The following is a 110,349-nucleotide window of genomic DNA, read 5'->3' on the forward strand; positions in this document are numbered from 1 at the left end:
TACAACAGGAACAGACCCCACTCGTCGCTGGGCAACATCACACCCGGAGAGTTCGCAATGAAGATGGCTATGGAAAAACAGGCCGCATGAGGCCAGATTAAAAACCCAAGACTCTCCCGAAAAATGGAGGGAAGTTGGGTCTCAGGTCATTTCCAACGTTCCGTAGGTAGGCTTCTATGAGGGCGATATCCTCTGGGCCTTCGACAAGAACAATCTTCCCGGCAAAGAACATCTCCGCAATGGATGTTTGAAGAGTTCTATCGATGCCAGATAGAGCGGCATTTGCTCCTATTGGTGCGACACCTTTGCGTTCAGCAACATATGCCCTCTGCTGATCTATGGTCCATGAATTTACACGCGTCGCGTTTTCGCGTTTTCTTAATACGCGAACACTTTCAAAAGTCCTTCCACTGATGAAGTGCGGGCTATGTGTAGTTACTATAACCTGACAACTGTTTGCGGACAAATCGGCCAATGCGCTGGCCAAGAACCGCGATTGTGGTGGATGCTGATAAAGTTCCGGTTCTTCTATTCCAAGAAGAAGCCGAAAATTATCATTTCCGCCCTGCGCTCTCGCTGCCAGAGAAAGTAATGCCATTAAATAGGTGCGCTGCAAGCCATGGCCGAATATTTCTGGCCCTCCGAGAACACGTCCGTCCTTGAATATGGATCGGATAACCGGTTCCCGCACCGCAATTTCATCAAGCTGCCCCCATTCTATCGCAACGTCGATCGGCGTCGCGGTAAGATTTTTAAATTCGCGGTTTATCTCGCCGCCCACCTCCGCTAATACACTCTCTGCTTCACCCAAAGCGCTTCGAAGAGCCTCAGACGCTTCCGTTTTTATACGGGTTATCTGCTCGGAAAAGTCACAGCGATTCCTGACCGCAAAAGAGATGAGTTTCGAAAACGCTGATTCTCTTTGTTCGCTCGCTTCCGTCGAAGCATCCTTAACTGCAGGCACATAGATCCAATCAATAAATTTCTTCAGTTTAGGAATCGGACCGGTAGCGCCGTATGCACTTTCCTCGCTCGGAATCGCTACATGCTCGCTTGGCTTAGATGCTTCAAATGCTCTAATTGCCTCCCCCGCCTGCTGCATATTTCGCCACGTGGGGATTTCATCTGGATACTTTACTTGCAGCGCTTCATAGATGGGACGTTTTTCTCCGGCTGTCGCAGCGGCAAAAAAATTTACTAATTCCAGCAAACCATATCGTATTCCTCGGCACCGTGATGAAATGACACCTTTTTCGTTTCGTGTCGCCAAAATCTCGAAAACAAGGCGCTCGTTTCTAACGTAGTGAGCCATTTCATTGGCTGCTTGGCCAGTCACACCGACAAATTCGAACCGTAGCCGAAGTTCGTCTTCCACCGCAGCGCCAATATAAAAATCTTCCGCCGAGATGTTCGAGGCGCGTGGACTGGCTCCACCAAAAAATAGGTTGAGGGCGCGCAATGCGGTGGACTTCCCGCAATTATTCGGACCCACTAGCGACGTGTAATCCCCGAATTCTATCGCTTCGGATCGGAAACACCGGAAGTTCGTAAACTCAATTTTTGAGAGGCGCATTACTTTGACACGTATTTTTCACGAATGTACGTATTGTAAAAAGTGCCTTTCGAACTCGACGCCAAAAAGGCCGTATAAACCGACTCTGGAACTGCGAAAAACGTGTACGTGCCCCCAGAAGTGAACGTTAAATGCAGTTGCTGAGTAGATGGATCATACTCAGCATTAGTGATTGCCTTTGATTGGATTGGCGGCATTTTGGCTTTCCCCGGTCAGCCCGAGGGTAGAATAACTGATTCGTATTTTAGTTAAAGCCAATGATGCTTGTAGGAACGATCTACTGTCCTATCTGCTCATCCTGCTCGACCGTCAGCGGCTTGATGCCCTCAACGGGCGCGGGCGGAGGTGTGTGCACAACGACTGGAACAGGCGGACGCGGCGCGGGCGAGGCGCAAGCGGCTATGACGAAAGGTAGAGTGCAGAGGATGAAGCGGATGGCCATGGGAATGGAAAGGGCGCCGCAGCGCCCTCAACTATCCCCCATCTTCAGCGCCTGGATGAACGCTTCCTGCGGGATGTCCACCTTGCCGAACTGGCGCATCTTCTTCTTGCCTTCCTTCTGCTTTTCCAGAAGCTTGCGCTTGCGGGTGACGTCGCCGCCGTAGCATTTGGCGGTCACGTCCTTGCGCAGGGCCGAGATGGTCTCGCGGGCGATGATCCGTCCCCCAATCGCCGCCTGGATGGGGATCTTGAACATATGCTGCGGGATCAGTTCCTTCAGCTTCTCGCACAGCACCCGGCCACGCTTTTCCGCCGCCGAGCGGTGGACCAGCATGGAGAGCGCATCGACCGGCTCGTCATTGACGAGGATCGACATTTTCACCAGATCGCCTTCGCGATATTCCGACAGGTTATAGTCGAAAGAGGCATAGCCCTTGGAGATGGATTTCAGCCGGTCGTAGAAATCGAACACCACTTCGTTGAGCGGCAGGTCGTAAGTGACCATGGCGCGCGGGCCGACATAGGAGAGGTCCACCTGAATGCCGCGCCGCTCCTGGCAGAGCTTTAGGATGGAACCGAGGTAGTCGTCGGGCGTCAGGATCGTGGCGCGAATCCATGGCTCCTCGATGGCGGCGATCTTCACCACATCGGGCATGTCGGCGGGGTTGTGCAGTTCCTTCACCGTGCCATCGGTCATCTTCATGCGGTAGACGACCGATGGAGCGGTGGCGATGAGATCGAGATTGAATTCGCGCTCCAGCCGCTCCTGGATGATTTCCAGATGCAGGAGGCCGAGGAAGCCGCAGCGGAAGCCGAAGCCGAGCGCGGCGGAGGTTTCCATCTCGAAGGAGAACGAGGCGTCGTTCAAACGCAGCTTGCCCATGGCGGCGCGCAAATCTTCGAAATCCGCCGCGTCGACCGGGAACAGGCCGCAGAACACCACCGGCTGCGCCGGCTTGAAGCCCGGCAGCATTTCTTCCGCCGGACGGCGGTCTTCGGTGATGGTGTCGCCGACGCGGGTGTCGGCCACTTCCTTGATCGAGGCGGTGATGAAGCCGAGCTCACCGGGGCCGAGTTCGTCCACATTCACCATCTTGGGCGTGAAGACGCCGGTGCGCTCGACAGGATATTTCGCGCCCGTGCCCATCATGCGGATGGTCTGGCCCTTTTTCAGCACGCCGTCGATGATACGCACCAGCACGATGACGCCGAGATAGGCGTCGTACCAGCTGTCGACCAGCATGGCCTTCAAGGGCGCGTTGCGGTCGCCTGCTTTCGGCGGGGGCAGCTTCTCGACAATGGCTTCGAGCACATTCTCGATGCCGAGGCCGGTCTTGGCGGAAATCAGCACCGCATCGGAGGCGTCGATGCCGATGACCTCCTCGATCTGCTGCTGGACGCGCTCGGGCTCGGCGGCGGGCAGGTCCACCTTGTTCAGCACCACGACCAGCTCGTGATTGTTGTCGATGGCCTGATAGACATTGGCGAGCGTTTGCGCTTCGACGCCCTGAGACGCATCGACCACCAGCAGCGAACCTTCGCAGGCGGCGAGCGAGCGCGACACTTCATAGGCGAAGTCGACATGGCCCGGCGTGTCGATCAGGTTCAGCACATAGTCCTCGCCATTCTTCGCCTTGTAGTGAAGGCGGACGGTCTGGGCTTTGATGGTGATGCCGCGCTCGCGCTCGATATCCATCGAGTCGAGCACCTGATCCTTCATCTCGCGCATATCCAGCCCGCCGGTCAGTTGGATCAGCCGGTCGGCAAGGGTGGATTTCCCATGGTCGATATGGGCGACGATGGAGAAATTGCGAATATGGTCCAATGGTGTGCTCATGCGCGCGATTTAGCAGGCGGACCGTGAAACGCAAAGAGGAAACACGTATGGGCACATATGTCCTCTTTCGGCGCGCACAAAAAAACATTACATGAGCCGCAGATAAAAGCCGATGCGCTTCATTGATTGCAGGAGATTGTGCCATGGCCGTCGAGAGAACAGGTCTTCTCAACAAACCGAAACTCGTCACCGTCTTTGGCGGGTCGGGCTTTGTCGGCCGCCATGTGGTGGCGGCGCTCGCCAAGCGCGGATACAGGGTGCGCGTCGCGGTACGCCGCCCGACGCTGGCTCCCTACCTCCAGCCGCTCGGCAATCTGGGCCAGATCCAGACCGTGCAGGCAAATCTGCGCTATCCGCAGTCGATTGAGCTGGCGCTCCGCGGCGCAGATCACGTCATCAACCTTGTCGGCATCCTCTCCGAAAGCGGCGCCCAGCGCTTTAACGCGGTGCAGCTGGACGGCGCGCGGGCGGTGGCGGAAGCCGCGAAGGAAAAGGGCATCCCGCTGACCCATATGTCCGCCATCGGCGCGGACCCGAACTCGGCCTCGGCCTATGCCCGCACCAAGGGCGAGGCGGAAAAGGCGGTGCATGAGGTGCTTCCGCATGCCACCATCATCCGCCCCTCGATCATTTTCGGACCGGAGGACGGCTTCTTCAACAAGTTCGCCAATATGGCGCGCTTCTCGCCCTTCCTGCCGCTGATCGGCGGGGGCAAGACGATGTTCCAGCCGGTCTATGTCGGCGATGTCGCAGAAATGATCGCGCGGACGGTGGACGGCACGGTCGAGCATGGCCGCGTCTACGAGCTTGGCGGGCCGGAGGCGATGAGCTTCCGCCGCTGCATGGAAGAGATGCTCGAGGTCATCAACCGCAAGCGCATCCTGCTGCCGATCCCGTGGTTTGCGGCGCGCATCATCGCCGGGGTGGCGGGCCTGCTGCCGAAGCCGGTCATCACCAACGACCAGGTGACGCAGCTGCAACATGACAATATTGTCTCCGAGGAAGCGAAGCGCGAAGGCCGCACGCTGGAAGGCGCAGGCATCCGCCCGACCGGCACCGATGTGGTGCTTCCGAGCTATCTCTGGCGCTATCGCGAGCAGGGGCAGTTCACCAAAAAGGAACTGCCGCCGAAATGGGCGGATCAGAAATGACGAAGGGGCCGTAAGGCCCCTTTTTGCTGACGCCCGATGTGATTGTTGATTGGCGGCGTAACCGGGCGGAATCAGTTCCAGGACAGTTGATCTTTCGGCAATTTGCCGCTCGGATCGAACACGCTTACCTTGTGGGGGAGATCCGGACTCCATGCCCAAAGCACCAGATTTTTGTCGCCCGTTTCTGCGCCCGGTGCAAAGCTCGGCACAAGGATTCCGGCAATATCCCGCGCCTTGAGCCGGTCATAGACAGACCATGAGGCGGGACGTTCTCCCTCGGCAAGCGCATTCGCCCAGGCGCAAGCCATTTCCTCAAGGAGAACGGAATGAGCCGTCCTTCCTTTCTCGGTGGTCAAATCCGCCACATCGGCACAGTCGACATAGTAGGAGCACAGGACGCAAGGGTCTATGCGATGCGCGAAGCCCTGATTGGCTTCCTTGATCGCCGTCATGATACTGAGGCTGAGATAAAGCGCAGGTACGCCTCGCGGATTGAAACGCGCGCCCCGGATCGCCGCGCCATCGCCTGATATGGGCTTGAACGCCCATCTGGGATCATGCGCGCGGTAGCATGTCCCGATAAATCTCACGCAAACCCGCCGAGCGCCATGTGATCGAGGTAATCCCGCACAGCGGCGGCCTTGCCTTCCTTGACAAGCGCCTCAGCCGTTCGTCCGCCGAATGCCGGCAAAGGCTGGGCGCGGTACCACGCCATGGCCTGCTCTTTGCCGCCAGCCCATTCGACGACACGGCTGATGATCTCCAGCATTTCCCGCAGGCGGCCTTGCGTCTTCGGCGCTTGGCTGCGTTCGGGCCGATAGAGCGTCTCGCGCGCCAGTCCCGCAGTTTCGGCAAGCTGCAGCTTCGACATGCCGAAACCGTCCGCGAGCCGGTCGACGGCGATCCTCCCAGCTTTATCCATATAGGACAGAACCAGGGGTTCGCCTTGGGGCGCTGGCTTCGCGGTTGGGGCAGTTGCAGGCATTTCACCACCTGTTTTGGCATATTTTTCGTACAAAATGTACGCCATCGCAGGATGGTTTACAAGACTCACCCCCAAACCAGCAGCGCCGCCAGGCCGGCCGCGCCGACGATCAGCCGCCACCAAGCGAAAAGCGTGAAGCCGTGGCGGGAGACGTAGTCGAGCAAATGGCGGACGACGAAGACGCCTGAGATGAACGCCATGACGAAGCCGACTAGGATGATCGCGCCGTCGTTCAGGCTCAGGATGTCGCGGTTCTTGTAGAGGTCATAGGCGAAGGCCCCGGCCATGGTGGGCATGGCGAGGAAGAAGGAGAATTCCGCCGCCGAGCGCTTGTCCGTTCCCATCAGGAGCGCGCCGACGATGGTGGAGCCGGAGCGTGAGACGCCGGGAATCATCGCCAGGCACTGGCAAAGGCCGATCTTGAGGCAGAGCGAAAGCGGATAGTCCATGACGTCGTGATAGCGCGGCTTCAGCGGCAGCCGGTCCACGACGAGCAGCACGAAGCCGCCGAGAATCAGCATGATGCAGACGAGCATCGGCGTCTCGAACAGCACGGATTTGATGAAGCCATGCGCGAGAGCGCCGATGACGGCAGCGGGCAGGAAGGCGATGAGGATGCCGAGAACGAAACGCCGGCTGCGCGCATCGCTGGGCAGGCTGACGAGCAGGTGCCAGAGCCTGCCGAAATAGACGCTGAGGATCGCCAGGATCGCGCCCAGCTGGATCAGCACCTCGAAGGTCTTGCCCGTCGAGCGGAAGCCGAGGAAATGGCCGGCCAGGAGCAGGTGACCCGTCGAGGAGACGGGAATGAATTCCGTCAAGCCTTCGAGAAGACCCAGGATCGCGGCATCGAAAAAGGTTTTGATATCCATGCGGGGGAACTTTCGCTGACAAGGGTTGCCGTGAGAGGATGGCAGGGATCGCTTGTTTCCAGCCCTTGTTGCTCCTATAGGTTTCCCCAACAGGGCTGGCCGGGAATCAGACGGCGGAAGAAATACGCCGCCGGCCGATGAAATGCCAGATCACAGCCCATGGAGTCGACCCCGTTTCGTTCAATTCCAGTTTGAAAGACCATCCCAGGCAATAATGCTGACGCTCTTTCACCATCCCATGTCCGCGGGCTCGCGCTATGCGCGGCTGATTCTCAGCGAGTACGGCGTCGAGGCCGAGCTTATCGAGGAAAAGCCATGGACGCGGCGCAAGGAGTTTCTCGCGCTCAACCCGGCGGGAACCCTGCCGGTGCTGCTGGCCGAAAACGACGTGCCGATCGCCGGGGCGACGGTCATCGCCGAATATCTTGACGAGACGCGCGGCGCGTTGAAGCGTAACCGCCGGCTCCTGCCGGAATCCCCAAGCGAGCGGGCGGAAGTGCGCCGGCTGGTGGACTGGTTCCTCACCAAGCTCGACAATGAGGTGACGCGGCATATCGCGCGCGAGCGTGTGCTGAAGCTACAGATGGCGGCCGATGGCGGAGGCAGTTCACCGGACTCCTCCGCCTTGCGCGCGGCGCGCAACAATATCCGCCAGCATATGAAATATGTCGACTGGCTTTCGGCAACGCGCGACTGGCTGGGCGGAGCGCAGCCGAGCTATGCCGATATGGCGGCGGCGGCGGCGCTTTCCATCCTCGATTATCTCGGAGAGATCGAGTGGGCCCATTACCCGGCGGCGCGGGACTGGTACATGCGCGTCAAATCGCGCCCCTCCTTCCGCCCCCTGCTTGCGGACCGGGTGCGCGGGCTTTCTCCTGTCGCGCATTATGGCGATCTGGATTTTTAGGGTGGTTGGGGTTCGGTTGAGGCGCGGTCGCGCCAGCGTTCCTATTTATCAAATATGAACCGCTCCAATAACGAAAAGCTCAAGCGCTTCCTTGCCGAAGAAGCAAGAGCCGCAGGCTTCGATCTCATGGCCGTTACCACGCCCGACGCCATCCCGCAGGCGGGCGCGCGGCTTAGGCAATATCTCGGCCTCGGGCGCCATGGCTCGATGGAGTGGATGGAAGAGACGCTGGAGCGGCGGGCCGATCCGCGTGTGCTGTGGCCTGAGGTGCGCTCCATCATCATGCTGGCGATGAATTACGGGCCGGAGCATGATCCGCGTGCGGTGCTGGGATTGAAGGACCGCGCCGCTATCTCTGTCTATGCGCAGAACCGCGATTATCACGACATCATCAAGGGTAAGCTCAAGCATATCGCCAGCCGTTTCGCCGCGAGGGCGGGGAGCGACGTCAAGGTGTTCGTCGATACCGCCCCTGTCATGGAAAAGCCGCTTGCCGCCGCGGCCGGTCTCGGCTGGCAGGGCAAGCACACCAATCTGGTGAGCCGGGAGCTTGGCTCATGGCTGTTCCTGGGCTCGATCTTCACGACCGCCGAAATCCAGCCGGACGCGCCGGAGCGGGACCATTGCGGCTCGTGCCGGGCTTGCCTCGACATCTGCCCGACCGATGCTTTTCCAGCCCCCTACCAGATCGATGCGCGGCGCTGCATCTCCTATCTTACCATCGAGAACAAAGGGCCGATCCCGCGCGAGTTTCGCAAGGCGATTGGCAATCGCATCTATGGCTGCGACGATTGCCTCGCCGCCTGCCCCTGGAACAAATTCGCACGAGCCGCCAGCGAGATGAAGCTGAAGGCGCGGGAGGATTTGAAGGCGCCGCTTTTATCCGACCTGCTCGCGCTCGACGATCCCGCTTTTCGCGCCCTCTTTTCCGGCTCGCCGGTGAAGCGGATCGGGCGCGACCGGTTCTTGCGCAATGTGCTGATCGCGGCGGGCAATTCGCAGGACCAAGCCCTTATCTCCCAGGTGGAGGGGCTGTTGATTGATGCTTCGCCCTTGGTGCGCGGGGCGGCGGTCTGGGCGCTCGGCCAACTTGCCGCATCGCCAATGTTTCAAAAAGCGCGTGAAAGGCTGGCGGCGTCGGAAATGGATGCTACGGTGCGGGCGGAATGGGAAACGAACTGATGCGTCTATTTTTGTTTGGGGCCGGTTACTCGGCCAAGGCCTTTGCGCGGAAGATGAAAGGCGAGGCCGAGCGCATCGACGGCACGACGCGGCATGAGGAAAATTTCGCCGCGCTGGAGGAAGCGGGCATCGCACCGCTGCTTTTCGGCGGGGAAGCCACCTCCCCCGCCATGCCCGACCGCCTCGTCGGCTCCACCCATGTGGTCATCTCGATCTCGCCCGGAGAAACTGGCGACCCGGCGGTGGCGGCAGTGACGCAAGCGCTTCAGCGTCCCGGCAACAGCATCCGCTGGATCGGCTATCTCTCGACGGTCGGCGTCTATGGTGACCATGGCGGCGAATGGGTGGATGAGACGGCGCCCTGCAAGCCAACCTCCCGCCGCAGCCGCGAGCGGGTGGAGGCGGAACAGGCCTGGACGGATTTATGCCAGCGGCACGGCATTCCGCTGGCCATTCTCCGCCTGTCCGGCATTTACGGCCCGGGCCGCAATGCCTTCGTCAATCTGGAGCGCGGTACGGCGCGGCGCATCGTCAAGCAGGATCAGGTTTTCAACCGCATCCATGTGGAGGATATTGCGGGGGTCTTACGCTTCCTCGCGAGGAGCGATACGGGCGGCGTCTTCAACGTCACCGATAGCGAGCCATCGCCGCCGCAGGATGTCGTCGCCTATGCCGCCGAACTGATGGGCGTGACGCCGCCGCCGGAAGTGCCGTTCGAGACGGCGGAATTGACGGCGATGGCGCGCTCTTTCTATAGCGAGAACAAGCGGGTTTCCAACGCACGCATCCGGGGGCTCGGCTATGAATTCGCCTATCCTGATTACCGCACCGCCTTTTCGGCGATGTGGCGGGACGGCAACTGGCGGGCGGGCTGACCCTACCAGACAAAGGGAATGAAACGGTAGCAGACGCGGCTCATATAGGCATCATAGCCGGGCAATCCCTCCCGCAATGCGTTTTCCTCATGCACGGCGCGCCAGGCGAGGGCGAGGCAAAAGACCACGCCGACGGCAAGCCCGAGCCAGGAGCCCATGGCCAGCGGCGTTCCGAGAAAGAGGCAGAGCGCGCTGGTATACATGGGGTGGCGGACGATCGCATAAGGCCCGGTATCGATGACCTTCTGGTTCTCCTGCAGCTTGACCACGGGCGCGGCGAAAGCGTTCTCGCGGAATGTGGCCCAGGTGCCCAGATAATTTGCGATGATTGCGAGCACGCCGACCACCTGCAGCCAGAGAGGCACGGCGGTAAAACCTGTACGTGCCGCATCCCAGCTCATGAGGGCGAGCCAGCCGCAAAAGAGCACGACGAAGAGCGAGAGCCACACGCGATCCCAGGACGCCTGACCGCGCTGCCACGGAGCGGCCATGCGCTCGCGCAAGAGCGACGGGCTGACCTTTGCCAGCCACCAAATCATGATGAAACCGCCCAGCCCCATGAAAATCATGAAAACCCAGCCGCCGGGATAAGCGAGCGTACCGGCAGGCCAGAAGATCAAAACGGCGATGAAGACCGTCCAGATCAGGAGCCGGATCATATAGGCCGTCATCGGAGTCCCCTCACCAATTGAGCTTTTATAGGTAGTGACAACTTCGCCGTAGAGGCATGGATCCCAGTGACAAGCACTGGGATGACGGATGGGGTTGGCTGTTCCGGGTAATCTCCAACCGTCCCGCCTGCCACAATGGGTGTCCGGTTGGGCGAATACCTGTCCCTCCCGTCATCCCAGTGCTTGTCACTGGGATCCATTCCTCTCCCTATCCATTACCGCAACGGTCGTAATGCTATAGCTGATTTCGTCAAAACACAGTTGCTCCAGGATATACCCTTTATTTACCATACTGCAGGAAACTTCCTGTGGCTCGTGCGTTCGCGCGGAGCTAACGCCGCCCCGCCACACCGCGCCATGATAATGCCATCGATATCGCAGACGGAATCGGGCAAGCCGTTTTCGAAACTGCCACATTTCCACGGGGAAATCGCCGATGCCTGCAAAATTCCTCACCCGCATCGGGCTTGCCGCGGTTCTTTGCGCGGCGACTGCGCTGGAATTGGTACAAGCGACCGACGCATTCGCCGACGAGCCCGCCAAGCAGGCCTTCGGCCATGTGGCGCTTCCGGCGGTGGCGCCGCCGCAGTCGGTCGGCTTCTATTCCAAGGGCTGTCTCGCCGGGGCGCTGGCGATTCCCGTGGACGGACCGACCTGGCAGGTGATGCGGCTGACCCGCAACCGGCGCTGGGGGCATCCCAAGATGATCGCCCTGCTTGAGCGGCTATCGCGCGAGGCGGCGGCGAAGGATGGCTGGCCGGGCCTGCTCGTTGGCGACATCTCGCAGCCGCGCGGCGGCCCGATGCTTTCCGGCCACGCCTCGCATCAGATCGGGCTCGACGCCGACATCTGGCTGACCCCGATGCCGAACCGCCGCCTGACCGGCGAGGAGCGCGAGAAGATCAGCGCCGTCTCGATGCTGAAGCCGGATTCGCTCTATGTCGATCCGAAGAAGTGGACGCCGAGCCGCACCGCGCTTTTGAAACGGGCGGCGGGCTATCCGGAGGTGGAGCGTATCTTCGTCCATCCCGGCATCAAGAAACAGTTGTGCGACACCGTCACCGGCGACCGCCGCTGGCTCGCCAAGATCCGCCCCTATTGGGGCCATTACTATCATTTCCATGTGCGCATATCCTGCCAGCCCGGCTCGCCCGGCTGCAAGCCGCAGGAGCCGATCAACATGAACGACGACGGCTGCGGCAAGCCGCTGGCCTGGTGGTTCACGGACGAGCCATGGAAAAAGCCGGAGAAGCCAGCCAAGCCGACGAAACCGCCAAAGCCGCCAAGGCCGATGATGGTCTCGGACCTGCCGCCCGCCTGTGCGCGCATCCTGACCGAGCCGGGGCCCGCGTCTATCGCGCAGGTGACATTCGGCGGCGCAGCAGCTGCGGGGGTGGATCCGGAAACGCCGCCCACCGCGCCTGCCGCTCCCGCGGCTGCATTCAGCGCGCCGACGCCCCCGGCAGATGTTCCGGTTCCCACCGCGCGGCCGCGGAGTTGAGAAGTGGGTCGTGTCTTAATTGAATCGTGAGGCGCCCCCTATGGCTGCCAGCGGTTCAGTGAGGGGCAAATTGGGGTGCGCCAATCAATCAGCCCTTTTCACCGAAGGCCGCTTTCGCTATAGGCTTCAATCGATTTAGGATAGCCCCGTGACGAAGCCCCTCCGCATAGCGTTGATCGCGCACGACTTGAAAAAGAACGACATGGTCGCCTTTGCCCGCGTCCACGAACTGGTGCTGTCGCGCTGGAGGATCGTGGCGACCGGCACCACCGGCGGCCTGGTGCAGGAAGCCTGTCCGTCCCTGTCGATCGAGCGGGTCAAAAGCGGGCCGATGGGCGGCGACCAGCAGATCGGTGCAATGATCGCGGAGGGCAAGGTGCAGGCGATGATCTTTTTCATCGACCCCTTGTCGCCCATGCCGCATGATGTCGACGTGAAGGCGCTGACGCGGCTGGGCAGCGTCTATGACATACCGATGGCGCTCAACCGCGCCACGGCGGAATTGCTGGTTGAGAAGCTGGCACATCACTAAAGCATGATCCCGAAAAATTGCTGACTTTCGGATAAGGTTGTGCGTGCAAAGATAAGGCAGCACTTTTTTTGGCGGACCGGGTAATGAACATGATCTCCAGCACCGATATTGACTGCACCTTGCGCTTTCCGGTTCTCGTCGGCGACATCGGCGGCACGAATGCGCGGTTCGCCATTCTCGTCGATTCCTACGCGGAGCCGAAGCAGTTCCCCATCCTGCAGACGGCGGATTTTGCGACCATCGACGAGGCGATCCAGACCGCCGTGCTCGACCATACCTCGATCCAGCCGCGCTCTGCGGTCCTTGCCATTGCCGGACCTGTCGATGGCGACGAGGTGGGCCTCACCAATTGCCATTGGGTGCTGAAGCCGAAGCAGATGATGGAGACGCTGGGGCTGGAGGACATCACCATCCTCAACGACTTCGAGGCGCAGGCGCTGGCCGTCACCTCGCTCGAAAGCGAATATCTGGAAAAGATCGGCGGCGGCGAAAGCGAGCCGAATGGCAGCCGCGTCGTGCTTGGACCGGGCACCGGCCTCGGCGTAGCGGGCCTTATCCGCACGCGCCAGACCTGGGTGCCGGTGCCGGGCGAAGGCGGGCATGTGGATTTCGGCCCACGCACGGCGCGCGACCTGCAAATCTTCCCGCATCTGGAGCGCATCGGCGGGCGCATCTCCGCCGAGCAGGTGCTGTGCGGGCGCGGACTGCAGAACATCTACGGGGCCGTCTGCAAGGCGGACGGTGTGCAGCCGGCGCTGACGACGCCTGCAGAAATCACCGGCGCGGCGCTTGACGGTACCTCCCCGCAGGCGGTGGAAACCTTGCAGCTTTTCGTCACCTATCTCGGACGGTGTGCCGGCGACTTTGCCCTTACCTTCATGGCGCATGGCGGCATTTATCTCGCCGGCGGCATCGTGCAGCGAATCCTCCCGGCATTGCGCAATCCTTCGTTCCGCGAGGCTCTCGAGGACAAGGCGCCGCACAATGAGATCATGAAGGCCATGCCGGTCTATGTCATCACCCACCCGCTGGCGGCCTTGAGCGGCCTTTCCGCCTATGCCCGCACCCCATCGCGCTTCGGCGTGCCAACGGAAGGGCGGAGGTGGCGGAAGGGGTAAGCGCTGAGGGCTAAAATCCCGTCAAAGGATAGGCAAATCCGCTCAACAAGGCTATAGGACGCTCAGAATAAGGATTTCCCTCGTGAGCGTAGAAAAGCCCAAGAAGAAAAAGATCGATCCTTCCGAGGCGGCGCGCGTCATCCGGCGCATGATGTCGGAAAATTTGCGCGAATATAAGCGTAATTATATCATCGCGGTTGCAGCATCGCTGGTGGTCGGCGCGTCGAATGGCGTGCTCGCCTATCTGATGAAGCCGATGATCGACAAGATCTTCTACGAGCAGCAACTCAACTGGGTCTGGATCATTTGCGGCTCGATCCTCGGCGTGTTCATCCTGCGCGGGCTTTCGGGCTATGTGCAATCGGTGGAGCTGGCCAAGATCGGCAACAATCTGGTGGCGCGCTACCAGACGCGCATCTTCGACCATCTGATGAAGCTCGGCATCGATTTCTACAACGATACGCGCTCCGGCCACCTCGCCGCGCAGATCAACCAGAACGTCGCTGGCATACGCGACCTTCTGAACATGACGATCACATCCATCGCTCGCGACATGATCTCGCTCGTCGGCCTCATCGGCACGATGTTCTACATGGACCCGGTGCTGTCAGTCATCGTCTTCCTGATCGGGCCGCCGCTCATCCTGGCGGTCGCCTATATTTCCCGCCGCATCCGCTCGGTGACGCGCGAGGTGGTGAACCTCAACTCGCACCTCCTCGGCGCGATGCAGGAATCGGTGCAGGGCATTGCCATCGTCAAGGCCTTCACCATGGAAGACCAGCTGCGCGGCAAGATCGGCAAGCTGATCGGCCAAGCCGAAGGCCGCAGCAACAAGATCGCCAAGGTTTCCGAACGCATCACGCCGATTTCCGAAATCCTCGCCGGCTTCGCGGTGGCAGGCGTGCTCGCCTATGGCGGCTATCGCGCGCTGCTGACGCAGCAGCCGCCCGGCGCGATGTTCTCCTTCATCACGGCGCTGCTGCTTGCCTATGATCCCGCGCGCCGCCTCGCGCGTTTGCAGGTCGGGCTGGAGCGCGCGCTGGTCAATGCGCGCATGATCTATGAAATCCTCGACACGGAGCCGAAACAGGGCGACGCGCCGGGCGCCAAGCCGCTGCATGTGGAGAAGGGCGAGATCCGCTTCGAAGACGTTTCCTTCTCCTATTCGGACATTGCTCCCGTCCTCCATGGCGTCAGCTTCGTCGCCGCGGCGGGCAAAACGACGGCGATCATCGGCGCGTCGGGCGCGGGCAAATCGACGCTCATCGCGCTCACCGAGCGGTTCTACGATCTGGAGCGGGGCCGTATCCTTATCGACGGGCAGGACATTGCCGGGGTGACGAAAGATTCGCTTCGCCATGCCATGGCCTATGTCTCGCAGCAGCCCTATCTCTTCGAAGGCACCATCGCCGACAATATCCGTTATGGGCGTCCCGACGCGACCATGGAAGAGATCGTCGAAGCGGCGAAGCTCGCCCATGCGCATGACTTCATCCTGCAGCAGCCGCAGGGCTATGACACGCCTGTCGGCGAGAATGGCGTGACGCTCTCCGGAGGGCAGCGCCAGCGCGTTTCCATCGCGCGGGCTATCGTGCGGGGCGCGCCGATCCTGCTCTTGGACGAGGCAACCTCGGCGCTCGACAATGAATCGGAAAAGCGTGTGCAGCAGGCGCTCGACGGCGTGATGAAGGGCCGTACCACCATCGTCATCGCCCATCGCCTCTCAACCATCGTCAATGCCGACCATATCGTCGTCATGGAAGCAGGGCGCGTGGTCGAGGAAGGCCGCCACGAGACGCTGATGGCTGATCCGCACAGCATCTATGCCCGCTTCCACAAACTGCAAAGCCGCGACAGCTGGCAGGCGCTGGACGACGGGGCGGAAACAGGCGACAAGGTTGTGGAGCCCAGAAGAGGACTCGAACCTCAACGTGGCGCGGAAACGGGGAGCGAGCCATGAGCGAAACGGAAAATTCCGGCATGAAGCTGGCGGTCGTCGGCGCGGGCGGGCGCATGGGCCAGGCGCTGATCCGCGCGATTGCTGCCATGGATGGCGCGCAGCTTTCAGGCGCGGTGGAACGATCAGGCTCGCCCCTCATCGGCCGGGACGCGGGCGAAGTGGCGGGCGCCGGGCCGCTCGGGGTTACCATCACGGACGATCCCCTGCCCGTCTTCAAGGCTGCAGACGGCGTGCTCGACTTCACCTCCCCTGCCGCGACGGTGGAATTTGCCAAGCTCGCCGCGGAGGCAGGCATCGTCCATGTCATCGGCACCACGGGTTGCTCACCCGCCGATGACGAGCAAATTCGCAAGGCCGCCGCGCGCGCTGTGATCGTCAAATCCGGCAATATGAGCCTTGGCGTCAATCTGCTCTCCGTGCTGGTGGAAAAGGCGGCGAAGGCGCTGGGCCCCGACGATTTCGACATCGAGATTCTCGAAATGCATCACAAGCATAAGGTGGACGCACCGTCCGGCACTGCCCTGCTCCTTGGCGAGGCGGCGGCGAAGGGGCGCGGCATCGACGTCAGGGATAACAGCGTGCGCTCGCGCGACGGGCACACGGGCGCGCGCGAGAACGGCACCATCGGCTTTGCCACCTTACGCGGCGGCTCGGTGGTCGGCGACCATTCGGTCATTCTCGCCGGCACGGGCGAGCGCATCACCCTCTCGCACAATGCCGAGGATCGCACCATCTTCGCACGCGGCGCGGTCAAGGCCGCGCTTTGGGCGCGTAGCGCCAAGCCAGGGCTCTACACAATGCGCGATGTGCTCGGCCTCAATGACTAAATTTTCCTCCCGCAAGCATGGAGCATGACATGTCCCGCACCCTTGTCCTCGTTCGGCACGGCCAGAGCGAATGGAATCTCAAAAACCTCTTCACGGGATGGCGCGATCCGGGCCTGACCGAGAAGGGCGAGAAGGAAGCGAAGGAGGCCGGCAAGCGGCTGAAAGCGGCTGGCCTTCATTTCGATATCGCCTTCACCTCCGACCTTTCGCGTGCGCAGGCGACCTGCCAGCATATTCTCGATGAAGCCGGCCAGCCGGATTTGAAGACAATCCGCAATCAGGCGCTAAACGAGCGCGATTATGGCGAGCTCTCGGGCCTCAACAAGGACGATGCGCGCGTGAAATGGGGCGAAGAGCAGGTCCACATCTGGCGCCGCTCCTATGACGTGCCGCCGCCGGGCGGCGAGAGCCTGCGCGACACCGGCGCGCGCGTCTGGCCCTATTATCTCCACACCATCCAGCCGCATGTGCTGCGCGGCGAGACGGTGCTCGTCGCCGCGCATGGCAATTCGCTGCGCGCGCTGATCATGGCGCTCGAGGGTCTTTCGGGCAAGGAAATCGTCGAACGGGAACTCGGCACCGGCATTCCGATCGTCTACCGGCTCAATGCGGATTCCACCATCGCCTCGAAGGACGTGCTGGAAGGATAAGCTCTTTCGGGAGCCATGTTAAAAAGTCGGATAATTTTATCCGAAACCGATTGACAGAGCGCGGACCGCCCCTTACATCGGTCCGCGTCGCCCAGATGGCGGAATTGGTAGACGCGCAGGTTTCAGGTACCTGTGCCGCGAGGCGTGGAGGTTCGAGTCCTCTTCTGGGCACCATTTCCTTTGATTATCTTTGTCTTTCAATAACTTCCCCCGCGCGGGGCGAAGAGGATGATGCCGGCGGCGATGACCGCGAGAGCGACTCCGGCGAAATCCCATCTATCGGGCTGCTGCCCCTCAACCACCCAGAGCCACAACAGCGACGTCATGATATAGATGCCGCCATAGGCCGCATAAGCACGTCCTGCATTCTCGCTCGGCGCAAGGGTCAGCAGGAAGGCGAAGGCGACCAGCGAGCCTAGTCCCGGCGCGAGCCATAAGACCGACTTCCCCTGTTTCAGCCACGCCCAGAAGGCAAAGCAGCCCGCAATCTCGGCAATGGCTGCGCCGATATAGATCAGGGCCGTGGTGAGATAGATTTGCATCCGGAATTCCTCGACCGCCGTCTCACCATAGCCTTCCGCGCCAAGCGGCACTGGCGGCGAGTTCGTCAAAGACTGGATCGGCAGACACCAGAACCAGGCCTCGTTCAAGGGCGGTTGCCGCCAGGAAGCGATCAAAGGGGTCGCGGTGGGGCCAATCCATTATCGCAGCGCTAAGACAGATTGCCGGCGACAGCTCAGCCACATAGCCGCCCTGCTCCTCTATCAGGCCCGGCAATCGTTTGAGAAAGGGCGCCATTTCCGGCCATTTGCCGAGACGGACTTTCTGTCCGATCTCGAACAGGCTGACGGGACTGATATAGACATTGTCGGCCTCCTCGATTGCGGTGATGGCCTTCGCCGACAGGTGCCCTCCGCCTGCAATCGCCCATGCCCACACATGCGTATCCAGCAGGATCTGGGTCACTCCTTGCCCTCCCAGAGGGCCAGTTCTCCTTCCTCCATCGGTGCGAGAAAATTCGGGACCGTCCCCTCCAGCTCGTCCTTCAATATGCCGATAACGAATCTGGTCTGGGGGATGGCGACAATCTTGGCGACCGGACGTTTCCCCTTGGCGATAACGACCTCCTCGCCCGCGATGGCGGCCTCGATCAACTTCGATAAATTGGTCTTAGCCGCGTGAACCGTAACCTGCATGACCGCATCCTTAGCTAACTTAGTCAATATACTGTATTGCTTTTCGGATTACCAGCGGCCAAGGGAACCTTCACCGAGCCGAAGAGTTCTCCGAAGCCGATTTCACCGGAGGGGGTTCATGCCGTTCGATTTTCTTTCCGCCGATTTTCTCACCTTCGTTCTCATCGGCTTCTGCGCGCAGATCGTTGATGGGGCGCTTGGGATGGCGTTCGGGGTGCTGTCCACGACCAGCCTTCTGGCCATAGGAATGCCTCCGGCGACGGCGAGCGCCATGACGCATGTGGCAGAAGTTTTCACCACCGCCGCTTCGGGCATCTCCCATGCCTATCAGCGCAATGTGAACTGGCATTTCGTCGCGCGGCTGGCCCCGGCGGGCATAGCGGGCGGAGTCATCGGCGCTTATCTGCTGACGCAGATCCACGGCAAGGCGATTGAGCCGTTCGTCTCGGCCTATCTCGTCGCCATCGGAATCTACATCCTCTTCAAGGCGTTCCGGCCGCTTTGGCCGCGCGATGTGCGCGATTGGATCATCCCCTATGTCGGGTTCGGCGGCGGCCTCCTCGATGCGGCGGGCGGGGGCGGCTGGGGCCCGATCGTGACGACCTCGCTCGTCGGCCGCGGGCATGATCCGAAGAAGGTGATCGGCTCCACCAACCTCACCGAATTCCTGGTGACGCTGTCGATCTCCATCATCTTCGTGCTGACGCTCGGCTGGTCGGAATTGAACGCGGCCATCGGCTTGATTGTCGGTGGCGTCATCGCCGCGCCCATCGGCGCCTATGTGGTTAAACGCGTGCCGGTGCGCCCGCTGATGGTGGCGGTGGCGCTGATCATCATCGCAACGTCGGCTATAAGAATATTGTAGAGGTGGCCGGGCAAGGATGGCAAAAACTTGCGCCCCCCCACCCTTAAAGACTATCTTAGCACCATCCCTTTCCCGGCCGGCAGGTCCCGGCGCGCTTACAGGCAAAAAGGCAAGCGTTGGTGCGAAGAAAGCTTCAGGGTAACAGCAGGCTCTCCGCGAACATTCTTACGGCCATTCGCAACAGGCCCGGCCACAGGCCGCCTTCCGCCAACAGGGGCGTGGGGGATACGATCATCGCGTCCTACAATGTGCATAAATGCATCGGCGTGGACAACAAGTTCGATCCCGAGCGCATCCAGCGGGTCATCGCCGAGATCGATGCCGACGTGATCGCCATCCAGGAGGCGGACAAGCGGTTCGGGCAGCGCTCCGGGCTGCTGGACCTCGCCTGGCTGGAGCGGGAGAGCGGGCTTGTCCCAGCGCCGATCAATCCGATGTCGCCCACCGGCCATGGCTGGCACGGCAACCTCATCCTCTTGCGCAAGGGCACGGTGCGGCGCGTGCGCCAGTTGAACCTTCCCGGCGTCGAGCCGCGCGGGGCGCTGGTGGCGGATATTGATTTTTCCATCGGCGAATTGCGCATCATCGCGGCGCATCTGGGCCTGCTGCGGCGCTCGCGCGAGCAGCAGGCGGAGGCGATCCTGGCCGCTTTCGAGGCGGAGGAGGCGCGCCCTACCCTGCTCATCGGCGACCTCAACGAATGGCGCGTGGGCAAGCGCTCCTCGCTCGCCTCGCTGCTGCCCATCTTTGACCCTTCCTCGGGCGCGGTGCCGAGCTTTCCCTCACGCTTCCCGGTGCTGGCGCTCGACCGGGTGCTGGGCCATCCGCACGATCTCGTGACCACGCTGGAAGTCCACAACACGCCGCTTGCGCGCGTCGCCTCGGATCACCTTCCGATCAAGGCGCATATCGATCTTAGGGCCGTATTCGGCGTCAAACAGGCGTCATAGATAGGGCGAGCCGAGCCAGATGATGCGCTCCAGCAGCCGGGCCGGGAACGGGCGGGCGCGCAACTCTTCCAGAAGAACGGGCCTGGCGCCCTTCATCGCGGCGCGAATGCGCGCATCCACCTTCCTGGCGAAGCGCGCGTCGAACACTTCGACATCCACCTCGAAATTGAGCCGCAGCGAGCGCGGGTCGAGATTGGACGAGCCGATATAGGCCCAGGCATCGTCCACCACCATGAGCTTGGAATGGTTGAAATGCCCGGCCGCGCGCCAGATGCGGCAGCCATCCTTCAACAGCTGGTCGAACTGCGCGGTCATGGCGTGGTCAACGAGCTTCAGATTGTTGACGCCAGGCACAAGAATATCCACAGCCACGCCGCGCCTTGCCGCCGTCACCAGCGCGCTGATGAGCTCGCGGTCCGGCAGGAAATAGGGCGACATGATGCGGATATAATCCTTGGCGACCGAAAACGCCCCGATCATCATACGGTGATTGGTCTCGAGGCTCCTATCCGGTCCTGACGGGACCACGCGCGCGAGGATGCCCGATCCCAGCCGGGCCTCGGGCGGAACGATGGCCCAGGCGGGGCCGGTCAAAAGCTCGCCTGTGACGAACAGCCAGTCCTCCAGCGCGGTGTGAAACAAATCGGTGACGATGGGACCGGTGACGCGGAAATGCGTGTCGCCCGCGACGTTTTCGCCCGCTACGGCGGCGGCGAAGCCGGCGCGAATGTTCATGCCGCCGGTGAAGGCGACCGCGCCGTCGACGATGAGGATCTTGCGGTGCGTGCGCAGATTCGCATAGGGCAGCCGGAGGCCGATGATGATGTTGCCGTTGAACACATCGACCGGCACCCCGCCGCGCTTCAAATAGCCGACGATGCTGGGGATCGAATAGCGCACACCGACCGCATCGATGAGCACCCGAACCTCGACGCCGCGCCTGACGGCCCGCACCAGCGCATCGGCGAAGCGGATGCCGATGACATCCCTGTCGAAGATGTAGGTTTCGAGGAGGATGCTGCGCTGCGCCCCGTCAATGGCGGCGAGCATGGCGGCATAGGCCTCGTCGCCATCGGGCAGAACCTCGATGCCGTTGCCCGAAGTGAGGTGATAGCGGCTGACGCGGTCGCCCAGCGTCTTCATGGTCGCCAGCGCATCGCCGAACTGCCGCTCCATCGTCTCGTCCGCCACGTCATATTCGGCGAGATGATATTGCTCAACCTTTGGCATCCCCGCGCGTTGTAGTGTCAGCGTCGAGCGGCGTATGCGGTTGATGCCCGCCACGGCATAGATGAGCGCGCCGACGACCGGCGAGAGAACGATGACGCCGACCCAGCCGATTGCCGCGCGAACGTCCTCCTTCGTCATCGTGGCGTGAATGGCCGCCGCCGCGCCCATGACGAGCGAAACGACGGCGAAGATTTGCGCCCAATAGGTCGAGATGGCTTCAAGCATGAGAAATGGCAGTCCTGATGACGGCCTTTTATCCGCGAAATCAAAGGTTTTGGGAAGAGCAACCGGCAGGGCAAATAATGCAATCACAAGATGGAGAGGAATGATTTCCATCGCCAACAGAAGACACATGTATTTCTCAAAGAATAACCAAGATGAAGGATAAAATTAAATTTAATTTGGCACAGTCGATTTAAGTTCATCCGCGCGATCCTACAGGATCATGCTTCCAGTCTTGTCAGGAGAAGTGAAATGGCTAAGACACCAGGAACTATCATGCCGGCCAATATTCCAAACGCAGCCGACGTTTCGGAGATACTTCGGAGCAAATGGGCATGGTTCGTCGGCATCGGCATATTGCTGCTCCTCCTTGGCGGCATTGCGCTCGGCAATCTCGTGCTCGCGACCGTGGCGTCCGTCCTCTTCATCGGCATGCTGATGCTTTTGGGCGGCATCATCGAGATCGTCCATGCCTTTGGCGTTACGGGGTGGAAGAGCCACCTCTTCTGGGCGCTGAGCGGGCTGCTTTATGCCGCTGCCGGCATCGTCGCCTTCATGAACCCCATCCTCGCTTCCACAGTGCTGACCTTCCTGCTCGCCGCGGCGCTGCTGGCCACCGGCCTCGTGCGCATCTGGAGCGGTTATGAGGCGAGGCACAACACGACGGGCTGGGGCTGGATCGTGGCGACGGGCGTTCTGACGGCGCTGGTGGGCATCGTCATCGCGCTCGGCTGGCCGGTCAACAGCCTGTGGGTGCTCGGCGCCTTCCTGGCAATCGACCTGATCTTCCAGGGCTGGTCGTTCATCGCCTTCGGCCTCGGCCTCAAGGGCTTCGGAAACCCCGCGCCTCTCGCCGCCGCCGTCAGCGCCCCTGCCCCCGCCGTCAGGAAAACCAGCAGGGCAAAACCGGCCGCACGGGCAAAGACGACTACCTCGCGGGCGAGAACAACCGCCTCCAAGGCGAAATAAATCTGCTGACGCTGCGAGCCGCGGCCAGAGCCATTCGCTGGTGGCCGGTCGCGTGCTTCCATCAAAACGGGTCGACGGGCGGCGCTTGGGCTGGTAGAAGCCCGCAGTTCCGATTTTCGAAATGAGCTTGCCCGCATGCCCGCCGCCGATCATCCCGTTTCCAAACGCCGCACTTTCGCGATCATCGCCCACCCGGACGCCGGCAAGACGACGCTGACGGAAAAGCTCTTGCTTTTCGGCGGCGCGATCCAGCTTGCCGGCGAGGTCAAGGCGAAGAAGGACCGAATCCAGACGCGGTCGGACTGGATGAAGATCGAGCGCGAGCGCGGCATCTCGGTCGTTACCTCGGTCATGACCTTCGAATACAAGGATTGCGTCTTCAATCTGCTCGATACGCCGGGCCATGAGGATTTCGCCGACGACACCTACCGCACGCTGACGGCGGTGGACTCCGCTGTCATGGTCATCGACGCGGCCAAGGGCATCGAGCCGCGCACGCTGAAGCTCTTCGAAGTCTGCCGGATGCGCGACATCCCGATCATCACCTTCGTCAACAAGATGGACCGCGAGGCGCGCGACCCGCTGGAAATCCTTGACGAGATCGAGGAGAAGCTGGCGCTCGACACAGCGCCCATCACCTGGCCCATCGGCTCGGGGAAAAGCTTTGCCGGTACCTTCGATCTCCACAACAGCACGCTGCGCCGTCAGGACAATGAGGAGCAGCCGACCAAGGTGCGCGGCCCCGAAGACGCGGCCAAGTTGCTGCCGGAAAATGAACGGCAGGCGTGGATCGACGGGGTGGAACTGGCGCAGGGCGTCTGCCGCCCGTTCAATGTGCAGGCCTTCCGCGAAGGGCACATGACGCCGGTTTATTTCGGCTCGGCGCTCAAGAATTACGGCGTGCGCGACCTGATCGAGGCCTTCTGCGACTATGGCCCCTCCCCGCGCGCGCAGGACGCCGACACGCGCAAGGTGGAGGCGACCGAGGAGCGGATGACCGGCTTCGTCTTCAAGATCCAGGCCAATATGGACCCAAACCACCGCGACCGCATCGCCTTCCTGCGCGTCTGTTCAGGCAAGCTCGCGCGGGGCATGAAGGCGAAGCTGGTGCGTACCGGCAAGCCGATGAGCCTTTCGGCGCCGCAATTCTTCTTCGCCCGCACGCGGCAGATCGCCGACGAAGCGTTCGCAGGCGACGTGGTGGGCATACCGAACCACGGCACGCTGCGCATCGGCGACACGCTGACCGAGGGCGAGGACATTCTCTTCCGCGGCGTCCCCAACTTCGCCCCGGAGATCCTGCGCCGCGTGCGGCTTGACGATGCGATGAAGGCGAAGAAGCTGAAAGAAGCTTTGCAGCAGATGGCGGAGGAAGGCGTGGTGCAGCTTTTCCTGCCCGATGACGGCTCGCCCGCCATTGTCGGCGTCGTCGGCGCACTCCAGATCGACGTGCTGACCGAGCGGCTGAAAGTGGAATATTCGCTTCCGGTCGGTTTCGAAATGTCGCGCTTTTCTGTCTGCCGCTGGATCTCGGCGGACGATCCGGCGGAGCTTTCCCGCTTCATCGCCGCGCACCGCGCCGATATCGCACATGATCTTGACAACGATCCGGTATTTCTCGCCCAGAACGGCTTCTCGCTGAATTATGAGGCGGAGCGCTGGAAGGCGATCCGCTTCGCCACCGTCAAGGATTATCAGGTGCGCGACAGGGCCGCCTGACGAGGGGAAACATGGTCGATTCCGCATTGGCCGCACTCGATCTGCCGCGGGCGTTCGCCAAGCGCCTTGAAGGCTATCGCAGCCGGAAGGACGATCTCGGTTGTTCATCAGCGCATGTGCTCCTGCTGGAGCATGAGGTAAAGCCGGGGCTGGTGCTGAAGATCGAGCCGGCGAGCACGGTGGGCGAACTGCCCGGCGAGGCGGCGCGGCTGGAATGGCTGAGAGCGCAGGGCCTCCCGTGCCCCCAAGTGATCGAGTTCGAGATTCAGCCGGAGCGCAGCCTGCTGCTGATGACGCGGCTTGCCGGAACCGACCTTGCCACATCTATGGGCGGGCTCGCGCCTGATCGCATCGTGCAGTTGCTGGCGGATGCGCTGAAATCCCTGCACGCCATCGACCCCGCCGCCTGCCCCTTCGACCATCGTCTGGACAATCGTATCGAGGATGCCCGCGCCCGCATGGAAGCGGGGGAAGTCGATGAAGAGGATTTTGACGAGGAGCGCGAAGGGCGAACGCCGCAAAGCGTGCTCGAGGAGCTTCTGCGCCTCAGACCTGAGAGCGAGGAACTCATCGTCACCCATGGCGACGCCTGCCTGCCGAACTTCATGGCCGACAATGGCCGCTTCACCGGCTTCATCGATTGTGGGCGATTGGGCGTCGCCGACCGGCACCAGGACTTGGCGCTTGCCACATGGAGTGTGATCCATAATCTCGGGGAGGAGTGGGTGAAGCCGTTTCTCGTCGCTTATGGCGGGCCGGAGGTGGATGAGAAGAAGATTGCCTATTACCGGCTGCTGGACGAGTTTTTTTAGCGCCATTTCAGCTTTTAGCTTGAAACCTTGGCGGGACAGCGCCCCCCTCTGTCCTGCCGGACATCTCCCCCGCTAGGGGGGAGATTACGCCTTCATCCGCGGTGGTATCAATTGTCGACGTTGGAAGGTGAGCGGCGATATCCATATCAGCCAATCTCCCCCCTTGCGGGGGAGATGCCCGGCAGGGCAGAGGGGGGGCGCTGTCCCGCCGACGCTCAATTTCTCAAACGTCCAAATGCCGCAGCTTCTCCGGATTGCGCATCACATAGATTGCCGTGATTTTCCCCTCTGCAATATCCAGCGCCACGGTTTGCGGCAGGCCGTCCTCCTCGAGCGTGACGATGCCGGGCAGGCCGTCGATGCGGTCGAAGCGGTGCGCGGGCGGCATGCGGCCGGAGGGCTTTTCGGAAATGGCGACGAAGAAGCGCACGATCTTTTCGCGCCCGAAAATCGGGTTGAGCGTGGCGATGCGGATGCCGCCGCCATCGGAATACATCACCGCATCTTCCGCCAGCAGCCCTTGCAAGGCGGTCATGTCGCCATTGCGGGACGCCTGGAAGAAGGCTTCCGCGATGCTGCGGCCGCGATCCTCAGGCACAGGATAGCGCGGGCGGCTTTCGCGCACATGATCGCGCGCGCGGCTCGCGAGCTTGCGGCAGGCGGCGGGATCGCGGCCCAGAACGCGCGCCACCTCATCGAAATTCACGTCGAACACGTCATGCAGGAGGAAGGCGGCGCGCTCCAGGGGCGAAAGCCGCTCCAGCGCCATCATCAGCGTGAGCGTGAGGTCGTCTTCCTCATCTTCCACCGGATCGACAACCGGCTCGGGCAGCCAGGTGCCGGGATAGGTCTCGCGCCGCACCCGCGCGGATTTCAGATGATCCAGGCAAAGCCTTGTGACCACACGGGCGAGAAATGCCCTGGCATCACGCACGGAAGCCCGGTCTGCGCCCTGCCAGCGCAGCCAGGCCTCCTGCACGATATCCTCCGCCTCCGCGACCGATCCCAGCATGCGATAGGCGATGCGGATCAATCGCGGGCGCAGGGCCTCGAAAACCGCCCCGGCATCGTCAGGGGCGGTACTTATGGGTTCGTCAGGCTGCGACATGCGCCTTCTTCACCGGATGGATGGAGCGGAAGCCGACCGATATGCGGTTCCAAGCGTTGATGGTGGTGATGGCGAGGGTAAGCTTCACGATTTCCTCGTCACTGAACTGCGCCTTCAGCGCTTCATAGACGTCATCGGGGGCATGCGTCTCAGCCACCAGCGTCAGCGCCTCGGTCCAGGCCAGCGCGGCGCGCTCGCGGTCGGTGTAGAGCGGCGATTCACGCCAGGCGTCCAGCAGGTAAATGCGCTCTTCCGTCTCGCCATGGGCGCGGGCTTCGCCGGTATGCATATGGATGCAATAGGCACAGCCATTGATCTGCGAGGCGCGGATCTTGACGAGGTGGCGGATCGTCTCATCCAGCCCGCTGGCCTTCACCTTCTCTTCGAGGTCGAGCATGGCCTGCATCAGCTGCGGCACGACGTTGTAGTATTTCATTCTCGGTTGCATCGGAATGGCTCCATGTCTTGGGGTTACCGATGTCTAGACGAGACAGGAGGGGGGAATGTGACATGGGCGAAGAAAAAAGGGAGTAGGTGAGTAGGGGAGTAAGTCGGGCACGAAACATACTCCCTTATTCCCTTATTCCCTTCATCGCTTCCGCAATTTTCCCCGCCAGCCGCGCCGCCACATCTTCCTTGCTCATGTCAGGCCATTCCTCGATGCCATCTTGCGAGACGATGCGGACGTGGTTCCGGTCGCCGCCCATGACGCCGTGCGAGACGTCGTTGGCGACGATCCAGTCGGCACCCTTCTTCTCCAGCTTCTTTTGAGCGTTGGCTAGCAGGTCCTGCGTTTCCGCAGCGAAGCCGACGACGAGGCGCGGGCGATTGGCGTGGTGGCCGATAGTGGCGAGGATGTCGGGGTTTTCGACCATGCGCAGCATCGGCGGCTCGGCGCCCGGCTGCTTCTTGATCTTCTGCGACGCTGCGCCCTCTGTGCGCCAGTCGGCGACAGCGGCGACCATGACAGCGGCATCCGCAGGGAGCAGGTTTTCGACCGCCTGCTTCATCTGCCGCGCAGTCTCGACATGGGTGACAGCAACGCCTTGCGGATTCGGGATCGACACGGGGCCGGAGACGAGATGCACATCCGCGCCAAGGCGGGCGAGCGCTGCCGCGATGGCATGGCCTTGCTTGCCCGAGGAGCGGTTGGCGATGTAGCGCACGGGGTCGATCGGCTCCACGGTCGGGCCTGACGTGACGATGATCTTCCTGCCTGACAATGGCAAGTTTGCCGGCTTGAAGAAGGTTTCGACGGCGGCGACGATTTCCAGCGGCTCGGCCATGCGGCCCGTTCCCGCCTCGCCGCCTTCAGCCATCTCGCCCCTGTTGGGTCCAACAAAACGGATGCCGTCGCCCGCCAGCGTGGCGCGGTTGCGGCGTGTGGCGGGATGGTTCCACATCAGCGGGTTCATGGCGGGGGCAATGAGCACCGGCACCGTGGTGGCGAGCAGAACGGCGGAGGCGAGATCGTCCGCAAGGCCATGCGCCATCTTCGCCATCAGGTCGGCGGTGGCGGGGGCGACGACGATCAGATCCGCCTCGCGCGACAGGCGGATATGGCCGACATCCTGCTCGTCCTCGCGCGAGAAAAGGTCGGTGAAGACGTGATCGGCCGAGAGCGTGCCGACCGAGAGCGGCGTGACGAATTCCTGCGCCGCGCGGGTCATGACCGGGCGGACGCTCGCGCCACGCTCGCGCAGGCGGCGGATCAAGTCGAGGGATTTATAGGCGGCGATGCCCCCGCCAATGATGAGCAATATCCTTTTATCCCTCAAGGAAGGGATTATACCCGCCGCTTTTACCTGATGTACGGGGATATCAGGCGCGTCAATATCTCCTAGGATGAGCCGCGCCTCCTCTTCCATGGACCGGCCGTTGCGGGCGGCGCGCAGACGTAGCCGCTCCTTCGCCGCGTCGTCGAGATTACGGATGGTGATACTGGCCATGTGATTGCAACCCTTGCCCAAAACGCAATCATTGCAATCAAATTACGCCCATTTCGCTACGAATGGAAGCGCAAAGCGATTGCAAGCACGGCTAATGCAAGCAGCGCAAAGCCGACACGCCCCCAGCGTGAGCGCCGAGCGGAAGCCCTGCCGATGGCCTCCGCTGTCTCGGGCGCGAGCCGCAGTCCCTCCTCCGCCATATGGTCCAGCTCATAGGTGATCCGCTCGAAGCGCTTGACCATGTCAGGCGTCTGGCGCAGCAGATGGAGAAGCGCGAAGCCGCTTTCGCGCGCGTCCGCCATCATGCCGACCGGGCCGAGACTTTCCCTGATATAATTGCCCACGACGGGCTCCGCGGCCTTCCACATGTTAAAATGCGGGTCGAGCGTGCGGGATACACCTTCCACGACCACCATAGTCTTCTGCAAAAGCAGCAGCTCGGGCCGGGTCTGCATGTCGAAGAGCTCGGTCACCTCGAACAGCAGGGTCAGCAGCTTGGCCATGGAAATGGTCTGCGCCGACTGGCCGTGGATCGGCTCGCCGATGGCGCGGATGGCCTGGGCGAAGCTCGCGGCGTCATGGCGATGCGGCACATAGCCGGCTTCGAAATGCACATCGGCAACGCGGGCATAATCGCGCGTGATGAAGCCGTAGAGGATTTCGGCGAGGAAGCGCCGCTCCTTCTTGCCGAGCCGGCCGGTGATGCCGAAATCGACGGCGACGATGGTGCCCTGGGGATCGACGAAGAGATTGCCCGGATGCATGTCGGCGTGGAAAAAGCCGTCGCGCAGCGTGTGACGCAGGAAGGACTGGATGAGCGTTTCGGCGAGCTTGCGCAGATCGTGCCCTGCGGCGCGCAGGCCCTCGATATCGGACATCTTGACGCCGTCGATCCATTCCAGCGTCAGCACGTCGCGGCCCGTGCGCTCCCAATCTACGGCAGGAACGCGGAAACCCGGATCGTCCTTCACATTCTCGGCGATTTCAGAAAGCGCCGCCGCCTCCAGCCGCAGATCCATCTCGATGCGCGTCGACTGGGCGAGCGTCTGGGTAATCTGGACCGGGCGCAGACGGCGCGTGGCGGGAACATAGCGTTCCTGCATCTGTGCCAGCATGAAGAAGCTTTCGAGGTCGCGGGCGAAGCGCTGACGCACACCGGGGCGGATCACCTTGACCGCCACCTTATGCGGCACGCCATCGCGCATCACCTCCGCCGGATGGACCTGGGCCATGGAAGCCGCTGCGATGGGCTCGCCGAAGCTGACGAAAAGGTCATCGATCGGGCGGCCAAGCGAGCCTTCGATAGCCCTGACCGCAGCGTCGCGCGGGAAATAATCGAGACGGTCCTGCAGCAGTGCCAGATCGAGCGCCACATCCCGCCCGACAATATCGGGCCGTGTCGCCAGAAACTGACCCAGCTTCACATAGGACGGCCCCAGCCGGTTCATCGCGCGGGACATGCGCTCCGATCGGAGCGTGGTGCGGGCACGGCGGCGCGCCAGCAGCCCGGCGACGCGATGGCCAAAGGCGGGCAGCCCGCTCAACCCATCGGCGGGCAGCGCGGTGATGACGCCCTCGCGCGTCATGATCCATCCGGCCTGGAGAAGCCGGAAGGCGGCGGCGAGTCTGCTCATGCGACGATACTCGTGCTCATCAAGTTTAAAGTTTCCAGCCGGAATGTAGCGCGGCGATGCCGCCGGAATAATTGCGCCAGGTCACGCGCTCGAAGCCGGCGGCGCGGATCATGTCGGCGAAATCGGCCTGGCGCGGGAATTTGCGGATGGACTCGACCAGATAGCGGTAGGAATCGGCGTCACCGGCAACGAGGTCACCGATGCGCGGAATGGCATTGAACGACCAGGCGTCGTAAAAGCGGTCGAGCAGCGGCATTTCCACTTCGGAGAACTCGAGGCAGAGGAAGCGCCCGCCCGGCTTCAGCACGCGGTAGGCTTCCGCCAGCGCGCGGTCGATATGCGGCACGTTGCGGATGCCGAAGGCAATGGTGTAGGCGTCGAAGCGATTGCTCTCAAAAGGCAGTTCCTCGGCATTGGCCTCGACGAATTCGATATTGTCGGCAAGGCCTTTCTTCACGGCCCGGTCATGGCCGACGGCAAGCATCGAGCCGTTGATGTCCAGCACCGTGGCGCGGGCTTGGCGATTGGAGGCCTCCAGAATGCGGAAGGCGATGTCGCCGGTGCCGCCCGCGACATCGAGCACCTGCCAACCCTCGCGCTTGGGCGGCGACAGCCAATTGACCATCGCGTCCTTCCAGACGCGGTGCATGCCGGCGGACATCAGATCGTTCATCAGGTCGTAGCGGGAGGCGACGCGGTGGAACACCTCGTTGACCAGCCCCTGCTTCTCCTCCTCCGCGACCTTGCGGAAGCCGAAGGATTGCTCCATGCCGCCGCTCGGGCCGACACGGGCCGCGCTACCATGTTCCTGGCTCATACCATCACCTACCTATCTCGATGACATCGATATAAAGCTTGCATCAGGCGAAACAAGCAGGCACGAGGTGTTTAAAACTAATCTATGCATATGAGACCATCATGAGCGTCACCGTCATCGACCATCCGCTTGTCCAGCACAAGCTCACCATCATGCGCAAAAAGGAAACCTCGACGGCGAGTTTCCGGCGGCTGCTCAAGGAAATCTCGCTGCTGCTGTGCTACGAAGTGACGCGCGATCTGGAACTGACGACGACACGCATCGAAACGCCGCTGACCGAAATGGATGCGCCGACGCTGGAAGGCAAAAAGCTGGTCTTCGCCTCGATCCTGCGCGCGGGCAACGGGTTGCTGGAGGGAATGCTGGATCTGGTGCCTGCCGCGCGGGTCGCCCATATCGGGCTCTACCGCGATCACGATACGCTGCAGCCCATCGAATATTATTTCAAGGCGCCGGAGGATATCGTTAACCGGCTCATCATCGTGGTCGATCCGATGCTCGCCACCGCCAATTCGGCCATCGCGGCCATCGACAAGCTGAAGGAGCGCGGCGCGAGCAATATCCGCTTCCTTTGCCTCCTCGCCGCGCCCGAAGGCATCGAACGCTTCACCAAGGCGCATCCGGACGTCCCCGTCTACACCGCCGCCATCGATAGCCATTTGAACGACAAAGGCTATATCGTGCCGGGTCTGGGCGATGCGGGCGACCGGATGTACGGGACGAAGTGACTTTCTGACCTTTTGCCGCGCTTGGCTTGAAAACAGATGGCACCTAGACTAAGTTTAGTGAACTAAGTCAGGAGTGTGTCATGCGCACCGTCAATATCCATGAAGCCAAGACGCACCTTTCGCGCCTTATCGACAAGGCGGCCAAGGGCGAGCCCTTCGTCATCGCCAAATCCGGCAAGCCGATGGTGAAAGTCGTCGCCATCGATGCTGCAGCCCCTGATGCCAAACGCCGTATCGGATTCCTGGACGGCCAGTTTTCCATTCCAGATGATTTCGACGATATGGGGCGCGAGGAAATAGAAAAATTGTTCGGCGGCGAAGGATGAAGTTCCTGCTGGACACCCATCTCCTGCTTTGGGCGGCGGGCGAGCCTGAAAAGCTGCCGCCAGCAGCTTTCGCCGAAATCGGGAACGCCGATAATGAGCTTCTGTTCAGCGCGGCGAGCCTTTGGGAAATCGCCATCAAGCGCGGCCTTGGCCGGGCGGATTTTACCGTCGATCCCCGCCTGCTGCGCCGTGGCCTCATCGATAATGGCTTTCTCGAACTCCCTATTACGAGCGAGGACGCCGTTGCAGTGGAAGGCTTGCCGTCCATTCACAAGGACCCCTTCGACCGGCTCCTCATCGCTCAATCGATCGTGGAGGGCATCCCGCTCATGACCGTAGACGAAATGGTCGCCCGGTATCCCGCACCCATCCGCCGGGTGTAACTATTTATCCCTTCGGCGTGCTTTGTAAAAACTCGATCAGAATCCGCGAAAGGCGCTCCGTCTGCTCGACCGGGCTGCCATGGCCGCCGGGGATTTCAACGAATTTCGCGCCAAGGCTTTTTGCCAGTGCCCTTCCTTCCGTGGGCAGGGCCAGCACATCTTCCGAGGCGGAAACGACGAGGGAGGGATGGCTCCACGGCTTGTTCCATGGCTGCGCGTCGAACGGCTTCAACGCCGCCAGTTGGCGCGCCTGATCGGCAGCCGACTGCGGCACGGGGTTTTCCTTGAGCAACGTTTTGAAAGCGGCGATGTTTTCCGACTGCGTGAGCCATTCGCTCCCCGCCACCCAAGGCAAGGTGGCATCGACCAGATGATCGAAATCGACACCGGCGTGGCGCAGCGCGAGCAGGCTTTCCAAGGCCATCAGCGCGGCCTGCCGGAACACCGCCGTGGAATTCAGAATGACGCAGCGCCCGCAGACTTCGGGAAATTGCGCCAGCATCGTCTGGGCAATCGCGCCGCCCATGGATTGGCCGATGATCGCCGGACGACCAAGCTTGAGGTGTTTGATGAGCGCCGCCGTATCCTTGGCCATGTCCTTGACGGAGAACGGCTTTCCACCGTCCTTGGTGCGGCCAATGCCCCTGTTGTCGAATGTGACGACCTGAAATTTCCGTGCCAAGGCAGGCACCATCGCATCCCAGAATGTATGATCGCAGGTATATCCGGCGATCAGAACGATGGGATCGCCCTTTCCTTGAACCTCATAATACAGATCAATATTATTGAGTTTCATTATTATCTCCGAATAATACTTCTATATTGATCGTATTATTAGGGGAAATTCTAAAAATTCTATTTTTAACCTGCAATCCGCCGCTTCACCGGACGAGTAGCGCGAGGACGCAGGGGTACGAAACCATAGGCCTCCTGAACGGCGCGGACCGCCACATCGGCGGATAGCTCGTCGCGGGCATGGACCAGCGCCAGCGGATCGCCCGCGTTCATTTCAGCGCCGATGGGTTGAAGAGCGGTGAGACCTACTGCGTGATCGACCGCATCCTCCGGTCTTGTGCGGCCGCCACCAAGCGCGACGACGGCAAGCCCGAGCGCACGGGTCTGCACCGAGCCGACAAAGCCTTTTTGCGGTGACGGGACTTCCCGGATGATCGGGGCAACGGGGAGATAGTGCGCGGCCCGCGAGACGAAATCATTCGGCCCGCCAAGAAGCGCCACCATGCGCCCGAACACCTCCGCCGCCTTGCCGCTCGTAAGGGCCTCGCGCGCTTTCTCCATCGCTTCAAGCGGCGTTGCCGCCAGCCGGGCGGTGACGAGCATTTCGGCGGAGAGCGCCAGCGTCACTTCCAGAAGCCGCGCATCGCGCTTATCTCCGGTGAGAAAATCGACGGCGTTCTTCACCTCCACCGCATTGCCGGCGGCGAGCGCCAGCGGCTGGTCCATATCGGTCAGCAGCGCCGTGGTGGGAAGGCCCGCACCATTGGCGACCGCGACCAGGCTTTCCGCAAGGGCGGTGGCGTTACGGCTTTTCTGCATGAAAGCGCCGTTGCCGGTCTTCACGTCGAGCACCAGGCCTTGCAGCCCGGCGGCGAGCTTCTTCGACAGGATCGAGGCGGTGATGAGCGGGATCGATTCCACCGTCGCCGTCACGTCGCGAATGGCGTAGAAGCGCTTGTCGGCGGGGGCGAGGTCGGCGGTCTGGCCGATAATGGCGCAGCCTGCCTCGCGCACCGTCTTCTCAAACAATGCCTTGTCCGGCTGGCTGATATAGCCCGGGATCGAATCCATCTTGTCGAGCGTGCCGCCGGTGTGGCCGAGGCCGCGTCCGGAAATCATCGGCACATAGGCGCCGCAGGCGGCGACGATGGGGGCGAGCATCAGCGAGACATTATCGCCGACGCCGCCGGTCGAATGCTTGTCAACGACAGGGCCATCGAGCGAGAACCAGTCGAGCACATCGCCGGAATCGCGCATGGCGAGGGTCAGCGCCACCGCCTCGTCACGGCTCATGCCGTTGAAGAAAACCGCCATGGCAAAGGCAGCGATCTGCCCTTCGCTGACAGCGCCGGAGGCGATGCTGCGGGCGAAGAAGGCGATTTCTTCGGGGGGAAGCGTCTTGCCGTCGCGCTTGGCGCGAATGATTTCCTGCGGCAGCATGGGTCAATAGCCCGAGGTCGAGGCGGGGCCGCCGCTGCCGAGCTCGCCGAGCACATCGTCGAGCAGCTTGGATGCGCCGAAACGAAAGGTCTCCGGCTTCACCCAACCGTCGCCCATGATCTCGTCGGCGAAATCGAGATAGAGCGCGGCGTCTTCCAGCGTACGAATACCGCCTGCGGGCTTGACCCCGGCATCACGGCCGGAATCCCTGATCGCCTCCAGCATGATGCGCAGCGCGGTAGGCGTTGCATTCACCTCCGCCTTACCAGTCGAGGTCTTGATGAAATCCGCGCCCTCTTCCAGCGCCACTTCCGACGCGGTCTCGATCAGCGCTTCATCGGCGAGCTTGCCCGTCTCGAGGATGACTTTGAGCTTCACCTTGCGGCCGCAAAGCTTCTTGACCGACCGGATCATCTGCCGGGAGACAGCCGCGCCATTGGCAGCAAAGTCGTGATAGGGCAGAACGAGGTCGATCTCATCCGCGCCGTCATTGACCGCCTGCTCCGTCTCCGCCAGCACCTCGTCGATGTCGGTGCCGCCATGGGGAAAATTGACGACGGTGGCGACCCTGACGCCGGTGCCGTGCAGCAGCGCCTTGCCCGTCTCGACAAAGCGCGGCCAGATGCAGATCGCCGCCGTGGGGCCATGCGGGGTGATCGCCCGGGCGCTCAGCTCCGCCACCGCCTGCGCGGTGGAGTTCTCGTCGAGATCGGTCAGGTCGATCAGGGGCAGGACGCGAAGCGCCAAAGTTCTGCGGTCGGCTGCGTTCATGCTATGTCTCCCACTGGGCATGATACCGAAATTGCTTAGGGTTCGGATAAGATCATGCGGCCAAAAAATGTTCCAGGATCGTTTGCAGGCGCTTGCCCCCGATGGGCGCCATGTCCTTTGTTTCCTGATGCGACAGTTCCGCGCCGGTCATGCCGGCACCGTAATTGGTGATGACCGAGCAGGCGGCGACGCGCAGGCCGAGGAACCGCGCGAGAATCACCTCCGGCACGGTGGACATGCCGACCGCATCCGCGCCCAGCACCCGCGCCATGCGGATCTCAGCGGGCGTCTCGAAGGAGGGCCCGGAGAACCACATATAGACGCCCTTCGAAAGCGCCTCGCCCGCCTTCGCGGCGGCTGTCTCGAGGGCGTGTTTCAGCTCGGTATCATAGGCGGATGTCATGCCGACGAAACGCGCGTCGGACGGCTCGCCGATCAGCGGGTTCATGCCGGAGTAGTTGATGTGATCGTCGATCAGCATGACGCTGCCGGGGGCGAGGTCCTCGCGCACGGAACCGGCGGCATTGGTGAGGATCAGGCTTTCGATGCCGAGGCTTTTCAAGGTCTCCAGCGCAGGGCGCATGATGGCGGCATTGCCATGCTCGTAATAATGGGCGCGACCGGAGAGGATGATGACCGGCCTGCCGGACAACCGTCCCGCCACCAGCTCGCCCGCATGGCCGGAAACACCGCTTGCCGGGAAACCGGGGAGATCAGCATAGGGAATACGCACAGCGTCTTCCACCGCGTCCACCAGAGGACCAAGTCCTGAGCCCAGCACGATGGCGAGCCTTGGCGCGAGTTTCGCTTCTGCAAGCCTCGCGGCGATGCAGCTGGCCGCTTCGTTCATCTGGCTCATCCCCCGATCACATCCGTCTTGAAACCGCGCGGCAGCAAATCCCCCAAGCGTACGGTTTCCACCACGCCGCTGTTATCGCACAGATGCAGCGGCGTGTCCGGCCCGGCGAATTCGGCCAAACGCTGGCGGCAGCCGCCGCAGGGCGAACATTTCTCCAGCTTCTCGGCGACGACGAGGATTTCGGATATCTCGCCGCCCCCTCCCATGACGAAGTGCGAGAGCGCGGTCGTCTCCGCGCACCAGCCTTCCGGGAAGGAAATGACCTCGATATTGCAGCCGGAATAGATACGCCCGTCTTTCGTGCGCAATGCCGCGCCGACAGGAAATTTCGAATAGGGCGCATGGCATTTCTGCATTGCGCTGAAAGCGGCGTCGAATAGATCTGTTGACATAATTACCGTTCCTTGACGTAGGGCACACCACCAGCCCTGGGCGGGATGGCCTTGCCGATGAAGCCTGCCAGCAGCACGACGGTCAGCACATAGGGCAGCGCTTGCATGAACTGCGCGGGGACATGGCCGATGAGCGGCAGCGGGCTGCCCTGCATGCGGATCGCCAGCGCGTCGAGGAAGCCGAAGAGCAGGCAGGCGAACATGGCATTGACCGGCCGCCATTTGGCGAAAATCAACGCGGCGAGCGCGATATAGCCCTTGCCTGCCGTCATGTCCTTGACGAAGCCCGCGCCCTGCGCCTGCGCAAGATAAGAGCCCGCAAGACCGCAGAGGATGCCGCAGCAGATCACCGCGCGATAGCGCAGCCACGGCACTGAGATGCCCGCCGTATCGACCGCCGCCGGGTTCTCGCCCACCGCTCGCAGGCGAAGGCCGAAGCGCGTGCGGTAAAGCACCCACCAGGTGAAGGGCACCATGAGGAAGGCGAGATAGGTCAAAAGCGAATGGCCGGAGAGGAGCTCGGAATAGACATACCCGATAAAAGGCACGTCTTTCAGGGCTTCCGCGCCGGGCAATTGCAGCGCGCCGAAACGCGCCTCGCCCGGCAGCGCAGGCGTGCGCCCGCCCTGCTGGAACCATGCCTGGCCGAGGATGACCGTCGTTCCCGCCGCGATGAAATTGATGGCGACGCCTGAGACGATCTGGTTGCCGCGATGGGTGATCGAGGCGAAGCCATGCACGAGGCCCAGCAGAACCGAGACGAGGACTGCCGCCAGCAATCCGGCATAGGCCGAGCCGGTGATATAGGCGACCGTTCCGGCGGCGAAGGCGCCCGCCAGCATCTTGCCTTCGAGGCCGATGTCGAAAATGCCCGCGCGCTCGGAATAAAGCCCGGCGAGGCAGGCGAAGAGCAGCGGCACCGTCAGGCGGACGGTGGAATCCAGGAGCTGGATGAGCGTGACGTAGGCGTCCATCAGTGGCTCTCCCCGGTGGTGATGGGCGCGGCGCGTAAAGCCGAGCCACCGATGCGTCCGAACAGGCGCTGGATGGCGGGGCGGAACATATGCTCAAGCGCGCCGGCGAAGAGGATCACGAGCCCCTGGATGATGACGATCATGTCGCGCGAGATGTTGGGCATGTCGAAGGCGATTTCCGCGCCGCCCTGATAGAGCATGCCGAACAGGATGGCGGCGAGCACGATGCCGACCGGATGCGACCGGCCCATCAGCGCCACGGCGATGCCGACGAAGCCCGCGCCGGAGACGAAATCGAGCTGCATGCGATGCTGCGCGCCCATGACCGGGTTCAACGCCATCATGCCCGCCAGCGCGCCCGATATCATCATGGTGATGATGATGATCTTCGCCTGGCCGATACCGGCATAATCGGCGGCGCGGGGGCTGAAGCCCATGGTGCGGATTTCATAGCCGAGCTTGGTCCGCCAGATCAGCACCCAGACGAGGAAGGCTGATGCCAGCGCTAGCAGGAAGGACACGTTGAACGGCGCAGAGCGCACCTGCAGGCCAAAGATCTGCAGCAGCCAGCCCAGTTGGGGTAATTGCCCGCCAGGGCCGAAGACGGCGGTTTCGGGCGCCTGGGAAGCCGCCGGTTTCAGCGCGCCGACCAGCAGATAGACCATGAGGCTGGCGGCGATGAAGTTGAACATGATTGTGGTGATGACGATATGCGAGCCGCGCCGCGCCTGCAGCCATGCCGGGATCAGCGCCCAGAGCGCGCCGGCCAGCGCCGCGCCCAGGATGGCGAGCGGAAAAGTCAGCCACCAGGGCAGCATATTGCCGAAGGCGAGGCAGACGAGCGAAACGCCGAGGCCGCCAATATAGGCCTGCCCCTCGCCGCCAATATTGAACAGGCCGCAATGGAAAGCGACCGCGACGCAAAGGCCGGTGAAGATGAAATTGGTCGCGTAATAGAGCGTATAGCCGATGCCCTCGCCCGAGCCGAACGCGCCCTTGACCATGAGCGCCGCCGCCTGCAGGGGGTTCTCCCCGACGAGCAGCACGACCAGCCCGGCGACGAGAAAGGCGACGGTGAGGTTGATGAGCGGAATCAGCCCATAATCCGCCCAGGCGGGAAGTTTTGCGAAAGGTTGGCTCATGGCAACGCCTCGATGATGGCCTGCGCGGTGGAGATGCGGGCATATTCGCCATCCAAGATGGAGAGCGTCAGGGCGTGGACCTCTTCCGCCGTCCATGTCCGCCCGTTACGGTCCTTGCGGTCGATACTTGCCACCGCATCCTCGGCAACGGTGACTTCGAAGCCGAGATTGGCGGCCATGCGCACCGTGGCATCGACGGAGTTTTCCAGCAGCACGCCCGCCACGACCAGGCGGCCGACCTGCAATTCATCGAGCACGTCCATCAGATCCGTGCCGATGAAAGCGTTGTTGGTGCGCTTGTCGACGACCGGCTCGCCCATTCGCGGCGCGACTTCCGCCTTGAATTCATTGCCATCGGTGCCGGGAAGGTAGGGCGACTGCGGATCGGTGGAATCATGGCGGATATGGATCACCGGCAGGCGGCGCTCGCGCCAGGCGGCGAGCAGGCGCGCCATGGCGGCTTCGGCTTCGGGCTGGCCGCGCCGGCCCCATTTGGGATCATCGATCGCCTTCTGCACGTCGATGATGATGAGTGCCTGTGTCTGCGTCATTACTCAGCCGCTTCCTTGTTTTCCACGCCCGCCATCAGCAGGCCGATTTCGCCTTCGCTCGCCTGCCCGTCGCATTCGCCGACGACGCGCCCGGCGAACATCACCAGGATGCGGTCCGAGAGCGAACGGATCTCATCGAGCTCGACGGAAACGAGCAGCACCGCCTTGCCCGCGTCGCGCATCTCGATGATGCGGCGGTGGATGAACTCAATGGCGCCGACATCGACGCCGCGCGTCGGCTGCGCGACGATGAGCACGGATGGATCGCGCTCGATCTCACGCGCCAACACAATCTTCTGCTGATTGCCGCCGGAGAAATTGGCGGTCTTGAGCCGCGTGTCGGCGGGACGGATATCATATTGGCCGATCTTCGCCGCTGCATCCGCGCGGATGGCTTCGATGTTGAGAAACGGCCCTTTCAGATAGCGCGGGTCGTCGTGATAACCGAGAATGGCGTTCTCGCTTTCCTCGAAGGGAAGCACCAGCCCCATATGGTGGCGATCTTCGGGCACATGGGCGAGCCCGCGCCGCCGCAGTTCGGCGGGATTGGCCTTGCCGGTGACATCGACCGGCTGGCCGTCGAGCAGGACCTTGCCTGAAATCGCGCGGCGGATGCCGGCAATCGCCTCGATCAGTTCCGACTGGCCATTGCCCGCGACACCGGCAATGCCGACGATCTCTCCGGCACGCACATTGAAGGAAACATTCTCGACGGCGATGCAATCCCTGTTGTCGCGCACGCTCAGATTCTCGACCGCAAGCTTGACCGCACCGGGCTTTGCCTCCGCCTTGTTGACACGCAGGAGCACGCGTCGCCCGACCATCAGCTCCGCCAGTTCCTCGACGCTCGCCTGCGCCGTCGGCAGCGTGGCGACGATCTCGCCGCGCCGCATGACCGAGACATTGTCCGTGACGGCCTTGATCTCGCGCAGCTTGTGCGTGATGAGGACGATGGTCTTCCCCTGTTCCTTCAACTGCCTGAGAATGCGAAAGAGATGATCCGCCTCGGCAGGCGTGAGCACGCCGGTCGGCTCGTCGAGGATGAGAATATCCGCGCCGCGATAGAGCGCCTTCAGGATTTCCACGCGCTGCTGGAGGCCGAGCGGCAGATCCTCGATCAGCGCGTCGGGGTCAACCTCGAGGCCATATTCCTGCTCCAGCCGCCGCAACTCCGCCCGCACCTTGGCAATACCCTTGGCCAGCAGCGGCGCACCCTCGACGCCGAGCATGACATTTTCCAGCACGGTGAAATTCTCCACCAGCATGAAATGCTGATGCACCATGCCGATGCCCGCCGCGATGGCCGCATTCGGATCGGTGATGGCAACCTTTTTACCATTGACGCGGATCTCGCCACGGTCGGCCTGGTAGAAGCCGTAGAGGATCGACATCAGCGTCGACTTACCCGCGCCATTCTCGCCGATGATGCCGTGAATGGTGCTCCGGTCGATGCGCAGATGAATATCGCGGTTGGCATGAACCAACCCGAAGCGCTTGTCGATGCCGTTGAGTTCGATTGCAGCTTCCGCCATTTCCCCATCCGTGGGTCACATTTAAACAGGGCTGCATCATCCGAGGACACCGCCCATGTCAACATTAAAGACTCCTGAAATCCGCACAAGCGGTGGATTCACAGGCCCGCCTCTGGCAGAGTCGGTTCTTGACCATGCGACAGGAGCGATGATGAACGGATCGGATGCGGAACGCCTGACGGAACTAGAAATCCGCGTGGCCGAACAGGACAAGACCATCGAGGAGCTTTCGAGCGAGATCGCCGAGCAGTGGAAGACCATCGAGGCCATGCGCAAGAAGCTCGACGCGCTGACCGACCGGTTCCTCGTGCTGGAAGAACAGACCGCGCCGGATATTCCGGTGACGAAGCCGCCGCATTGGTGAGGGCAGGCTCTCCCCGTCAATTCATGTGGTAGTAACGTCGCAAAAACAAAACCGCCGGGCTCATCACCCGGCGGTTTCGCGTTCATCGTCCGAGCTGCCCCATCAATACGGGCACTTGTTGTCGGTCATATAATCGTGGACCTTGATCTTTCCGGCGATGATGTCGGCCTTGGCGGCCTCCGCAGCCTGCTTCATTTCCGGGGTGATCAGCTTCTCATTGTCCTTGTCGACCGCGTAGTCGACGCCGTTTTCCTTGAGGCCCAGAACCTGAACGCCGCTGGTGAACTTGTTGTCGGCGACGTCCTTGAAAGCGTTGTAAACGGCGACGTCGACGCGCTTGACCATCGAGGTCAGCACATGGCCGGGATGCAGGCCGTTCTGGTTGGAGTCGACGCCGATGCCGAGCTTGCCCGCATCGGCGACCGCCTGGAGAACGCCGATACCCGTGCCGCCGGCGGCATGGTAGATGACATCCGCGCCCTGGTCCATCTGCGACTTGGCGATCTCGGCGCCCTTGGCCGGATCGTTCCAGGCGGCGGGCGTATCGCCGGTCATGTTCTGGATGACTTTCGCGTCCTTGTTGGTGGCCTTGACACCGCCGACATAACCGCAGGCGAATTTGCGGATCAGCGGCACATCCATCCCGCCGACGAAGCCGACCGTGCCGGTCTTCGACGCCAGGGCGCCGAGGAGGCCGACGAGATAGGAGCCTTCTTCATCCTTGAAGACGACGGAGCGGACATTCGGCTTCTCAACGACGGCGTCGATGATGACGAATTTGGTGTCCGGGAATTCATCCGCCACCTTCTCGATGGCAGCAGTAGCGGAAAAACCGGCAATGACGACAGGTGAGTTTCCATCCTGCGCGAATTTGCGCAGGGCCTGCTCGCGCTGCGCCTCGTTCTGGATTTCGAATTCGCGATAGGCGATGCCCGTGTCGGCCTTGTATTTTTCGGCGCCGAGATAAGCCGCCTCATTGAAGGATTTGTCGAATTTTCCGCCGAGATCATAGATGACAGCCGGCTTTTCATCCGCCGCGAAGGCGCTTGCCGGCAGACCGGCGACGGACAGGACAGTCGCGGCCATCAGGCCCGTGATAAATTGTTTCATTGTCTCAACCCTCTGGATCACTCTTCACACATAACCATTATCTAGCGCGCAGAACCCACCCGCACACTTGGCCTTCTATCTGGCATGGTGTCGCAAAAATTTCACGCGGAATCTCGACGCTGTGGAAAATCCCACAGCGCCCGCCATGCTTTCCGGAAAGCAGTAACTATGCGATGCAGGCGACGCCGGTGCCCTTGAGGCCGCAATAGCCGCCGGGGTTCTTCGCCAGATATTGCTGGTGGTAATCCTCGGCATAGTAGAATTCCGGCGCATCGCGGATTTCCGTGGTGATGGGTCCAAGTCCCTTCGCATCCAGCGCCTTCTGGTAGGCTTCGCGGCTTGCCTCGGCAGCATCGCGGTCGTCAGGCGAGAAGGTGTAGATGGCGGAACGGTAGGTCGTGCCGATGTCGGCGCCCTGACGCATGCCCTGCGTCGGGTCATGCTCTTCCCAGAAAGCCCTAAGGAGATCGGCGAGGCTTATGATGGCGGGGTCGTAAACCACCAGCACCACTTCCGTATGTCCGGTGAGGCCGGTGCAGGTTTCCTCATAGGTGGGGTTGGGCGTGATGCCGCCGGCATAACCCGCGGCCGTGGCATGAACGCCCGACATGCGCCAGAACAGCCGCTCTACGCCCCAGAAGCAGCCCATGCCGAACATGATCTTCTTCATGTTGTCCGGCCACGGCCCCTTGAGCGGACGGCCCGTGATGAAATGGGTGCTCGCAGTGGGAATCGGCTCCGCACGGCCCGGCAGCGCCTCTTCCGGGGCGGGCATCTGCAGCTTCTTCGTCAGTTTTTCCATCAGGGTCATCGGGCTTCTCCAATCAGTCTGCCACCACATAGCCGAACCGGGCTTCGCGGCGGTAGGTCAGTGTATGGAACAACAGCGCCAGCACCGCCAGAATCAGCCAGGCCGGCTGCTGCAGCACCCAGATGAGCGCCGGGTCCCACGCCATGGGGCTTATGTAATGCGTCACCAGCGCTTGTGCATCGGCCAGCGTCTGCGGCGATGCGGCGGACCAGATGTCATGGAGCGGCGTGGCGACCATTTTTCCGGCCCCGACGGAGCGGGCGGCGTCGAGCACGGCGCAGATGACCGCGAGCGCAAGGGATGCAACGGCGAGTACGCGAGACAGGAAACGCAGCATGGATGTGTCACTCTACGAATGTTCCGGAGCCTTCTGAATTTAGAGCGCGGCAAGGCTCAGCGCAATCGGCCAGCGCATGGTTCGGAATTCTTTTCAGATTCACGAAATAGCGGTTGAACCCGGCGGCTTTCTGGCTATAGTGCGCGCCGCACCGGATGGTAGACGCCTAACCAGCGCCACAGAATCCCCGGTGCATTTGTTTACCCGTTTCGCCACCCATTCGGGAGAAAACGGACGAACGGAGAGGTGGCCGAGTGGTTGAAGGCGCACGCCTGGAACGCGTGTATACGGGAAACCGTATCGAGGGTTCGAATCCCTCTCTCTCCGCCATAAGCTTCAATTTCCCTGGTTACGTTCGATCAAACTGCTCTTTTTGTTTTTGGCCCTGTAGCCAAGCCAAGAAATACCATCACTGACCGATTGAGGCGCACCATGTCCTCATCATCCAGCCGTCCGACCAAGCTGCCTATTTTCGCTTTCGGGACAGTCGTAATCTTATCGACCATCAGGCGGGATATTGTACGCAGATTGTTGCGTTCACTCGGCTCGATGGGAAGCCTGAATAAAGGGGCTTCCGTCTCATCCGATGTGAAGGCGCAGATGGTAATGGAGTCCGTCGCGTCGAAACTGTCGTCCTGCACAATTACCACCGGACGAGGCTTGCCCGCATAGTCTTTGCCGCCTGCGACCGTCCAGATCTCGCCGCGCCTCATTCATTGTCCCAATCGGAAATGGCATCGATAAATGCCTGATCCTCATCGGCCTTCGCGCTGGCGGCGACGGCGAGCGATTGACTGTGCGCCTTGGTTTTGAAGGCGGGCGTACGGACGTCCGGCACCCAGATCTGGATCGGACGCAAGCCTTGGGCGCGCAGGCGAGCGCGATGCTCTCCCACCTTCACGCGCGAGGACCGGGACTTGGATGGAGACGGCATGGCTTTTTCCTTCAAGGTTACATGTAACCTATCACAGATATCGGGCGATGCCAACAAATCGTCGATGACGACGATTCGGAAACCCCGCCATCGTGCTGTCATGGGGAACGATAGGCGCGGTACCTGCGTTCCGTCATCGAACCGCTCAACACAGGCGAAATTCATGGCGAGGACAGGCACGATCCGCATCGGCATATCGGGATGGACGTATGCACGCTGGCGCGGGGTGTTCTATCCGGAAGGGCTGCCGCACCGTCGGGAGCTCGCTTACGCCGCGGAGCATTTTCCCTCGATCGAAATCAACGGCACGTTCTATGGGCTGCAGCGGCCTGAAAGCTTCGCGCGCTGGAGCGAGGAAACGCCTGAGGATTTCGTCTTCGCCATCAAGGGCTCGCGTTATATCACCCATCTGCGACGGTTGAAGAATGTTGAGACGCCGCTCGCCAATTTCATGGCCTCGGGCCTGTTGCGTTTGGGCCCGAAGCTCGGGCCGGTCCTCTGGCAGTTTCCGCCGAGTCTGAAATTCGACCCGGAATTGTTCGACGCGTTCCTGACCTTGCTGCCCCGTGACACCGATGCGGCTGCCGAGCTCGCACGACGGCACGATGTGCGGCTCGAAGGGCGCGCGTTTACCCGGAGCCATACAAACCGGCCGCTCCGCCATGCGCTGGAAATTCGCCATGACAGCTTCCGTTCGCCCGAATTCATCGCGCTTCTGCGCCGTCATAAAGTGGGGCTCGTCGTCGCCGATACGGTGGAATGGCCGCTCTTGATGGATCTCACCACCGACTTCGTTTATTGTCGGCTGCATGGCTCGGAGGAACTCTATGTCAGCGGCTATGACGACAAATCGCTCGACCGCTGGGCGGCGCGGATACGCGCCTGGGCGCAGGGGCGCGAGCCTGAGGACGCCGAGCGGGTGACGGCACCAACCAAACCGCTCGGGACGGGGCGCGATGTCTACGTTTATTTCGACAATGACATTAAAGTACGCGCGCCCAGCGACGCGCTGGCGCTGATGGAACGCCTCAGCGTCAAGTGGCAGCAGGCTGCATGATTTAACCCGCTGCAAAAAAGGCGGCCTTGGAAGCCGCCTTTTTTGGTTCAAAGCAAGGGGAGGATTACCGACCCGCCACGATCGAGGCGATGACACCGCTGGCGATGCTGATCAGCAGGTAATCATTGTTTACCCGCACCCACTCATGGCCGCGCGGCGGCTTGCTGAGGCGATAGCGGCCATAGTCGCGCACGACATGGCTGCGGTAGCTGCGCGGCAGCTGCTTGCCCCGCGTCCAACGCTCGCGCCGGTCGTCATGACGGCGCCAGTCGCGACGATCATCATGGCGCTTGTTCCACGATTTCTCGACCCGAGGCGGATGCCCATAGCCCGGCTGACGGTACTGGGCGAATGCCGCCGAGGGAGCGAGAAGCGAAAGCGCGGTGACGGCGATGACAAGATTTTTCATCTTGATTCCTTGTTGGTTGGGCATGTGAAACTCACGCAACCACCATCGTTCCTCACCCGTGAATGGAACATGAATGGCCGGATTAAATCGCGGTAATGTCAGCCTCACGAAAGCGTGAGCTTCACTCCGCCGCCTCGGCAGAAGAGTTAGCCTCGCCGGGCATATAGTTGAGGATCGGTCCCAGCCAGCGCTCGACCTCCTCCACGCTCATGCCTTTGCGGGCGGCATAGTCCTCCACCTGGTCGCGCTCGACTTTGGCGACGCCAAAATAATAGCTTTCGGGGTGGGAGAAATAGAGGCCCGAGACGGATGAGCCGGGCCACATGGAATATCCCTCGGTAAGCTCGACTCCCGCCGCTTTTTCCGCATCGAGCAGGCGGAAGAGCGTCGCCTTCTCGGTATGGTCGGGCTGCGCGGGATAGCCCGGCGCGGGGCGGATGCCCTGGTAACCTTCCGCAATCAGTTCGTCACCCGTCAGGTTTTCATCCGGCGCATAGCCCCAGAATTCTTTGCGCACGCGCTCGTGCATGCGTTCGGCAAAGGCTTCGGCGAAGCGGTCGGCCAGCGCCTTGACGAGGATCGAGGAATAATCGTCATTGGCGCGCTCGAAGCGCTCGGCAATGGCCACTTCCTCGATGCCCGCCGTCACCACGAAGCCGCCGAGATAGTCCGGCTTGCTCCCGAGCGGCGCAACGAAATCAGAGAGCGCGATGTTCGGCTTGTCGCCACGTCGCGAGAGTTGCTGGCGAAGCGTGAAGAAGGTGGCGAGTTCTTTTTCACGGTCCTCGCCGGTGAAAAGCCTGACATCGTCGCCGACGCTGTTGGCCGGCCAGAAGCCGATGACGGCGCGCGGCCGGAACCACTTCTCCTCGATGATCTTCTTCAGCATTGCCTGCGCATCGGCATAAAGCTGGCGCGCGGCTTCGCCCTGTTTTTCGTCTTCGAGAATGGCGGGGAAGCGGCCCTTCAGTTCCCATGTCTGGAAGAAGGGCGTCCAGTCGATATAGCGGGAGAGTTCCTCCAGATCCCAGTCTTCGAATGTGCGGGTGCCGAGGAAGCTTGGTTTGGGTGGTGTATAGACATCCCAGTCGATCAGCAACGCATTGGCGCGGGCGCGGGCGAGCGGCAGGCGCTGCTTCTCCGCCTCGTTGCGGGCATGAGCAGCGGCGACCTTGGCATATTCGGCGCGCACGCCCTCGATATAGGCTTGTCTTCCCTTCGACAGGAGACTTGAGACGACGCCGACGGCGCGGCTCGCATCGACCACATAGACCGCCTGGCCGCGTTCGTAGCGCGGGTGGATTTTCACCGCGGTATGCACCCGGCTGGTGGTGGCGCCGCCGATCAAGAGGGGAATGTCGAAGCCTTCGCGCTCCATCTCGGAGGCGACATGGGCCATCTCGTCGAGCGACGGTGTAATGAGGCCGGAGAGACCGATGATATCGACCTTCTCCGCGCGCGCCGTTTCCAGAATCTTCTGCGCCGGGACCATGACGCCGAGATCGATGATCTCATAATTGTTGCAGGCGAGCACGACGCCGACAATGTTCTTGCCGATATCGTGCACATCGCCCTTGACGGTCGCCATCAGCACCTTGCCGGCGCTCTGGCGCTCGCCGCTGCCGCCATTGAGGCGCTTTTCCTCTTCCATGTAAGGCAAGAGCACCGCCACCGCCTGCTTCATCACGCGGGCGGATTTGACCACCTGCGGTAGGAACATTTTGCCGGAGCCGAAGAGATCGCCCACCACATTCATCCCCGCCATCAAAGGACCTTCGATGACATGCAGCGGCCGCTCGGCGGCAAGCCGTGCCTCCTCGGTATCCGCCTCGATATATTCGGTGATGCCGTTGACGAGCGCATGCTCCAACCGCTTCTCGACCGGCCATTCGCGCCAGGAAAGATCGCGCTCCTTCGCCTCCTTGCCCGCCGCCCCCTTAAAGCGCTCGGCAAGCTCCAGCAGGCGCTCGGTCGCGTCGGGACGGCGGTTGAGCACCACGTCCTCGCAGGCCTCGCGCAATTCCGGCTCGATCGATTCGTAGACCGCCAGCTGACCGGCATTGACGATGCCCATATCCATCCCCGCCTGAATGGCGTGGTAGAGAAACACGGCATGCATCGCCTCGCGCACCGGCTCATTGCCGCGGAAGGAGAAGGAGAGGTTCGACACGCCGCCCGAGACATGGACGTGCGGCAAGGTGCGGATGATTTCCCGCGTGGCTTCGATGAAATCGACGCCGTAATTGTTGTGCTCCTCGATGCCGGTGGCGACGGCAAAGATGTTCGGGTCGAAGATGATATCCTCGGACGGGAAGCCCACCTTTTCCGTCAGCAACTTATAGGCGCGGGTGCAGATTTCCACCTTGCGCGCTTCCGTATCCGCCTGCCCCTGCTCATCGAAGGCCATGATGACGACGGCGGCGCCATAGGCCCGGCAGAGCTTCGCATGATGCAGGAAGGCTTCCTCGCCCTCCTTCATCGAGATGGAATTGACCACCGGCTTGCCCTGTACGCATTTCAGCCCTGCCTCGATCACCTCCCATTTGGAGGAATCGATCATGACGGGCACGCGGGCGATGTCCGGCTCGGCAGCGATGAGATTGAGGAACTCGGTCATCGCCTTTTGCGAATCGATCAGCCCCTCATCCATATTGACGTCGATGATCTGCGCGCCGTTCTCCACCTGGTCGCGGGCGACATCGAGGGCGCTGGCATAATCGCCCGCCGTGATCAGTTTGCGGAACTTCGCCGAACCGGTGACATTGGTACGCTCGCCGACATTGACGAAGGGGATGTCCTTGGTGAGCGTGAAAGGCTCCAGCCCGGAAAGCCGCATCAGAGGCTCGGCTTCCGGAATTTCCCGTGGCCTATGACGGGAGACGGCTTCGGCGATGGCGCGGATATGGTCCGGCGTCGAGCCGCAGCAGCCACCCACGACATTGACCAGCCCCTCGCGGGCGAAGGTCTCGATCTGCGCCGCCATCGCCTCCGGACTTTCGTCATACTGGCCGAATTCATTGGGGAGGCCGGCATTCGGATAAGCACAGACAAAGGTATCGGCGACGCCGGATATCTCCGCCAGATGGGCGCGCATGGCATTGGCCCCCAGCGCGCAATTGAGCCCGATGGTGAAAGGCCGGGCATGGCGCAGCGAATACCAGAAGGCCGTTGGCGTCTGGCCGGAAAGCGTGCGGCCGGAGAGATCGGTGATCGTACCCGAGATCATGACCGGCAGGCGGACGCTCTTTTCAGCAAAGACTTCTTCCGTCGCGAAAACCGCCGCCTTGGCGTTGAGCGTGTCGAAGATCGTCTCGATCAGGATGATATCGGCCCCGCCGTCGATGAGACCTCGGATTTGCTCGGCATAGGCGATCTTGAGGTCATCGAATGTGACGGCGCGATAGCCCGGATTGTTGACATCGGGCGAGATGGAAGCGGTGCGGTTGGTCGGCCCCAGCGCCCCGGCGACGAAGCGGCGGCGTCCATCCGTCTTCTCGGCGCGCAGCGCCGCACGGCGGGCAAGCCGCGCGCCATCCCGGTTCAATTCATAGACCATGGCCTCCATGCCGTAATCGGCCTGCGCGATGGAGGTGGAGGAAAAGGTGTTGGTTTCGATGATATCCGCGCCCGCCATGGCATAGGCGTAATGGATTTCCTCAATCGCCTTGGGTTGGGTGAGCGTTAAAAGATCGTTGTTGCCCTGAAGCTGGCAATCGCAGGCGGCAAAGCGCTCGCCGCGAAAATGCTCCTCGTGGAAGCCTAGCCCCTGGATCTGCGTTCCCATCGCGCCATCGAGGATTAGAATCCGTTCCCGCGCGGCCCTGGTGAGCGCAGCCAGAACCTCGGAACCGTCCCGCCTCGGGGCTTCTGCCCCGAAGAGATCGTCAATGGAACTCATGAAACAAATACCTGCTCTGCCAGCCAAAGGGGATGGGCGAGCAGATTTAATGACATAAAGATATGTTTATGTCAATGAAGTGCACCTTCCAGCGAGGCGACCAGCGTGACGAACATCTCACGCAAGCGAAGCGGGCCGGTCAACGGGCCTTGATAGCGATCAAGCCTGCGGATTTCCTCGGCGGCGGCGGCAGCCATGTCGGCTTCCTTGGGCAACCACAAAAGCCAGGCGATAAAGATTTCCTCAGGCGAGCATTGCGAGGCGGCGCGGCGTCTGGCGATGGTCTCGGCGGCAGGTTCGGCAATCGGCATCAAAATCCCCGGTGATGGTGACGGGGATATTCGAGCGCGCACGAACGGAAACAGGTGGCCTTGCGCCATCCATTGCCAAGCGATGCACCGGGACACCCCGCCCGTTGACCTATTCACGGGATGCTCTCACATCCCTCGCATCGAGGCAGGTCTCCTGGCTCGCGGGTCATTGCGACTGTCGGCCTTCCCGGTCTCAAGACCAGTGGCATTCAATGACAGCAGCTCGCCGCATACAGTTGCGGGGGCAGCGCCGGCCTTGTATTCTTGGGGAATACGCACCGGCTTCCCTCTTAGCCCTCAAGCGGATTTTACCCGACTCAAAGGACCTCGATGATTCATAAGGACCGCCTGATGGTCCCGTGTCAACACGCGGAGGGGTTATAAGACGATTTCTTACATGACATAGGCGGCGATGGAAGCGGCGACGAGCGCGACCGCAGCGGCGATCATCAGGCCGTAGATGCGCGGGCGGTCGAACAGCACCGCGAAAGCCGAGCCCCACGCAACGATGGCTGCGCCCAAGGCGAAGAGGAAGCCGGGCTTGTCCCCAACGGTAATGTTGACCGCCATTAAACCGCCGATGATGAGCGCGCCGAATACAATCAGCAGCCCAGTGGCGTATCTTTCATAATCGTCCATTTGCGTTCCTCGGATGCCCGCATTTGCTTTACGCATAACATTATTACCGCTCACGTCCAACAGCATCAAATGGGGATTTCTGATAGGATCTATCGGATGGAATCGCTGGGACTGACCATTTTCGACACCGCGATCGGCCCTTGCGGCATCGCATGGGGCGAGCGAGGAATCGTCGCGCTGCAACTGCCGGAAGCGAATGCAGCGGCAACGCTGGCACGGCTGCAGAAGCGGCTTCCGGCGGCGCGGGAGAGCGAAGCGCCCGCCTTGGTGCTGGACGTGATCGGCCGCATCAAGGCGCTCCTCGAAGGCGAGAAAGCAGATTTGTCGAACGCGCCGCTCGACATGGAAAACCTGCCGCCGCTGCACCGGCAGGTCTATGAAATCGCGCTGCGCATACTGCCCGGCGAAACCGTGAGCTATGGAGCGATTGCAAGGCAAATCGGCGATATCAGCCTGTCACAGGCGGTGGGGCAGGCGCTCGGCAAGAACCCCTATCCCATCATCGTCCCCTGCCATCGCGTGCTCGGCGCGAATGGCAAGACGGGCGGGTTTTCAGCCAATGGCGGGGTCGAGACGAAACTGCGCATCCTCGCCATTGAGGGCGCGCGGACCAGCAGCGAGCCGGATCTTTTCGGCAATCTGCCGCTGGCGGTGAAGCCCCGGCGCGGGTGATTTACCTTACCTTCGACACCACATCCGCCGAAAAACGCAGCTCGCGCATCGGGCGGACATGTCTGGTGGTTTCGGCGTAGGTGGGGTGAGCCTTATAGGCTGCAAGCGCCGCTTCGTCGGCGAATTCCGCATAGACGACGAGATCGATCTTGTCACAGAGCGGATCGACCTTAGTGTTCTCCAGAACCTCGAACAGATCGGAATGGGGAATCGTCCCCAGCCGCTCCAGCCCGGCGCGGATCTCCTGGATATCCTGCCCTTCCTTGGCGCTGAAAAAAACGATGTGCCGGATCATGACGGAGTTCCTTTCGAGGGGGAGTCGGGAATAGGGGAGATAGGGGAATATGTTTTGGGGAGCAAGCGGCAGCCTCCTCCCCTATTCCTTGTTCCCCTAAGCCGCCTCCCGCCCCTTTTCCGTACCCGGCGCCAGTGTCACTTCGAGGCCGTTCAATTCCGGCGTCATGATAAGCTGGCAGGAAAGACGGGAATTGTCCTCGACATGGAACGTCTGGTCGAGCTGGTCCTGCTCCTCGTCCAGCGGCGCATAGAGCTTGTGCGCCCACGCCTCATCCACATAGACATGGCAGGTGCCGCAGGCGCAAGCGCCGCCGCACTCGGCCTTGATGTCGAGCCCCCAGTCGCGGATGATCTCCATCACGCGGAAGCCTTCGAGCGCCTCCAGCGTGTGGCGCTCGCCGTTCTGGTCGGTGACGTGGATGAGAAGCGTATCGGAACTCACTATGCTGCTTTCAACTTTTTCTGCAGAGAGGTGGACGAGGTCGTGTACTGGAAGACGATCCGCTCGCCGGGCGCGACAATACGCTTTGCCGCCTGCGCCATCAAGGCTGCCTCGTGGAAGCCCGAAAGGATGAGCTTCAGCTTGCCGGGATAGGTGTTGATGTCGCCGATGGCGAAGATGCCTGGCTCTGATGTCTCGAATTTCTCCGTATCGACGGCGATCAGGTTCTGGTCGAGGTTCAGTCCCCAATCGGCTATGGGGCCGAGCTTCATCGTCAGACCGAAGAAGGGCAGCAGCCGGTCGGCCTCCAGCACTTCCCCGCCTTCCGCGCCCTTGATCACCACTTGCGACAACTCGCCATCCGCTCCGTTGAGGCTGGCAAGCTGCCCCATGCGGAACTTCACACGGCCTTCCTTCTCCAGCGCCCACATCTTGTTGACGCTGTCGGGCGCGGCGCGGAATTCGGGGCGGCGGTGGACGAGCGTCACGGACTTCGCCACCGGCTCGAGGTTCAGCGTCCAATCGAGCGCCGAATCGCCGCCGCCGACGATCACCACATCGCGGTCGCGGAAGGCTTCGATCCTGCGCACGGCGTAGAAGACGGATCGGCCCTCATAATGCTCGATGTCGGGCACCGGCGGCCGCTTCGGCTGAAAGGAACCGCCGCCGGCGGCGATGACGACCACTTTGGTGAGGAAGACTTCGCCCGCATCGGTCTCGACGCGGAAGCGGCCATCTTCGAGGCGCGTCAGAGCGGTTACCATGGTGGAGAAATGGAATTGCGGACTGAAAGGCGCGATCTGCTTCAGGAGATTGTCGGTCAGCTGCTGGCCGGTGACCTCCGGGAGGCCGGGAATGTCATAGATCGGCTTTTCCGGATAAAGCTCGGCGCACTGCCCGCCCGGGCGGTCGAGAATGTCGATGACATGAGCACGCAGGTCGAGCAGCCCCAGCTCGAACACCGCAAACAGGCCCACCGGCCCCGCGCCAACGATAACAACATCGGTTTCAATCGTATCGGACATCAATGCTTCCTGTCTGCATAGGTCATAAGAATATTTCTTGAGAGGTTGGCCATTCCATCAAATGGCAGCCCCCTACCCCACCGGCGTCCGCCGCCAGCTATATCCTCCGGTTTTTGCCGAGCCGCGGCCCGGCTGGTAATAGCCCGGCGTGTCGCGCAAATCATGGGCGGCGAGGCGTTTCAGCGCTATCGGGTTCGCCACCTGCAGCGTATCGAAACCGGCGCGGAGCATCAGCACCACTTGGTCGATCAGCACATCGCCCACGGCGCGCAGCTCTCCCTGAAAGCCATGACGTTCCCTCAGGATTTGCGCCTTGGAGTAGGAGCGGCCATCGTTGAAAGCCGGGAATTGCAGCGCGATCAGCGGGATCGTGTCGAGCTTGTGGATAAGCGGATCGATGCTCTCGCCCGGTGCGACCGTCACGCCGATCCGGCGGTTGCTGGTGCGCCTGATATCGTCATCGAGCCCGAGCCACGCGGCCAATGGCAGGATGACGGCGGGGGCATCACCCGCTTCCTCCAGGCTGGCGGCCTCGATATAGGGATCGTCTCGAAAACCGTCACGGGCCCAGAGGCGCTTTTCGGCTGCATCACTCATAAATTCGATTCCGTCAGTGAAATGTTGGTCAACGTATCGGTGAGACCGGTCAAGTGAATGCCGCATTCGGTCTTGTCCGATCCGGCCCAGCGTCCGGCGCGCTGGTCTTCTCCATCAGCGACGGGCCGCGTGCAGGGCATGCAGCCGATGGAGGGGTAGCCCTTTTCCACCAGCGGATGGGCGGGGAGGCCGTGCGCTTCCATATAGGCCTTGATATCCGCCTGTTGCCAGCGAGCGAGCGGATTGATGCGGACGCGCGGGCCCACCGCCTCGAACACGGGCAGGCTGGCGCGCGTCGAGGCTTGAAACTGCTTGCGGCCCGTCATCCATGCCCGCCAGGGCGCGACGGCACGCGCCATTGGCTCCACCTTGCGGATATGGCAGCAGCGGTCCTTGTCGGTCATCGACAGCGCGCCGAACGGGTCTTCCACCTTGAGTGTCTCGGGCAAAGGAAGGATGTCGCGCACATCGGTGAGGCCCAATTCCTCCACCAGACGGCGGCGATGGGCGAGCGTCGCGGGGAAATGCTTGCCTGTGTCGAGGAAGATAACCGGCGTTGTGTGATCGACCTCGGAGATCAGATGCAGGAGCACCGCCGATTCCGCCCCGAAGGAGGAAACCACCGCGATCTCCTCGTTGAACAGGTGATCGACGGCAAGCTCGATAATGAGCCGCGCGTCGAGATTGCCATAACGGGCCTCCAGCGCGCGCGCCTCGTCGGCGGCGGACTCAACGGTGTCAGGCAGCACGGCTGATTTCGCCATAGAGCGCCTCCTTGAACGGTGCCAGCCCTACCCGCCTGTAAGCGGCGAGGAAGGTTTCGTCCTTGCTTTGGCGCAAAGCGAGATAGGTATCGACGATCTTCTCGATGGCATCCACCACCTCTTCCGAGGAGAAGCCGCGCCCGGTGATTTCGCCCACTGTGGTGATCTCGTCCGCCGAGCCGCCGAGCGTGATTTGGTAAAGCTCCTCGCCCTTCTTCTCGACGCCGAGAATGCCGATATGGCCGACATGGTGATGGCCGCAGGCATTGATGCAGCCGGAAATCTTGATCTTCAGATCGCCGATTTCCGCCTGCCGCTCCGCCGCGCCGAAGCGCTCGGAAATGCGCTGCGCCACGGGGATGGAACGGGCATTGGCGAGCGCGCAATAATCGAGGCCGGGGCAAGCGATGATGTCGGTGATGAGCCCGGCATTGGCGGTGGCAAGGCCATCGGTAAGGAGCAGGTCGTAGACCGTGCGAAGATCGGCGAGCGCCACATGCGGCAGCACCAGATTCTGCTCATGGCTGACACGGATTTCGTCCTGACTGAACTGTTCCGCGATGTCCGCGACCAGATCCATCTGCGAGGCGCTGGCATCGCCCGGAATGCCGCCGATGGGTTTCAGCGAGATAGTGACGACACCATAGTCCGGGTGCTTGTGCGGCGTGACGTTTTGATCGACCCAGGCGGCGAAGCCTGCATCAGTCTTCTTGGCTGCGGCGAGCGCGGCCCAGCCTTCCGGGCGCTCGGGCAGCGCGGGCGGGCGGAAATAGGTTTCGATGGCGTCGATATCGGCCTGCGGCAGCTTCAGTTCGCTCTCCTTCAGCGCCTGCCATTCGGCCTCGATCTGGCGGGTCAGCTCCTCCGCGCCTGTCTCGTGGACGAGGATCTTGATGCGCGCCTTGAACTTGTTGTCGCGGCGGCCGTGAAGATTATAAACGCGGACGATGGCCGTGGTGTAGGAAAGCAGGTCCTCGACAGGCAGGAAGTCACGTATCTTCTTCGCCACCATCGGCGTGCGGCCCTGACCGCCGCCGACATAGACGGCGAAGCCCAACTCGCCCAACTCGTTCTTCTTCAAGTGCAGGCCGATGTCGTGAACCTGGATAGCCGCGCGGTCATGCTCGGCACCTGTCACCGCGATCTTGAACTTGCGCGGAAGATAGGAGAATTCTGGATGCAGCGATGACCATTGCCGCAGGATTTCGGCATAGGGGCGCGGATCGGCCACCTCATCCGCAGCGACACCGGCGAAATGATCGGCGGTGACGTTGCGGATGCAATTGCCCGAGGTCTGCATGGCGTGCATCTCGACTTCCGCAAGCTCATCGAGAATTTGCGGGATATCTGCCAGCGCAGGCCAATTGTACTGGATGTTCTGCCGCGTGGTGAAATGGCCGTAGCCGCGGTCATAGGTGCGCGCGATATGGGCGAGCTTGCGCACTTGTCTCGATGACAGCGTACCATAGGGTATGGCGACGCGCAGCATATAGGCATGGAGCTGGAGGTAGACGCCGTTCATCAGACGCAGCGGGCGGAATTGATCCTCGGTCAGCTCGCCCGCGAGGCGGCGTTCCACTTGGTCCTTGAACTGCGCGACACGGGCGGCGACGAAGGCGCGATCGAACTCGTCATAACGATACATGATTTAATTCCCGGAAAGAACGCTTGGGCCGAAATCGACTGTCGGCCCGGAGATGCGGATGCGCTCGCGCAGACGGAGCGGATGGAGCTTGCCGCCGCGATCCTCGACATCGATCAGATTGGCATCGACCACCAGATTGGCGCGGACCGCCGCCTTGCCGGCAGCCTCCAGCGCGGCTTCCGTCTCCGCGTCGCGCGCAATCCATACGCCGTCTATGGTGCCGCGCCATTGCCCGTCGGCGCCGTACCAGACGACTTCGCCGTCGATCAGGCGGTTGGCGGTCAGAACCTTGCTCGTCATACAGTCAATCCTTCGGAGTGAGGCACGTGGATTTCTCTGGCCGCAGCAGATGAAACGGCCGTAAAGGCAAGCGAAATCCCCGGAATGATTTCCGCGCCGATGCCCGCCTCGCGGAGCGTCGCCATCTCCTCGCCCGCGCGACTGGAGAGGAACAGATCGCCGGATTTGAGCCGCGCGACGCGCTTGCCCTCGCTCGCCAATTGCACAAGCAGCGCACCGGCCTCGCGGCTTCGCGCACGGCAACCCTTGCGGCTCCCCACGGCAATGCGCTCGGCATCGCGGCGGCCCATGGCGATGACGCTATCTGGAACGCCGGTATCATGCACGATCACGTCGGCTTCCATCAGCACGCGCTGGGCGCGCAGCGTCAAAAGATCCTCCGCGCCGGGGCCTGCGCCGACGAGCCAGACATAGCCCTGAGGGGTTTCCGCCTCGAGCAGTGACCGCGCTGCAGCGTGGGCGGCGGGCTCATCGCCACGCTCAATGCCGCTCGCCACCGCGCCGGAGAAGAAGGCGCGCCAGAACAGGCGGCGGGCGACGCCCTTGGCGAGCAACTTCTCGACAGCGGGGCGGTAGGACTCGGCGAACCGGGCAAGCGCGCCCAGATGCGGCGACAGGGCGGCGTCGATGCGGGCGCGGATCATCTGGGTCAGCACCGGGCCGGTGCCTTCCGAGCCGATGGCGATGGCGAGCGGGGCGCGGTTGACGATGGCTGGGGTCAGGAAATCGCAAAGCTCGGGCCGGTCAACCACATTGACAGGGATGCACTGGTGGCGCGCCTCGGCGGCGATGGCGGCATCCTGGCCTTCCTCGCCCGTCGCGACGAAGACGAGCTTCGCGCCGGTGAGATGGGTCGGCGCGAAGGCTTCGGCGACGTGCTCAAGCCCATGGTCGGCGATATAGCGCGCAAGGGCGGGCACCGGGTCCGGCGCGACGAGGCGGATCGCGGCGCTGGTCTGCCCCAGGAGCCGCGCCTTGTTGAGCGCCTCCTCCCCATTGCCCACGACGACGACCACTTCGTTCCGGACGCGGAAGAAGGCAGGAAAGACCGACAGGGAGGTAGAAGCAGAGGCCACGGGAAATCCTTTCAGCGCATCCCGGATTATCCGGGATTTGGCTGAAATTTATAAGGAACAGACTTGCGCGCACCTATACGCAATTCGGAGCGTTTTTCCGCAAATCGGCAGGCTCCAAGAATATTCGTCCCTAACGCGGATGGAACCAAATCCCACAATTTGAGTAGGATTTATCAATCAGGACAAGGATTTAACTGGTGGCCATGAACGCCGCAGGCACATGCACAGGCCAGCGCCAGGGCAGAACGGCGACGAGATCGAACCTTAGCGAGAGGTGTGCCCGGTCGGGCTGGCGGGCGAGCCAGAGATCGGCGGCGGCTTCGATGCGGCGCATGGCGGTGTAATTCACTGCCTCCATCGCGGCTTCCAGCGAGGAACGGGCTTTCACCTCGACGATGAGAACGAGATTACCACGCCGCGCAATCAGGTCGATTTCGCCGAGCCGGGTCTTATAGCGGCGCGCGACGATGCGGAAGCCCTTGAGCATCAGCGCCAGCGAGGCGAGCCGTTCCGCCTGATAGCCGCGGAAGAGCGCCTTGCGCTTGCGCTCCAGCACCGTCATCCGCGCTGCTCCTTGAGTTCGATCAGCCGCTGATAGAGTTCGCCCTTGTGGCCGCCGGTCATCCGTGCCGCTTCGCCCGCCGCCTTCGCAGGCGGCATTTCGGCGGCGAGAGACAGGAGCAGCCGGTCGATATCCTCGGCGCTAACAGGGGCTTCCGCCGCTTGCGGAGGGCCGACGAGAAGAACGACCTCGCCGCGCAGACGATCTTCTCCGTCGAATTGCCGGGCGAGCTCCCCGAGCGGCGCGGTCACCACCGTCTCATAGGCCTTGGTGAGTTCGCGGCAGAGCGCGCCAAGGCGGGTCTCGCCAAACACCACCGCCATGTCCGCGAGCGTGGCGGCGGCGCGGTTGGGGGATTCGAAGAAGACGAGCGTCGCGTCGATTCTTTGCAGCGCTTCCAGTTTCGCGCGGCGCTGGCCCTGCTTGACCGGCAGGAAGCCGGCGAAGTGGAAACTGTCGGTCGGCAAGCCAGACGCCATCAGAGCCGCCAGCACGGCGGACGCGCCGGGAATAGGCACGACCCGAATGCCCTCCGCCCTCGCCTCGCCCACCAGCCGAAAGCCGGGATCGGAGACGAGCGGCGTCCCGGCATCCGAGACAAGCGCGACGCTTTTGCCCTCTTTGAGTGCGGCAATGAGTTTAGGCCCCGCTTCGCCAGCGTTATGCTCGTGATAGGCGACGGGGCGCTTGGCTATGCCGAAGCGGTCGAGCAGGACGCGGGTGACGCGCGTGTCCTCGCAGGCGAGAATATCGGCGGAGGCGAGCGTCTCTAAGCCGCGGATGGTCATGTCACCGAGATTACCGATGGGGGTGGCGACGATATAGAGCGCGGGCTCCAGCGGACGGGCGTGGAACTGTGCCTGGCCGATGAGGTAGTCTCGCTGGTGGGTGTCGGGATGGGTCAACAAGAGCACTCCTGTTTGTTTGGAAGCGCTTGCGCAACACCCCCCTCTGCCCTGCTGGGCACCTCCCCCTCAAGGGGGGAGATTGGCTGACACCGCCCTCTGCCCAACCTTTGCAACGCTGGCGATTGGTACCGGATGCCAATGAAGGCGTAATCTCCCCCCTTGAGGGGGAGATGGCCGGCAGGCCAGAGGGGGGTGAGCGACGGTAAATGCATGAGCATCGGTTTCATCTGAAAAGGCGGCTTCAACCCTATCCGGCAAACGGCCCGACGCCAAGCTATCTAAGCCGCCAAATCCGCCACCACCGCGTCGAGCAGCAGCGCGCCCTCCGGTGTGGCGCGGATGCGGGTGCGGGTCATCGGCTCGATCAGGCCTTGGCCGATAAGCCCCTCCAGCCTGCCCTCGTCAATCTCGTGCCCGGTCAGGCGGCGGTAGCGGGTAAGGTCCACACCTTCGGTCAGGCGCAGGCCCATCATCAGGAACTCGTCGCCCTCCTGATCGGGCGTCAGATATTCTTCCTCGACGATGCCATGGCCGTCGCGCTCGGCCTTTTCGGCCCAAGTCTCGGGATGGCGCTCGGTCATGGTGACGGTGCGCACGCCGTTTTCGATGAAGCGGCCATGGGCGCCCGGCCCGATGCCGGCATATTCGCCATAGCGCCAGTAGACCAGATTGTGCCGCGATTCGGCGCCCGGCGCGGCGTGGTTGGATATTTCGTAAGCCGGGAGACCCCGCGCTGCCGTCACCTCCTGCGTTTCGAGATAGAGCGCGGCGGCGTGGTCGCCATCGGGCGTCACCAGCTTGCCCGCCTTCCAGAGATTATAGAAGGGCGTGCCCTCCTCGATGGTGAGCTGATAGAGCGACAGGTGATCCGCCGCGAGTTCGATTGCCCGTTCCAGTTCCGCCCGCCAATCGGCGATGGTCTGGTCGGGGCGGGCATAGATGAGATCGAAGGACAGGCGCGGGAAAATCTCGCGGGCAAGGCCGATAGCCTTCAGCGCTTCCTCCACATTATGCAGCCGTCCGAGCCGCCGCAAATCCTGATCGTTCAGCGCCTGCACGCCCATGGAAACGCGGTTGACGCCCGCCGCGCGATAGCCGCGAAAGCGCTCCGCCTCGACGCTCGACGGGTTGGCCTCAAGGGTGACCTCGACGCCGTCAGCGATGCTCCAGTTTGCTGCGATCTCGTTCAGCAGCCGCTCCACCGTGGCGGGCTCCATCAGGGAGGGCGTGCCGCCGCCCAGAAAGATACTGGTGACAGTGCGCGGGCCTGTTCGCTGCCGTATCGTCCGCATCTCGCGGGCGAAGGCGGCGGCAAAGCGCGGCTGGTCCACCTGATGATGGCGGACATGGCTGTTGAAGTCGCAATAAGGGCATTTGGCCGCGCAGAACGGCCAATGGAGATAGACGCCGAAGCTGTCTTCGCCTCCCGCCATCATTCGATCCCGAGCGCATCGCGCGCGAAGAGACGGAAGGCGCGGGCGCGGTGCGAGAGCGCTTCGGCCATGCCCGGCTTCCAGCCATGTTTCTCCTCGGCGGACATTTCGCCGAAGGTCCGCTCATGGCCGTCGGGGAGGAACATCGGATCATAGCCGAAGCCCTGATCGCCGCGCGGCGGCCAGACGAGCGTGCCTTCCACCTCGCCGCGGTAGAAATCCGTATGGCCGTCCGGCCAGGCGATGCAGATGACCGAGACGAACCGCGCGGTACGCTTGTCCGGCGTCAGCGCGCCCTTCTCGCGCAGCGCATTTTCCACGCTGTGCATGCCATAAACGAAGTCGCGCGTGCCGTCGGGCAGTGCCGCCCAATTGGCGGTGTAGACACCAGGCGCGCCATCGAGCGCATCGACCGCGACGCCTGAATCGTCCGAGAGCGCCGGAAGGCCAGTGGCTTTTGCCGCGGCCAGCGCCTTGATGGCGGCGTTTTCCTCGAAGGTCGTGCCCGTCTCTTCCGGCTCGGGCAGGCCCAGTTCGCTAGCCGATTGCGTCTCGAAGCCGAACGGGCCGATCAGGTCATGGATTTCCTTAAGCTTGCCCTTGTTGTGGGTCGCGACGATCAGCCGCCCTTTTTCCAGTTTTCTCATTTCATATTCCATAGTTCCGGCTCGCCGAATTCGAGCGAATTGCCTGATGGATCGCGGAAATAGAGCGAATGGGCGCCATTCGGCCACTCGACCTCGCTTTCGATTTCCACGCCGCTCGCTTCGAGATGCGCCTTCCATAGGGGGATTTCGGCTCGATCCGCCCGGAAACAGAGATGACCTGCCCCTCTGGTGCCGTGGGTGGGGACAGGCAGCGCCCCCGGTGCGGGAGGCTTGATGGTCTCATCGGCATTGAAGAGCAGCACAACGCCTGCGCCGCAACGGAAAAAGGCGTTGCGATGGTCAGGCTCGCGCACCAGTTCCAGACCCAGCACGTCGCGATAAAAAGCCACGGCGCGCGGCAGATCCGTGACATAGAGCGCGGATTCCAGAACGGCGGCGGGCTGCATTTTCATAGCCTATCCTCCCTGGCGCCTTCAGGCCACCGCCATCTTTTGCAGGGAAACGAGCCGGTTGATGCCCGTGCGCGCCAACTGCATAAGCGCGCCGAACTGCTCCTCCGTGAACGGCTCGCCCTCGGCGGTGCCCTGGATTTCCACGATGCCGCCCTTGCCGGTCATGACGAAGTTGGCGTCGGTCCCGGCGGTCGAATCCTCGGCATAGTCGAGGTCGATAACCGGCTCGCCGTTCGATATGCCGCAGGAGATGGCGGCGACATGATCCTTCAGAACCTTCTCCACCTTCACCATCTGGCGCGTTTCCATCCAGCGCAGGCACTCATAGAGCGCCACCCATCCGCCGGTAATGGCGGCGGTGCGGGTGCCGCCATCGGCCTGGATGACGTCGCAATCGATGGTGATCTGCTGTTCGCCCAGCGCCTGGAGATCGACCACGGCGCGTAAGGAGCGGCCGATCAAGCGCTGGATTTCCAGCGTGCGTCCGCCCTGCTTGCCGGAGGAAGCCTCGCGGCGCATGCGCTCGCCGGTGGAGCGGGGCAGCATGCCATATTCGGCCGTCACCCAGCCCTTGCCGGTATTGCGCATCCAGCCCGGAACCTTCTCCTCAAGGCTCGCCGTGCAGAGCACATGCGTATCGCCGAAACGGACCAGGCAGGACCCTTCGGCATGTTTGGAAACGCCGCGCTCGAAAGAGACGGCGCGCATTTCGTCTGCGGCGCGCTTGGATGGACGCATGGGGACCCTCGATTCATATTGTCTGATTGGGCTTTTAGGCCGCAATGAGGGAAATAGAAAGATACTTAAGGGCAGCGCGCCTTTGACCGCCGTATGGGCGCGCATATATATTTATGTTCAACTCAGCCATTCAGGCCTGATGGAGCCCGTGCAACGGACATGACGAAAGCAGCAGTTCCCGAAACACTTGCGACCCTCGACCAGCGCTCGCGCGATATTTTCCGGCGCATCGTGGAAAGCTATCTGGGCGACGGCGAGCCGGTCGGTTCACGCAATCTCTCCCGTCTTCTGCCGCTGGCGCTGTCGCCGGCGACGATCCGCAATGTGATGAGCGATCTGGAGCAATTAGGCCTCATCTACGCGCCGCATGTCTCGGCGGGGCGCCTGCCGACGCAGTTGGGTTTACGCTTCTTCGTCGATGCGTTTCTCGAGGTGGGGGACCTGCCGCCGGACGAGCGCAAATCGATCGAGACGCAGGTGCGCGCCGCCGGCAGCGGCAACTCAGTGGAAAAAGTGCTGACCGAGGCGAGCCAGATCCTCTCCGGCCTGTCGCGCGGCGCGGGGCTGGTGCTCGCCACCAAAGCGGAAGGCGCGCTCAAGCATATCGAATTCGTGCGGCTGGAGCCGACGCAGGCGCTCGCCGTGCTCGTCACCCAAAGCGGCGACGTGGAAAACCGTATCATCTCGCTGCCCCCGGGCGTGACGGCCTCGCAACTGGCCGAGGCATCCAACTTCCTCAACGCGCATATCCAGGGCCGCACGCTCTCCGAAGCGCGCAGCGAGCTGGCGCGGCTCAAGGAGGAGACGAAGCAGGAGCTCGACACGCTGTCACAGCATCTGGTCGAGCAGGGCCTCGCGATCTGGAGCGGCGGCGGCAATGACCAGCCGACGCGGCTCATCGTACGCGGGCGCGCCAATCTTCTTGAAAACATCCATGCGCAGGAGGATGTCGAGCGGCTGCGGCACCTCTTCGACGATCTTGAAACCAAGGAAGGCATGATCCAGCTCCTCGAACTGGCCGAGGCAGGATCAGGCGTGCGCATCTTCATCGGCTCGGAGAACAAGCTCTTCTCGCTGTCCGGCTCATCGCTCATCGTCGCGCCCTATCGCGACGCGGAGCAGCGGGTGGTGGGCGCTCTCGGCGTCATCGGCCCGACGCGGCTCAACTATGCCCGCATCGTGCCGATGGTGGATTACACGGCGCAGCTCGTTTCGCGGCTGTTGCGCTAGCTCACGAGATGATGCATTTCTTCACAAGCACTTGATTTTCAAAATATGAAGCTCGATATCCGGGCGACGACGATTTTTCAGAACGGAAGAAGAGAATGGCTGAAGAGAAGCATAAGGACGAGGCTGCCGATCTGCATCAGCGCGACATCAACAATCCCCGGGATCGCGATGCGCTGAAGCGCGCGGCCGACGATTTCCTGAAATCCAGGAAGGCCGAGGCGAAAGCCGAAGCGGCGGAGGATGAAGCGGAAGCAGAGGCCGACCCGGTTGCGGAGCTTCAGGCTGAGAACAGCGAATTGAAGGACCAGCTCCTGCGGCTTGCCGCCGACATGGAGAATTTGCGCAAGCGCACCGCCCGCGATGTGCAGGACGCCAGGACTTACGCCGTCACCAATTTCGCGCGCGACATGCTCGCTGTGTCGGACAATCTGGCCCGCGCGCTGGAGGCTATTCCGGCAGAAGCGCTGGAGGCGGGCGATACGGGCCTTAAGGCGCTCGCCGAAGGCGTGGAGATGACGGAACGCGCCATGCTTTCCACGCTGGAGCGCCATGGCGTGAAGAAGATCGAGCCCGAGGGCCAGAAATTCGACCCGCATTTCCACCAGGCGATGTTCGAAATCCCCAATGCCGAGGTGCCGAACAACACGGTGCTGCAGGTGGTACAGGCAGGGTATGTCATCGGCGACCGCGTGCTGCGGCCGGCGCTCGTAGGCGTCTCGCGCGGCGGTCCGAAGCAGGCGGCGACCGAGGCGCCAGCGGAGCCGGGACCGGTCGATCCGCAGGCGGAAAAGGACGCTTAAGGGGCGATACGCGCCCTCCCTCCCCCTTGCGGGGAGGGTTGGCCTGAAGGGCCGGGTGGGGGTGGTGATGTTTACGCCACTCTCTCCAGCAAAAGTGCAAACGTCACCACCCCCATCCGTCTGCTCCGCAGACACCTTCCCCGCCAGGGGGAAGGAGGGCGCCTTACGCAGCCTACCCCTCCACCGTCACTCCCTTTATCAGGCCCCTCTGCTCTGCCACATCTCGCAGGCTCGATTGCGGGCGGGGGCCCATTTGCTGTATAATGATGCCGGCTGCCAGCGAGCCCAGATGGGCGCAATTTTCCAGCGAATAGCCGTTTGTGTAGCCATAAAGAAAACCGGAGGCGTAGAGATCGCCCGCACCGGTGGTATCCACGAGTTCACGCAGTTCAATGGCGGGGACGGCGACGGTTTCATCGCCCGAGACGATGACGGAGCCCTTTTCCGAGCGCGTCACTGCGGCGAGCTTGCAATCCTGACGGATCGCTTCCAGACCCGCCTCGAAGGATGCCGTCTGGTAAAGCGATTTCAGCTCCGCCTCGTTGGCGAAGACGATATCGACCGTGCCGGAGCGCATCAGTTCCAGAAACTCGTCGCGATAGCGGTCGACGCAGAAGGGGTCCGAAAGCGTCATCGCCACTTCGCGCCCATGCTCATGAGCGAGCTTGGCGGACAGCCGGATCGCCTCCTTGGCGCGCGGCGGGTCCCAGAGATAACCCTCGAAATAGGTGACCTTGGCTTCGGCTACCTTGGAGCTTTCGACGTCCTCCGGCCCGAGCTCGACGCAGGCGCCGAGATAGGTGTTCATCGAGCGCTCGCCATCGGCGGTCACGAAAATCATCGACCGGGCGGTGGGAACGCCGTCTTCCAGCGGACGAGTGTCGAACACAACGCCTTGCGCGCGGATGTCATGGGTAAAAATCCGGCCAAGATGATCCGCCGCGACCTTGCCGAAATAGGCGGCGCGTCCGCCGAGGCTGGCGACGCCGGCGGCGGTGTTGCCGGCGCTTCCGCCGGACATTTCCACCGCGGGGCCCATCCGCTCATAGAGCAATTCGGCACGCGGCGCGTCGATGAGGTTCATCGCGCCCTTGATGATGGCGTTCTTCACTAGGAAGGCATCATCGGTGCGCGCGATAATATCGACAATCGCATTGCCGATGCACAGAACATCGAATTTGGACATGGGAATCGAGCGGCCCCTCAGCGTTTGACGATAGCGGCAATCATGCCATGAAGTCCGTGATGTACCGCTTTGCGGCGCCCTTGGCTAGCCTCGAGCCTTTTCCTGGGCCTTCATCCACCCTATGTGTTGAACCGCGCAACCGGCATGATCTTGCCTGGAAGGCTGCGACTTTTCGGATCATGCTCGAGGAAGGGGAACGATATGATTTTCGATGCGGCCAGCGCCGCGGTGCGGCACCTCTTCACACCGCCATTCCGTTCGCTCCTGTGGAAATCGCTGGGAGCGACGCTCATCATCCTCGTGCTGCTGTGGATCGTTCTGCGCCAGCTCTTTGTCCATCTGGCGTGGCCTTATCTCGGCCAGATGCTGCCCGGATTGCCCGAGTGGGCGGGATGGCTCGGAACGGTCGGCGCGATCTTTGCCAGCCTCGGCCTCGCGCTCGGGCTGGCGCTGCTGATCGCGCCCATCACCGCCTTGATCGCCGGTCTGTTCCTCGACGACGCGGCTGAAACCATCGAGCGGACGGATTATCCCGCCGATCCGCCCGGACAGGCGCTGCCCTTGATACAGTCGCTGGTGCTTTCGCTGAAATTTCTCGGCGTCGTCATCGTCGGCAACATTTTCGCTCTGTTCCTGCTGCTGGTGCCGGGCGTCAATCTCATCGCCTTCTTCATCGTCAACGGCTATCTTCTGGGGCGGGAATATTTCGAATTCGCGGCGATGCGGTTCCGCACGCCTGACGAGGCGAAGGCGCTGCGCAGCAAATATTCCGTCACCGTGTTTCTGGCGGGATTGATCATCGCCGCCTTCCTCGCCATCCCCATCGTCAATCTTCTGACGCCGCTCTTCGCCGCCGCGATGATGGTACATCTCTATAAAATGGTTGCCGTGAAGGAGATCGGCGGGCGCGCTTGAATTGTGCCGGCGGGCCTGCTTCTGCTACATGAATGCATATTCTCAACGCATCGGGGGAAACATGCTGACGGACCTGCTGCTTGCTATCCTGCACCATTTGCTGATGTTCATGCTCGCGGCGGCGCTCGTCAGCGAGATCATGCTGATGCGCAGCGGGCTTTCCGGGCGCGACCTCAAGATTCTCGCCCATGTCGACCGCATGTACGGCATGGTGGCCATCGCCATTCTCGCCGTCGGCATCTGCCGCGTGATCTTCGGGCTCAAGGGCTGGGAATATTACGTTGCCAACCATGCGTTCTGGGGCAAGATGATCGCCTTCGCGCTTGTCGGCCTCCTGTCGATCAAGCCGACAATGCGTATCCTGCGGTGGAGCCGCGCAGCCTCCGGCGGGACCTATGTCGTGCCTGACGCTGAACTTGCCGCCGCGCGCCCGTTCCTCAAGGCGCAGATCGTCCTCTTCGCGCTGATACCGATCTTCGCCGCGATCATGGCGCGCTATAGCTAGACCGGCAACGCCGAAGCGTCGTAGAGGCTGGCGAATTCGGCGCTCGGCGGAATCGGCTTGATGATGTCGATGAGCACGCCGTTCGGGTCGGTCGTGATGAAATGACGCTGGCCGAAATCCTCGTCGCGCAGGTCGAGCCGGATCGGAAGGCCGGCCGCTTTCAGCCGTTCATAGACCGCATCCACATCCTCCACCTCGAAATTGAGCAGCAGGCCGGATATTTTGCCGCGGCTCGCGTACGGGATGGTCTCGTGCGCACCGTCGAGAATTGCCAGCGTCACATGCGCGTTTTCCTTCGATTGCAGATGGACATACCAGCCGGCGGAGAAGAGCGGCTCGAAGCCGAAATGCTCGACGTAAAAGGCCGCAGTTCCGGCAACGTCGCCGGTCATGATGACGGGATAATAGCTGGTCGCTTTCATGGCTTTCCCTCCTAGGGCTTCGAGGATACAGTCAGTCTGTATGTTTTTGTAGATACATTCTGAATGTATGTAAAGGGAGGATCAGACAATGCCCCGCAGCAACCGCGAACGCACCGAGGCCACCCGCATAGCGCTTCTGGATGCGGCTAGGACGCTCTTCGTCGAGAAGGGATATGCTGAGACCGCGACGCCCGATATCGTCGCGGCGGCAAAGGTGACGCGAGGGGCGCTCTATCATCATTTCGAGGACAAGCGGGCGCTGTTCGTGGCGGTCATCGAGCGGGAGACTGCCGCCGTCGCTGCAGCTATCGAGGCGCGTTCCGCCGATGCGTCCTCTCCCCGCGCGGCTTTGCTCGATGGCGCATCCGCCTATTTCGACGCCATGGCCGTGCCGGGCAGGACCAGGCTTTTGCTGCGCGAAGCGCTCGCCTTGCTGTCGGACGACCCGGCGGAAGCGAGCCTCAAGACGGGACTCGCGGAACTGCTGGCCGGGTCGAAACTCCTTCCCCTCCTCGACCCGCTGACGACGCTCATCTCCGCCGCCTTCGACCGGGCGGCGCTTGCAATAGAGCATGGCGGTAGCCGCCAGGATTATGAAGCGGCGATTGCGGCTTTGCTCGACGGGCTAGCCGACGACGTTCGGAGGTAATTCCACCAGCGGCGCGGGGATATCGGTGGTTTTCACCGCTGCCTTGCAGAGGTCGGCGATGATGCATTCTTCGCATTCGGGCTTGCGTGCCTTGCATACATAGCGGCCATGCAGGATCAGCCAATGGTGGGCGTGGAGGAAATATTCCTTCGGCACCACCCGCATGAGCTTGTCCTCGACCGCTTCAGGGGTTTTCCCCGGCGCAAGGCCGATGCGGTTGCCGATGCGGAAGATGTGGGTATCGACCGCCATGGCGGGCTGGCCGAAGGCGACGTTGAGGACCACATTGGCGGTCTTGCGCCCGACGCCCGGAAGCTTGACGAGATCGTCGCGATTATCAGGCACCTCGCCGCCATGATCACGAATCAGCGCTTCCGAGAGGGCGACGACATTCTTCGCCTTGTTGCGCCAGAGGCCGATGGTCTTGATATATTCGCCGACCTTCGCCTCGCCGAGCGCCAGCATCTTCTGCGGCGTGTCGGCGATGGCGAAGAGCGGGCGCGTCGCCTTGTTGACGCCCACATCCGTCGCCTGCGCGGAGAGCACCACGGCGACGAGAAGGGTGAAGGGGTTCACATATTCCAGCTCGCCCTTCGGCTCAGGGCGCTGGACTGAAAAGCGGCGGAAAATCTCGTGAATTTCCGCCTTGGTATAGAGCGTTCCCGCCACGCGGGCCGGACGCCTTGCGACGGCCTTTTCCGCCGATTTGATTTTGGTGTTTTCCATGTCCCCTCTATACTCGTCCACCTCCCTGCGCGGCAAGGAAGCAGAGTGAAATGAGCCACCCTGACGGTGCAAGTCCTGATGCGAACGACGCGCCTTTCTTCCGGGCGCTGCTGGTGCCGCACCGCTCGCTTGGGCGCACCGGCTTTCTGGTTCTGATGGCGGTGCTTCTTGCCGGATGGATATTCACCGGCATTCTGTTTCTCTCCATCGGCGCGTGGCCGGTGTTCGGCTTTTTCGGCCTGGACGTGCTGCTCGTCTATCTCGCCTTCCGCTGGAATTATCGGGCGGGGCGGGCGCGGGAGGAGATATCGGTGTCGCGCACTGCGCTCGACATCCGGCAGGTGGCGCCATCGGGGCGAACGCGCGAGCATCGCTTCAACCCGTTCTGGGCGCGCTTCCGCGTCTCGCGGCATGTGGAAATCGGCATCACCGCCATGAATGTCGAAGGCGAAGGGCGGCGGGTCGCGATCGGCTCCTTCCTCAATCCCGATGACCGCGAAAGCTTCGCCACGGCATTTGCGCAGGCGCTCGCGACCGCGAAGGGACGCTGATCTCTGGCCATTTGGCGCCGATAGCCTGTATATGGCTTCCATCATCTCGCAGCAGGAATTTCCATGATCACCGTTATCGGCTCCATCAATCTCGATCTCATCGCCCGGACTGCGCAATTGCCGAAGCCCGGTGAAACGGTGACCGGCTCCGCTTTTCAGACCGCGCCGGGCGGCAAGGGGGCGAATCAAGCGCTGGCTGCCGCAAGGGCGGGCGGGCAGGTGCGCATGATCGGCGCAGTGGGCACTGACGCCTTCGCGTCGGAAGCGCTCGCGCTTCTTGAGGAAGGCGGCGTCGATCTTTCCCGCGTGCGCAAGACCGATGGCGAGACGGGCGTCGCGCTCATCACCGTCGAGGCGTCGGGCGAGAATGTGATCGTCGTGGTGCCGGGCGCGAACGGCACGATCTCGCAAGACGATGTGGATGGCGCGGGCCTTTCCGGCGGGCATTTGCTGCTCCAGCATGAAATCCCGCTGCCTCTCGTCAAGGCTGCGCTGGAAGCGGCACGGGCGAGCGGCACGGTTTCCATCCTCAATACCGCCCCTTGGCAGAACGAAGCGGCTGATTTGCTGCCGCTCGCCGATATCGTGATTGCCAATGAGACGGAATTCGACCTTGCTGCGGATCGGCTGAAGCTCGAGGGTACTGACCGCGAGGCCCGGATGGCGGGTTTCGCGGGCAGGACGGGGCGCACGGTCATCGTGACGCTCGGCGCGGAGGGGCTGCGCGTCGCCACGCCCGACCGGCAATTCGCCGTCCCCGCCTATCCGGTTACGCCGATCGATACGGTGGGGGCGGGCGACACCTTCTGCGGCTATCTTTCCGCCGGACTGGACATGGGTCTGGAACTCGAAGCCGCCTGCTGCCGCGCGGCAATTGCGGCTTCCATTGCATGCCTCAAGCCTGGGGCGCAGCCGGCTATTCCGCTGGCGTGGGAGTTGCCGGGGTAAGCGCCAACCGCTACAACCGCCCAATCCGCTCCGTCAGCAGTGCGAAGAATCCGTCATGGTCCACGTCGCGCATGACGAGCGCGTTGTTGGCACGGCCCGTGACGCCCCACCAATCGACCACCGTCATGCCCAAGGTCAGTTCCGACTGCGTCTCGATTTCGACATTGCAGCTGCGGCCGGAATAGAGCTCCGGTTTCAGGAGATAGGCGATGACGTTGGGGTCGTGCAGCGGACCGCCATCGCTGCCGTACTTCGCCTCGTCGAAGCGCTCGAAGAATTCAAGCAGCGCGACGCAGGCATCGCCCGCGCGGCTGCCCATGGCGCGGAAGCGGTCGATGCGCTTCGCTGTCGTCAACGCCTTGTGGGTGACGTCGAGCGGCATCATGACGATGGGTACGCCGGAGGCGAAGACGACCTTTGCCGCTTCCGGGTCGACATAGATGTTGAATTCGGCGGCGGGGGTGATGTTGCCGCCCTCGAAGAAGCCGCCGCCCATCAGCACGATCTCGCGGATGCGCGGCGCGATTTCGGGCGTGCGGATCAGCGCCTGCGCGATATTGGTGAGCGGGCCGATGGGGCAGAGCGTGACGCTGCCCGGTTCCTCGCTCTGAATTGTCTCGATGAGGAAATCGACGGCGTGCTGCGGCTGAAGGGGCATTTGGGGCTCGGGCAGGTCCGGGCCGTCGAGGCCGGTGCGGCCATGCACATGCTCCGCTGTCACCAGCCGGCGCATCAGCGGCTGCGCGGCGCCTGCATAGACTTTCACGTCCGTCCGGCCCGCCAGTTCGCAGATCTTGCGCGCGTTTTTCTCGGTGAGAGCCAGCGGCACATTGCCCGCCACGACGGTGATGCCGAGGACATCGAGTTCCGGGCTTGCCAGCGCCAGCAGGATCGCCAGCGCGTCGTCCTGGCCGGGGTCGGTGTCGATGATGATCTTGCGCGCCATTTGCGTAACCATTCCTTATCGTAGACGAGGGAAAACGGCCCAGATGGAGAACCCAGCGGGCAGGAATCCGATTCTGCTCTTGAACAGACGGATTTCACGGACCATATCTCAAGGCAAGGAAGAAATGCCGAAACGGGTTCTTCCAAAATTCTCACGCAGGTCCGGACGGAAAAACCCTCACACTTTTCCTGGACTTGCTGGGTAACGGTCGCTTTGACGAGGACTGAACATGACACGCATGACGCCGTTCTCGAGCCCGCTTCTGCTCGGGTTCGACACGATGGAAAAAACCCTGGAGCGAATCGCAAAATCCGGCGACGGATATCCGCCCTACAATATCGAGCGCCTGCGCACCAATTCCGGCCATGAGCGGCTGCGGATCACCCTTGCGGTGGCGGGCTTTTCCGACAGCGATCTGGAAGTCACCACCGAGGACAACCAGCTTGTCATTCGCGGACGGCAGACCGACGAAGAGGAACGCGAATTTCTGCATCGCGGCATCGCGGCGCGCCAATTCCAGCGCGTCTTCGTGCTGGCAGACGGAATGCGGGTAATTTCGGCGCAACTCAAGAACGGATTGCTCTCGATTGATCTCGATCGTCCGGAACCGGAACGCCTCGTCAAGCGTATCGATATCAGCGTGCAGGATTGAGAAGGCTACTCGATCTTAATTTGGCCGCATGGTCCCATCCAAATAGCCTGTGACTTCGGGATCGTGCATCGCTTCAGTCGTATGATCTTATCCAAAAAGTCTGCAACTTTTTGGGATCATGCTCAGCTCTCAAGGCAAGGTCGGCCACGGCTTGTCAGGATGGAGGCTTAAATGACCACTCAAAAGCAAATTTTCACGGAAGCTGAATTCGCACATCTGGGCGCGGGTGAAGTCGCCTATATGCGCAAGATGCGCACCGATGATCTTGCGCGCAGCTTCCCTGCCCTGCCGCCCATGGCTCCGGGGCTGGAACTCTGGGCTCTCTTCGGCGCCGATGGCGCGCCTATCGTTCTTTCCGACGCCCGCGCCAATATTCTGGCCGGCGCGCAGGAGCATGAATTGCGGACGGTGATGCTGCAGTAAAAAGGGAGTAGGGGAGTAAGGGAATAGGGCAGTATGCTGCCTGGTTGCCTTCTCCCCCTCCTTGCCGGAATAAAGGGAGGCAAATTCCCTATTCCCTTACTCCCCTATTCCCTTAAGCAGCATGCGACGTCGGTTGCGTCGTCAGAAAAGCGTAGAGCGCCTGCGCGTCATGGGTGCCGCGCAGCTTCATCACCACATCGGGATCACGCAGCAGACGGGCGATGCGCGACAGCGCCTTCAGGTGATCGGCGCCTGCATTTTCAGGCGCAAGCAGCAGGAAAACGATATCGACGGGCTGATCGTCCAGTGCCTCGAAATCCACGGGATTATCGAGACGGGCGAAGATACCCGTGATGCGCCTGACGCTGGGAAGCTTGCCGTGGGGAATGGCGATGCCGTTGCCCACGCCCGTGGAGCCGAGACGCTCCCGCTGCAGGACGGTATCGAATATCTCACGTTCGGGGAGACCTGTCAGTTCAGCGGCCTTCTCGGCCATGATCTGCAACAATTGTTTTTTGGAGCCCGCTTTCAGCGCCGGCAGAATCGCCGCCGGCTGAATCAGATCGCTAAGATCCATTCTCTCCATTCCTTCTTCTGCGGGGCCTCACGACCCCCGCTCTATATAAGCCTCCGCGTACCCCGAACAATGCGGAAACCCCTCGAGGCCGGCACCGATCAAACAGTGCGCCGCGCCCCACCAATCGCGCCAGAATGGCTCATTCAGGCGCATAACACCGTTCCAAAGTCCGCAACATAACGCCGCTGCCGACTTCGGTTCGGCTCACGCTCAAGAATGGGACATTTTCTGTCCCTTCACCGCCGAAGGATCGATCCAGCCGATGTTTCCATCGGCCCGGCGGTAGACAATATTGACCTGATCATTGCCGGCATTGCGGAACACAAGCACCGGGCTGTCCTTCAAATCGAGCTCAACCACCGCATTGGCGACACTCATGGTGCGCAGGGACACGGAGGTCTCGGCAACGATGGTCGGCGCATAATCCTGCGGGATTTCCACATCGTCATCATCAGGCACGGGCGCCATCACCCGATAGGCGACGTCGTCATGCGCAATATTGCTGTTGGCGACCTGATGCGACTTCAGCCGCCGCTTGTAGCGGCGCAGGCGCGTCTCGATCCGGTCGGCGGCGGCGTCGAAGGCCAGTTGCGGATCCTGCGCCTCGCCAGTGGTCTGCAGCGTCGCACCAGTGTCCAGGTGTAGCAAGCAGTCCGCCGAAAAGCGGGAGCCGGATTTGACCACCGTGACATGACCGGAATAGCCGCCGTCGAAATATTTGCCGACTGCCTCGCCGATCCGCTCCTCGATCCGGATGCGGAACGCATCGCCGATGTCCATATGCTTGCCAGATACGCGCAGACTCATGTGGTTATGCCTCGTTTGCGTTTCACCTCGTGTCACATCTAACCACAAGGCGCGGTGTGAGCAAAGCGATCCGGCACCTTCATGCCCGGATCATGCGATCAACTTTCCCGTTCCGACATTATCCGCATGATCTTCTCCAAAAGCTGCGCTTCCGGCATCATGCATCAAGCCACCACTGCGTGCAATCTTTCCTCACCGCAACCTGCCGAGCGAGGACATGCCGCGTGTCATCACGCGAGCGGGCTTCTATTTGTTGACATTGGGAAAGTCAATTCAAACTTAAGGAAACCTTAACGGCCTCCTTCCCTGGCTGCAGTTGAAAAGTCCATCAACTTTTCGGGACCCTATCCCGCTTACCTGACCGCGGCGAGCGCCTTCTTCTCCCGGCGCCGCTGGATCGATGAGGGAATGCTCATCGCTTCCCGGTATTTGGCGACGGTGCGCCGGGCAATGTTCACACCTTCGCGGTTGAGGATATCGACAATGGCGTCGTCCGACAATATCGAATCGGGGGTCTCCCGCTCTATCAACCGGCGGATCTGATGGCGCACTGCCTCGGACGAGTGCGCGTCGCAGCCCTCCTCCGCCGAAGCGATGGCGGCGGTGAAGAAATAGCGCAATTCGAAAACGCCGCGCGGCGTCAGCATATATTTGTTGGCGGTGACACGGCTCACCGTCGATTCATGCATCTGAATGGCGTCGGCGACCATGCGCAGATTGAGCGGCCTGAGATGCGAAATGCCGTGGGTGAAAAAGCCGTCCTGCCGGCGCACGATCTCGCGGGCCACTTTGAGGATTGTGCGCGCCCGCTGGTCGAGACTGCGCGTCAACCAGTTGGCGGTCTGCAGGCAATCGGCGAGAAAATCCTTGTCCTGCGGCCCGGCGCCGCGCGCCACGACCGTATAATAATCATGGTTGACCAGCACACGCGGCAGGGCGGCGGGGTTGAGCTCGATCTCCCAGCTCCCGTCGGGGGCGGGCAGAACGTGAATGTCGGGCACGATGGCTTCCGCCGCACCTGCCGAAAAGAGAGCGCCCGGCTTGGGGTCGAGCAGACGAATTTCTGCCAGCATGTCGAGAAGGTCCTGCTCATCGACCCCGCAAAGCCTCTTCAAAGACTGGAAATCCCGCTTTGCCAGCAATTCGAGATTGGCGACGAGCGCCTGCATGGCCGGATCGAAGCGGTCCTTTTCCTTGAGCTGGAGTCCCAGGCATTCGGCGAGATCGCGGGCGAATAACCCCGGCGGATCGAAGCCTTGCAGGACGGCGAGGACCCGCTCGACGCGCGGCAGCGCCACCCCGAGGCGCACGGCCACGTCAGCAAGATCGGCGCGCAGATAACCCAGCTCATCGAGATGATCGGCAAGGTCCGAGGCGATAAGCCGCTCAGCGGGATCGCGCAGGGTGAAGAGTATCTGCTCTTCAACATGTTCCCGCAAGGAAAGGCGGCGCGCCGTCACCTGCTCGATATCGAAGCCTTCGCCGGTGGAGGCATAGCCGTATCCGCCGGCGGATTTCCATTGTGAGGCAAGGTCCGGCGCGATTTCGTCATAGCGGCCGGGATCGTCCGGAAAGACATTTTCCATGGAGGCGTCATAGGCCTCGGCGATGACGCCGGCGTCCGGCGCGCCGGTCTCTTCCAGCCAATCGCCCGCTTCGCCAGGCTCCTCGCGCCGGGGTATCTCGGCGTCACCAGCCTCTATGCCCTCCGCCTCGTCAACGCGCTCAAGCAGTGGGTTCTTCTCGATTTCCAGATCGATGAAATGCTCAAGCTCGATATGAGTCATCTGCAGCAGCCGGATGGATTGCATCAGCTGCGGCGTCATGACCAGCGATTGCGATTGGCGCAAATCGAGCTTTGGCGACAGTGCCATGGCGTTTACGTTTTTTCTCCCCCTTGGAACACAGCTCTCCCCGGCGTTACAAAACTGGTACAAACCTTGCTTGTCAATCGCGAATGCATGAAGGCCCGAGGATGCGGCAGCACCCTCGGGCCTTCATTTCGAGAATTTTCGGCGGAAAAGCCGGTTACACGTCCAGATTAGCCACGCTCAGCGCGTTTTCCTGGATGAACTCGCGGCGCGGCTCGACATTGTCGCCCATGAGGCGGCTGAAGAGAGAATCCGCATCGGTCGCATCGGAAACCTTGACCTGCAACAGCGAGCGGGCATGCGGGTCGAGCGTCGTCTCCCACAGTTGCTCGGCGTTCATCTCACCCAGGCCTTTGTAGCGCTGCATGGTAAGGCCCTTGCGGCCCGCGGCAAAGACGGCTTCGAGCAGCGCGAGCGGCCCGGAGACCACATCGCTCCTGTCCTTGCGGCGCAGCGTCGGTGGCGCGGCATAGATTTCGCCCAAACGCGCAGCAAAACGGTCGAGCTGGCGCGCATCGGCGGAACCGAGCAGGGCCATGTCGAGGGTGGTGACGTCCTTGACGCCGCGCAGCATCCGCTCGAAGCGATAGCCTTCCGCCGTGACATGCCCGGTCCAGCCGCGCTCCGTTTCCTCGGCGATGAGGTCGAGACGTTGCGCGATGGTCCGGGCCGCCTGCTCCGCCCGCTCCGGATCGCTCGCCGCCTCCGGATTGAGCGCCCCAGCGATGACCGCCTGCTCCACAACGCTGCGGTTATAGCGCGTGTGCAGGCCATTCAGCAGCTGGCGCACCATCAGCGCGTCATCGATGATCGCCCGCAGATCGGCCCTCGCCCGTACCTCGCCATTGGCGAGCGCCAGCGTGGCCTCTTCCAGCCCGGATTCGATCAGATATTCCTCGAAGGCCTCTTCGTTCTTGATATATTGCGAGGACTTGCCGCGCGTCACCTTATAGAGCGGCGGCTGGGCGATATAGAGATGGCCGCGCTCGATCAGCTCCGGCATCTGCCGGAAGAAGAAGGTGAGCAACAGGGTGCGGATATGCGCGCCGTCCACGTCGGCGTCGGTCATGATGATGATCTTGTGATAGCGCAGCTTGTCCGGATTGAACTCATCCTTGCCGATGGAGGTGCCAAGCGCGGTGATCAGCGTGCCGATCTGGTCCGACGAAAGCATCCGGTCAAAGCGCACCCGCTCGACATTCAATATCTTGCCGCGCAGCGGCAGGATCGCCTGGTTCTGGCGCGAGCGCCCGCCCTTGGCCGAGCCGCCCGCCGAGTCACCCTCGACGATGAAGAGCTCGGACTTGGCCGGGTCGCGCTCCTGGCAGTCGGCAAGCTTGCCGGGCAAAGAGGTCACGCTCAGATTGTTCTTGCGGGTGATGTCGCGGGCCTTGCGCGCGGCCTCACGGGCGGCGGCGGCCTGGATGACCTTTTCCACCACGATCTTGCCCTGGGCCGGATGCTCCTCCAGCCAGATCGACAAGGCCTCGTTGACGCAGCTTTCCACGACGGGACGCACTTCCGAGGAGACAAGCTTGTCCTTGGTCTGCGACGAAAATTTCGGGTCCGGCACCTTCACCGACAGAATGGCAGTCAGCCCCTCGCGGCAATCGTCGCCGATGAGCGAGACTTTTTCCTTCTTGGTGAGGCCCGAGCTTTCCGCATAGCCCGTCACTTGACGGGTCAGCGCGCCGCGGAAGCCGGCGAGGTGCGTGCCGCCATCGCGCTGCGGGATGTTGTTGGTGAAACACAACACCTTCTCGTGGTAGGAATCGTTCCACCACATGGCGACCTCGACGGTCATGCCATCCTTTTCGCTACGGATATAGATCGGGTCACCGATGACTGAATTCTTGCCGGTGTCGACGTGGCGGACGAACTCGGTGAGACCGCCCTCATAAAACAGTTCCTGCTCCTTGATATCCGCATGGCGGCGGTCGGTCAGCTTGATGCGCACGCCGGAATTGAGGAAAGCGAGCTCTCGCAGGCGGCGCTCCAGCGTCTCGTAATCGAACTCGACCATGGTGAAGGTCTCGGTCGAGGGCAGGAAGGTGACTTCCGTTCCCGTCTCATCGCCGGCATCGCCGGTGACGGCGAGCGGCGCGTCCGGCACGCCATGGGTGAAGCTCATCTCATGGAGCTTACCCTTGCGGCGGATCTTGAGCTTGAGCCAGACCGAAAGCGCATTGACCACGGAGACGCCGACGCCGTGCAGGCCGCCCGAGACCTTGTAGGAGTTCTGGTCGAACTTGCCGCCGGCATGGAGCTGCGTCATGATCACTTCGGCCGCCGACACGCCCTCGGAGGGGTGGATGTCGGTAGGAATGCCGCGGCCATTGTCGGTGACGGTGCAGGAGCCGTCGGGATTGAGCGTAACGGTGACAAGCGTGGCGTGACCGGCGAGCGCCTCGTCGATGGCGTTGTCCACCACTTCGTAGACCATGTGGTGCAGGCCGGAACCATCGTCGGTGTCGCCGATATACATGCCGGGGCGCTTGCGCACCGCGTCCAGCCCCTTGAGCACCTTGATGGAATCAGCCCCATATTCGGAGGATGCGCCGGAGTTTGCTTCCGGTGTCGTCTCGGATATTTCGCTCATGGAAAACTTTCGTCTGTCTGCCGAAAAGAACAGCGCGGGAAGCCCCTCGAATCACGCGCTGAGAATGGCTTCAATATAGGCGCTAAAGCCAGTTTTTCCAAATCTTTGCGGCGATTTTGCGGGGAAATCGCCGCTTCCATGGCCGGAGCGCCGTTGCGTCACTATATTGGCTCGAGAGGGCGGCTAAACTCTGGAGTATTTGTTGATGAGCGACATGACGATGGGCGGCGTATGCAGCAAGGCTGACCGGGACCACCCCTTCATTCCGCCCGCGCCGACCCCACGTGAGAAGCCGGTCGGCCGGCTGGAGCTTATCCGCGTCATCTATCGCAACCCGCTCGAACTCTGGGGCAAGCCTTCCTACAATGAGCCATGGGTGGCGGTGGACTGGCTCGGCACCCATACCATCATCGCCAACGATCCCGGGCTGATCCGCCATGTGCTGGTGGATAATGCGAAGAACTACCGCATGGCAGCGGTGCGCCAGCGCATTCTGCGGCCGATCCTGCGCGACGGGCTGTTGACGGCGGAAGGCGAGGTTTGGAAACGCTCGCGCAAGGCGATGGCGCCCGTCTTCACACCGCGCCATATCCATGGCTTCGCCGAGGCAATGCGGGAGCGTTCCGAAGCCTTCGCGGAACGCTATGCGACGCCGGGCCTCGTCACCGACGTCGCCCGCGACATGACGCTTCTCACCTATGACATTCTGGCGGCGACGCTCTTTTCCGGCGAGATTGCGGGCGAGCCCGGCCAATTCGCCAAGGAAATCGACAATCTGTTCGAAACCATGGGCCGTGTCGATCCGCTCGATCTCCTGGGTGCGCCGGCCTGGCTGCCACGCTTCACGCAGTTGCGCGGGCGGCGCTCGCTCGCCTTCTTCCGCAAGATCGTCACCGATACGGTCGCCATGCGCAAAGCACGGATGGCGAAGGGCGAGAACGTGCCAAATGATTTTCTCACCTTGCTTTTAAAGACCGAGGGGCCAGAAGGCCTCTCCCGAGCCGAGATCGAGGACAACATCATCACCTTCATCGGCGCGGGACACGAGACGACAGCCCGTGCGCTGGGCTGGACGCTCTATCTTCTGGCCGAAGCACCGGGCGAGCGCAAAATCGTCGAGGCAGAAATCGATGCGTTTTTTGCAGGTGGCGGCTATGAGCTACCGCCGCAGGACTGGCTGGCGAAGCTGCCCTTCACCCGCGCCGCTTTCGAGGAGGCGATGCGGCTTTATCCGCCCGCCCCTTCCATCAACCGCGAGGCGGTGGAGGATGACCAGTATCGCGACCTGAAAATTCCGAAAGGCTCCACGGTGCTCGCCATGCCATGGACGATCCACCGCCACCGGCTTTACTGGGAGAATCCGGAAGCCTTCATTCCGGCGCGTTTTTACCCTGAAAATCGCGACAAGATCGACCGCTTCCAGTATCTCCCCTTCGGCGCGGGGCCGCGCGTCTGCATCGGTGCAAGCTTCGCCCTGCAGGAGGGCGTCATTGCGCTGGCGGTGCTGTTATCGCGCTACCGCTTCGATACGGTGGGACAGACCAGGCCATGGCCCGTGCAGAAACTGACCACTCAGCCGGAGGGCGGGTTACCGATGAAGGTGACGCCAAGAAGAGAAAAGAAGGCTTGATTTCCTGTGAAATTTATAGATATATATTTTCATAGGAAATGGAGAGATTGCAATGCAAGGATTCTCTGAAACGCAAGCGCCCTTCGAACGGGCACGGCTTGGACCGGGCCTCTCGCCCCGTGCCGCCGTTGTCGCCAAGGCGCTGATCCGCGCTGCCGATTTTCTCGATATCAGCGGCAAGGAACTGGCCGTCATTATCGGGCTCTCCGAAGCTTCGCTTTCCCGGCTGAAACGCGGAACCGATACGCTGCTCACCGGCAAGCCCTATGAACTGGCGCTTCTCTTCGTCCGCCTCTACCGCTCGCTCGATGCGATCATGGGCGGCGATGATGCGGCGGCCAGCGCTTGGCTGCGTGCGGAAAACACGGCGCTTGGCGGCAAGCCGCTGGAACGGATCAAGACCATAGACGGCCTCGCCCATGTCCTCGCCTATCTGGACGCCCGCCGCGCTGCGCTCTGAGGCGCGCCGGCGCGAGGGGGCCTGCTGGCGGCTGGTGGAGGCGCAGCATCGCGTTTCCACGATGAAGCTGGTCGATACGCTGGACGAGCAGGCGCTTCTGGAGGAAGCGCTCGACGCCACCAAGCCGCCCGTGCCACCGGAATGCCGGCAGCTTGACTATCTGCTGGCCACGCCCTTCCGCTATGGCCGTTATCCCGGCGATTCACGGTTTCGCCGTGCCGGCTATTCGCCCGGCGTCTTTTATGCCAGCGAGGCCATGGAAACCGCCGTCGCGGAAACTGCCTTCTACCGGCTTCTGTTTTTTGCCGAGAGCCCGCAAACACCTTGGCCGCGCAATGCGCTGGAATTCACGGCGTTTCAGGTGAAATTCGCAGGTGATGCAGCCATCGATCTGACCGCCGAACCTTTCGTGAAGGATGAGGCGCATTGGACGCACCTCACCGATTATTCCGTCTGCCTCGCGCTGTGCGACGCGGCGCGGGCGGCGGAAATCAGTCTCATCCGCTACCGCTCGGTGCGCGATCCCAAGGGCGGGGCGAACCTCGCCCTCCTTTCCGCCCATGTCTTCGCGAGCCCGCGCCCGACGCGCTTTGCCACATGGCGGATGGTGTTTTCCGATTACGGTGTCAGCGCGCTGTGCGACATGCCGGAATTGCGGCTCAGTTTCCCGAAGGCGCTGTTTGCCGGCGACCCGCGCGTGGCGCAACGCTAAGCCGCCAGCCTCATATCGATATGCGGAATGCCGTCTTCGCTATATTCATCCGAGACAGGCTTGAATCCGAATGAGCCGTAGAATGCCTGGAGATGGCTCTGGGCGCTCAATTCGGTATCGCGGTCTGGGAAGCGACCGCGGCAATAGGCAATCGCCTCGCGCATGATCTTGTCGCCGAGCTTCATACCGCGATGGCTGGGTGCGACGATGACGCGGCCGATCCTTACCGGGCCATCGTCAATAGGGGAGAGAACGCGCAGATATGCGGCGAGCGCGCCGCCATCCAGCACCCGCAGGTGCATCGCATCCAAATCCTTGCCGTCGAGTTCGGGATATGGACATTTCTGCTCGACGACGAAGACATCGACGCGCAATTTCAGCACGGCGTAGAGATCACGTGGAGCAAGCTCACCGAGCCCGCTCCAGACGAATTGCAATTCCCCGCCGCCTATCAATAGACCACCACAGAGCGGATCGACTTGCCCTCATGCATCAGGTCGAAGGCGGTGTTGATTTCGGTGAGCGGCATGGTGTGGGTGATGAGGGCGTCGATATCGATCTTGCCCTCCATATACCAATCGACGATCTTCGGCACATCGGTGCGGCCGCGCGCGCCGCCGAAGGCCGAGCCTTTCCAGACACGGCCGGTGACGAGCTGGAACGGGCGGGTGGAAATCTCTGTGCCCGATGGCGCAACGCCGATGATGATCGACTCACCCCAGCCGCGATGGCAGCATTCCAGCGCCTGGCGCATGGTGTGGACATTGCCGATGCATTCGAAAGAGAAATCCGCCCCGCCGCCGGTCAGATCGACAATCGCCTCGACCACCTTGTCGCGGCCCACTTCGTCCGGATTGACGAAATGGGTCATGCCGAATTTCTTCGCCATTTCCGCCTTGGCCGGGTTGAGATCGACGCCGATGATCTTGTCCGCGCCGACCATGCGCGCGCCTTGAATCACATTCAAACCGATGCCGCCGAGACCGAAGACGACGACATTCGCGCCCGGCCAGACCTTGGCCGTATAGACCACCGCGCCGATGCCAGTGGTGACGCCGCAGCCGATATAGCAGATCTTGTCGAAGGGCGCGTCCTCGCGCACCTTGGCGAGGGCAATCTCCGGCAGGACGGTGAAATTGGAGAAGGTCGAGCAGCCCATATAATGGAATACCTCGCCGCCATCGCAGGAGAAGCGTGTGGTCTTGTCCGGCATCAGGCCCTGCCCTTGCGTGGCGCGAATGGCGGTGCAAAGGTTCGAGCGCTGCGACAGGCAGGTTTTGCACTGCCGGCATTCCGGCGTGTAGAGCGGGATGACATGGTCGCCGACCTTCACCGAGGTGACGCCCGCGCCCACCTCGCGCACAATGCCCGCGCCCTCATGGCCGAGAATCGCCGGGAACTTGCCCTCCGAATCAAGGCCGGAAAGCGTATAGGCATCCGTATGGCAAACGCCGGTCGCCATGATCTCCACCAGCACTTCCCCCGGCTTCGGGCCGCCGATCTCGATGGTCTCGATGGTGAGCGGCTTGTTGGCCTCCCAGGCGACGGCGGCGCGCGATTTCATGGCGTTTCCCTCTTACGGTTGGTTTGACTTTTCAGTCCCGGTTGTGGCTAGGCTCATGCCCAAATGTCAAATTCAAAAGTGATCCCGCTACCGCAATTGCCCGTGACCGAGGTCTTTCCCGCGCTGGACGAGGCTTTGGAAAGCGGTAATGCGGCCGTGCTCGTCGCCCCGCCCGGCGCGGGCAAGACGACGCTGGTGCCCATCCATTTGCTGGAGGCAGACTGGCGCGGCGAGGGGATGATTGTGCTACTTGAGCCGCGCAGGCTTGCCGCCCGTGCCGCCGCGCGCCGCATGGCCGCGCTCTTGGGTGAAGAGCCCGGCGGTACGGTCGGCTACCGGATGCGGCTTGAAAGCAAGATTTCGGCACGGACGAAAATCCTCGTCGTCACCGAAGGTGTGTTCGCGCGGATGATCCTCGATGACCCCGACCTGAAGGGCGTTTCCGCCGTTCTCTTCGATGAGTTCCACGAGCGCAGCCTCGATGCGGATTTCGGCCTTGCGTTGGCGCTCGACGTGAAGGCGGCATTGCGCGACGATCTCAAAATCCTCGTGATGTCGGCGACGCTCGACGGCGCACGCGTGGCGAAGCTTCTCAGCGATGCGCCGGTTATCGAGAGCGAAGGCCGCGCTTACCCGGTCGATATCCGCTACCGTGACCGCAAGCCCGACGAGCGCGTCGAGGACGCGGTGGCGCGGGCGATCCGCGAGGCGCTGGCGGAGGAGAGGGGGAGCATCCTCGCCTTCCTGCCCGGACAGGGGGAAATCGAGCGCACGGCGCGGATGCTGGAAGACCGCTTGCCAGCGAATGTCATCCTTGCGCCGCTCTATGGGGCGATGGAGGGCCGCGAGCAGGACGCAGCAATCAGGCCTGCGCCTGATGGCAAGCGCAAGGTGGTGCTGGCGACTTCGATTGCCGAGACGTCCATCACTATCGATGGCGTGCGCGTGGTCATCGATAGCGGCCTTGCCCGCCTGCCGAAATATGAGCCGGCGACCGGCCTCACCCGGCTGGAGACGGTGCGCGCGTCGCGGGCCGCTGTGGACCAGCGTGCAGGCCGCGCCGGGCGCACCGAACCGGGCATTGCCATCCGGCTCTGGCATTCCGGCCAGACGGCGGCGCTGCCGCCGTTTTCACCGCCAGAAATTCTGGAAGCGGACCTTTCCGGCCTCGTGCTCGATTGTGCTGCATGGGGCGTGACGGACCCGGCGACACTGGCCTTTCTCGACCCGCCGCCGAAACCGGCTTTGGCCGAGGCGAAGGCGCTTTTGCGGCGGCTCGGAGCGCTGGATGAAGCCGGACGGCTCACCGAGGACGGCGAAGCCATGCGCGCGCTGGCACTGCCTGCCCGGCTTGCTCACATGGTGGCGGAAGCGGGCAAGCGAGGCGAAGCGCAAGCCGCAGCCGAGCTCGCCATGCTTTTGACCGAGCGCGGCCTTGGCGGCAATGACACGGACCTCGATACACGTTCCGCACGATTCCGGAATGACCGCTCTGATCGTGCTAGCCGAGCCAAGGGATTGGCGAAGCGCCTCGCGGCTTCCGTGCCGAACAAGGGTGCGCCCGCCGGGTCCAGCATCGGGCGGATGCTGATCGATGCCTATCCGGACCGCATCGCAAAACCGCGCGGTGCAACGGGGCAGTTCCTGCTTGCGAACGGGCGCGGCGGCGAGGTTGATCCGGGCATATCATTAAGCCGTGCGCCGTGGCTGGTGGTGGCGGACATGAGCGGCAAGGCGGGACGCGCACGCATTCTTTCGGCGGCGGAAATCTCCGAAACGGAGATACGTTCCGCTTTGGGCGAGAAGATAGAAAGCGGCAAACAGGTCATCTATGACCCGGAGAAGAATGCGCTGAGGACGCGGGAGGCGGTGCGCATCGGCGCAATTGCGCTCTCCGAAAAGCCGCTCGCCGCGCCATCTGGGGCCGCCGCCGACGAAGGCGTGATCGAAGCGGTGCGAACGCATGGCCTTGGCATCCTGCCATGGAGCAAAGAAGCGGAAGTCTTGCGCCGTCGCCTCGGCTGGCTCCATCGCGGCCTTGGAGAGCCGTGGCCTTCGATGGAGGACGAGCCGCTTCTTGAAAACTTGGAGGATTGGCTGCTGCCCTTCCTAACCGGCGAAGCGCAGCTCGGCCGCATCCCCGGCCACGTGCTCAAAAACGGGCTGATGAGCCTCGTGCCCTTCGACCTGCAACGCAGCGTGGACAAGCTCGCGCCCACCCATTTCGAAGTGCCGACCGGCTCGCATATTCCGATCCGCTACGATGCCGAAGAGCCTGTCATCGCCGTGCGGGTGCAGGAGCTTTTCGGTCTTGGCACTCATCCTTCCATCGCCGACGGCAAGGTGCCGCTGCTGCTGGAATTGCTGTCACCGGCCCACCGCCCCATCCAGATCACCCGCGACCTGCCGGGTTTCTGGAAAGGCTCCTGGGCGGATGTGCGTGCGGATATGCGCGGGCGTTATCCCAAGCATGTCTGGCCGGAAGACCCGGCCAATACGGAAGCGACGCGGCGGGCTAAACCGCGGGGGGAGTAGAATGATGCTGGAGCACTTCATGCTGAAATGGAAATCTTGGCGGGACAGTACCCCCCTCTGTCCTGCCGGACATCTCCCCCGCAAGGGGGGAGATTACGCCTTCATATATGCCCGGCGCCAATCGCAAACGTTGCAGAGTGGAAACGGAGCGTCGTATCAGCCAATCTCCCCCCTTGAGGGGGAGATGTCCGGCAGGACAGAGGGGGGTGCTACAATGGTATTGTCCTCTCCAAGGAGCGCCCAATGACCCCCGACTTCACCAACCGTGCCTCCTATCTCTCGCGCCGGCTCCGGCTGACGACGCTGGTGCGGCTGCGCTGGCTGGCGATTGCCGGGCAGACGGCGGCTATTCTCACCGTGATGCTCTACCTGGAATTCCCCTTCCCGGTCAGCATCTGCCTGGGGCTGATCGCGGCTTCCGCGTGGCTCAATCTGCTTCTCTCTTTTCGCTACCCGGTCAATCACCGGCTTGCGCCGGAAGCGGCGTTTGCCGTGCTTTCCTTCGACCTGCTCCAGCTTGCCGGTCTTCTCTACCTCACCGGCGGGCTGCAGAACCCGTTCGCGGTGCTGCTGATCGTGCCGGTGGTCATCTCGGCAACATCGCTTCCCGCACGCAGCACCATGGTGCTGGGCGCGCTCGTGATCGTCTGCACCACGCTTCTCGCCGTCTATCACCGTCCCCTGCCCTGGTATCCCGGCATCGAGATGACCCTGCCCTACCTGCTCATCGCGGGGGTATGGTGCGCCATCGTCTCGGCGCTGGTGTTCACCGGCGTCTATGCCTACCGCGTGGCGGAGGAAGCACGGCAGCTGGCCGACGCGCTCGCGGCGACGGAACTGGTGCTCCAGCGCGAGCAGCATCTCTCGGCCCTCGACGGGCTTGCCGCCGCCGCCGCGCATGAACTCGGCACGCCGCTGGCGACGATCGCGCTGGTGGTGAAGGAAATGCAGCGCGCGCTTGGGTCCGACGAGCGCATGGCTGACGATCTGGAGCTGCTGCGCTCGCAAACGCAGCGCTGCCGTGAGATCCTGCAACGGTTGACCAGCCTTTCGAGCGAGGGCGAAGAGCATATGTCGCGCCTGCCGCTTTCCTCGCTCATCGAGGAGGTGATCGCGCCGCATCGCAATTTCGGCATCGCCATCGAAGTCAGCAAGACCGGCGGCGAAGGGCCGGAGCCGGTGGCCCGGCGCAATCCCGGTGTCATCTACGGGCTGGGTAATCTCATAGAGAACGCCGTCGATTTTGCCCGCGCCAAGGCAAGCGTCGCCTGGAAATGGACCGACAGCACGGTGGAGATCATCATTCTCGACGACGGCCAGGGCTTTTCACCCGACATTCTCGACCGCATCGGCGAACCCTATATGACGAGCCGCGAGGCCGGCGCCAATGGCGGCGGCGGGCTTGGGCTGGGGCTCTTCATCGCCAAGACGCTGCTGGAGCGCTCCGGTGCAGACATCGCCTTCCGCAATCGCAGCGAGCCCGGTCAGGGCGCCGAGATAAGGGTCGTCTGGCCGCGCGCGGCCCTGGCGGTTTGAATTACGGTTTGTTAGCCGCATTACGCCTTGCCGAATGCCGGGTGCGTCTAATTGTGCTGGCTATTTGACTTTTTGACGCATGGCATCAATAAGGGGAACGCAAGAAAAAACTTCGTTAGGCCACATGATGTTATCCGAAAGTCCGCGATTTTCGGGGATCATGCTGTAGAGGAAATACCCTGATGGAAGATGCAGATCAGGACAACGCCGCCGCCATCGGCAGCGACCCTTCCCTTCTTCTGGTCGATGACGACAAGCCGTTCCTGCAACGCCTCGCACGCGCCATGGAAGCCCGCGGCTTTCAGGTGACGACGGCCGAATCCGTCGAAGAGGGGATCGCGGCGGTCAGGAATTCCGCGCCCGCCTATGCAGTGGTCGACATGCGCCTTGGGGACGGCAATGGGCTCGACATCATCGAGGCAATCCGTGGGCGCAGGGAGGACACCCGCGCCATCGTGCTGACGGGCTATGGCAACATCGCCACCGCCGTCAACGCCGTGAAGCTCGGCGCAATCGACTATCTCTCCAAGCCCGCCGATGCGGACGAAGTGTTCGCGGCGCTCACCCGGCGCTCCGGCGAAAAGGTGCCGCCGCCGGAAAATCCCATGTCCGCCGACCGTGTGCGCTGGGAGCATATCCAGCGCGTTTATGAGATGTGCGACCGAAACGTGTCCGAAACCGCCCGCCGCCTCAACATGCATCGCCGGACGCTGCAGAGGATATTGGCTAAGAGGGCGCCCAGATAGGGCAATATGGGGAGTAAGGGAATAGGTGAGTAGGGAGGATAGAGCCTATTCCGCTATTCCCCTATTCCCTTATTCGCCTACATCCTCCGGCATCACCAGTCCCGCCAGTTCCGCCAACGTCAATCTCGACGCGCCGATGCGCGCGAAACGAAGCGTCATCGCCTTGCGCGTGGCCGCAGCGAGGCGGTGTTCTGGCGCGTCACGCAGGATTTCAGCACCATAGCCGTCTGAGAGGATGAGGCCGCATTCCTCCGGGAAGATGTCGCGCGGCACGCCGGGATGGGTGGCGAGGAACAGCCGGTCGCAATGGAGGCGATAGTCCGGCCATTTGCGGTCCGCCTTCCAGTCCTCGATCGATGATTTGATCTCGACGATCCAGATATCGCCGCTCTTTGTCAGCGCGGCGAGGTCGGCGCGGCGTCCGGAAGCCAGCGGCAGCTCCGGCAGGACCGCCAGCCCCATTTCCAGAAACAGGCGCTGCACGCCGCGCCGCACCAGCATGGCGTTTTCCGACTGGCGTCCGTCTGCGAGCGGATGGGTCTGGTTGAGGGTTACAATCGGCATTGAAAGGCTCTATTGGCAGGCGCAAACGTCGGAAATGTGGCTTTTTCGCGCCACATCGGCATTTTCGGAAACAAGCCACCGTTGAAGAACTCGCATTATGGTTAACCGTCAGTTAAGAAAACGGTCAATAGGGTCGTGTAACTGGTTTGGGTGATTCGTTCGGAACGATATATTTCGTGAGGGAAAATATATGAATATCAAGCAGTTACAAGCAGCTGCCGCAATACTTGTCGCAGCCGCTCTAGCAGGCTGTACGACAGCCGAGGAGCGCAGCCACATTCTTGCCTACTCCTCGGTAACCGATGCAGGTTACACGCTTCCCGCCATACCTTACGGCAAAATTCCGCCCCAATATCAGCGGCAGATCGTTGACTACCAGACTAGGGAAGCGCCCGGGACTGTCATCGTCGATACCGAGAACAAATTCCTCTATTACGTCATGCCCGGCGGCAAGGCGATGCGTTACGGCATCGGTGTCGGGCGCGAAGGTTTCGGATGGTCCGGCACGGCGCGCGTCGCCATGAAGCGCGAATGGCCGACCTGGACGCCGCCCGCCCCGATGATAAAACGCCAGCCGGAATTGGCGGTCTATCGCGGCGGCATGGAGCCGGGGCTCAAGAACCCGCTCGGCGCCCGCGCGCTTTACCTCTACAAGGGCGGCCACGACACCGGCTATCGCCTGCACGGCACACCGGAATGGTGGTCCATCGGCAAGGCCATGTCGTCAGGCTGCATCCGCCTGATGAACCAGGATATCATCGATCTCTATAATCGCGTGGAAGTTGGCGCGAAGGTGATCGTGAAATAAGGGAGTAGGGGAGTAGGGGAGTAGGGGAATATGTGGGAGCCAAACATACTCCCCTATTCCCGTACTCCCTTGAGGTCACACCGACTCGACGTGCTGCACTTCCGGCACGAAATGGCGCAGCAGGTTCTGGATGCCGTGCTTCAGGGTCGCGGTCGAGGAGGGGCAACCGGAGCAGGCGCCCTTCATGTTGAGATAGACCGTGCCGGTGTCCTTCTCGAAGCCGCGGAAGGTGATGTCGCCGCCATCCTGCGCCACGGCGGGGCGGACGCGGGTTTCCAGCAATTCCTTGATCGTATCGACGATCTCGATATCGGCTTCGTCGAAGAATTCGCCGTCGCCATGGTCCGCGGCGGCGCTTTCCTGCACCGCCATGACCGGCGAACCGGCCATGAAATGCTCCATGATCGTGCCGAGAATGGCGGGCTTCAGGTGCTGCCAGTCCGGGCCGTCCTTGGTGATGGTGATGAAATCATAGCCGAAGAAGACGCCCGTCACGCCGGGAATGGCGAAGAGCTTTGCGGCGAGCGGCGAGGTGCTGCCTGCTGCCTCCGCATCGCGGAAATCGGCGGTGCCCTCGGGCATAACCACCTTTCCGGGCAGGAATTTCAAGGTCGCCGGATTGGGCGTGGTCTCGGTCTGGATGAACACTGGCTTTCTCCCGCGGATCGTTCCTGAAACTAGGCTAAAATAAGGCCACGCCTTAAGCCCGGCAATGCTTCGGACAATGAAGTTTGCGTGAGGTATATAGGCGTGTCACGCCACCGCATCAATGTCTTCGTCGGTGAGGTTATGCGGCACCACCGTGACCGGAATGGGGAAAGCCGCGCCGCGCCCGGCGATCGACTGCACCAATGGCCCCGGCCCTTCCGTGCCCGCGCCGGCGGCAAGCACGAGGATGGCGATGTCCTGGTCTTCCTCGATGAGATTGTGGATCTCCTCGGCGGTCTGTCCTTCGCGCAAGACCAGTTCCGGTTCGAGCCCCTGCGCCTCGCGCACCTTGGCGGCGAATTTATTGAGCGCGCCTTGCGCACGCTCCTCCGCTTCGGCGCGCATGATCTCGCCGACGCCCAGGAAATGCTGGAAATCCGCCGAATCGATCACGAACAGGAAGACGAGCGAGCCGCCGGTGTTCTTGGCGCGGCGCGCGGCATAAGCCACCGCGCGCTCGCACTCCGGCGTCTCGTCGATGACGGCAAGAAATTTGCGGCGGTGTCCGGCTTCCCGGCTGAGACGTTTCGAAACCATGGCGTCAATGTGTCATCGCGCGGCGAAACCTGCAAGGAGGAGAATTAATCCTGCAGGAACCCGATAATATCGCGCACGTGGCGCATGGTTTCTTCGGCCAGAACGCTTGCCCGTTCGCCGCCGTCTTTCAACACCTGATCCACATAGGCCTGATCCGCCGAAATGCGGCGCATTTCCTCGGTGATGGGCGACAATTGCGCGACGGCGAGATCGGCGAGCGCGGGCTTGAAGTCGGAGAATTGCCGGCCGCCGAAATCGCGGATCACCGTCTCCTTGTCCGTGCCGGATAGCGCGGCGAAGATGCCGACGAGATTGTCAGCTTCAGGCCGATTCGCGAGGCCTTCCACATCCGATGGCAAGGCTTCCGGGTCGGTTTTCGCCTTACGGATCTTCTTGGAGATCGTGTCGGCGTCGTCGACGAGATTGATCCGCGAAAGGTCGGACGGATCGGATTTCGACATCTTCTTGGTGCCGTCGCGCAGCGACATGATGCGCATGGCTGGACCTGAGATCATCGGCTCCGTCAGCGGGAAGAAGCCGGAAACCTTTTCATCGCCCACCTGCATATCAACGCCGATACCCAGTTCCTTTATGCGGCCGGAATAGTCGTTGTTGAATTTCTGGGCGACGTCGCGGGTCAGTTCCAGATGCTGCTTCTGGTCCTCGCCGACGGGCACATGCGTGGCGCGATAAAGCAGGATATCGGCTGCCATCAGGTTCGGATAGACGAAGAGCCCTGACGAGGCGTTCTCGCGATCCTTGCCGGCCTTGTCCTTGAACTGCGTCATGCGATTGAGCCAGCCGATGCGCGCGATGCAGTTGAACACCCAGGCAAGCTCGGCATGCTGGCGCACGCGGCTCTGGTTGAAGACGATGCTCTTCTTGGGATCGATGCCGGAAGCCAAGAACGCGGCCGTTACCTCACGCGTCGATTGCATCAGATCCACCGGATCGGGATTGACTGTGAGGGCGTGCATGTCGACCACGCAAAAGATGCACTCATGGCTGGCCTGCAAATCAAGCCACCGCTTCATGGCGCCGAGATAATTGCCAAGATGCAGATTTCCCGTCGGCTGGATGCCGGAGAAGACGAGTGGCTTGAACGTGTCCATGGATAGCTTCCCTGAACCTGTGGTGGGGACTGTTGTCGCGGCGTTTTGGCAGAGCGGTGCGCCCTGATCAAGCGGAATTACCGGTCTGTTCCTTCGCCTTGCGCTTCAGGCTTCGCCTGATCATGCCGGCATCTGCGCCGCCAAGGCCGAAGGCGAGGGCGAAATAGACCGCCGCGCCCGCCGCCACGAGCACCGCGAGCGTCGCCGCCCGCACGAGGAACGGAACACCATGGGCGAGCAGATAATCGAACCGCGTGGTGGCGTAATAAAGCCCGACCGCCATGACGGCTGCGGCAAGGACGAGGCGTGGAACGCGGGTGAGCAGCGGAATGTCCCGCCCCCAATGGCCGCGCCAGACCAGCGTTGTGAAGAGCAGGACGGCGTTGACCCATCCGGCGACGATTTCGGCAATCGCAATGCCCCCCGCCGAGTAAAGCGGAAAGAGCGTCAGCGCGAGCGTGACGTTCACGATGACGGATATGCCGGCGAAAATCATCGGCGTGCGCGTGTCCTCGCGGGCGAAGAAGCCGGGGATGAACGCCTTGATCAATACGAAGGCGGGAAGACCGAGCCCGTAGATCGCGAGAATTCCGGCGACGACGTGCGTGGCGTCGGGCGAGAACTCGCCGCGCTCGTAGAGAAGCCGCACGATCGGCTCGGACATGACGAGCAGCGCCGCCGCAGCGGGCAGCGTCAGGAACAGGGTGAACTCGACCGAGCGGTTTTGTAGATTGGCCGCTTCCTTGAGGTTTCCCCCACGCAAAGCGCGCGCGAGTTCGGGTAACAGAACAGTGGCGACCGCAATACCCACCACGCCGAGCGGAAGCTGATAGACGCGGTCGGCGTAGACGAGCGACGAAACCGCCCCGTCCTGTCCCGAGGCGATGTTGGTGTTGATGAGCAGGTTGATCTGGGTGATGCCGCCGGTAATCGCCGCAGGCAGCGCCAGAATGAGCAGGCGCTTGACGTTGGAGGTAAAACGCGGACGACGGAAACCGATCTTTATCCCGGCATTTCTCACCGCGATCCAGACGATGGCGAGTTGTACGAGCCCCGCCGCCATCACGCCCCAGGAAAGGCCATAGCCGACGCTCATCGCGTCATGGCCGCGATACCAAGCCCACCCCAGCACGCCGATCAGGATGATATTGAGAAAAACCGGCGCAATCGCCGCCGCGAAATAGCGGTGCAGCGAATTCAGCATCCCGCTCATCATCGCCGCCAGCGACATGCAGGCGAGATAGGGGAACATGATGGTGGCGAGCCGGACCGTGCCCGCGAATTTCTCGGGATCGTCGATGAAGCCCGGCGCGATCACATAGCGCACCAGCAGCGGCATGGAGAGTTCCATGATGATGGTGAGGACGAGCAGCACCGTGAAGAGGACGCCGAACACTTCCTCGGAAAAGCGCCTTGCACCGTCGAGACCGTTCTTCTCGATCTCCTTGGCAAAGAGCGGCACGAAGGCTGAGTTGAACGCGCCTTCGGCAAAAAGGCGGCGGAAGGTATTGGGAAAGCGGAACGCGGCGTTGAAGGCATCCGCCACCGGCCCGGTCCCCAACGCCGCCGCCATCAGCATTTCGCGCGTGAAGCCGAAGATACGGCTGGCTAACGTGCCGGAAGCGACGGTGGCGAATTTTTTCACGAGGCTCATGGGTGGGAGGCCTTTTTGATCTGCAGTGCCACTCGACCACCCCGCTCTGTGCCTAGCGCTTCCATCGAAACAAAAACCACTTATTCCGCCGCCTGATGCGCGCGGCTTCTTGCATGGGCTTCTTCTTTGCCGAAAAGCGCGAGCAGCTTGCGCCTTATATTGCCCTGCCGCGCCGGGTTGGAAACCTTATGCCCCACCAGATCGGTGACATAGAAGGTGTCGATCACCTTCTCGCCGAAGGTGGTGATATGCGCCGAGGCGATGTCGAGGGAGAGGCCGGAAATCACCCCCGTCAGTTCGGACAGAAGGCCGGGCCGGTCAAGGCCTTCGACTTCAATAACCGTAAACTTGTTCGAGAGCTTGTTGTCGATCTCCACGCGCGGCTCGACGCGAAAGGCTTTGGCGGCGCGCTTCGGCTTCACGCGCTTGGCCAGCATGTCGGGGAGATGAGAGTGGCCCGACAGCACGTCCTCGATCAGCTTGCCGACCCGCACCGCGCGCCGCTTCTCATCGTCGTCAGTCTCGAATTCGCGGTTGATGAGGATGGTGTCGAGCGCGCGCCCGTCGCTGGTGGTGAAGATCTGCGCGTCCACGATATTCGCCCCCGCCGCCGCGCAAGCCCCGGCGATGACAGAGAGAAGGCGCGGATGGTCGGGGGAGAGCACGGTGATCTCCGTCACCGCTTCGAAGGCGCGCGGCTCGACCATGGTCGCAAGCTGCCTGCCCGCCGCATCGGCCTCGCGGATGAAATCGGCATGGCGGAGCTGATCCTCAAGGCTCACCGTCAGGAAATAGTTCTGATAGTGCAGGTTGAGGTAATTCTCACGCTCCTCGTCAGGCCATTGGCTCAGCGCCGCCGCCAGTTCCCCTCGCGTCTGCTCCAGGCGGTTCTTGCGCGAGACTTCGGAGAAGCCGCCGGTGAGGAGAAGCTCGGTTTCATAGAAGAGCGTGCGCAGCAACTGGCCCTTCCAGCCGTTCCAGACGCCGGGACCGACCGCCTTGATATCGCAGACGGTGAGGATCAAGAGGAGCTTCAGCCGTTCGAGCGTCTGCACCGTGGCGGCGAAATCCTCGATCGTCTTGCGGTCGTTCAAGTCCCGCGATTGCGCGACCATGCTCATGGTCAGGTGCTCCTGCACCAGCCATGCCACCGTCTCGGTTTCGGCGGGCGAGAGCCCAAGGCGCGGGCAGAGCCTGCGGGCGATGCGCGCGCCTGCCACGGAATGATCCTCCGGGCGGCCCTTGGCGATATCGTGCAGGAGCAGCGCGATGTAGAGGAGATGGCGGTCCTTCTTCAGCGCCGGCATCAGCGAATTGGAAAGCGGATGCTCCTGCCCCAGCTCGCCATGCTCGATATCCGAGAGGATGGCGATGCAGCGCAGCAAGTGCTCGTCCACCGTATAGTGGTGATACATGTTGAACTGCATCATCGCGACGATCTTGCCGAAGTCCGGAATGAATTTGCCCAGCACGCCGGACTCATTCATGCGCCGCAGAATGAGTTCGGGATTGCGCGGCGAGGTGAGCACTTCCAGAAACAGGCGGTTGGCTTCCGGATTCTCGCGCAAATCCGCATTGATGAGCTTCAGCGAGCGGGTGATCTGCTGCATCGCCTTGGGGTGGAATTCCAGACCGTGTCTATCAGCCAGATGAAACAGCCTGATAATGTTGAGGGGATCGCGCTCGAACACGCCCTCATCAGCGATATTGATGCGGTGATTGTCGGCGATGAAGTCTTTCGTCCCGGCGAGCTTGCGCTTGCGGCGGGAGAAGGTGAGGAAGATGCGGTTGAAGCCGGGGACGTGCTTGGCCTGCTCCTCCTCCAGCGCGGCGCAGATGATGCGCGTCAAATCTCCGACATCCTTGGCGACGAGGAAATAGTGCTTCATGAAGCGTTCGACATCGTGAAGCCCAGGATGCGAGGTATAGCCCAAGCGGCTGGCGATCTCGCGCTGGATGTCGAAGGAGAGCCGCTCCTCCGCCTTGCCGGTCAAAAAATGCATGTGGCAGCGCACCGCCCAGAGAAAGTCCTCCGCCTTCATGAAGAGCTTGTGCTCCTCGCGCGACAGCACCCCCGCCGTCACCAGTTCTTCGCTGGTGCGGACGCGGTAGAAATATTTGGCGATCCAGAACAGCGTGTGCAGGTCGCGCTGTCCGCCCTTGCCTTCCTTGACGTTTGGCTCGACCAGATAGCGCGTCTCGCCGGTCTTGCGGTGGCGGGCGTCGCGCTCGGCAAGCTTGGCCTGGATGAACTGCGGCGCGGTGCCCTTGACCACCTCCTCGCCGAAACGGCGCTCCATCTCGTCGAAAAGCTCTTTACTGCCGCAAAGGCAGCGCGCTTCGAGCACCGCCGTGCGGATGGTCATGTCCTCGCCCGAAAGGCGGATGGTTTCGTCGATATTGCGGGTGGCGTGGCCGACCTTGAGGCCCAGATCCCAGAGCATGTAAAGGACATATTCCACCACCTGCTCGCCCCAGGGCGTCTGCTTATAGGGCAGGAGAAACAGAAGATCGATATCCGATCCCGGCGCCAGCGCGCCGCGCCCGTAGCCGCCGACGGCGGCAATACACATATGCTCGGCCTTGGAGGGATTAGTGACGGGATAGACGTGGGTGACAGCGAAATCGTAGAGCGTCTCGATGATGACATCCATCAGATGGCAAAGCCGGATGGCGCAGCGCCGGCCGCCGCCATCCTTCATCAGCATCGCTTCGGCAGTGGCGCGTCCATCGGCAAGCGCCTCCTTCAGCGTCTGGAGCACCAGCGCGCGTCTTTGCGGGCCACTTTCATATTGCCGGGCGAGACTATCCAGCTGCTCGCGCAGCCTCCTCGCGTTGATGATCTCGACAAGCTTCAGGTCCGATGCACTCATGAAGAGGGTCCGATGGATGGAGGCCTCGTATAGCGCGTTTTCCCTTGGGTTGGTATGGGGAAGTGTGGAGCGCGACGCACCTCCTTCCCCCTTACGGGGAAGGTGCCCGCGTTAGCGGGCGGATGGGGGTGGTGACGTTTGCGCTTGTGCTGACGAACCTAGAGCAAACGTCACCACCCCCACCCGACCCTTCGGGCCACCCTCCCCGCAAGGGGGAGGGAGGGCGTCAGTCTCTCACGTCGTCGCGTTATAAGCCGCAATCGCCGCCATGTTGACGATATCCGAATCCTTTGCCCCCAGCGAGACGATCTGCACCGGCTTGTCGAGGCCGACGAGCAACGGGCCGATGACGGTCGAGCCGCCCAGTTCCTGCAGCATCTTGGTGGAGATGGAGGCGGAGTGGAAGGCTGGCATGACGAGGACGTTTGCCGGGCCGGAGAGGCGAATGAAAGGATATTGCTCCATCAGCGCCGGGTTCAGGGCCACATCCGCGCTCATCTCGCCGTCATATTCGAAATCGACGCGGCGCTTGTCTAGGATCTTGATCGCCTCCTGGATGCGGACCGAGCGTTCTCCGCCCATATGGCCGAAGGTGGAATAGGCAAGCAGCGCCACGCGCGGCACATAGCCCATGCGCCGCGCCATGCCTGCCGCCTCCTCGGCGATGTCGGCTAGCTCCTCCGCGTCGGGCATTTCGTGGACCGCCGTGTCGGCGACGAAGACCGTGCGGCCACGGCAAAGCGCGATGGAGACGCCGATGACCTTGTGCCCCGGCTTGGCGTCGATAACGCGGCGGACATCCTCGAGGCCGGTGGCGTAGTTGCGGGTGACGCCTGTCACCATGCCGTCGGCATCGCCCAGCGCGACCATGCAGGCAGCGAAATGGTTGCGGTCATTGTTGATGATGCGGTGGCAATCGCGGAAGAGATAGCCCTTCCGCTGCAGCCGTTCATAGAGATAATCGGCATAGACCGTGTTGCGGCTGGAAAGCCGCGCATTGATGATCTCAATGCCCGCCTTGGCCAGATCGACGCCGGCGGCTTCCGCCGTTGCACGAATACGGTCCTCGCGGCCCAAGAGGATCGCAGTGCCAAGACGCTGGTTGGCATAGGAGACGGCGGCGCGCATGACCTGCTCTTCCTCGCCCTCGGCAAAGACGATGCGCTTCGGCTGGCGGCGCACGCGGTCGTAAATGCCCTGCAAGGTGGAAGCGATGGGGTCGCGGCGGGCGGAAAGTTCGCGCGCATAGGCTTCCAGATTGGCGATGGGCTTGCCGGCGACGCCCGTTTCCATCGCCGCCTTTGCGACCGCCACCGGAATGGCCGTGATGAGGCGCGGATCGAACGGCACGGGGATGATATAGTTCGGACCGAAGCGCGGGCGGTTGCCTTGATAGGCGGCGGCGACATCGTCGGGCACGTCCTCACGCGCCAATTCGGCCAGTGCATTGGCGGCGGCGACTTTCATCTCCTCGTTGATGGTGGTGGCGCGCACATCGAGCGCGCCGCGGAAGATATAGGGGAAGCCCAGCACATTGTTGACCTGGTTCGGATAGTCCGACCGGCCCGTCGCCATGATCGCGTCGGAGCGGATGCGCGCTACCTCTTCCGGCGTGATTTCGGGATCGGGATTGGCCATGGCGAAAATGATCGGGTTCGGTGCCATGGAGCGCACCATGTCCTCGGTCAGCGCGCCCTTGGCGGAGACACCGAAGAAGACATCCGCACCGTCCATGGCCTCGGCAAGCGTGCGCTTCGAGGTTTCCACCGCATGGGCGGATTTCCACTGGTTCATGCCCTCCTCGCGGCCCTTGTAGACCACACCCTTGGTGTCGCAGAGGATGACATTCTCGGGCGCAAAGCCCATCGCCTTGACGAGCTCGATGCAGGCGATACCCGCCGCACCCGCGCCGTTGCAGACGAGCTTGGTCGTCTTCATGTCGCGGCCAGTCAGGTGCAGCGCGTTGATGAGCCCTGCCGCCGCGATGATCGCCGTGCCATGCTGGTCGTCATGGAACACCGGAATGTCCATAAGCTCGCGCAGGCGGCTTTCGATGATGAAGCAGTCGGGGGCCTTGATATCCTCCAGATTGATGCCGCCGAAGGAGGGGCCGAGATAGCGCACGGCATTGACGAAGGCGTCGATATCGGTGGTGTCGACTTCCAGATCGATGGAGTCCACATCGGCGAAGCGCTTGAACAGCACCGCCTTGCCTTCCATCACAGGCTTCGACGCCAACGCGCCGAGATTGCCGAGGCCGAGGATCGCGGTGCCGTTGGAAATCACCGCGACGAGATTGCCCTTGGCGGTGTAATCATAGGCGCGGGTGGCATCTTCCGCGATCGCCTTCACGGGAACCGCTACACCGGGCGAATAGGCGAGCGACAGATCGCGCTGCGTCGCCATGGGCTTGGTCGGGTTGATTTCCAGCTTGCCAGGACGGCCCTGGCGGTGGAAATCGAGCGCTTCCTGCTCGGTAACGGAGGGGGCGGTGCGGCTCCCAGCATTGGACGTATCGACGGGCATGTTCCCTCCGGCTAATGTTGTTCTGTGGAGAAAAGTTCGATACCGCTAGGCAGACGGTGTGTAAACAGCGCAACAAGGATTCAGGTGAGGGCGGGCTGCAAATGGCGTCTTTCTGCGCTTCCGGTGCTCATGTACTAAAGTACACTCCGCTCCGGTTCTCGAAAGCCACCATTTTCGCCTCGCCCTGACCTGAATCTTCACCCCAGTCGACCGGGAATGAACTTTGAACGACCTGCCGCAATTCACCGATGGCGCCGAGACCGGCGCGGATAGTTACGACGCGGGCGTGCGCCTGACGCCGATGATGGAGCAATATATCGAGATCAAGGCGGCGAACGAGGATTCGCTGCTGTTCTATCGCATGGGCGATTTCTACGAATTGTTCTTCAACGACGCCGTGGAAGCCTCGCGGGCGCTCGGCATAACGCTGACCCGGCGCGGCAAGCATCTGGGCGAGGATATTCCGATGTGCGGCGTGCCCGTCCATGCCGCCGACGACTATCTGCAGAAGCTGATCGCCAAGGGCTATCGCGTCGCCGTCTGCGAGCAGGTGGAAGACCCGGCGGAGGCGAAGAAGCGCGGCTCGAAATCGGTGGTGCGGCGCGATGTCATCCGCCTCGTCACGCCCGGCACGATTACCGAGGAAAAGCTGCTCGATCCGTCCGAGGCCAATTATCTGATGACGCTGGGACGTGTGCGCGGCGCGGACGAAGGCAGCATGGCGCTCGCCTGGATCGACATCTCCACCGGCACTTTTCGCGTTTCGGAAACTTCCGCCGGCCGGCTGCTCGCAGATATCATGCGCGTCGATCCGCGTGAGCTGATCGTCGCGGAACCGGTTTTTCACGATCCAGAACTTCGTTCCGTTTTTGATGTCATTGGCCGCGCGGTGACGCCGCAGCCGGCGAGCCTGTTCGACAGCGCCACGGCAGAGGCGCGAATCAAGCGCTATTTCGCGGTGGCGGCGCTCGACGGCTTCGGCCAGTTCTCGCGCGGCGAGCTTTCGGCCATCTCCGGCGCCATCGCCTATATCGAGAGGACGCAGATATCCGAGCGTCCGCCCTTGATGCGCCCCGAGCGCGAGCGGGAGGGCTCCTCGCTCTTCATCGACCCGGCGACCCGCGCCAATCTGGAGCTGACGCGCACGCTTTCGGGCCAGCGCGACGGCAGCCTCTTGAAAGCCATCGACCGCACGGTAACGGGCGGCGGGGCGCGGCTACTCGCCGAGCGGCTGACCGCGCCTTTGACCGATGCCGAGGAGATAGCACGGCGGCAGGACTCGGTCGCCTTCTTCCTGCACGAGCAGCAACTGGCCGATGGCGTGCGGGCAGAATTGAAGGGCGTGCCGGACATGCCGCGCGCGCTTTCACGCCTTGCGGTCGGGCGCGGCGGCCCGCGCGATCTCGACGCCTTGCGGCGCGGGCTGGAAGCGGCGCGCGGCATCGCGCAACTCTTCGCGAACCGCCCGTTGCCTGCAGAAGTCGCGGAAGCCTGTGAAGCCATCGCCCGCCTGCCATGGGATTATGCCGGGCATCTCGACCGTTCGCTTGGCGACGAACTGCCCTTGCTCAAGCGTGACGGCGGCTTCGTGCGGGCAGGATACAATGCCGAACTCGACGAAATGCGGGATTTGCGCGACCAGTCGCGGCGGATCATCGCCGGGTTGCAGGCCCGCTATATGGACGAGACGGGCATCAAATCGCTGAAGATCAAGCACAACAATGTGCTTGGCTATTTCATCGAGGTGCCCGCCAGCCATCAGGAAACCATGACCGGCAGCGCGGAAGCCAAGGGCCGGTTCATCCATCGCCAGACCATGGCGAGCGCGATGCGCTTCACGACCACGGAACTAGCGGAACTGGAAACGAAAATCGCCAATGCCGCCGACCGCGCGCTGGCGATCGAGCTTGGCATTTTCGATGAATTGATCGCCGAAACCGTCGCCCATGCGGAAGCGATCCGCGCGGGGGCTGCGGCGCTGGCGGTGCTCGACGTTTCCGCCGCGTTGGCATGCCTTGCCGAGGAGCAGGGCTATTGCCGCCCGATGGTCGATAACAGCCTCGCCTTCAACATCGTTGCCGGGCGGCATCCGGTCGTCGAGCAGGCGCTGCGCCGCCAGGCGGCCAATCCGTTCGTCGCCAATGATTGCGATCTTTCTCCGCAAAGCGGTGCGAAACATGGCGCGATCTGGCTTTTGACCGGCCCCAATATGGGCGGTAAATCGACGTTTTTGCGGCAAAACGCGCTCATCGCCATCCTCGCGCAGATGGGCTCCTTCGTCCCGGCGGGAGCGGCGCATATCGGCGTGGTGGACCGGCTCTTCAGCCGCGTCGGCGCATCGGACGATCTGGCGCGCGGGCGCTCCACCTTCATGGTGGAAATGGTCGAGACCGCTGCCATCCTCAATCAGGCGGGCGAGCGCTCGCTCGTCATTCTCGATGAGATCGGCCGCGGCACCGCGACCTTTGACGGGCTGTCGATCGCCTGGGCGTCAGTCGAATATCTGCACGAAAAGAACCGCTGCCGCGCGTTGTTCGCCACCCATTTCCACGAGATGACGGCGCTGTCGGAAAAGCTCTCCCGGCTTGCCAACGTCACCATGCGCGTCAAGGAGTGGGATGGCGACGTGGTGTTCCTGCACGAGGTCGCAAAAGGCGCCGCCGACCGTTCCTATGGCGTGCAGGTTGCCCGACTCGCCGGGCTGCCGGAGGCAGTGGTCGAGAGAGCGCGCGACGTGCTGCATCAGCTCGAAGCGGGCGAGACCTCAGGCAGGGCGGAAAAGCTGATCGACGACCTGCCGCTGTTCTCGGTGGAAGTGAAGCGCGAGCCGCCGAAACCGCAGAAAGGTAATGACGCGCTGCTGGAAGCCGTGCTGGCGCTCAATCCGGATGAGATGACGCCGCGCGAGGCGATGGATGCGCTATATAGGCTGAAGGGGTTGGCGGTGAAGAACTAGCCCGTTCCCTCCCTCTTGCGGGGAGGGTGGCCCGAAGGGGCGGGTGGGGGTGGTGACGCTTGCGCTACGGTCGTCAGCAAAAGCGCAAACGTCACCACCCCCATCCGCCCGCTGACGCAGGCACCTTCCCCGCAAGGGGGAAGGAAGGGCGTCGCGTTTTACATAAACCGGTCCGCTTCCGCCCCATAGTAGGTAATATACCGGCTCGATATGTGCGATACCGGCAGGATGATGAACACATCCGTGCTGCCGAAGGCATGGTCCACTACCGCGCCGTCGCCGATCATCGCGCCGAGGCGTAAGTAACCCTTGATGAGCGGGGGCATGGAGAAGAGCGCGACCTTTGGGTTGATCGCCTCCAGCGGCATCAGGTCCATCGGATGGTAATGCTGCGGCAGCGCGCGCACGTCCCATTCCGCGGTGGCGCGGCAATTGTGATGAAGGAACGACAGGGCCAGCGCATGGGCGGCAGGGATCGTTCCTGAGAACGAGGCGCAGCCGAACATCACGTCGATGCGATGGCGGCGGCAATAGGCCCAGATGCCCTGCCAAAGCAATTCCACCGTCCGCTTGGAGCGGTATTCCGGCTTGACGCAGGAGCGCCCAAGCTCGAGGAAATTCAAATCGGGCTTGGCCAGCGTCAGCCGGTCCACATCATATTCCCCGGCGGAATAGAAGCCATGGGCTTCACGCGCCTTCTCGCCGCGCATCAGCCGGTAGGTGCCGACGATCTGCCGGTGCTCCGGCTCGGCGATGGCGGTGTCGTAGACGAGGAGATGATCGCAGGTCGCATCGAACCGGTCCGCATCGCGCTCTTCCAACGCCGCCGCGCTTTCATGCTTCGCGCCATGGCCCTCGAAGAATATCTTGAACCGCAGTTCCTGCGCGGCGGCGATTTCCGCTGCCGTCTGGGCAAGCCTGACCTCCAGCGAACCCATGCGCCCCAGGACGCTGGCGTTATCTGGCGGGGTGAAAAGAGCCGTGTGTGCCTCGATGCTCGACATGCCTGCATCTTTAATCATTTGCCGGGAAATTCCAAGCAATGCGCTCATGACGGTCTTCTCCCAGTGTGTTTATTTCACCATTTTCCAAAGAGAAGGTGAAGCAGAAAAAGAAAAATCGAATGAGCGAGCTGTATTCGGCGCAGTTCCGATAGAATTACAGCAAGCCGCTTCGACGTTGAATCAACGATATCGGAAGACTGCTACATCACGATGACAACAAGGTGTCGTGAATATGGCTTTGTGTCCGTCCGCTTCGCAGATTCAATAGGTTAGGCTATTATCCTAGCCTGTCTCCAGCATATCGCGCGCGGTATGTTTCACGATTTCGCGAGAAAGCACCGCCGGGTCCACCGGCTTGGCGATGAAACCGGTCGCGCCGAGCTTCATCAACCTTGCGCGCGTCTCGGGGCGGTCATCGGCGGTCAGCACCAGAACGGGAACCGAAGGCATGGCACCGGCTGCCTCGATCCTGCGAATCGCAGCGAGCGCTGCCTCTCCATCCATATGCGGCATATGCAAGTCCATGAGCAGGATGTCGAAACCGCCGTCCTGCCTTGCCTCGCGAAAGGCTTCTACCGCCCTTGCGCCATCGGCCACGGTCGACACCGTATGCCCGGCCCGCGAAAGAACCGCCTGGGCGAGTTGCAGGTTGATTTCATTGTCATCAGCGACAAGCACGCGAAGCGGCGGCGTTTCCGGCGCGGCCATCGGGGGCACCCGGATGGCCTTCCATAAGGGTTCCGTCAATTCGGCTGTGAGAATGCGCAGAAGGCTCGCCGAACGCACCGGGCGCACGAGAAAAGCATCGAAGCCCCGCCCCATGATGGCGGGCAGATCGCCCTTCTCATCCGGTTTAAGCAGGATAATATGCTTCCGGTTCGTTTGCGGGCGCGGCAGCGAGGACAGAGTGTCCATAAAGGCCGTATCGGCAAGGCTGGCATCGAAGCGCCTTGTCCGCTCCATCTGCCGGGCGGTGGCGTCGTCATGGGCAATGAACACCTCCGCGCCCTCCCCGCGCAGCGTCAGCGCGAGAGCTTCCGCCTCATGCCTGTTGGTAGCGAGGATGAGGTATGTGCGGTTGAGCAGCGGGCGGAGCGGTTCCGAAGGCGGCATCCCGGCAATCGGCAGGGTGAAGGTGAAGCGGCAGCCTTTCCGCCATTGGCTCTCGACGGTGATGGCGCCGCCCATGGCCGCGGCTATCCCCTGCGAGATCGCCAGCCCCAGCCCTGTCCCGTCGCGCGTTTCGTCGGCCTGTTCGAACGCCCGGAAAATGCGCTCCCGGTCGCCGGGCTTGAGGCCGGGGCCGCTATCAACGACGCTGAAAACGAGCGTTTCGCCATCCCTCGTGACGTCGAGGAGTACACCGCCCACACGGGTGAACTTGATCGCGTTGCCGATGAGATTGAGGAGCACCTGCCGGACCCGCGCTTCGTCAAGCTTGAGCCTTGCCGGCACCTGCGCCGACACATGGCAGCCAAGACCGATCCCCTTGGCATAGGCGCGAGGGGCCAGAAGCTCGACCACCTGCTCGCAGAGCGGGGTAATCGCCGTCTCCACCGAATGGGGCTCGAAATGGCCGGCCTCGATCTTCGAGACATCGAGAAGATCTTCGATCAGTTGCAGAAGCGCATCGCCGGATTGCAGCACCGCATCGGTATAGGCACGCTGCTCCGGCGTAAGGCCCGTTCCCGCCAGAAGCTTCGCCATTCCGATCATGCCGTTGAGCGGCGTGCGCAGCTCATGGCTGACCGTAGCGAGAAGACGCGATTTCGCCTGGCTCCCCTCTTCGGCCTCGTGAAGGCGGGCTTCCAGCTCGGCGATTTTGGCGGCCGCGCCGCCGGACGCAGCCAGCCCTCGCCGGACGCGCGAGCGGCGGCTGGCGGCGAGGGGGCTGCGGATTGAGGGCCCGGCGATGCTCATGGCCTTGCCTTATCAGCAAGCCGTTCAGACCCGGTTTACCAGAAGTGTCGAATTTTAAGATTATCGTAGCTTAGGCCGGAGATTTCGCAGCACGATGCTCCCAGTCCTGCCGTCATTCTCGGGCTTGTCCCGAGAATCTGCCATAAGAACGAGATAAGCTGTTACCGTCCCGACAGATGGCCGCAAGGTAGATTCTCGGGACAAGCCCGAGAATGACGGAACCCGCAGGCTAATTTCGCGCGTTGCTTTTCCAGCCGATGAGCTCATCGAGGATGATGAGTCCGGCGCCGATAGTGATAAACGTATCGGCGAGGTTGAAGACGGCGAAGGACCATGTGGGAGTGTGGAACAGCACATAGTCGATGACATAGCCATGCAGGCTGCGGTCGATGAGGTTTCCCAGCGCGCCGCCGACAATGAGCGCGAAGCCGAAGCGGGCGAGGCGCTTTTCCGGGCCGCTCGTCCACCACAGATAAAGCACGAAGGCGACGACCAGCAGCGTCATGGCGATGAGGCCGGTGTCGCCCATCGAGGACAGCATGGAAAAGGCGATGCCGTCATTATGGGTCCGGAACAGGGCAAGGAAGGGCAGAAGGTCGATCTGCTGGTGATAATCCATGCCCGCTTCGACCCAATATTTGACCAGCTGGTCGAGAAGGACGGCGAGGGCCACCACGAAAACATTCAGAACCATGGATTTCCGGCTCATTTTCCCTCCGCCCTTTCGTCAAGCACAAGCGCCTCGCGCCGAATCTCGAAAAGCATCACGCCGGTGGCGATGGCGAGATTGAGCGAATCCGCGCGTCCGGCCTGGGGAATGCGGGCGAGACGGTCGCAGGCCGAAGCGAGGCTTTCGGGAAGACCCTGCTGCTCATTACCCATCATCAAGATCACCGGCTTGCCGGCATAGGGGATGCGGCGGTAATCGACCGCGCCCTTCAGATGCGTGCCGACGACGAGGCCGCGAAAACCCTTGCGCCAGGCGAGGAACTCCGTCTCGCTCGCGCGGTAAAGCGGCATGGCGAAGACGGAGCCCATCGTCGCCCGTACCGTCTCGATAGAGAACGGATCGGTGGTGTCGCCGATGAGGATCACGCCCTTCGCCCCCGCCGCGTCAGCGGTGCGGATGATGGTGCCGAGATTGCCCGGGTCGCGCACCCGGTCGAGCGCGATATAGACGTCGTTCCCCTGCGGCCTGAGGCTTCCGAGCGGCTGGTATTTCTGCTCGAAACAGCCCACGACCATTTGCGGATTGTCGCGTCTTGTGATGGCCGAGATGACCTTTTCGCTCACCTCCAGCACCAGCCCACCCTTGGCGACGGTGCGCGCGGCGACCTGTTCGACAAGGCTGTTGCCCTTGCCGGACTTGGCGAAAACCAGTGTGCGGATGCGCCAGCCGAGGTCGAGCGCGTCGATGACGAGTTTAAGCCCTTCTGCGAGAAACACGCCCTGCTGATCGCGAAATTTCTTCACCGACAGCGCGCGCAGATCTTTGATGATCGGGTTGGTCAGGCTGGTGACTTCTTTCACCTTGCCTGATTTCGGAAAATCGTCGTGACCGGTCATTCACGCCACCCAGCGGCTGAAAAGCGATGTGGAAAGCGCGCGCCCGGCGGAGCGCTCGCGCAGGATGAGTTCGCCCGATTCCACTCTTCCGCCGAGCCCGGTGAAGGCCTCGCGCATCAGCTCGTGAATGGCGAAGAAGGAGGCGCGGATCGAATAGGCGGTCAGCACTACGGCGAGCGGATTCGGCGTCAGGATCGAGCGGCAGAGATCGACCATGGCAGGCAGATCGTCGAACAATTGCCAGACCTCGCCATTCGGCCCACGGCCATAGGCGGGTGGGTCGAGCAGGATGATATCGTAGCGGCTGTCGCGGCGCTCCTCGCGGGCGGCGAACTTGACCGCGTCGTCGCAGATCCAGCGGATCGGCTTGTCCGACAGGCCAGCCATTTGCTGGTTCTCCCGCGCCCAGAGGATGGCTTTCTTCGATGCATCGACATGGGTGACCTCCGCGCCTGCCCGTGCCGCCACGAGCGAGGCAAGGCCGGTATAGCCGAAGAGGTTCAGAACCCGCACGGGGCGTCCGGCTTCGCGGATGAGCCTGTCCATATAGGACCAGTGCGAGGCCTGTTCGGGGAAAACGCCGACATGGCGGAAGGAAGTGAAGCGGCCTAGAAACGGAATGCCGTCATAGGCCATGGGCCAGGTTTCGCCCAAGGGCGTACGGGGAAAATGCCAGCGGCCCATGCCTTCTTCGTCGGTATTGCCGGTAAAGACGGCATCGGCCTTCGCCCATTCCGCCGCTTCCCACGCCGGCTGCCAGATCGCCTGCCCCTCGGGGCGTACGATGCGGTAGGGGCCGTATTGCTCGAGCTTCTGCCCGTTGCCGCTGTCGAGCAGGGCATAATCCGCCGATGGCTCGGTCTCGAGGATAAGCGGCAGCTTCTCGTCCGGACGCTTGCCATCGCGGCGCGTGAGAATACGCGGGCGCGCGGGCTCCGCCGCCGAACGCGGCTGCCTCTCCTCCATGGCGCGCTGCGGGCGGACGCTCTTCACGGCCTCACCTTCCGGCCGCTGCCGCTTGTCTTTTCGTTTCGGTGTTTTCAACCGGGATGCTTTCTATCTATCTGAAACCTCGGCRGGACAGCGCCCCCCTCTGTCCTGCCGGACATCTCCCCCGCAAGGGGGGAGATTATGCCGCCATTACCGCTGCCGCCAATCGCCGACGTTGCAGAATGGGCGCCGTCATCGACGCCAGCCAATCTCCCCCCTTGCGGGGGAGATGTCCGGCAGGACAGAGGGGGGCGACGTAGAGCGCCGACGTTTCCCGTAAATCACTCAGCGCTGATTGGTCAATTGCGTAGGAGACACGGGACCAGCGGGACCCGCCTCTCCTACCTCCCGCCGCAACCGGTCCGCTTCTGCCTTGTTCACCCGGGCGCGCTTGCGGTGCTTGCCCTGCCCTATCCACGTCGCGACGCTTCCCAGAATGAGGCCGGCGATGAGTGCGCCGAACAGCCAGACGAAGAGCGGCGCAGACCAGGAGAGGGCGGGATTGCCGGGATTGAAGGGATCGAGCGTCAGGGTCACCATCTCACGATTGGCAACCGACAGCGCGACGAGCACGATCGCCAGCGGCACGAGGATGATGATGGTGACGAAACGGTTTGTCATACTGTTCCTGCTTCATCCGCGGGCTTTCAGGCATCTCCGTCCGGCCGCGGAAAATGCCCTTATTTGTCGGTGGATGCGTTCAGGCGGTCGCGCAACTCCTTGCCGGTCTTGAAGAACGGCACCCACTTTTCCTCGACCTCCACGGCCTCGCCGGTGCGGGGATTTCGGCCGCTGCGGGCGGGGCGGTTTTTTACCGAGAAGGCACCGAAGCCGCGCAGTTCCACGCGGTTGCCGTCGGCAAGCGCATTGCTGATTTCGTCGAATACAGCGCCGACGATGTTTTCCACGTCGCGTTGAAAGAGATGCGGATTACGGCTGGCGATGATCTGCACAAGCTCGGACTTGATCATGGCGGTCGATCTCTCTTTTCACCTTGCTTTCAACATTAGTATGCGCAGAAACCTTGATATTCAACAGCTTATTGTCCGCTTGCCGGAGCCGTCTCCACCTGCCAGGTCGAAAGGAGGCCGGGCTGGAAGAGGTGCTCTCCGGCCACCTCCCGCAGCAGGCTGCCGCTGTCTTCGGGAAGCCCCAGCACGCGGGCGATGAGCCGGGCGGCGGAATGCGAGAAGAAGAAGCCTTCCGAACCCTTCTTTTTCCATTCGATGACCTTTAGATTCTGGTCCACACCCTTGGTTTTCAGCCAGTCGATTGCCTCGTCTTCGCCGCCCAGCTGGTCGACGAGCTTCTTCTCCAGCGCCTGGCGACCGGTATAGACGGCTCCGTCGGCAAGAGCCACGGCCTGCGCATGGTCGAGCGGGCGGCGGCTTTGGACCAGATCGATAAACCACTGATAGGAGTCCATGATGACATTGCGGATCATGGCCTTCGCTTGCTCGCTGGCGGGCGTGAAGGGATTCGGTTCGGCCTTCAGCGGGGTGGACTTGATCGTCTCGACCTTGACGCCGAGCTTGTTCAGAAGCTGCGTCACATCAGGATATTGGAACAGAACGCCGATGGAGCCGACGATGGAGGTTTTTCGCGCCACGATATGGTCGGCGGCGCTGGCGATCATATAGCCGGCGGAGGCGGCGAGCGTGCCGACCTGGGAGACGACGGGCTTTTTCTCCGCGATCTTGCGCAGGGCGTCGAAAATCGATTCGCCGCCGGCGGTCGTGCCTCCCGGCGAGTCCACCGTGACGATCACGCCCTTGACCGCGTCGCTTTCGGCGATCTTCTTGAGCCGCTCGAGCAGCTCGCTGTCTTCCTGGATCGGCCCTTCGATCTTCACCTGGGCGATATGCGGCTCGTTGCGCCCGTCGAACTCGCCCGTGGACCAGGCCAGCGCCCCGACGCCCAGCGCCGCAACAAGCAGGGCCACGACCCGCCAGAAAGTGAGCTTGCGCCGCAACCGGCGCCGGTCGATGATTTCCTCAGCGGATTGTGCCATGATTTTATTCCTAGTCGTTGTTACCCCGAGCCGCGGCTGCTATAAACGGATTCCGGAAACAAACGGTTGCAGGAAATCATGAAGAATTGCCTGCCATTTGGAGCCAAAGACAAGAATCGGTTAGCTATATTTGTTATTCTATCCCAAAATAACCATATTGACTGAGCAAGGGACCGCTCTAAGGCCCAAGGTCGAGCAACAAGACGAATTCAGAAACATATGAACGCGCAAAAGAACAGCTATAACTGGGCGGCGGAACCTGCCCCGGCCCCGAGAAGCGGCACAGGTGCCCGGATGATGGATTTCGGCGCGTCCGAGAAGAACGCCGCGGTCTTCCATGCGGCGCAGCGCCATTCCGGCCGCGTTCGGCTGTTGAAGACCGTGTTACCCATCGCCGCCGTCGCCATTGCAGGCGTCTTCTCGTGGTTCACCTTCTTTGCCGCTCCCTCCGGGCCCATCAAAGTGGAGGCCGGAGCGACGAACATTCAGGACGGCAAGCTTGTCATGACCAACCCGACGCTCGACGGGTTCACCAAGGATAACCGTCCTTATACGATGACGGCCTCCAAGGCGATCCAGGACGTTTCCAAAACCGGCGTGATCAGCCTTGAGAATATAGATGCGGAGCTGCCCCTCGGCGCGGACCAGCGCGCCACCATCGAGGCGAAATCCGGCGTCTACGATAATGCAAACGCGCGTTTGCAACTCGATAAGGATTTTACGGTTACAACGACCGGCGGGCTGAAGGCGAAGCTGAAATCGGCTGATGTCAACATTTCAAGCGGACAGATCACCACCGATCAGCCCGTTGATATTGAGAACGGCAATGCGCATATCTCGGCTGACAAGATGCAGATACGCGATAATGGCAAGGTGATGGTGTTCGAAAACAAGGTAAAGCTTGTCATCGACCCGGCGAAAGAGCAAAAGAGTGTTGTTTCAGCTACGGGGAATGACGGCTGAGGGCAACGCGGCTTAAAGAGCGAACATCGGCGCTGCCGGTTTCTTTTTAGGGGATATGGGAATGCAGCGCAGATTGATGGCACTAGATCACTTCCGTTTGAAACTTCTCCCTGTTGGAGCGGTCATGGCGCTTTTCGCCACGGCGGCGTCGGTTTCGTTTCCGGCACTTGCCCAGCAGCAGCAACAGCAGCAGCAGGGCGCTCCCTTCGGCAGTCTCAATCTCTCGGACAGCAAGGATCCCGTTCAGATCAATGCAGACAAGCTGGAGATGCGCGACCAGGACGGCATGGCCATCTTCACCGGCAATGTCTCCGTCGTGCAGGGCGAGACGGTGCTCAAGTCCGGCAAAATGACGGTTTTTTTCAACAAATCCGACGACAAGCAAGGCAAATCGGGCGGCAAGAGCGCAGCATCCGCGCAAGCGGGTGGCCTGGGCGCCGCCGGCATCGATCACCTTGAAGTCAGCGGCAAGGTGTATCTCAAGTCGGGCACGCAGATTGCCACCGGCGATGCGGGCACCTATGACGCCAAGTCGCAGACCATGACACTGACGGGCAAGAAGGTGGTGCTTTCGGATGGCGACAATGTCGCGACCGGCTGCAAGCTGACTGCCAATACCGGCACCGGCAAGGCTTTCCTCGAAAGCTGCAAGGGCCAGGAGGGCCGGGTGTCGATCATCCTTTCGCCGAAAAACGCGCAGGAGCAGAGTCAAGCCGCCAGCGCGAAACGAAACTAGTTGTTTTCCGCATGATCCTACCTGGAAGTCAGCAACTTTTCGGGATCATGCCCCAAGCCCGAGCAGTCAGAGTCGATAGTGTCAGTTTTGCCAGTTTTCTCGCGCACCAGGGTTGAAGGCGACGAAGGGGTACCGCCCTCCGCCGCACCGGCAGCCGATATTTTTGAGGCGCCCCGCACCGGCCCCACGGGCGATATAGCGCGCCTCAAGGGAACGCTCGTCGCACGCGGCCTGACGAAGAGCTATCGCGGCAGGCAGGTCGTCAACGGCGTTTCCTTCGGCGTCAGGGCTGGTGAAGCGGTGGGCATTCTGGGGCCCAATGGCGCGGGCAAGACCACCTGTTTCTATATGGTGACGGGCCTGGTGCCCGCGGACAGCGGCAGCATCGAGATCGACGGCTTCGACGTTACCAACATGCCGATGTACCGCCGGTCGCGGCTCGGCATCGGCTATCTGCCGCAGGAGGCCTCGATCTTCCGCGGCCTTTCGGTGGAAAACAACATCAAGGCCGTGCTCGAAGTGGTGGAGAAAGACAAGCGGAAGCGCGCCCAGGAGTTGGACGCGCTGCTCGAAGAATTCCACATCGCTCATTTGCGCAAGGCGCCTGCCCTTTCGCTTTCGGGCGGCGAGCGCCGGCGGCTGGAGATCGCCCGCGC

The 110,349-nt window shown here is 62.1% G+C and carries 112 protein-coding genes, 2 tRNA genes, 2 pseudogenes and 1 riboswitch (1 of these 117 only partly in view); of the genes and pseudogenes, 43 read left to right on the forward strand and 73 right to left on the reverse strand.

Annotated features, from left to right (window positions below; genetic code table 11):
• Positions 1 to 97 precede the first annotated feature (97 nt).
• The 3 genes from ACOWVG_RS03765 to lepA all read right to left on the reverse strand — a co-directional run bounded on the left by ACOWVG_RS03765 (position 98) and on the right by lepA (position 3,851).
• The gene (locus tag ACOWVG_RS03765; protein ID WP_420960174.1) at positions 98 to 1,573 is read right to left on the reverse strand and encodes an AAA family ATPase; all 1,476 of its coding nucleotides are present in this window, start codon (positions 1,571 to 1,573) and stop codon (positions 98 to 100) included.
• On the reverse strand, positions 1,573 to 1,770 hold the full coding sequence (locus tag ACOWVG_RS03770) for a KTSC domain-containing protein (RefSeq protein WP_420960175.1): 198 nt from the start codon (positions 1,768 to 1,770) through the stop codon (positions 1,573 to 1,575). The genes ACOWVG_RS03765 and ACOWVG_RS03770 overlap by 1 nt, the downstream gene beginning before the upstream one ends.
• Positions 1,771 to 2,042: 272 nt before the next feature.
• Entirely contained in the window at positions 2,043 to 3,851 is a 1,809-nt protein-coding gene (gene lepA, locus ACOWVG_RS03775) for a translation elongation factor 4 (RefSeq protein WP_420960176.1), read from the reverse strand.
• Positions 3,852 to 3,994: 143 nt separating this feature from the next.
• Here lepA and ACOWVG_RS03780 point away from each other — a divergent pair, with 143 nt between their 5' ends.
• Positions 3,995 to 5,002 (forward strand): complex I NDUFA9 subunit family protein, encoded by a 1,008-nt coding sequence (locus ACOWVG_RS03780; RefSeq protein ID WP_420960177.1) that lies wholly within the window; start codon positions 3,995 to 3,997, stop codon positions 5,000 to 5,002.
• 71 nt (positions 5,003 to 5,073) lie between these two features.
• Here the strand turns inward: ACOWVG_RS03780 and ACOWVG_RS03785 are convergent, their stop codons facing one another.
• From ACOWVG_RS03785 to ACOWVG_RS03795, 3 genes are all read right to left on the reverse strand, one after another.
• Positions 5,074 to 5,592, reverse strand: coding sequence for an RES family NAD+ phosphorylase (locus ACOWVG_RS03785; RefSeq protein WP_420960178.1), 519 nt, complete (start codon positions 5,590 to 5,592; stop codon positions 5,074 to 5,076).
• Positions 5,589 to 5,924, reverse strand: a complete 336-nt coding sequence (locus tag ACOWVG_RS03790) for an MbcA/ParS/Xre antitoxin family protein (protein WP_420960179.1) — start codon at positions 5,922 to 5,924, stop codon at positions 5,589 to 5,591. Before ACOWVG_RS03790 ends, ACOWVG_RS03785 begins: the two co-directional genes overlap by 4 nt.
• 128 nt (positions 5,925 to 6,052) lie before the next feature.
• Complete coding sequence (locus ACOWVG_RS03795) at positions 6,053 to 6,859, reverse strand: undecaprenyl-diphosphate phosphatase (RefSeq protein ID WP_420960180.1); 807 nt, start codon at positions 6,857 to 6,859, stop codon at positions 6,053 to 6,055.
• Positions 6,860 to 7,073: 214 nt separating this feature from the next.
• On the opposite strand from ACOWVG_RS03795, the gene ACOWVG_RS03800 reads away from it, so the two are divergent.
• The 3 genes from ACOWVG_RS03800 to ACOWVG_RS03810 are packed head-to-tail and all read left to right on the forward strand — an operon-like array spanning position 7,074 to position 9,823.
• Positions 7,074 to 7,766: a glutathione S-transferase family protein gene (locus ACOWVG_RS03800; protein ID WP_420960181.1), complete on the forward strand. Its 693-nt coding sequence runs from the start codon at positions 7,074 to 7,076 to the stop codon at positions 7,764 to 7,766.
• 54 nt (positions 7,767 to 7,820) lie between these two features.
• Positions 7,821 to 8,948 (forward strand): tRNA epoxyqueuosine(34) reductase QueG, encoded by a 1,128-nt coding sequence (queG, locus tag ACOWVG_RS03805; RefSeq protein ID WP_420960182.1) that lies wholly within the window; start codon positions 7,821 to 7,823, stop codon positions 8,946 to 8,948.
• On the forward strand, positions 8,948 to 9,823 hold the full coding sequence (locus tag ACOWVG_RS03810; protein ID WP_420960184.1) for an SDR family oxidoreductase: 876 nt from the start codon (positions 8,948 to 8,950) through the stop codon (positions 9,821 to 9,823). The genes queG and ACOWVG_RS03810 overlap by 1 nt, the downstream gene beginning before the upstream one ends.
• 2 nt (positions 9,824 to 9,825) lie before the next feature.
• On the opposite strand, the gene ACOWVG_RS03815 is transcribed toward ACOWVG_RS03810, so the two are convergent.
• Positions 9,826 to 10,494, reverse strand: coding sequence for a methyltransferase family protein (locus ACOWVG_RS03815; protein ID WP_420960185.1), 669 nt, complete (start codon positions 10,492 to 10,494; stop codon positions 9,826 to 9,828).
• 436 nt (positions 10,495 to 10,930) lie between these two features.
• On the opposite strand from ACOWVG_RS03815, the gene mepA reads away from it, so the two are divergent.
• The 7 genes from mepA to ACOWVG_RS03850 all read left to right on the forward strand — a co-directional run bounded on the left by mepA (position 10,931) and on the right by ACOWVG_RS03850 (position 17,256).
• Complete coding sequence (gene mepA, locus ACOWVG_RS03820; protein ID WP_420960186.1) at positions 10,931 to 11,995, forward strand: penicillin-insensitive murein endopeptidase; 1,065 nt, start codon at positions 10,931 to 10,933, stop codon at positions 11,993 to 11,995.
• A 148-nt stretch (positions 11,996 to 12,143) separates the two neighbouring features.
• Positions 12,144 to 12,527, forward strand: coding sequence for a methylglyoxal synthase (locus tag ACOWVG_RS03825; RefSeq protein WP_420960187.1), 384 nt, complete (start codon positions 12,144 to 12,146; stop codon positions 12,525 to 12,527).
• An 89-nt stretch (positions 12,528 to 12,616) separates the two neighbouring features.
• Positions 12,617 to 13,645, forward strand: coding sequence for a glucokinase (locus tag ACOWVG_RS03830; protein WP_420960759.1), 1,029 nt, complete (start codon positions 12,617 to 12,619; stop codon positions 13,643 to 13,645).
• 148 nt (positions 13,646 to 13,793) lie between these two features.
• The gene (locus tag ACOWVG_RS03835; protein WP_420960760.1) at positions 13,794 to 15,605 is read left to right on the forward strand and encodes an ABC transporter ATP-binding protein; all 1,812 of its coding nucleotides are present in this window, start codon (positions 13,794 to 13,796) and stop codon (positions 15,603 to 15,605) included.
• A complete protein-coding gene (gene dapB / locus ACOWVG_RS03840; protein WP_420960188.1) occupies positions 15,602 to 16,432 on the forward strand; it encodes a 4-hydroxy-tetrahydrodipicolinate reductase in 831 nt (276 codons plus the stop codon). Before ACOWVG_RS03835 ends, dapB begins: the two co-directional genes overlap by 4 nt.
• Positions 16,433 to 16,461: 29 nt before the next feature.
• Positions 16,462 to 17,082, forward strand: coding sequence for a 2,3-bisphosphoglycerate-dependent phosphoglycerate mutase (locus ACOWVG_RS03845; protein WP_420960189.1), 621 nt, complete (start codon positions 16,462 to 16,464; stop codon positions 17,080 to 17,082).
• Positions 17,083 to 17,171: 89 nt separating this feature from the next.
• Positions 17,172 to 17,256, forward strand: a tRNA-Leu gene (locus ACOWVG_RS03850).
• Positions 17,257 to 17,279: 23 nt separating this feature from the next.
• Here the strand turns inward: ACOWVG_RS03850 and ACOWVG_RS03855 are convergent.
• The 3 genes from ACOWVG_RS03855 to ACOWVG_RS03865 are packed head-to-tail and all read right to left on the reverse strand — an operon-like array spanning position 17,280 to position 18,278.
• The gene (locus tag ACOWVG_RS03855) at positions 17,280 to 17,624 is read right to left on the reverse strand and encodes a YnfA family protein (protein ID WP_420960763.1); all 345 of its coding nucleotides are present in this window, start codon (positions 17,622 to 17,624) and stop codon (positions 17,280 to 17,282) included.
• Between the two features lie 22 nt (positions 17,625 to 17,646).
• Complete coding sequence (locus tag ACOWVG_RS03860; RefSeq protein WP_420960190.1) at positions 17,647 to 18,048, reverse strand: type II toxin-antitoxin system VapC family toxin; 402 nt, start codon at positions 18,046 to 18,048, stop codon at positions 17,647 to 17,649.
• Positions 18,045 to 18,278, reverse strand: a complete 234-nt coding sequence (locus tag ACOWVG_RS03865; protein WP_420960192.1) for a type II toxin-antitoxin system Phd/YefM family antitoxin — start codon at positions 18,276 to 18,278, stop codon at positions 18,045 to 18,047. Before ACOWVG_RS03865 ends, ACOWVG_RS03860 begins: the two co-directional genes overlap by 4 nt.
• A 118-nt stretch (positions 18,279 to 18,396) precedes the next feature.
• On the opposite strand from ACOWVG_RS03865, the gene ACOWVG_RS03870 reads away from it, so the two are divergent.
• Together ACOWVG_RS03870 and ACOWVG_RS03875 are read left to right on the forward strand one after the other, a co-directional pair.
• A complete protein-coding gene (locus ACOWVG_RS03870) occupies positions 18,397 to 19,143 on the forward strand; it encodes a sulfite exporter TauE/SafE family protein (protein WP_420960193.1) in 747 nt (248 codons plus the stop codon).
• Positions 19,144 to 19,262: 119 nt separating this feature from the next.
• Positions 19,263 to 20,093 (forward strand): endonuclease/exonuclease/phosphatase family protein, encoded by an 831-nt coding sequence (locus ACOWVG_RS03875; protein ID WP_420960194.1) that lies wholly within the window; start codon positions 19,263 to 19,265, stop codon positions 20,091 to 20,093.
• Here the strand turns inward: ACOWVG_RS03875 and ACOWVG_RS03880 are convergent.
• Positions 20,088 to 21,548 carry a phospholipase D-like domain-containing protein gene (locus ACOWVG_RS03880; RefSeq protein ID WP_420960195.1) on the reverse strand — a complete coding sequence of 487 codons (1,461 nt, stop codon included), beginning with the start codon at positions 21,546 to 21,548 and terminating at the stop codon, positions 20,088 to 20,090. The two genes, ACOWVG_RS03875 and ACOWVG_RS03880, sit on opposite strands and share 6 nt — an antisense overlap.
• A gap of 273 nt (positions 21,549 to 21,821) precedes the next feature.
• Between ACOWVG_RS03880 and ACOWVG_RS03885 the strand changes: the two are divergent.
• The 3 genes and pseudogenes from ACOWVG_RS03885 to ACOWVG_RS03895 all read left to right on the forward strand — a co-directional run.
• Positions 21,822 to 22,373, forward strand: a pseudogene (locus tag ACOWVG_RS03885) (HdeD family acid-resistance protein); the annotation flags it as partial.
• A 276-nt stretch (positions 22,374 to 22,649) separates the two neighbouring features.
• Entirely contained in the window at positions 22,650 to 24,233 is a 1,584-nt protein-coding gene (locus tag ACOWVG_RS03890) for a peptide chain release factor 3 (RefSeq protein ID WP_420960196.1), read from the forward strand.
• An 11-nt stretch (positions 24,234 to 24,244) separates the two neighbouring features.
• Complete coding sequence (locus ACOWVG_RS03895) at positions 24,245 to 25,045, forward strand: APH(3')-II family aminoglycoside O-phosphotransferase (RefSeq protein WP_420960197.1); 801 nt, start codon at positions 24,245 to 24,247, stop codon at positions 25,043 to 25,045.
• A 223-nt stretch (positions 25,046 to 25,268) separates the two neighbouring features.
• Here ACOWVG_RS03895 and ACOWVG_RS03900 read toward each other — a convergent pair whose 3' ends face one another.
• The 5 genes from ACOWVG_RS03900 to ubiE all read right to left on the reverse strand — a co-directional run bounded on the left by ACOWVG_RS03900 (position 25,269) and on the right by ubiE (position 30,553).
• A complete protein-coding gene (locus tag ACOWVG_RS03900) occupies positions 25,269 to 26,153 on the reverse strand; it encodes a sigma-70 family RNA polymerase sigma factor (RefSeq protein WP_420960198.1) in 885 nt (294 codons plus the stop codon).
• Positions 26,140 to 26,601, reverse strand: coding sequence for a carboxymuconolactone decarboxylase family protein (locus tag ACOWVG_RS03905; protein ID WP_420960199.1), 462 nt, complete (start codon positions 26,599 to 26,601; stop codon positions 26,140 to 26,142). The genes ACOWVG_RS03900 and ACOWVG_RS03905 overlap by 14 nt, the downstream gene beginning before the upstream one ends.
• 124 nt (positions 26,602 to 26,725) lie before the next feature.
• Positions 26,726 to 28,102, reverse strand: coding sequence for a bifunctional phosphopantothenoylcysteine decarboxylase/phosphopantothenate--cysteine ligase CoaBC (gene coaBC, locus ACOWVG_RS03910; protein WP_420960200.1), 1,377 nt, complete (start codon positions 28,100 to 28,102; stop codon positions 26,726 to 26,728).
• 56 nt (positions 28,103 to 28,158) lie between these two features.
• Positions 28,159 to 29,736, reverse strand: coding sequence for a 2-polyprenylphenol 6-hydroxylase (gene ubiB, locus ACOWVG_RS03915; RefSeq protein WP_420960201.1), 1,578 nt, complete (start codon positions 29,734 to 29,736; stop codon positions 28,159 to 28,161).
• Between the two features lie 25 nt (positions 29,737 to 29,761).
• Positions 29,762 to 30,553 carry a bifunctional demethylmenaquinone methyltransferase/2-methoxy-6-polyprenyl-1,4-benzoquinol methylase UbiE gene (ubiE, locus tag ACOWVG_RS03920; RefSeq protein WP_420960202.1) on the reverse strand — a complete coding sequence of 264 codons (792 nt, stop codon included), beginning with the start codon at positions 30,551 to 30,553 and terminating at the stop codon, positions 29,762 to 29,764.
• A 101-nt stretch (positions 30,554 to 30,654) separates the two neighbouring features.
• Here ubiE and upp point away from each other — a divergent pair, with 101 nt between their 5' ends.
• The 3 genes from upp (at position 30,655) to ACOWVG_RS03935 (ending at position 31,990) form a co-directional block, all read left to right on the forward strand.
• Positions 30,655 to 31,281: a uracil phosphoribosyltransferase gene (gene upp, locus ACOWVG_RS03925; RefSeq protein WP_420960203.1), complete on the forward strand. Its 627-nt coding sequence runs from the start codon at positions 30,655 to 30,657 to the stop codon at positions 31,279 to 31,281.
• An 80-nt stretch (positions 31,282 to 31,361) separates the two neighbouring features.
• Positions 31,362 to 31,607 carry a type II toxin-antitoxin system Phd/YefM family antitoxin gene (locus ACOWVG_RS03930; protein WP_420960204.1) on the forward strand — a complete coding sequence of 82 codons (246 nt, stop codon included), beginning with the start codon at positions 31,362 to 31,364 and terminating at the stop codon, positions 31,605 to 31,607.
• Positions 31,604 to 31,990, forward strand: a complete 387-nt coding sequence (locus ACOWVG_RS03935; RefSeq protein ID WP_420960205.1) for a type II toxin-antitoxin system VapC family toxin — start codon at positions 31,604 to 31,606, stop codon at positions 31,988 to 31,990. Before ACOWVG_RS03930 ends, ACOWVG_RS03935 begins: the two co-directional genes overlap by 4 nt.
• 4 nt (positions 31,991 to 31,994) lie before the next feature.
• Here ACOWVG_RS03935 and ACOWVG_RS03940 read toward each other — a convergent pair whose 3' ends face one another.
• The 9 genes from ACOWVG_RS03940 to ACOWVG_RS03980 all read right to left on the reverse strand — a co-directional run bounded on the left by ACOWVG_RS03940 (position 31,995) and on the right by ACOWVG_RS03980 (position 40,386).
• Complete coding sequence (locus ACOWVG_RS03940; RefSeq protein ID WP_420960206.1) at positions 31,995 to 32,786, reverse strand: alpha/beta fold hydrolase; 792 nt, start codon at positions 32,784 to 32,786, stop codon at positions 31,995 to 31,997.
• 65 nt (positions 32,787 to 32,851) lie between these two features.
• Positions 32,852 to 34,165 carry a thymidine phosphorylase gene (deoA, locus tag ACOWVG_RS03945; protein WP_420960207.1) on the reverse strand — a complete coding sequence of 438 codons (1,314 nt, stop codon included), beginning with the start codon at positions 34,163 to 34,165 and terminating at the stop codon, positions 32,852 to 32,854.
• A gap of 3 nt (positions 34,166 to 34,168) precedes the next feature.
• On the reverse strand, positions 34,169 to 34,936 hold the full coding sequence (gene deoC / locus ACOWVG_RS03950; RefSeq protein ID WP_420960208.1) for a deoxyribose-phosphate aldolase: 768 nt from the start codon (positions 34,934 to 34,936) through the stop codon (positions 34,169 to 34,171).
• A 52-nt stretch (positions 34,937 to 34,988) separates the two neighbouring features.
• Positions 34,989 to 35,786: a purine-nucleoside phosphorylase gene (locus tag ACOWVG_RS03955; RefSeq protein ID WP_420960765.1), complete on the reverse strand. Its 798-nt coding sequence runs from the start codon at positions 35,784 to 35,786 to the stop codon at positions 34,989 to 34,991.
• A gap of 5 nt (positions 35,787 to 35,791) precedes the next feature.
• Positions 35,792 to 36,187 (reverse strand): cytidine deaminase, encoded by a 396-nt coding sequence (locus tag ACOWVG_RS03960; protein ID WP_420960209.1) that lies wholly within the window; start codon positions 36,185 to 36,187, stop codon positions 35,792 to 35,794.
• A 2-nt stretch (positions 36,188 to 36,189) separates the two neighbouring features.
• Positions 36,190 to 37,161 carry an ABC transporter permease gene (locus ACOWVG_RS03965; protein WP_420960210.1) on the reverse strand — a complete coding sequence of 324 codons (972 nt, stop codon included), beginning with the start codon at positions 37,159 to 37,161 and terminating at the stop codon, positions 36,190 to 36,192.
• Entirely contained in the window at positions 37,161 to 38,303 is a 1,143-nt protein-coding gene (locus ACOWVG_RS03970) for an ABC transporter permease (protein WP_420960211.1), read from the reverse strand. The genes ACOWVG_RS03965 and ACOWVG_RS03970 overlap by 1 nt, the downstream gene beginning before the upstream one ends.
• Positions 38,300 to 38,854 (reverse strand): cysteine hydrolase family protein, encoded by a 555-nt coding sequence (locus tag ACOWVG_RS03975; protein WP_420960212.1) that lies wholly within the window; start codon positions 38,852 to 38,854, stop codon positions 38,300 to 38,302. Before ACOWVG_RS03975 ends, ACOWVG_RS03970 begins: the two co-directional genes overlap by 4 nt.
• Positions 38,854 to 40,386: an ABC transporter ATP-binding protein gene (locus tag ACOWVG_RS03980; protein WP_420960213.1), complete on the reverse strand. Its 1,533-nt coding sequence runs from the start codon at positions 40,384 to 40,386 to the stop codon at positions 38,854 to 38,856. Before ACOWVG_RS03980 ends, ACOWVG_RS03975 begins: the two co-directional genes overlap by 1 nt.
• A 151-nt stretch (positions 40,387 to 40,537) precedes the next feature.
• On the opposite strand from ACOWVG_RS03980, the gene ACOWVG_RS03985 reads away from it, so the two are divergent.
• Positions 40,538 to 40,750, forward strand: coding sequence for a SlyX family protein (locus ACOWVG_RS03985; RefSeq protein WP_420960214.1), 213 nt, complete (start codon positions 40,538 to 40,540; stop codon positions 40,748 to 40,750).
• A 102-nt stretch (positions 40,751 to 40,852) separates the two neighbouring features.
• On the opposite strand, the gene ACOWVG_RS03990 is transcribed toward ACOWVG_RS03985, so the two are convergent.
• The 3 genes from ACOWVG_RS03990 to ACOWVG_RS04000 all read right to left on the reverse strand — a co-directional run bounded on the left by ACOWVG_RS03990 (position 40,853) and on the right by ACOWVG_RS04000 (position 43,008).
• The gene (locus ACOWVG_RS03990; protein WP_420960215.1) at positions 40,853 to 41,860 is read right to left on the reverse strand and encodes a BMP family lipoprotein; all 1,008 of its coding nucleotides are present in this window, start codon (positions 41,858 to 41,860) and stop codon (positions 40,853 to 40,855) included.
• A gap of 166 nt (positions 41,861 to 42,026) precedes the next feature.
• On the reverse strand, positions 42,027 to 42,671 hold the full coding sequence (gene msrA / locus ACOWVG_RS03995) for a peptide-methionine (S)-S-oxide reductase MsrA (protein WP_420960216.1): 645 nt from the start codon (positions 42,669 to 42,671) through the stop codon (positions 42,027 to 42,029).
• A 13-nt stretch (positions 42,672 to 42,684) separates the two neighbouring features.
• Positions 42,685 to 43,008 (reverse strand): hypothetical protein, encoded by a 324-nt coding sequence (locus ACOWVG_RS04000; protein ID WP_420960217.1) that lies wholly within the window; start codon positions 43,006 to 43,008, stop codon positions 42,685 to 42,687.
• Positions 43,009 to 43,248: 240 nt separating this feature from the next.
• Here ACOWVG_RS04000 and ACOWVG_RS04005 point away from each other — a divergent pair.
• Positions 43,249 to 43,338: transfer RNA gene (locus ACOWVG_RS04005), tRNA-Ser, on the forward strand.
• A 29-nt stretch (positions 43,339 to 43,367) separates the two neighbouring features.
• Here ACOWVG_RS04005 and ACOWVG_RS04010 read toward each other — a convergent pair.
• A complete protein-coding gene (locus ACOWVG_RS04010; protein WP_420960218.1) occupies positions 43,368 to 43,721 on the reverse strand; it encodes a type II toxin-antitoxin system PemK/MazF family toxin in 354 nt (117 codons plus the stop codon).
• Positions 43,718 to 43,942 (reverse strand): antitoxin MazE family protein, encoded by a 225-nt coding sequence (locus tag ACOWVG_RS04015; RefSeq protein WP_420960219.1) that lies wholly within the window; start codon positions 43,940 to 43,942, stop codon positions 43,718 to 43,720. The genes ACOWVG_RS04010 and ACOWVG_RS04015 overlap by 4 nt, the downstream gene beginning before the upstream one ends.
• Positions 43,943 to 44,105: 163 nt before the next feature.
• On the opposite strand from ACOWVG_RS04015, the gene ACOWVG_RS04020 reads away from it, so the two are divergent.
• Positions 44,106 to 44,999, forward strand: coding sequence for a DUF72 domain-containing protein (locus ACOWVG_RS04020; RefSeq protein ID WP_420960220.1), 894 nt, complete (start codon positions 44,106 to 44,108; stop codon positions 44,997 to 44,999).
• A 64-nt stretch (positions 45,000 to 45,063) separates the two neighbouring features.
• On the opposite strand, the gene ACOWVG_RS04025 is transcribed toward ACOWVG_RS04020, so the two are convergent.
• The 4 genes from ACOWVG_RS04025 to ACOWVG_RS04040 form a co-directional block, all read right to left on the reverse strand.
• Entirely contained in the window at positions 45,064 to 45,408 is a 345-nt protein-coding gene (locus ACOWVG_RS04025) for an RcnB family protein (protein WP_420960221.1), read from the reverse strand.
• Positions 45,409 to 45,529: 121 nt separating this feature from the next.
• Complete coding sequence (metH, locus tag ACOWVG_RS04030) at positions 45,530 to 49,306, reverse strand: methionine synthase (protein WP_420960222.1); 3,777 nt, start codon at positions 49,304 to 49,306, stop codon at positions 45,530 to 45,532.
• A gap of 71 nt (positions 49,307 to 49,377) precedes the next feature.
• Complete coding sequence (locus tag ACOWVG_RS04035; protein WP_420960223.1) at positions 49,378 to 49,617, reverse strand: hypothetical protein; 240 nt, start codon at positions 49,615 to 49,617, stop codon at positions 49,378 to 49,380.
• A 126-nt stretch (positions 49,618 to 49,743) separates the two neighbouring features.
• Positions 49,744 to 49,962, reverse strand: a riboswitch (cobalamin riboswitch).
• Positions 49,963 to 50,010: 48 nt separating this feature from the next.
• Positions 50,011 to 50,256, reverse strand: coding sequence for a hypothetical protein (locus tag ACOWVG_RS04040; RefSeq protein WP_420960224.1), 246 nt, complete (start codon positions 50,254 to 50,256; stop codon positions 50,011 to 50,013).
• A gap of 96 nt (positions 50,257 to 50,352) precedes the next feature.
• Between ACOWVG_RS04040 and ACOWVG_RS04045 the strand changes: the two genes are divergently transcribed.
• Positions 50,353 to 50,928, forward strand: a complete 576-nt coding sequence (locus ACOWVG_RS04045) for a methylated-DNA--[protein]-cysteine S-methyltransferase (RefSeq protein ID WP_420960226.1) — start codon at positions 50,353 to 50,355, stop codon at positions 50,926 to 50,928.
• Between the two features lies 1 nt (position 50,929).
• On the opposite strand, the gene ACOWVG_RS04050 is transcribed toward ACOWVG_RS04045, so the two are convergent.
• The 14 genes and pseudogenes from ACOWVG_RS04050 to rph form a co-directional block, all read right to left on the reverse strand.
• The gene (locus ACOWVG_RS04050; protein WP_420960227.1) at positions 50,930 to 51,223 is read right to left on the reverse strand and encodes a Dabb family protein; all 294 of its coding nucleotides are present in this window, start codon (positions 51,221 to 51,223) and stop codon (positions 50,930 to 50,932) included.
• A gap of 96 nt (positions 51,224 to 51,319) precedes the next feature.
• A complete protein-coding gene (locus ACOWVG_RS04055) occupies positions 51,320 to 51,667 on the reverse strand; it encodes a 2Fe-2S iron-sulfur cluster-binding protein (RefSeq protein WP_420960228.1) in 348 nt (115 codons plus the stop codon).
• Positions 51,667 to 52,692: an NAD(P)/FAD-dependent oxidoreductase gene (locus ACOWVG_RS04060; protein ID WP_420960229.1), complete on the reverse strand. Its 1,026-nt coding sequence runs from the start codon at positions 52,690 to 52,692 to the stop codon at positions 51,667 to 51,669. Before ACOWVG_RS04060 ends, ACOWVG_RS04055 begins: the two co-directional genes overlap by 1 nt.
• 72 nt (positions 52,693 to 52,764) lie before the next feature.
• Positions 52,765 to 53,289 carry a DUF934 domain-containing protein gene (locus tag ACOWVG_RS04065; protein ID WP_420960231.1) on the reverse strand — a complete coding sequence of 175 codons (525 nt, stop codon included), beginning with the start codon at positions 53,287 to 53,289 and terminating at the stop codon, positions 52,765 to 52,767.
• Positions 53,286 to 54,053, reverse strand: a complete 768-nt coding sequence (locus ACOWVG_RS04070) for a phosphoadenylyl-sulfate reductase (protein WP_420960232.1) — start codon at positions 54,051 to 54,053, stop codon at positions 53,286 to 53,288. Before ACOWVG_RS04070 ends, ACOWVG_RS04065 begins: the two co-directional genes overlap by 4 nt.
• The gene (locus tag ACOWVG_RS04075) at positions 54,028 to 55,698 is read right to left on the reverse strand and encodes a nitrite/sulfite reductase (RefSeq protein ID WP_420960233.1); all 1,671 of its coding nucleotides are present in this window, start codon (positions 55,696 to 55,698) and stop codon (positions 54,028 to 54,030) included. Before ACOWVG_RS04075 ends, ACOWVG_RS04070 begins: the two co-directional genes overlap by 26 nt.
• A gap of 3 nt (positions 55,699 to 55,701) precedes the next feature.
• Entirely contained in the window at positions 55,702 to 55,998 is a 297-nt protein-coding gene (locus ACOWVG_RS04080; RefSeq protein WP_420960234.1) for a DUF2849 domain-containing protein, read from the reverse strand.
• Positions 55,999 to 56,018: 20 nt separating this feature from the next.
• Positions 56,019 to 57,104, reverse strand: a pseudogene (locus tag ACOWVG_RS04085) (SAM-dependent methyltransferase); the annotation flags it as partial.
• 160 nt (positions 57,105 to 57,264) lie between these two features.
• Complete coding sequence (locus ACOWVG_RS04090; RefSeq protein ID WP_420960236.1) at positions 57,265 to 57,636, reverse strand: YraN family protein; 372 nt, start codon at positions 57,634 to 57,636, stop codon at positions 57,265 to 57,267.
• Positions 57,633 to 58,544: a 16S rRNA (cytidine(1402)-2'-O)-methyltransferase gene (gene rsmI / locus ACOWVG_RS04095; protein ID WP_420960237.1), complete on the reverse strand. Its 912-nt coding sequence runs from the start codon at positions 58,542 to 58,544 to the stop codon at positions 57,633 to 57,635. Before rsmI ends, ACOWVG_RS04090 begins: the two co-directional genes overlap by 4 nt.
• Positions 58,545 to 58,822: 278 nt before the next feature.
• Positions 58,823 to 59,980: a radical SAM family heme chaperone HemW gene (hemW, locus tag ACOWVG_RS04100; protein WP_420960238.1), complete on the reverse strand. Its 1,158-nt coding sequence runs from the start codon at positions 59,978 to 59,980 to the stop codon at positions 58,823 to 58,825.
• On the reverse strand, positions 59,977 to 60,624 hold the full coding sequence (gene rdgB / locus ACOWVG_RS04105; RefSeq protein WP_420960239.1) for an RdgB/HAM1 family non-canonical purine NTP pyrophosphatase: 648 nt from the start codon (positions 60,622 to 60,624) through the stop codon (positions 59,977 to 59,979). Before rdgB ends, hemW begins: the two co-directional genes overlap by 4 nt.
• Positions 60,621 to 61,031, reverse strand: a complete 411-nt coding sequence (locus tag ACOWVG_RS04110) for a VOC family protein (RefSeq protein ID WP_420960767.1) — start codon at positions 61,029 to 61,031, stop codon at positions 60,621 to 60,623. Before ACOWVG_RS04110 ends, rdgB begins: the two co-directional genes overlap by 4 nt.
• A 27-nt stretch (positions 61,032 to 61,058) precedes the next feature.
• The gene (gene rph, locus ACOWVG_RS04115) at positions 61,059 to 61,775 is read right to left on the reverse strand and encodes a ribonuclease PH (protein WP_420960240.1); all 717 of its coding nucleotides are present in this window, start codon (positions 61,773 to 61,775) and stop codon (positions 61,059 to 61,061) included.
• A gap of 159 nt (positions 61,776 to 61,934) precedes the next feature.
• Between rph and hrcA the strand changes: the two genes are divergently transcribed.
• On the forward strand, positions 61,935 to 63,005 hold the full coding sequence (gene hrcA / locus ACOWVG_RS04120) for a heat-inducible transcriptional repressor HrcA (RefSeq protein ID WP_420960241.1): 1,071 nt from the start codon (positions 61,935 to 61,937) through the stop codon (positions 63,003 to 63,005).
• A gap of 95 nt (positions 63,006 to 63,100) precedes the next feature.
• Positions 63,101 to 63,805 carry a nucleotide exchange factor GrpE gene (grpE, locus tag ACOWVG_RS04125; protein WP_420960242.1) on the forward strand — a complete coding sequence of 235 codons (705 nt, stop codon included), beginning with the start codon at positions 63,101 to 63,103 and terminating at the stop codon, positions 63,803 to 63,805.
• A 172-nt stretch (positions 63,806 to 63,977) separates the two neighbouring features.
• Here grpE and ACOWVG_RS04130 read toward each other — a convergent pair whose 3' ends face one another.
• The gene (locus ACOWVG_RS04130) at positions 63,978 to 64,991 is read right to left on the reverse strand and encodes an adenosine kinase (RefSeq protein WP_420960243.1); all 1,014 of its coding nucleotides are present in this window, start codon (positions 64,989 to 64,991) and stop codon (positions 63,978 to 63,980) included.
• A 201-nt stretch (positions 64,992 to 65,192) separates the two neighbouring features.
• Here ACOWVG_RS04130 and ACOWVG_RS04135 point away from each other — a divergent pair, with 201 nt between their 5' ends.
• Entirely contained in the window at positions 65,193 to 65,906 is a 714-nt protein-coding gene (locus tag ACOWVG_RS04135; protein ID WP_420960244.1) for a sulfate transporter family protein, read from the forward strand.
• 61 nt (positions 65,907 to 65,967) lie between these two features.
• Positions 65,968 to 66,411: a DUF2214 family protein gene (locus tag ACOWVG_RS04140; protein ID WP_420960245.1), complete on the forward strand. Its 444-nt coding sequence runs from the start codon at positions 65,968 to 65,970 to the stop codon at positions 66,409 to 66,411.
• Here ACOWVG_RS04140 and ACOWVG_RS04145 read toward each other — a convergent pair.
• Positions 66,408 to 66,833 carry a VOC family protein gene (locus tag ACOWVG_RS04145; RefSeq protein ID WP_420960246.1) on the reverse strand — a complete coding sequence of 142 codons (426 nt, stop codon included), beginning with the start codon at positions 66,831 to 66,833 and terminating at the stop codon, positions 66,408 to 66,410. The genes ACOWVG_RS04140 and ACOWVG_RS04145 overlap by 4 nt on opposite strands.
• Positions 66,834 to 66,921: 88 nt before the next feature.
• Here ACOWVG_RS04145 and ACOWVG_RS04150 point away from each other — a divergent pair, with 88 nt between their 5' ends.
• Positions 66,922 to 67,482, forward strand: coding sequence for a TetR/AcrR family transcriptional regulator (locus ACOWVG_RS04150; RefSeq protein ID WP_420960247.1), 561 nt, complete (start codon positions 66,922 to 66,924; stop codon positions 67,480 to 67,482).
• Here ACOWVG_RS04150 and nth read toward each other — a convergent pair.
• Positions 67,459 to 68,208 (reverse strand): endonuclease III, encoded by a 750-nt coding sequence (gene nth, locus ACOWVG_RS04155; protein ID WP_420960248.1) that lies wholly within the window; start codon positions 68,206 to 68,208, stop codon positions 67,459 to 67,461. The genes ACOWVG_RS04150 and nth overlap by 24 nt on opposite strands.
• A gap of 50 nt (positions 68,209 to 68,258) precedes the next feature.
• Here nth and ACOWVG_RS04160 point away from each other — a divergent pair, with 50 nt between their 5' ends.
• Together ACOWVG_RS04160 and ACOWVG_RS04165 are read left to right on the forward strand one after the other, a co-directional pair.
• Positions 68,259 to 68,759, forward strand: coding sequence for a DUF2244 domain-containing protein (locus ACOWVG_RS04160; RefSeq protein ID WP_420960249.1), 501 nt, complete (start codon positions 68,259 to 68,261; stop codon positions 68,757 to 68,759).
• Between the two features lie 63 nt (positions 68,760 to 68,822).
• Positions 68,823 to 69,707, forward strand: coding sequence for a ribokinase (locus ACOWVG_RS04165; protein ID WP_420960250.1), 885 nt, complete (start codon positions 68,823 to 68,825; stop codon positions 69,705 to 69,707).
• 10 nt (positions 69,708 to 69,717) lie between these two features.
• On the opposite strand, the gene ACOWVG_RS04170 is transcribed toward ACOWVG_RS04165, so the two are convergent.
• Positions 69,718 to 70,653, reverse strand: a complete 936-nt coding sequence (locus ACOWVG_RS04170; RefSeq protein ID WP_420960251.1) for a nucleoside hydrolase — start codon at positions 70,651 to 70,653, stop codon at positions 69,718 to 69,720.
• Positions 70,654 to 70,882: 229 nt separating this feature from the next.
• On the opposite strand from ACOWVG_RS04170, the gene ACOWVG_RS04175 reads away from it, so the two are divergent.
• Both ACOWVG_RS04175 and ACOWVG_RS04180 read left to right on the forward strand, forming a co-directional pair.
• Entirely contained in the window at positions 70,883 to 71,305 is a 423-nt protein-coding gene (locus ACOWVG_RS04175; protein WP_420960252.1) for an Hsp20 family protein, read from the forward strand.
• A 171-nt stretch (positions 71,306 to 71,476) separates the two neighbouring features.
• Positions 71,477 to 71,728, forward strand: coding sequence for a DUF1150 family protein (locus ACOWVG_RS04180; protein WP_188821018.1), 252 nt, complete (start codon positions 71,477 to 71,479; stop codon positions 71,726 to 71,728).
• Positions 71,729 to 71,840: 112 nt separating this feature from the next.
• On the opposite strand, the gene ptsN is transcribed toward ACOWVG_RS04180, so the two are convergent.
• The 4 genes from ptsN to gyrB form a co-directional block, all read right to left on the reverse strand.
• Complete coding sequence (gene ptsN, locus ACOWVG_RS04185) at positions 71,841 to 72,305, reverse strand: PTS IIA-like nitrogen regulatory protein PtsN (protein WP_420960253.1); 465 nt, start codon at positions 72,303 to 72,305, stop codon at positions 71,841 to 71,843.
• Between the two features lie 210 nt (positions 72,306 to 72,515).
• Positions 72,516 to 73,112, reverse strand: a complete 597-nt coding sequence (hpf, locus tag ACOWVG_RS04190) for a ribosome hibernation-promoting factor, HPF/YfiA family (RefSeq protein WP_420960254.1) — start codon at positions 73,110 to 73,112, stop codon at positions 72,516 to 72,518.
• A gap of 353 nt (positions 73,113 to 73,465) precedes the next feature.
• Positions 73,466 to 74,986 carry an RNA polymerase factor sigma-54 gene (gene rpoN, locus ACOWVG_RS04195; RefSeq protein WP_420960255.1) on the reverse strand — a complete coding sequence of 507 codons (1,521 nt, stop codon included), beginning with the start codon at positions 74,984 to 74,986 and terminating at the stop codon, positions 73,466 to 73,468.
• A gap of 154 nt (positions 74,987 to 75,140) precedes the next feature.
• The gene (gyrB, locus tag ACOWVG_RS04200; RefSeq protein ID WP_420960256.1) at positions 75,141 to 77,582 is read right to left on the reverse strand and encodes a DNA topoisomerase (ATP-hydrolyzing) subunit B; all 2,442 of its coding nucleotides are present in this window, start codon (positions 77,580 to 77,582) and stop codon (positions 75,141 to 75,143) included.
• Between the two features lie 205 nt (positions 77,583 to 77,787).
• Here gyrB and ACOWVG_RS04205 point away from each other — a divergent pair, with 205 nt between their 5' ends.
• From ACOWVG_RS04205 to ACOWVG_RS04215, 3 genes are read left to right on the forward strand one after another with little or no spacing between them, the layout of a single operon-like run.
• On the forward strand, positions 77,788 to 79,212 hold the full coding sequence (locus ACOWVG_RS04205) for a cytochrome P450 (protein ID WP_420960257.1): 1,425 nt from the start codon (positions 77,788 to 77,790) through the stop codon (positions 79,210 to 79,212).
• 52 nt (positions 79,213 to 79,264) lie between these two features.
• The gene (locus ACOWVG_RS04210; RefSeq protein WP_420960258.1) at positions 79,265 to 79,672 is read left to right on the forward strand and encodes an antitoxin Xre/MbcA/ParS toxin-binding domain-containing protein; all 408 of its coding nucleotides are present in this window, start codon (positions 79,265 to 79,267) and stop codon (positions 79,670 to 79,672) included.
• Positions 79,632 to 80,384, forward strand: a complete 753-nt coding sequence (locus tag ACOWVG_RS04215; protein ID WP_420960259.1) for an RES family NAD+ phosphorylase — start codon at positions 79,632 to 79,634, stop codon at positions 80,382 to 80,384. The genes ACOWVG_RS04210 and ACOWVG_RS04215 overlap by 41 nt, the downstream gene beginning before the upstream one ends.
• Here ACOWVG_RS04215 and ACOWVG_RS04220 read toward each other — a convergent pair.
• Positions 80,381 to 80,821 (reverse strand): GNAT family N-acetyltransferase, encoded by a 441-nt coding sequence (locus ACOWVG_RS04220; RefSeq protein WP_420960260.1) that lies wholly within the window; start codon positions 80,819 to 80,821, stop codon positions 80,381 to 80,383. The two genes, ACOWVG_RS04215 and ACOWVG_RS04220, sit on opposite strands and share 4 nt — an antisense overlap.
• Positions 80,822 to 80,835: 14 nt before the next feature.
• The gene (locus ACOWVG_RS04225; protein ID WP_420960261.1) at positions 80,836 to 81,948 is read right to left on the reverse strand and encodes an S-(hydroxymethyl)glutathione dehydrogenase/class III alcohol dehydrogenase; all 1,113 of its coding nucleotides are present in this window, start codon (positions 81,946 to 81,948) and stop codon (positions 80,836 to 80,838) included.
• Positions 81,949 to 82,026: 78 nt separating this feature from the next.
• Between ACOWVG_RS04225 and hrpB the strand changes: the two genes are divergently transcribed.
• The 3 genes from hrpB (at position 82,027) to ACOWVG_RS04240 (ending at position 86,765) form a co-directional block, all read left to right on the forward strand.
• The gene (hrpB, locus tag ACOWVG_RS04230) at positions 82,027 to 84,483 is read left to right on the forward strand and encodes an ATP-dependent helicase HrpB (protein ID WP_420960769.1); all 2,457 of its coding nucleotides are present in this window, start codon (positions 82,027 to 82,029) and stop codon (positions 84,481 to 84,483) included.
• A gap of 243 nt (positions 84,484 to 84,726) precedes the next feature.
• The gene (locus ACOWVG_RS04235; RefSeq protein ID WP_420960262.1) at positions 84,727 to 86,019 is read left to right on the forward strand and encodes an ActS/PrrB/RegB family redox-sensitive histidine kinase; all 1,293 of its coding nucleotides are present in this window, start codon (positions 84,727 to 84,729) and stop codon (positions 86,017 to 86,019) included.
• Between the two features lie 182 nt (positions 86,020 to 86,201).
• Entirely contained in the window at positions 86,202 to 86,765 is a 564-nt protein-coding gene (locus ACOWVG_RS04240) for an ActR/PrrA/RegA family redox response regulator transcription factor (protein WP_420960263.1), read from the forward strand.
• 69 nt (positions 86,766 to 86,834) lie between these two features.
• On the opposite strand, the gene ACOWVG_RS04245 is transcribed toward ACOWVG_RS04240, so the two are convergent.
• A complete protein-coding gene (locus ACOWVG_RS04245) occupies positions 86,835 to 87,329 on the reverse strand; it encodes an MmcB family DNA repair protein (protein ID WP_420960264.1) in 495 nt (164 codons plus the stop codon).
• A 190-nt stretch (positions 87,330 to 87,519) separates the two neighbouring features.
• Here ACOWVG_RS04245 and ACOWVG_RS04250 point away from each other — a divergent pair, with 190 nt between their 5' ends.
• Positions 87,520 to 88,137 carry a L,D-transpeptidase gene (locus ACOWVG_RS04250; protein WP_420960265.1) on the forward strand — a complete coding sequence of 206 codons (618 nt, stop codon included), beginning with the start codon at positions 87,520 to 87,522 and terminating at the stop codon, positions 88,135 to 88,137.
• A gap of 75 nt (positions 88,138 to 88,212) precedes the next feature.
• Here ACOWVG_RS04250 and ACOWVG_RS04255 read toward each other — a convergent pair whose 3' ends face one another.
• The 6 genes from ACOWVG_RS04255 to ACOWVG_RS04280 form a co-directional block, all read right to left on the reverse strand.
• Positions 88,213 to 88,785, reverse strand: coding sequence for a NifU family protein (locus ACOWVG_RS04255; protein ID WP_420960266.1), 573 nt, complete (start codon positions 88,783 to 88,785; stop codon positions 88,213 to 88,215).
• A gap of 105 nt (positions 88,786 to 88,890) precedes the next feature.
• Complete coding sequence (locus ACOWVG_RS04260; protein ID WP_420960267.1) at positions 88,891 to 89,382, reverse strand: universal stress protein; 492 nt, start codon at positions 89,380 to 89,382, stop codon at positions 88,891 to 88,893.
• Positions 89,383 to 89,426: 44 nt separating this feature from the next.
• The gene (gene trpS, locus ACOWVG_RS04265; protein ID WP_420960268.1) at positions 89,427 to 90,494 is read right to left on the reverse strand and encodes a tryptophan--tRNA ligase; all 1,068 of its coding nucleotides are present in this window, start codon (positions 90,492 to 90,494) and stop codon (positions 89,427 to 89,429) included.
• 67 nt (positions 90,495 to 90,561) lie between these two features.
• On the reverse strand, positions 90,562 to 92,148 hold the full coding sequence (gene murJ, locus ACOWVG_RS04270) for a murein biosynthesis integral membrane protein MurJ (protein ID WP_420960269.1): 1,587 nt from the start codon (positions 92,146 to 92,148) through the stop codon (positions 90,562 to 90,564).
• A gap of 80 nt (positions 92,149 to 92,228) precedes the next feature.
• The gene (locus ACOWVG_RS04275; protein ID WP_420960270.1) at positions 92,229 to 95,021 is read right to left on the reverse strand and encodes a [protein-PII] uridylyltransferase; all 2,793 of its coding nucleotides are present in this window, start codon (positions 95,019 to 95,021) and stop codon (positions 92,229 to 92,231) included.
• 234 nt (positions 95,022 to 95,255) lie between these two features.
• Entirely contained in the window at positions 95,256 to 97,547 is a 2,292-nt protein-coding gene (locus tag ACOWVG_RS04280; protein ID WP_420960271.1) for an NADP-dependent malic enzyme, read from the reverse strand.
• 301 nt (positions 97,548 to 97,848) lie between these two features.
• Between ACOWVG_RS04280 and mutS the strand changes: the two genes are divergently transcribed.
• Complete coding sequence (gene mutS / locus ACOWVG_RS04285; RefSeq protein ID WP_420960772.1) at positions 97,849 to 100,503, forward strand: DNA mismatch repair protein MutS; 2,655 nt, start codon at positions 97,849 to 97,851, stop codon at positions 100,501 to 100,503.
• A 158-nt stretch (positions 100,504 to 100,661) separates the two neighbouring features.
• On the opposite strand, the gene ACOWVG_RS04290 is transcribed toward mutS, so the two are convergent.
• From ACOWVG_RS04290 to sppA, 8 genes are all read right to left on the reverse strand, one after another.
• Entirely contained in the window at positions 100,662 to 101,555 is an 894-nt protein-coding gene (locus tag ACOWVG_RS04290) for a GNAT family N-acetyltransferase (protein ID WP_420960272.1), read from the reverse strand.
• Between the two features lie 234 nt (positions 101,556 to 101,789).
• Positions 101,790 to 103,427, reverse strand: a complete 1,638-nt coding sequence (locus ACOWVG_RS04295) for an ATP-binding protein (protein ID WP_420960273.1) — start codon at positions 103,425 to 103,427, stop codon at positions 101,790 to 101,792.
• A gap of 229 nt (positions 103,428 to 103,656) precedes the next feature.
• Complete coding sequence (gene lspA / locus ACOWVG_RS04300; RefSeq protein WP_420960274.1) at positions 103,657 to 104,136, reverse strand: signal peptidase II; 480 nt, start codon at positions 104,134 to 104,136, stop codon at positions 103,657 to 103,659.
• Positions 104,133 to 104,993 (reverse strand): TrmH family RNA methyltransferase, encoded by an 861-nt coding sequence (locus ACOWVG_RS04305; protein ID WP_420960275.1) that lies wholly within the window; start codon positions 104,991 to 104,993, stop codon positions 104,133 to 104,135. Before ACOWVG_RS04305 ends, lspA begins: the two co-directional genes overlap by 4 nt.
• Positions 104,994 to 106,037 (reverse strand): class I SAM-dependent methyltransferase, encoded by a 1,044-nt coding sequence (locus ACOWVG_RS04310; RefSeq protein ID WP_420960276.1) that lies wholly within the window; start codon positions 106,035 to 106,037, stop codon positions 104,994 to 104,996.
• A 231-nt stretch (positions 106,038 to 106,268) separates the two neighbouring features.
• Complete coding sequence (locus ACOWVG_RS04315; protein ID WP_420960277.1) at positions 106,269 to 106,604, reverse strand: lipopolysaccharide assembly protein LapA domain-containing protein; 336 nt, start codon at positions 106,602 to 106,604, stop codon at positions 106,269 to 106,271.
• A gap of 59 nt (positions 106,605 to 106,663) precedes the next feature.
• Positions 106,664 to 106,954, reverse strand: coding sequence for an integration host factor subunit beta (locus tag ACOWVG_RS04320; RefSeq protein ID WP_420960278.1), 291 nt, complete (start codon positions 106,952 to 106,954; stop codon positions 106,664 to 106,666).
• A gap of 68 nt (positions 106,955 to 107,022) precedes the next feature.
• Positions 107,023 to 107,994, reverse strand: a complete 972-nt coding sequence (sppA, locus tag ACOWVG_RS04325; protein WP_420960279.1) for a signal peptide peptidase SppA — start codon at positions 107,992 to 107,994, stop codon at positions 107,023 to 107,025.
• 219 nt (positions 107,995 to 108,213) lie between these two features.
• Here sppA and lptC point away from each other — a divergent pair, with 219 nt between their 5' ends.
• The 3 genes from lptC to lptB all read left to right on the forward strand — a co-directional run.
• Positions 108,214 to 108,957, forward strand: coding sequence for an LPS export ABC transporter periplasmic protein LptC (lptC, locus tag ACOWVG_RS04330; RefSeq protein ID WP_420960280.1), 744 nt, complete (start codon positions 108,214 to 108,216; stop codon positions 108,955 to 108,957).
• A gap of 76 nt (positions 108,958 to 109,033) precedes the next feature.
• Positions 109,034 to 109,693: an LptA/OstA family protein gene (locus ACOWVG_RS04335; RefSeq protein WP_420960773.1), complete on the forward strand. Its 660-nt coding sequence runs from the start codon at positions 109,034 to 109,036 to the stop codon at positions 109,691 to 109,693.
• Positions 109,694 to 109,852: 159 nt separating this feature from the next.
• On the forward strand, positions 109,853 to 110,349 hold the 5' portion of the coding sequence (lptB, locus tag ACOWVG_RS04340) for an LPS export ABC transporter ATP-binding protein (RefSeq protein WP_420960775.1). It continues 274 nt past the right edge of the window; the window shows 497 of its 771 coding nt (coding positions 1–497); the start codon lies at positions 109,853 to 109,855; its stop codon lies beyond the right edge, outside the window.

The organism is Brucella sp. IR073, from assembly GCF_049065735.1.
Taxonomy (GTDB): Bacteria; Pseudomonadota; Alphaproteobacteria; order Rhizobiales; family Rhizobiaceae; genus Paramesorhizobium.

Coding starts and splice junctions, on each gene's coding strand:
- ACOWVG_RS03765 (WP_420960174.1), bottom strand. CDS start 1,573: ATGCGCCTCTCAAAAATTGAGTTTACGAACTTCCGGTGTTTCCGATCC.
- ACOWVG_RS03770 (WP_420960175.1), bottom strand. CDS start 1,770: ATGCCGCCAATCCAATCAAAGGCAATCACTAATGCTGAGTATGATCCA.
- lepA (WP_420960176.1), bottom strand. CDS start 3,851: ATGAGCACACCATTGGACCATATTCGCAATTTCTCCATCGTCGCCCAT.
- ACOWVG_RS03780 (WP_420960177.1), top strand. CDS start 3,995: ATGGCCGTCGAGAGAACAGGTCTTCTCAACAAACCGAAACTCGTCACC.
- ACOWVG_RS03790 (WP_420960179.1), bottom strand. CDS start 5,924: ATGGATAAAGCTGGGAGGATCGCCGTCGACCGGCTCGCGGACGGTTTC.
- ACOWVG_RS03795 (WP_420960180.1), bottom strand. CDS start 6,859: ATGGATATCAAAACCTTTTTCGATGCCGCGATCCTGGGTCTTCTCGAA.
- ACOWVG_RS03800 (WP_420960181.1), top strand. CDS start 7,074: ATGCTGACGCTCTTTCACCATCCCATGTCCGCGGGCTCGCGCTATGCG.
- queG (WP_420960182.1), top strand. CDS start 7,821: ATGAACCGCTCCAATAACGAAAAGCTCAAGCGCTTCCTTGCCGAAGAA.
- ACOWVG_RS03810 (WP_420960184.1), top strand. CDS start 8,948: ATGCGTCTATTTTTGTTTGGGGCCGGTTACTCGGCCAAGGCCTTTGCG.
- ACOWVG_RS03815 (WP_420960185.1), bottom strand. CDS start 10,494: ATGACGGCCTATATGATCCGGCTCCTGATCTGGACGGTCTTCATCGCC.
- mepA (WP_420960186.1), top strand. CDS start 10,931: ATGCCTGCAAAATTCCTCACCCGCATCGGGCTTGCCGCGGTTCTTTGC.
- ACOWVG_RS03830 (WP_420960759.1), top strand. CDS start 12,617: ATGATCTCCAGCACCGATATTGACTGCACCTTGCGCTTTCCGGTTCTC.
- ACOWVG_RS03835 (WP_420960760.1), top strand. CDS start 13,794: ATGATGTCGGAAAATTTGCGCGAATATAAGCGTAATTATATCATCGCG.
- dapB (WP_420960188.1), top strand. CDS start 15,602: ATGAGCGAAACGGAAAATTCCGGCATGAAGCTGGCGGTCGTCGGCGCG.
- ACOWVG_RS03845 (WP_420960189.1), top strand. CDS start 16,462: ATGTCCCGCACCCTTGTCCTCGTTCGGCACGGCCAGAGCGAATGGAAT.
- ACOWVG_RS03855 (WP_420960763.1), bottom strand. CDS start 17,624: ATGCAAATCTATCTCACCACGGCCCTGATCTATATCGGCGCAGCCATT.
- ACOWVG_RS03865 (WP_420960192.1), bottom strand. CDS start 18,278: ATGCAGGTTACGGTTCACGCGGCTAAGACCAATTTATCGAAGTTGATC.
- ACOWVG_RS03870 (WP_420960193.1), top strand. CDS start 18,397: ATGCCGTTCGATTTTCTTTCCGCCGATTTTCTCACCTTCGTTCTCATC.
- ACOWVG_RS03880 (WP_420960195.1), bottom strand. CDS start 21,548: ATGCTTGAAGCCATCTCGACCTATTGGGCGCAAATCTTCGCCGTCGTT.
- ACOWVG_RS03890 (WP_420960196.1), top strand. CDS start 22,650: ATGCCCGCCGCCGATCATCCCGTTTCCAAACGCCGCACTTTCGCGATC.
- ACOWVG_RS03895 (WP_420960197.1), top strand. CDS start 24,245: ATGGTCGATTCCGCATTGGCCGCACTCGATCTGCCGCGGGCGTTCGCC.
- ACOWVG_RS03900 (WP_420960198.1), bottom strand. CDS start 26,153: ATGTCGCAGCCTGACGAACCCATAAGTACCGCCCCTGACGATGCCGGG.
- ACOWVG_RS03905 (WP_420960199.1), bottom strand. CDS start 26,601: ATGCAACCGAGAATGAAATACTACAACGTCGTGCCGCAGCTGATGCAG.
- coaBC (WP_420960200.1), bottom strand. CDS start 28,102: ATGGCCAGTATCACCATCCGTAATCTCGACGACGCGGCGAAGGAGCGG.
- ubiB (WP_420960201.1), bottom strand. CDS start 29,736: ATGAGCAGACTCGCCGCCGCCTTCCGGCTTCTCCAGGCCGGATGGATC.
- ubiE (WP_420960202.1), bottom strand. CDS start 30,553: ATGAGCCAGGAACATGGTAGCGCGGCCCGTGTCGGCCCGAGCGGCGGC.
- upp (WP_420960203.1), top strand. CDS start 30,655: ATGAGCGTCACCGTCATCGACCATCCGCTTGTCCAGCACAAGCTCACC.
- ACOWVG_RS03930 (WP_420960204.1), top strand. CDS start 31,362: ATGCGCACCGTCAATATCCATGAAGCCAAGACGCACCTTTCGCGCCTT.
- ACOWVG_RS03935 (WP_420960205.1), top strand. CDS start 31,604: ATGAAGTTCCTGCTGGACACCCATCTCCTGCTTTGGGCGGCGGGCGAG.
- ACOWVG_RS03940 (WP_420960206.1), bottom strand. CDS start 32,786: ATGAAACTCAATAATATTGATCTGTATTATGAGGTTCAAGGAAAGGGC.
- deoA (WP_420960207.1), bottom strand. CDS start 34,165: ATGCTGCCGCAGGAAATCATTCGCGCCAAGCGCGACGGCAAGACGCTT.
- deoC (WP_420960208.1), bottom strand. CDS start 34,936: ATGAACGCAGCCGACCGCAGAACTTTGGCGCTTCGCGTCCTGCCCCTG.
- ACOWVG_RS03955 (WP_420960765.1), bottom strand. CDS start 35,786: ATGAACGAAGCGGCCAGCTGCATCGCCGCGAGGCTTGCAGAAGCGAAA.
- ACOWVG_RS03960 (WP_420960209.1), bottom strand. CDS start 36,187: ATGTCAACAGATCTATTCGACGCCGCTTTCAGCGCAATGCAGAAATGC.
- ACOWVG_RS03965 (WP_420960210.1), bottom strand. CDS start 37,161: ATGGACGCCTACGTCACGCTCATCCAGCTCCTGGATTCCACCGTCCGC.
- ACOWVG_RS03970 (WP_420960211.1), bottom strand. CDS start 38,303: ATGAGCCAACCTTTCGCAAAACTTCCCGCCTGGGCGGATTATGGGCTG.
- ACOWVG_RS03975 (WP_420960212.1), bottom strand. CDS start 38,854: ATGACGCAGACACAGGCACTCATCATCATCGACGTGCAGAAGGCGATC.
- ACOWVG_RS03980 (WP_420960213.1), bottom strand. CDS start 40,386: ATGGCGGAAGCTGCAATCGAACTCAACGGCATCGACAAGCGCTTCGGG.
- ACOWVG_RS03985 (WP_420960214.1), top strand. CDS start 40,538: ATGAACGGATCGGATGCGGAACGCCTGACGGAACTAGAAATCCGCGTG.
- ACOWVG_RS03990 (WP_420960215.1), bottom strand. CDS start 41,860: ATGAAACAATTTATCACGGGCCTGATGGCCGCGACTGTCCTGTCCGTC.
- msrA (WP_420960216.1), bottom strand. CDS start 42,671: ATGACCCTGATGGAAAAACTGACGAAGAAGCTGCAGATGCCCGCCCCG.
- ACOWVG_RS04000 (WP_420960217.1), bottom strand. CDS start 43,008: ATGCTGCGTTTCCTGTCTCGCGTACTCGCCGTTGCATCCCTTGCGCTC.
- ACOWVG_RS04010 (WP_420960218.1), bottom strand. CDS start 43,721: ATGAGGCGCGGCGAGATCTGGACGGTCGCAGGCGGCAAAGACTATGCG.
- ACOWVG_RS04015 (WP_420960219.1), bottom strand. CDS start 43,942: ATGCCGTCTCCATCCAAGTCCCGGTCCTCGCGCGTGAAGGTGGGAGAG.
- ACOWVG_RS04020 (WP_420960220.1), top strand. CDS start 44,106: ATGGCGAGGACAGGCACGATCCGCATCGGCATATCGGGATGGACGTAT.
- ACOWVG_RS04025 (WP_420960221.1), bottom strand. CDS start 45,408: ATGAAAAATCTTGTCATCGCCGTCACCGCGCTTTCGCTTCTCGCTCCC.
- metH (WP_420960222.1), bottom strand. CDS start 49,306: ATGAGTTCCATTGACGATCTCTTCGGGGCAGAAGCCCCGAGGCGGGAC.
- ACOWVG_RS04035 (WP_420960223.1), bottom strand. CDS start 49,617: ATGCCGATTGCCGAACCTGCCGCCGAGACCATCGCCAGACGCCGCGCC.
- ACOWVG_RS04040 (WP_420960224.1), bottom strand. CDS start 50,256: ATGGACGATTATGAAAGATACGCCACTGGGCTGCTGATTGTATTCGGC.
- ACOWVG_RS04045 (WP_420960226.1), top strand. CDS start 50,353: ATGGAATCGCTGGGACTGACCATTTTCGACACCGCGATCGGCCCTTGC.
- ACOWVG_RS04050 (WP_420960227.1), bottom strand. CDS start 51,223: ATGATCCGGCACATCGTTTTTTTCAGCGCCAAGGAAGGGCAGGATATC.
- ACOWVG_RS04060 (WP_420960229.1), bottom strand. CDS start 52,692: ATGTCCGATACGATTGAAACCGATGTTGTTATCGTTGGCGCGGGGCCG.
- ACOWVG_RS04065 (WP_420960231.1), bottom strand. CDS start 53,289: ATGAGTGATGCAGCCGAAAAGCGCCTCTGGGCCCGTGACGGTTTTCGA.
- ACOWVG_RS04070 (WP_420960232.1), bottom strand. CDS start 54,053: ATGGCGAAATCAGCCGTGCTGCCTGACACCGTTGAGTCCGCCGCCGAC.
- ACOWVG_RS04075 (WP_420960233.1), bottom strand. CDS start 55,698: ATGTATCGTTATGACGAGTTCGATCGCGCCTTCGTCGCCGCCCGTGTC.
- ACOWVG_RS04080 (WP_420960234.1), bottom strand. CDS start 55,998: ATGACGAGCAAGGTTCTGACCGCCAACCGCCTGATCGACGGCGAAGTC.
- ACOWVG_RS04090 (WP_420960236.1), bottom strand. CDS start 57,636: ATGACGGTGCTGGAGCGCAAGCGCAAGGCGCTCTTCCGCGGCTATCAG.
- hemW (WP_420960238.1), bottom strand. CDS start 59,980: ATGATGGCGGGAGGCGAAGACAGCTTCGGCGTCTATCTCCATTGGCCG.
- rdgB (WP_420960239.1), bottom strand. CDS start 60,624: ATGAGAAAACTGGAAAAAGGGCGGCTGATCGTCGCGACCCACAACAAG.
- ACOWVG_RS04110 (WP_420960767.1), bottom strand. CDS start 61,031: ATGCAGCCCGCCGCCGTTCTGGAATCCGCGCTCTATGTCACGGATCTG.
- rph (WP_420960240.1), bottom strand. CDS start 61,775: ATGCGTCCATCCAAGCGCGCCGCAGACGAAATGCGCGCCGTCTCTTTC.
- hrcA (WP_420960241.1), top strand. CDS start 61,935: ATGACGAAAGCAGCAGTTCCCGAAACACTTGCGACCCTCGACCAGCGC.
- grpE (WP_420960242.1), top strand. CDS start 63,101: ATGGCTGAAGAGAAGCATAAGGACGAGGCTGCCGATCTGCATCAGCGC.
- ACOWVG_RS04130 (WP_420960243.1), bottom strand. CDS start 64,991: ATGTCCAAATTCGATGTTCTGTGCATCGGCAATGCGATTGTCGATATT.
- ACOWVG_RS04135 (WP_420960244.1), top strand. CDS start 65,193: ATGATTTTCGATGCGGCCAGCGCCGCGGTGCGGCACCTCTTCACACCG.
- ACOWVG_RS04140 (WP_420960245.1), top strand. CDS start 65,968: ATGCTGACGGACCTGCTGCTTGCTATCCTGCACCATTTGCTGATGTTC.
- ACOWVG_RS04145 (WP_420960246.1), bottom strand. CDS start 66,833: ATGAAAGCGACCAGCTATTATCCCGTCATCATGACCGGCGACGTTGCC.
- ACOWVG_RS04150 (WP_420960247.1), top strand. CDS start 66,922: ATGCCCCGCAGCAACCGCGAACGCACCGAGGCCACCCGCATAGCGCTT.
- nth (WP_420960248.1), bottom strand. CDS start 68,208: ATGGAAAACACCAAAATCAAATCGGCGGAAAAGGCCGTCGCAAGGCGT.
- ACOWVG_RS04160 (WP_420960249.1), top strand. CDS start 68,259: ATGAGCCACCCTGACGGTGCAAGTCCTGATGCGAACGACGCGCCTTTC.
- ACOWVG_RS04165 (WP_420960250.1), top strand. CDS start 68,823: ATGATCACCGTTATCGGCTCCATCAATCTCGATCTCATCGCCCGGACT.
- ACOWVG_RS04170 (WP_420960251.1), bottom strand. CDS start 70,653: ATGGCGCGCAAGATCATCATCGACACCGACCCCGGCCAGGACGACGCG.
- ACOWVG_RS04175 (WP_420960252.1), top strand. CDS start 70,883: ATGACACGCATGACGCCGTTCTCGAGCCCGCTTCTGCTCGGGTTCGAC.
- ACOWVG_RS04180 (WP_188821018.1), top strand. CDS start 71,477: ATGACCACTCAAAAGCAAATTTTCACGGAAGCTGAATTCGCACATCTG.
- ptsN (WP_420960253.1), bottom strand. CDS start 72,305: ATGGATCTTAGCGATCTGATTCAGCCGGCGGCGATTCTGCCGGCGCTG.
- hpf (WP_420960254.1), bottom strand. CDS start 73,112: ATGAGTCTGCGCGTATCTGGCAAGCATATGGACATCGGCGATGCGTTC.
- rpoN (WP_420960255.1), bottom strand. CDS start 74,986: ATGGCACTGTCGCCAAAGCTCGATTTGCGCCAATCGCAATCGCTGGTC.
- gyrB (WP_420960256.1), bottom strand. CDS start 77,582: ATGAGCGAAATATCCGAGACGACACCGGAAGCAAACTCCGGCGCATCC.
- ACOWVG_RS04205 (WP_420960257.1), top strand. CDS start 77,788: ATGAGCGACATGACGATGGGCGGCGTATGCAGCAAGGCTGACCGGGAC.
- ACOWVG_RS04210 (WP_420960258.1), top strand. CDS start 79,265: ATGCAAGGATTCTCTGAAACGCAAGCGCCCTTCGAACGGGCACGGCTT.
- ACOWVG_RS04215 (WP_420960259.1), top strand. CDS start 79,632: ATGTCCTCGCCTATCTGGACGCCCGCCGCGCTGCGCTCTGAGGCGCGC.
- ACOWVG_RS04225 (WP_420960261.1), bottom strand. CDS start 81,948: ATGAAATCGCGCGCCGCCGTCGCCTGGGAGGCCAACAAGCCGCTCACC.
- ACOWVG_RS04235 (WP_420960262.1), top strand. CDS start 84,727: ATGACCCCCGACTTCACCAACCGTGCCTCCTATCTCTCGCGCCGGCTC.
- ACOWVG_RS04240 (WP_420960263.1), top strand. CDS start 86,202: ATGGAAGATGCAGATCAGGACAACGCCGCCGCCATCGGCAGCGACCCT.
- ACOWVG_RS04245 (WP_420960264.1), bottom strand. CDS start 87,329: ATGCCGATTGTAACCCTCAACCAGACCCATCCGCTCGCAGACGGACGC.
- ACOWVG_RS04250 (WP_420960265.1), top strand. CDS start 87,520: ATGAATATCAAGCAGTTACAAGCAGCTGCCGCAATACTTGTCGCAGCC.
- ACOWVG_RS04260 (WP_420960267.1), bottom strand. CDS start 89,382: ATGGTTTCGAAACGTCTCAGCCGGGAAGCCGGACACCGCCGCAAATTT.
- trpS (WP_420960268.1), bottom strand. CDS start 90,494: ATGGACACGTTCAAGCCACTCGTCTTCTCCGGCATCCAGCCGACGGGA.
- murJ (WP_420960269.1), bottom strand. CDS start 92,148: ATGAGCCTCGTGAAAAAATTCGCCACCGTCGCTTCCGGCACGTTAGCC.
- ACOWVG_RS04275 (WP_420960270.1), bottom strand. CDS start 95,021: ATGAGTGCATCGGACCTGAAGCTTGTCGAGATCATCAACGCGAGGAGG.
- ACOWVG_RS04280 (WP_420960271.1), bottom strand. CDS start 97,547: ATGCCCGTCGATACGTCCAATGCTGGGAGCCGCACCGCCCCCTCCGTT.
- mutS (WP_420960772.1), top strand. CDS start 97,849: ATGATGGAGCAATATATCGAGATCAAGGCGGCGAACGAGGATTCGCTG.
- ACOWVG_RS04290 (WP_420960272.1), bottom strand. CDS start 101,555: ATGAGCGCATTGCTTGGAATTTCCCGGCAAATGATTAAAGATGCAGGC.
- ACOWVG_RS04295 (WP_420960273.1), bottom strand. CDS start 103,427: ATGAGCATCGCCGGGCCCTCAATCCGCAGCCCCCTCGCCGCCAGCCGC.
- lspA (WP_420960274.1), bottom strand. CDS start 104,136: ATGAGCCGGAAATCCATGGTTCTGAATGTTTTCGTGGTGGCCCTCGCC.
- ACOWVG_RS04305 (WP_420960275.1), bottom strand. CDS start 104,993: ATGACCGGTCACGACGATTTTCCGAAATCAGGCAAGGTGAAAGAAGTC.
- ACOWVG_RS04315 (WP_420960277.1), bottom strand. CDS start 106,604: ATGACAAACCGTTTCGTCACCATCATCATCCTCGTGCCGCTGGCGATC.
- ACOWVG_RS04320 (WP_420960278.1), bottom strand. CDS start 106,954: ATGATCAAGTCCGAGCTTGTGCAGATCATCGCCAGCCGTAATCCGCAT.
- sppA (WP_420960279.1), bottom strand. CDS start 107,994: ATGGCACAATCCGCTGAGGAAATCATCGACCGGCGCCGGTTGCGGCGC.
- lptC (WP_420960280.1), top strand. CDS start 108,214: ATGAACGCGCAAAAGAACAGCTATAACTGGGCGGCGGAACCTGCCCCG.
- ACOWVG_RS04335 (WP_420960773.1), top strand. CDS start 109,034: ATGGCACTAGATCACTTCCGTTTGAAACTTCTCCCTGTTGGAGCGGTC.